Annotated in this window: 90 protein-coding genes, 2 tRNA genes and 2 pseudogenes; 51 read left to right on the plus strand and 43 right to left on the minus strand. The window is 67.1% G+C overall.

The features are described from left to right. Window positions 1-984 (plus strand): annotated as a pseudogene (locus EJK91_RS22915) (hypothetical protein); the annotation flags it as partial. Between the two features lie 36 nt (window positions 985-1020). Here the strand turns inward: EJK91_RS22915 and EJK91_RS05665 are convergent. Next, window positions 1021-2166 carry a zinc-binding dehydrogenase gene (locus tag EJK91_RS05665; protein WP_125078458.1) on the minus strand — a complete coding sequence of 382 codons (1146 nt, stop codon included), beginning with the start codon at window positions 2164-2166 and terminating at the stop codon, window positions 1021-1023. Window positions 2167-2271: 105 nt separating this feature from the next. Here EJK91_RS05665 and EJK91_RS05670 point away from each other — a divergent pair, with 105 nt between their 5' ends. Then, the gene (locus EJK91_RS05670) at window positions 2272-2868 is read left to right on the plus strand and encodes a TetR/AcrR family transcriptional regulator (protein WP_024440184.1); all 597 of its coding nucleotides are present in this window, start codon (window positions 2272-2274) and stop codon (window positions 2866-2868) included. Window positions 2869-2899: 31 nt separating this feature from the next. On the opposite strand, the gene EJK91_RS05675 is transcribed toward EJK91_RS05670, so the two are convergent. Further along, window positions 2900-3565: an amino acid-binding protein gene (locus EJK91_RS05675; protein ID WP_036456886.1), complete on the minus strand. Its 666-nt coding sequence runs from the start codon at window positions 3563-3565 to the stop codon at window positions 2900-2902. Window positions 3566-3734: 169 nt separating this feature from the next. On the opposite strand from EJK91_RS05675, the gene gatC reads away from it, so the two are divergent. Together gatC and gatA are read left to right on the plus strand one after the other, a co-directional pair. Beyond that, on the plus strand, window positions 3735-4034 hold the full coding sequence (gene gatC / locus EJK91_RS05680) for an Asp-tRNA(Asn)/Glu-tRNA(Gln) amidotransferase subunit GatC (protein ID WP_024440182.1): 300 nt from the start codon (window positions 3735-3737) through the stop codon (window positions 4032-4034). Further along, window positions 4031-5512, plus strand: a complete 1482-nt coding sequence (gene gatA, locus EJK91_RS05685) for an Asp-tRNA(Asn)/Glu-tRNA(Gln) amidotransferase subunit GatA (protein WP_125078459.1) — start codon at window positions 4031-4033, stop codon at window positions 5510-5512. Before gatC ends, gatA begins: the two co-directional genes overlap by 4 nt. Before the next feature lie 14 nt (window positions 5513-5526). Here gatA and EJK91_RS21685 read toward each other — a convergent pair whose 3' ends face one another. Next, window positions 5527-5691: a hypothetical protein gene (locus tag EJK91_RS21685; protein ID WP_164517891.1), complete on the minus strand. Its 165-nt coding sequence runs from the start codon at window positions 5689-5691 to the stop codon at window positions 5527-5529. A gap of 59 nt (window positions 5692-5750) precedes the next feature. Here EJK91_RS21685 and EJK91_RS05690 point away from each other — a divergent pair, with 59 nt between their 5' ends. Both EJK91_RS05690 and EJK91_RS05695 read left to right on the plus strand, forming a co-directional pair. Beyond that, entirely contained in the window at window positions 5751-6782 is a 1032-nt protein-coding gene (locus EJK91_RS05690) for an ATP-dependent 6-phosphofructokinase (protein WP_024440179.1), read from the plus strand. A 91-nt stretch (window positions 6783-6873) separates the two neighbouring features. Continuing rightward, a complete protein-coding gene (locus EJK91_RS05695; protein ID WP_024440178.1) occupies window positions 6874-7221 on the plus strand; it encodes a hypothetical protein in 348 nt (115 codons plus the stop codon). Between the two features lie 30 nt (window positions 7222-7251). Here the strand turns inward: EJK91_RS05695 and EJK91_RS05700 are convergent, their stop codons facing one another. Further along, complete coding sequence (locus EJK91_RS05700; RefSeq protein ID WP_024440177.1) at window positions 7252-7638, minus strand: DUF2237 family protein; 387 nt, start codon at window positions 7636-7638, stop codon at window positions 7252-7254. Between the two features lie 37 nt (window positions 7639-7675). On the opposite strand from EJK91_RS05700, the gene tenA reads away from it, so the two are divergent. Both tenA and gatB read left to right on the plus strand, forming a co-directional pair. After that, window positions 7676-8344: a thiaminase II gene (gene tenA / locus EJK91_RS05705; protein WP_024440176.1), complete on the plus strand. Its 669-nt coding sequence runs from the start codon at window positions 7676-7678 to the stop codon at window positions 8342-8344. A 38-nt stretch (window positions 8345-8382) separates the two neighbouring features. Next, on the plus strand, window positions 8383-9888 hold the full coding sequence (gene gatB / locus EJK91_RS05710; protein ID WP_125078460.1) for an Asp-tRNA(Asn)/Glu-tRNA(Gln) amidotransferase subunit GatB: 1506 nt from the start codon (window positions 8383-8385) through the stop codon (window positions 9886-9888). 363 nt (window positions 9889-10251) lie between these two features. Here gatB and EJK91_RS05715 read toward each other — a convergent pair whose 3' ends face one another. Continuing rightward, window positions 10252-10899, minus strand: a complete 648-nt coding sequence (locus EJK91_RS05715; RefSeq protein WP_125078461.1) for a hypothetical protein — start codon at window positions 10897-10899, stop codon at window positions 10252-10254. 166 nt (window positions 10900-11065) lie between these two features. Here EJK91_RS05715 and EJK91_RS05720 point away from each other — a divergent pair, with 166 nt between their 5' ends. Beyond that, on the plus strand, window positions 11066-12724 hold the full coding sequence (locus EJK91_RS05720; RefSeq protein WP_444850799.1) for a TIGR03767 family metallophosphoesterase: 1659 nt from the start codon (window positions 11066-11068) through the stop codon (window positions 12722-12724). Between the two features lie 61 nt (window positions 12725-12785). Here the strand turns inward: EJK91_RS05720 and gjpA are convergent, their stop codons facing one another. Further along, a complete protein-coding gene (gene gjpA, locus EJK91_RS05725) occupies window positions 12786-13820 on the minus strand; it encodes an outer membrane porin GjpA (protein ID WP_125078462.1) in 1035 nt (344 codons plus the stop codon). Between the two features lie 367 nt (window positions 13821-14187). Then, complete coding sequence (locus EJK91_RS05730; protein WP_125078463.1) at window positions 14188-15309, minus strand: PQQ-dependent sugar dehydrogenase; 1122 nt, start codon at window positions 15307-15309, stop codon at window positions 14188-14190. A 133-nt stretch (window positions 15310-15442) separates the two neighbouring features. Between EJK91_RS05730 and EJK91_RS05735 the strand changes: the two genes are divergently transcribed. Then, the gene (locus EJK91_RS05735; RefSeq protein WP_125078464.1) at window positions 15443-16258 is read left to right on the plus strand and encodes a DoxX family membrane protein; all 816 of its coding nucleotides are present in this window, start codon (window positions 15443-15445) and stop codon (window positions 16256-16258) included. Window positions 16259-16294: 36 nt separating this feature from the next. Here EJK91_RS05735 and EJK91_RS05740 read toward each other — a convergent pair whose 3' ends face one another. Next, a complete protein-coding gene (locus EJK91_RS05740; protein ID WP_125078490.1) occupies window positions 16295-16633 on the minus strand; it encodes a PH domain-containing protein in 339 nt (112 codons plus the stop codon). 23 nt (window positions 16634-16656) lie between these two features. Between EJK91_RS05740 and EJK91_RS05745 the strand changes: the two genes are divergently transcribed. The 5 genes and pseudogenes from EJK91_RS05745 (at window position 16657) to ilvC (ending at window position 21918) form a co-directional block, all read left to right on the plus strand. Continuing rightward, complete coding sequence (locus EJK91_RS05745) at window positions 16657-17439, plus strand: TetR/AcrR family transcriptional regulator (protein WP_241178632.1); 783 nt, start codon at window positions 16657-16659, stop codon at window positions 17437-17439. Beyond that, window positions 17436-18289: pseudogene (locus EJK91_RS05750) on the plus strand (metal-dependent hydrolase). Before EJK91_RS05745 ends, EJK91_RS05750 begins: the two are co-directional and overlap by 4 nt. Window positions 18290-18490: 201 nt before the next feature. After that, complete coding sequence (locus tag EJK91_RS05755) at window positions 18491-20359, plus strand: acetolactate synthase large subunit (protein WP_024443378.1); 1869 nt, start codon at window positions 18491-18493, stop codon at window positions 20357-20359. Further along, on the plus strand, window positions 20359-20871 hold the full coding sequence (gene ilvN, locus EJK91_RS05760) for an acetolactate synthase small subunit (RefSeq protein WP_024443377.1): 513 nt from the start codon (window positions 20359-20361) through the stop codon (window positions 20869-20871). Before EJK91_RS05755 ends, ilvN begins: the two co-directional genes overlap by 1 nt. Before the next feature lie 45 nt (window positions 20872-20916). Then, on the plus strand, window positions 20917-21918 hold the full coding sequence (gene ilvC / locus EJK91_RS05765; RefSeq protein ID WP_192830591.1) for a ketol-acid reductoisomerase: 1002 nt from the start codon (window positions 20917-20919) through the stop codon (window positions 21916-21918). 114 nt (window positions 21919-22032) lie between these two features. On the opposite strand, the gene EJK91_RS05770 is transcribed toward ilvC, so the two are convergent. The 3 genes from EJK91_RS05770 to EJK91_RS22135 all read right to left on the minus strand — a co-directional run bounded on the left by EJK91_RS05770 (window position 22033) and on the right by EJK91_RS22135 (window position 24634). Beyond that, on the minus strand, window positions 22033-22677 hold the full coding sequence (locus EJK91_RS05770) for a hypothetical protein (protein WP_125078465.1): 645 nt from the start codon (window positions 22675-22677) through the stop codon (window positions 22033-22035). Between the two features lie 185 nt (window positions 22678-22862). Continuing rightward, window positions 22863-24296, minus strand: coding sequence for a phytoene desaturase family protein (locus tag EJK91_RS05775; protein ID WP_125078466.1), 1434 nt, complete (start codon window positions 24294-24296; stop codon window positions 22863-22865). Between the two features lie 26 nt (window positions 24297-24322). Continuing rightward, window positions 24323-24634 carry a hypothetical protein gene (locus tag EJK91_RS22135; protein WP_206430387.1) on the minus strand — a complete coding sequence of 104 codons (312 nt, stop codon included), beginning with the start codon at window positions 24632-24634 and terminating at the stop codon, window positions 24323-24325. A gap of 12 nt (window positions 24635-24646) precedes the next feature. On the opposite strand from EJK91_RS22135, the gene serA reads away from it, so the two are divergent. Both serA and EJK91_RS05790 read left to right on the plus strand, forming a co-directional pair. After that, window positions 24647-26233, plus strand: coding sequence for a phosphoglycerate dehydrogenase (serA, locus tag EJK91_RS05785; RefSeq protein ID WP_125078467.1), 1587 nt, complete (start codon window positions 24647-24649; stop codon window positions 26231-26233). Then, complete coding sequence (locus tag EJK91_RS05790; RefSeq protein ID WP_046301829.1) at window positions 26230-27246, plus strand: 3-isopropylmalate dehydrogenase; 1017 nt, start codon at window positions 26230-26232, stop codon at window positions 27244-27246. Before serA ends, EJK91_RS05790 begins: the two co-directional genes overlap by 4 nt. Window positions 27247-27390: 144 nt before the next feature. On the opposite strand, the gene pcaDC is transcribed toward EJK91_RS05790, so the two are convergent. Genes pcaDC through EJK91_RS05835 form a run of 9 tightly spaced genes read right to left on the minus strand, consistent with a single transcriptional unit; the run spans window position 27391 to window position 34869 of the window. Next, window positions 27391-28548 (minus strand): bifunctional 3-oxoadipate enol-lactonase/4-carboxymuconolactone decarboxylase PcaDC, encoded by a 1158-nt coding sequence (gene pcaDC, locus EJK91_RS05795; protein WP_024443308.1) that lies wholly within the window; start codon window positions 28546-28548, stop codon window positions 27391-27393. Then, the gene (pcaB, locus tag EJK91_RS05800) at window positions 28545-29744 is read right to left on the minus strand and encodes a 3-carboxy-cis,cis-muconate cycloisomerase (protein ID WP_125078468.1); all 1200 of its coding nucleotides are present in this window, start codon (window positions 29742-29744) and stop codon (window positions 28545-28547) included. The genes pcaDC and pcaB overlap by 4 nt, the downstream gene beginning before the upstream one ends. Next, entirely contained in the window at window positions 29741-30289 is a 549-nt protein-coding gene (pcaG, locus tag EJK91_RS05805) for a protocatechuate 3,4-dioxygenase subunit alpha (RefSeq protein ID WP_024443306.1), read from the minus strand. Before pcaG ends, pcaB begins: the two co-directional genes overlap by 4 nt. After that, window positions 30282-31031, minus strand: coding sequence for a protocatechuate 3,4-dioxygenase subunit beta (pcaH, locus tag EJK91_RS05810; protein ID WP_024443305.1), 750 nt, complete (start codon window positions 31029-31031; stop codon window positions 30282-30284). The genes pcaG and pcaH overlap by 8 nt, the downstream gene beginning before the upstream one ends. Beyond that, a complete protein-coding gene (locus tag EJK91_RS05815; protein WP_024443304.1) occupies window positions 31028-31756 on the minus strand; it encodes a class II aldolase/adducin family protein in 729 nt (242 codons plus the stop codon). The genes pcaH and EJK91_RS05815 overlap by 4 nt, the downstream gene beginning before the upstream one ends. Next, complete coding sequence (hcaB, locus tag EJK91_RS05820; RefSeq protein WP_024443303.1) at window positions 31753-32553, minus strand: 3-(cis-5,6-dihydroxycyclohexa-1,3-dien-1-yl)propanoate dehydrogenase; 801 nt, start codon at window positions 32551-32553, stop codon at window positions 31753-31755. Before hcaB ends, EJK91_RS05815 begins: the two co-directional genes overlap by 4 nt. Further along, a complete protein-coding gene (locus tag EJK91_RS05825; protein ID WP_125078491.1) occupies window positions 32550-32789 on the minus strand; it encodes a dihydrodiol dehydrogenase in 240 nt (79 codons plus the stop codon). The genes hcaB and EJK91_RS05825 overlap by 4 nt, the downstream gene beginning before the upstream one ends. A gap of 17 nt (window positions 32790-32806) precedes the next feature. Beyond that, window positions 32807-33433, minus strand: coding sequence for a 3-phenylpropionate/cinnamic acid dioxygenase subunit beta (locus EJK91_RS05830; protein WP_024443301.1), 627 nt, complete (start codon window positions 33431-33433; stop codon window positions 32807-32809). Next, window positions 33430-34869, minus strand: coding sequence for an aromatic ring-hydroxylating dioxygenase subunit alpha (locus EJK91_RS05835; protein ID WP_024443300.1), 1440 nt, complete (start codon window positions 34867-34869; stop codon window positions 33430-33432). Before EJK91_RS05835 ends, EJK91_RS05830 begins: the two co-directional genes overlap by 4 nt. A gap of 122 nt (window positions 34870-34991) precedes the next feature. Here EJK91_RS05835 and EJK91_RS05840 point away from each other — a divergent pair, with 122 nt between their 5' ends. Beyond that, the gene (locus EJK91_RS05840) at window positions 34992-35798 is read left to right on the plus strand and encodes an IclR family transcriptional regulator (RefSeq protein ID WP_125078469.1); all 807 of its coding nucleotides are present in this window, start codon (window positions 34992-34994) and stop codon (window positions 35796-35798) included. Between the two features lie 3 nt (window positions 35799-35801). Here EJK91_RS05840 and EJK91_RS05845 read toward each other — a convergent pair whose 3' ends face one another. The 3 genes from EJK91_RS05845 to EJK91_RS05855 are packed head-to-tail and all read right to left on the minus strand — an operon-like array spanning window position 35802 to window position 37977. Continuing rightward, window positions 35802-36494 carry a GntR family transcriptional regulator gene (locus EJK91_RS05845; protein WP_024443298.1) on the minus strand — a complete coding sequence of 231 codons (693 nt, stop codon included), beginning with the start codon at window positions 36492-36494 and terminating at the stop codon, window positions 35802-35804. After that, window positions 36491-37213: a maleate cis-trans isomerase family protein gene (locus tag EJK91_RS05850; RefSeq protein WP_046301644.1), complete on the minus strand. Its 723-nt coding sequence runs from the start codon at window positions 37211-37213 to the stop codon at window positions 36491-36493. The genes EJK91_RS05845 and EJK91_RS05850 overlap by 4 nt, the downstream gene beginning before the upstream one ends. Further along, window positions 37210-37977 (minus strand): maleate cis-trans isomerase family protein, encoded by a 768-nt coding sequence (locus EJK91_RS05855; protein WP_125078470.1) that lies wholly within the window; start codon window positions 37975-37977, stop codon window positions 37210-37212. Before EJK91_RS05855 ends, EJK91_RS05850 begins: the two co-directional genes overlap by 4 nt. 81 nt (window positions 37978-38058) lie before the next feature. On the opposite strand from EJK91_RS05855, the gene EJK91_RS05860 reads away from it, so the two are divergent. Beyond that, window positions 38059-39027 carry a D-2-hydroxyacid dehydrogenase gene (locus tag EJK91_RS05860; protein WP_046301645.1) on the plus strand — a complete coding sequence of 323 codons (969 nt, stop codon included), beginning with the start codon at window positions 38059-38061 and terminating at the stop codon, window positions 39025-39027. A gap of 10 nt (window positions 39028-39037) precedes the next feature. Then, complete coding sequence (locus EJK91_RS05865) at window positions 39038-40450, plus strand: amidase (RefSeq protein ID WP_125078471.1); 1413 nt, start codon at window positions 39038-39040, stop codon at window positions 40448-40450. On the opposite strand, the gene EJK91_RS05870 is transcribed toward EJK91_RS05865, so the two are convergent. The 6 genes from EJK91_RS05870 to EJK91_RS05895 all read right to left on the minus strand — a co-directional run bounded on the left by EJK91_RS05870 (window position 40440) and on the right by EJK91_RS05895 (window position 45577). Beyond that, window positions 40440-40931: a DUF3830 family protein gene (locus EJK91_RS05870; protein ID WP_024443293.1), complete on the minus strand. Its 492-nt coding sequence runs from the start codon at window positions 40929-40931 to the stop codon at window positions 40440-40442. The two genes, EJK91_RS05865 and EJK91_RS05870, sit on opposite strands and share 11 nt — an antisense overlap. 27 nt (window positions 40932-40958) lie before the next feature. Next, window positions 40959-41849, minus strand: a complete 891-nt coding sequence (thpD, locus tag EJK91_RS05875; protein ID WP_046301647.1) for an ectoine hydroxylase — start codon at window positions 41847-41849, stop codon at window positions 40959-40961. An 8-nt stretch (window positions 41850-41857) separates the two neighbouring features. After that, complete coding sequence (locus EJK91_RS05880) at window positions 41858-42265, minus strand: ectoine synthase (protein WP_024443291.1); 408 nt, start codon at window positions 42263-42265, stop codon at window positions 41858-41860. Continuing rightward, entirely contained in the window at window positions 42262-43539 is a 1278-nt protein-coding gene (gene ectB / locus EJK91_RS05885; RefSeq protein ID WP_046301648.1) for a diaminobutyrate--2-oxoglutarate transaminase, read from the minus strand. The genes EJK91_RS05880 and ectB overlap by 4 nt, the downstream gene beginning before the upstream one ends. 188 nt (window positions 43540-43727) lie before the next feature. Further along, window positions 43728-44294, minus strand: a complete 567-nt coding sequence (gene ectA, locus EJK91_RS05890; RefSeq protein WP_125078472.1) for a diaminobutyrate acetyltransferase — start codon at window positions 44292-44294, stop codon at window positions 43728-43730. A 26-nt stretch (window positions 44295-44320) separates the two neighbouring features. Further along, window positions 44321-45577: an MFS transporter gene (locus EJK91_RS05895; protein WP_024443288.1), complete on the minus strand. Its 1257-nt coding sequence runs from the start codon at window positions 45575-45577 to the stop codon at window positions 44321-44323. Window positions 45578-45759: 182 nt separating this feature from the next. Here EJK91_RS05895 and EJK91_RS05900 point away from each other — a divergent pair, with 182 nt between their 5' ends. The 4 genes from EJK91_RS05900 to EJK91_RS05915 all read left to right on the plus strand — a co-directional run bounded on the left by EJK91_RS05900 (window position 45760) and on the right by EJK91_RS05915 (window position 48334). Further along, window positions 45760-46548, plus strand: coding sequence for a fumarylacetoacetate hydrolase family protein (locus tag EJK91_RS05900; protein ID WP_024443287.1), 789 nt, complete (start codon window positions 45760-45762; stop codon window positions 46546-46548). Next, the gene (gene gltX / locus EJK91_RS05905; protein ID WP_125078473.1) at window positions 46545-48017 is read left to right on the plus strand and encodes a glutamate--tRNA ligase; all 1473 of its coding nucleotides are present in this window, start codon (window positions 46545-46547) and stop codon (window positions 48015-48017) included. Before EJK91_RS05900 ends, gltX begins: the two co-directional genes overlap by 4 nt. Before the next feature lie 99 nt (window positions 48018-48116). Then, window positions 48117-48188 (plus strand) — tRNA-Gln (locus EJK91_RS05910). Between the two features lie 73 nt (window positions 48189-48261). Then, window positions 48262-48334: transfer RNA gene (locus EJK91_RS05915), tRNA-Glu, on the plus strand. A gap of 63 nt (window positions 48335-48397) precedes the next feature. Here EJK91_RS05915 and EJK91_RS05920 read toward each other — a convergent pair. Together EJK91_RS05920 and EJK91_RS05925 are read right to left on the minus strand one after the other, a co-directional pair. Further along, complete coding sequence (locus EJK91_RS05920) at window positions 48398-48898, minus strand: pyridoxamine 5'-phosphate oxidase family protein (protein WP_125078474.1); 501 nt, start codon at window positions 48896-48898, stop codon at window positions 48398-48400. A gap of 95 nt (window positions 48899-48993) precedes the next feature. Further along, complete coding sequence (locus EJK91_RS05925) at window positions 48994-49695, minus strand: IclR family transcriptional regulator (protein WP_024443284.1); 702 nt, start codon at window positions 49693-49695, stop codon at window positions 48994-48996. Between the two features lie 55 nt (window positions 49696-49750). On the opposite strand from EJK91_RS05925, the gene leuC reads away from it, so the two are divergent. The 3 genes from leuC (at window position 49751) to EJK91_RS05940 (ending at window position 52696) form a co-directional block, all read left to right on the plus strand. Next, the gene (leuC, locus tag EJK91_RS05930) at window positions 49751-51169 is read left to right on the plus strand and encodes a 3-isopropylmalate dehydratase large subunit (protein WP_444850800.1); all 1419 of its coding nucleotides are present in this window, start codon (window positions 49751-49753) and stop codon (window positions 51167-51169) included. Window positions 51170-51197: 28 nt separating this feature from the next. Further along, on the plus strand, window positions 51198-51794 hold the full coding sequence (gene leuD, locus EJK91_RS05935) for a 3-isopropylmalate dehydratase small subunit (protein WP_125078475.1): 597 nt from the start codon (window positions 51198-51200) through the stop codon (window positions 51792-51794). A gap of 188 nt (window positions 51795-51982) precedes the next feature. Further along, window positions 51983-52696: an HU family DNA-binding protein gene (locus EJK91_RS05940; RefSeq protein ID WP_125078476.1), complete on the plus strand. Its 714-nt coding sequence runs from the start codon at window positions 51983-51985 to the stop codon at window positions 52694-52696. Between the two features lie 48 nt (window positions 52697-52744). Here EJK91_RS05940 and EJK91_RS05945 read toward each other — a convergent pair whose 3' ends face one another. The 3 genes from EJK91_RS05945 to cofC are packed head-to-tail and all read right to left on the minus strand — an operon-like array spanning window position 52745 to window position 56604. Further along, on the minus strand, window positions 52745-53677 hold the full coding sequence (locus tag EJK91_RS05945) for an NUDIX hydrolase (RefSeq protein ID WP_125078477.1): 933 nt from the start codon (window positions 53675-53677) through the stop codon (window positions 52745-52747). A gap of 49 nt (window positions 53678-53726) precedes the next feature. Further along, window positions 53727-55934, minus strand: coding sequence for an RNA degradosome polyphosphate kinase (locus tag EJK91_RS05950; protein WP_125078478.1), 2208 nt, complete (start codon window positions 55932-55934; stop codon window positions 53727-53729). After that, a complete protein-coding gene (gene cofC, locus EJK91_RS05955) occupies window positions 55924-56604 on the minus strand; it encodes a 2-phospho-L-lactate guanylyltransferase (protein ID WP_024443278.1) in 681 nt (226 codons plus the stop codon). Before cofC ends, EJK91_RS05950 begins: the two co-directional genes overlap by 11 nt. A gap of 184 nt (window positions 56605-56788) precedes the next feature. On the opposite strand from cofC, the gene EJK91_RS05965 reads away from it, so the two are divergent. Both EJK91_RS05965 and EJK91_RS05970 read left to right on the plus strand, forming a co-directional pair. Beyond that, window positions 56789-57817 carry an NAD(P)H-dependent glycerol-3-phosphate dehydrogenase gene (locus EJK91_RS05965; RefSeq protein WP_024443277.1) on the plus strand — a complete coding sequence of 343 codons (1029 nt, stop codon included), beginning with the start codon at window positions 56789-56791 and terminating at the stop codon, window positions 57815-57817. 247 nt (window positions 57818-58064) lie between these two features. After that, window positions 58065-59177 (plus strand): D-alanine--D-alanine ligase family protein, encoded by a 1113-nt coding sequence (locus EJK91_RS05970; protein WP_125078479.1) that lies wholly within the window; start codon window positions 58065-58067, stop codon window positions 59175-59177. Between the two features lie 13 nt (window positions 59178-59190). Here the strand turns inward: EJK91_RS05970 and EJK91_RS05975 are convergent, their stop codons facing one another. Then, window positions 59191-59733, minus strand: a complete 543-nt coding sequence (locus EJK91_RS05975) for a DUF3515 domain-containing protein (protein WP_046301088.1) — start codon at window positions 59731-59733, stop codon at window positions 59191-59193. Window positions 59734-59772: 39 nt separating this feature from the next. Between EJK91_RS05975 and EJK91_RS05980 the strand changes: the two genes are divergently transcribed. Both EJK91_RS05980 and EJK91_RS05985 read left to right on the plus strand, forming a co-directional pair. Then, the gene (locus EJK91_RS05980) at window positions 59773-60750 is read left to right on the plus strand and encodes a thiamine-phosphate kinase (protein ID WP_024443274.1); all 978 of its coding nucleotides are present in this window, start codon (window positions 59773-59775) and stop codon (window positions 60748-60750) included. Window positions 60751-60756: 6 nt separating this feature from the next. Further along, window positions 60757-61437: a uracil-DNA glycosylase gene (locus EJK91_RS05985; protein ID WP_125078480.1), complete on the plus strand. Its 681-nt coding sequence runs from the start codon at window positions 60757-60759 to the stop codon at window positions 61435-61437. Between the two features lie 68 nt (window positions 61438-61505). On the opposite strand, the gene rpmB is transcribed toward EJK91_RS05985, so the two are convergent. Next, on the minus strand, window positions 61506-61697 hold the full coding sequence (rpmB, locus tag EJK91_RS05990) for a 50S ribosomal protein L28 (protein WP_024443272.1): 192 nt from the start codon (window positions 61695-61697) through the stop codon (window positions 61506-61508). Between the two features lie 193 nt (window positions 61698-61890). Between rpmB and EJK91_RS05995 the strand changes: the two genes are divergently transcribed. Genes EJK91_RS05995 through EJK91_RS06005 form a run of 3 tightly spaced genes read left to right on the plus strand, consistent with a single transcriptional unit; the run spans window position 61891 to window position 66481 of the window. Then, window positions 61891-63540 (plus strand): DAK2 domain-containing protein, encoded by a 1650-nt coding sequence (locus EJK91_RS05995; RefSeq protein ID WP_125078481.1) that lies wholly within the window; start codon window positions 61891-61893, stop codon window positions 63538-63540. 2 nt (window positions 63541-63542) lie between these two features. Next, window positions 63543-65771: an ATP-dependent DNA helicase RecG gene (gene recG, locus EJK91_RS06000; RefSeq protein ID WP_125078482.1), complete on the plus strand. Its 2229-nt coding sequence runs from the start codon at window positions 63543-63545 to the stop codon at window positions 65769-65771. Beyond that, window positions 65768-66481 (plus strand): HNH endonuclease family protein, encoded by a 714-nt coding sequence (locus EJK91_RS06005; RefSeq protein ID WP_024443269.1) that lies wholly within the window; start codon window positions 65768-65770, stop codon window positions 66479-66481. Before recG ends, EJK91_RS06005 begins: the two co-directional genes overlap by 4 nt. 86 nt (window positions 66482-66567) lie before the next feature. Here the strand turns inward: EJK91_RS06005 and EJK91_RS06010 are convergent, their stop codons facing one another. Both EJK91_RS06010 and EJK91_RS06015 read right to left on the minus strand, forming a co-directional pair. Beyond that, on the minus strand, window positions 66568-67407 hold the full coding sequence (locus EJK91_RS06010; protein WP_046301092.1) for an aldo/keto reductase: 840 nt from the start codon (window positions 67405-67407) through the stop codon (window positions 66568-66570). A 1-nt stretch (window position 67408) separates the two neighbouring features. Then, window positions 67409-68254: an aldo/keto reductase gene (locus EJK91_RS06015; RefSeq protein ID WP_164517892.1), complete on the minus strand. Its 846-nt coding sequence runs from the start codon at window positions 68252-68254 to the stop codon at window positions 67409-67411. On the opposite strand from EJK91_RS06015, the gene EJK91_RS06020 reads away from it, so the two are divergent. The 6 genes from EJK91_RS06020 to coaD all read left to right on the plus strand — a co-directional run bounded on the left by EJK91_RS06020 (window position 68253) and on the right by coaD (window position 75270). Then, complete coding sequence (locus EJK91_RS06020; RefSeq protein WP_046301093.1) at window positions 68253-69356, plus strand: alpha/beta hydrolase; 1104 nt, start codon at window positions 68253-68255, stop codon at window positions 69354-69356. The genes EJK91_RS06015 and EJK91_RS06020 overlap by 2 nt on opposite strands. Window positions 69357-69421: 65 nt before the next feature. Next, a complete protein-coding gene (locus EJK91_RS06025; RefSeq protein WP_046301094.1) occupies window positions 69422-70177 on the plus strand; it encodes a DsbA family protein in 756 nt (251 codons plus the stop codon). After that, window positions 70174-70785 (plus strand): vitamin K epoxide reductase family protein, encoded by a 612-nt coding sequence (locus EJK91_RS06030; RefSeq protein ID WP_046301095.1) that lies wholly within the window; start codon window positions 70174-70176, stop codon window positions 70783-70785. Before EJK91_RS06025 ends, EJK91_RS06030 begins: the two co-directional genes overlap by 4 nt. Window positions 70786-70793: 8 nt before the next feature. Then, window positions 70794-74177: a pyruvate carboxylase gene (locus tag EJK91_RS06035; protein ID WP_125078483.1), complete on the plus strand. Its 3384-nt coding sequence runs from the start codon at window positions 70794-70796 to the stop codon at window positions 74175-74177. After that, on the plus strand, window positions 74174-74728 hold the full coding sequence (gene rsmD / locus EJK91_RS06040; protein ID WP_046301096.1) for a 16S rRNA (guanine(966)-N(2))-methyltransferase RsmD: 555 nt from the start codon (window positions 74174-74176) through the stop codon (window positions 74726-74728). The genes EJK91_RS06035 and rsmD overlap by 4 nt, the downstream gene beginning before the upstream one ends. 62 nt (window positions 74729-74790) lie before the next feature. Continuing rightward, on the plus strand, window positions 74791-75270 hold the full coding sequence (gene coaD / locus EJK91_RS06045) for a pantetheine-phosphate adenylyltransferase (protein WP_024443261.1): 480 nt from the start codon (window positions 74791-74793) through the stop codon (window positions 75268-75270). 12 nt (window positions 75271-75282) lie between these two features. Here coaD and EJK91_RS06050 read toward each other — a convergent pair whose 3' ends face one another. Then, window positions 75283-75909 (minus strand): TetR/AcrR family transcriptional regulator, encoded by a 627-nt coding sequence (locus EJK91_RS06050; protein ID WP_275451596.1) that lies wholly within the window; start codon window positions 75907-75909, stop codon window positions 75283-75285. 112 nt (window positions 75910-76021) lie between these two features. On the opposite strand from EJK91_RS06050, the gene EJK91_RS06055 reads away from it, so the two are divergent. The 3 genes from EJK91_RS06055 to EJK91_RS06065 are packed head-to-tail and all read left to right on the plus strand — an operon-like array spanning window position 76022 to window position 79376. Further along, the gene (locus tag EJK91_RS06055) at window positions 76022-76780 is read left to right on the plus strand and encodes a DUF1989 domain-containing protein (protein ID WP_024443259.1); all 759 of its coding nucleotides are present in this window, start codon (window positions 76022-76024) and stop codon (window positions 76778-76780) included. Continuing rightward, window positions 76777-77394: an urea amidolyase associated protein UAAP2 gene (locus tag EJK91_RS06060; protein WP_024443258.1), complete on the plus strand. Its 618-nt coding sequence runs from the start codon at window positions 76777-76779 to the stop codon at window positions 77392-77394. Before EJK91_RS06055 ends, EJK91_RS06060 begins: the two co-directional genes overlap by 4 nt. Further along, complete coding sequence (locus EJK91_RS06065) at window positions 77391-79376, plus strand: 5-oxoprolinase/urea amidolyase family protein (RefSeq protein ID WP_125078494.1); 1986 nt, start codon at window positions 77391-77393, stop codon at window positions 79374-79376. The genes EJK91_RS06060 and EJK91_RS06065 overlap by 4 nt, the downstream gene beginning before the upstream one ends. Here EJK91_RS06065 and EJK91_RS06070 read toward each other — a convergent pair. Further along, entirely contained in the window at window positions 79373-79927 is a 555-nt protein-coding gene (locus tag EJK91_RS06070) for a DUF4334 domain-containing protein (RefSeq protein ID WP_024443256.1), read from the minus strand. The two genes, EJK91_RS06065 and EJK91_RS06070, sit on opposite strands and share 4 nt — an antisense overlap. Window positions 79928-79965: 38 nt before the next feature. Beyond that, the gene (gene purU / locus EJK91_RS06075) at window positions 79966-80907 is read right to left on the minus strand and encodes a formyltetrahydrofolate deformylase (protein ID WP_024443255.1); all 942 of its coding nucleotides are present in this window, start codon (window positions 80905-80907) and stop codon (window positions 79966-79968) included. 143 nt (window positions 80908-81050) lie between these two features. On the opposite strand from purU, the gene sepIVA reads away from it, so the two are divergent. Genes sepIVA through mutM form a run of 4 tightly spaced genes read left to right on the plus strand, consistent with a single transcriptional unit; the run spans window position 81051 to window position 83994 of the window. Next, window positions 81051-81788, plus strand: coding sequence for a cell division protein SepIVA (gene sepIVA, locus EJK91_RS06080; RefSeq protein ID WP_024443254.1), 738 nt, complete (start codon window positions 81051-81053; stop codon window positions 81786-81788). Window positions 81789-81827: 39 nt separating this feature from the next. Beyond that, on the plus strand, window positions 81828-82436 hold the full coding sequence (locus tag EJK91_RS06085; protein ID WP_024443253.1) for a YceD family protein: 609 nt from the start codon (window positions 81828-81830) through the stop codon (window positions 82434-82436). Next, window positions 82433-83146, plus strand: a complete 714-nt coding sequence (rnc, locus tag EJK91_RS06090) for a ribonuclease III (RefSeq protein ID WP_024443252.1) — start codon at window positions 82433-82435, stop codon at window positions 83144-83146. The genes EJK91_RS06085 and rnc overlap by 4 nt, the downstream gene beginning before the upstream one ends. Window positions 83147-83148: 2 nt before the next feature. Next, on the plus strand, window positions 83149-83994 hold the full coding sequence (mutM, locus tag EJK91_RS06095; protein WP_125078484.1) for a DNA-formamidopyrimidine glycosylase: 846 nt from the start codon (window positions 83149-83151) through the stop codon (window positions 83992-83994). Window positions 83995-84013: 19 nt separating this feature from the next. Here mutM and EJK91_RS06100 read toward each other — a convergent pair whose 3' ends face one another. Beyond that, window positions 84014-84787, minus strand: a complete 774-nt coding sequence (locus tag EJK91_RS06100) for a PIG-L deacetylase family protein (protein WP_125078485.1) — start codon at window positions 84785-84787, stop codon at window positions 84014-84016. Between the two features lie 33 nt (window positions 84788-84820). Next, window positions 84821-85450 carry a DJ-1/PfpI family protein gene (locus tag EJK91_RS06105; RefSeq protein ID WP_024443249.1) on the minus strand — a complete coding sequence of 210 codons (630 nt, stop codon included), beginning with the start codon at window positions 85448-85450 and terminating at the stop codon, window positions 84821-84823. Window positions 85451-85638: 188 nt separating this feature from the next. Between EJK91_RS06105 and EJK91_RS06110 the strand changes: the two genes are divergently transcribed. The 4 genes from EJK91_RS06110 to ftsY all read left to right on the plus strand — a co-directional run. Beyond that, window positions 85639-86055: an OsmC family protein gene (locus tag EJK91_RS06110; protein WP_125078486.1), complete on the plus strand. Its 417-nt coding sequence runs from the start codon at window positions 85639-85641 to the stop codon at window positions 86053-86055. Further along, a complete protein-coding gene (locus EJK91_RS06115) occupies window positions 86042-86323 on the plus strand; it encodes an acylphosphatase (RefSeq protein ID WP_125078487.1) in 282 nt (93 codons plus the stop codon). The genes EJK91_RS06110 and EJK91_RS06115 overlap by 14 nt, the downstream gene beginning before the upstream one ends. Before the next feature lie 19 nt (window positions 86324-86342). Further along, complete coding sequence (gene smc / locus EJK91_RS06120) at window positions 86343-89933, plus strand: chromosome segregation protein SMC (protein WP_125078488.1); 3591 nt, start codon at window positions 86343-86345, stop codon at window positions 89931-89933. A 42-nt stretch (window positions 89934-89975) separates the two neighbouring features. Next, window positions 89976-91181 (plus strand): signal recognition particle-docking protein FtsY (ftsY, locus tag EJK91_RS06125; RefSeq protein WP_125078489.1); only part of this gene is annotated, 1206 nt, incomplete at its 3' end.

A 91181-nucleotide genomic window follows, 5' to 3' on the forward strand; every position in this document is an offset into this window, starting at 1 on the left:
GGTGGCTGGCTGTTCGGCATCGGTGGTGCCGGCGGTTCCGGTGGTGATGGAGGTGACGGGGGACGCGGTGGCGACGGGGGTAATGCCGTCGGCCTGTTCGGCAGTGGCGGTGACGGGGGCGATGCCGGTAATAGTGGCGTGGGCGGGACGGCCACTCGGTTGCCCGCTCTGGGCGGCACCGGCGGCAACGGCAGCCCTCTGCTGCTCGGGGCCCACGGCGACGTCGGTCGATTCGGCACCGGTGTGCCGCTGAGCGGCGGTGGCAGCGGTGGGTTCTCGACAGCGGGATCCTGGTTGATCGACAGTGACGGACGCGTCGTGATCCTGCACGGCTTCGACCACGTGAACAAGGTTGCGCCATACGAGTTGTCGGCCAACGGATTCGGCGACGACGACGCGGCCTTCCTAGCTGCTAACGGATTCAACAACGTTCAGCTGGGCTTGATCTGGGCCGCGGTCGAGCCCGAGCCCGGGGTCTTCGACTACGGTGGGTTCGGCGCCAGCAACGTCCTCGCGGCGCACACCGCGGTACTGGATGCCGCCGAGCGACATCAATACGGCTGGGCCACCTGGGTCTACACCGGCCAGAACGACATCACCACCACCGCCACATCACGCGAGGCCGAGTCGATCGTGTATGACACCAGCCTGCCGCCGACCGGCGACAACATCGACGCCGCGAAGCTGGCGGTGTTGGCCGAGCCCTACCCGCAGGCGGTGGCTGGAATCCCGACTGCCTGGACGTTCGACAACGGCACGTTCCAGCTGAGTTACTCGACCGACATGGCCGGCGGGGGCGTCTTCGCTGCCGGTGCGCAGTCCAACATCTCCGTGCCGGAAGTCATCTACCCCGACGGCTACGACGTCAGCGTCACCGGCGGCCATGTCGTGTCGGCGCCCAACGCGCCGGTGCTCGTCATCGCCTCCGATGCCGGAGCCACCAACATCAGCGTGACCGTGACCCCGGCTGCCGCGGCGGGTTGATCACCGTCGGTGACCGCAGGTCTGTGAAGCCACGACTCACGAAGTCGGGTCGATGAGGATCTTCGCGTGGTCATCGGGGGAGGCCAGTGCCTCGAACGCCGCATCCACCTCGGCCAGCGATACCGTCGCGGTGATCAGCGGCGTGGGGTCCACCTTCTTCTTGGCGAGCATTCTCACGGTCTGGCGGAATTCCACCGGGGTGTATCCCACGACGAAACGGATGTCGAGTTCCTTGTTGATCGCCATCGCGGGCCGCAGCCGGTCCTCGCCCATGCAGACCCCGGCCGCGATGATGCGCGACATGATCGGCGCGGAGGTGATCACCGAATTCAGCATCCCGGGGACCCCAACACATTCGAAGATCACCGGAGCTTTGGGGCCGACACCCATGGTCTCGAGCGCCCGCCAGGTCTGCCACAGCGGAACCGGCAGGGTGTTCGCCGCTTGGGTAGCGCGGAGCAGCAGGCGCATCGCGGCCGCGGAACTGGTGAAGTAGCCGGGCCGTTGCCGGACGTGGTCGATGGGCGATTCGGTGGCCGGATCGACGACGATGTCGGCCCCGCATCTTCTGGCCAACTCGCGTCGTGCCGCGCTGTAGTCGCTGGCGATCACCGTGCGAACACCCTTGGCCTTGAGCATGAGCACGACCGCCAGCCGGATGGGACCCGCGCCGACGACGACGGCGATCTGGCCGCGCCGGATCTTGGACCGTCGCACCGCGTGCAGTCCCACCGCCATCGGTTCGGTCAGCGCGGCGACGTCGGTGCTGAGCTCATCGGGGACGCGCACCATCAGCGACTCTTCGATGAGCAGTTCTTCGGCGTAGCCGCCCGGCGCCGACGCCGAGAGTCCGATCGGGTGTATGCCCTCACCCGCGCGCCGCAACGGAAACGCGACGACGCGGCTGCCGATCGGAGCGCGCTTCTTGCACCGCGGACCGTATTCGAGGATCTCCCCGCAGAATTCGTGTCCGAACACGGTGCGCTCGTGCGAGCGCATCGCCTCCAGGTACCCCATCTCGGCGGCGACGTCGGCGAGATCGTCGCTGTGGTGCCGTGCGTGCAGGTCAGACCCGCAGATGCCGCAGCGCAGCACCCTAAGCCGGACCTGGCCGCGACCTGGACGTGGCGTCGGAAGGTCGGAAACCGACAAGGTGCCGTTCTGGCACACAACTGCTTTCACGCTGTATCTGGCCTATCTGCCCGGCGCCCAACCCGCAAGAAAAAATGCAACAATATGTTGCATTTTGGTGCTGGCAATGTGGCACGCGTCGATTAGGCTGTCAACATGGCGCGTGGGGGTTCGTTGGTCGATACGGCCCGCCTGCGATCGGACGTAGTCGAGAATCGGTTGCGGATTCTCGAGGCGGCTACCCAAGTGCTCGCGGGAGATCCGAACGCGTCCATGCAGGAGATCGCCGACGCCGCCGAACTCAACCGCGGAACCCTCTACCGGCATTTCCCGAGCCGTGAGCGACTCGTTGTCGCCATTCACCAAGTCGCCGTCACGAAAATGCGCGAGCTCTATGACTCGTTGCCAAAGTCTGCCCCGGTGTTGCCGAGCCTCATTGAGTTGGTCGGGCCGACGATCGAAGTCGCCAGTCGTTACCGGGTTTTGATTCTTGCCCCGATCGCCGATCCCAGCCGGTTGGTGGCCGAGGCGCAGTCGGTGGAGGTACTCGCTGGCGCCGTGCACCGGGCCCAGTTGGCCGGCGAAGTCGACCAGCGGATTTCGCCCATCGTCGCGGCCACCAACTTCGGCGTCCAGATTCTGGGCGCTGCAACGTTGATCGCCCGCGGTGGCGTCGCGCCTGACGACGCGATCGCACAGACCCGACTGTTGCTGCATAAGGCGTTGCGGGCCCCGACGCAAGACACCGAGTGAACCGGGCCGCGGGTGACAGCGCGCCGACTGCTCAGCGCAGCAGGGTGGCCACGATCCCGGCGAGATAGCCCAGACGGACCACTTCGGCGGGCAGGAAGTCCGGTCCGCCGGTGCGTCCGAGCACAATCGCGGTGCGCGGGTTGCCCAGCGGTGCGGCGGCCAATGCGACGTCCATGTCCCGCCACATCGCGGGCACCCACGTGGCGGTGTTGTCCAGGGCGGTGGCACGTTCGAGCGGCAACCACGGCACCGTCTCAACCTGGGTCTCCGGAGTCCCCGGGCTGCCGGCGAGCCGGCGGAACCCACCGTCGGCGCCCTCGGCGCGCAGCACCGCACACCAGCTGACCCGCAGCACACGGGGCGTTTCGTTGGCCAGCTTCGCCAGTTTGGCGCTGCGGTCACCGGCGGCCGCGACATGGTCGATCAGCTCGAGCTCACGGTGCGCATCCAGCAGTCCGGTGTGCGGACGAATGCTGTGCACCCGAACCCCGGGCAACCGCTCGGCGGCGGTGATCAGCACATCGGGCATCGATCCCTGTGGCAGTTCGACCACCAGGTCGTCGATGGCCGAACCGCTGCCGCGTTCCACAACGTCCAGCGACAAGATGTCGGCGCCCACCGAGCCCAGACCCACGGCAAGCGACCCCAGGCTGCCGGGGCGGTCGTCGAGTTCGACGCGCAGCAGATAGGAAGGCATGGGCAAACCTTCCCACAGCGTCCCGTGGCCCGCGGACAGTGAGTCTGACTTCACGTTCGCCACCGCACGCTGGCGTTACGGTCGACGTGCATGGCCGACAGGTCCCGTTGGCGCCGGCCCGCTGCGCCCGGCTTCGCCGCGCTTGCGACCGACGCTAGGCTTTTCACCCGTGTCCCAGATCTCCCGTGACGATGTAGCTCACCTGGCCCGATTGGCCCGGCTGGCGCTGACCGACGCCGAGTTGGACGGATTTGCCGGCCAGCTTGATGCGATCCTGACCCATGTCAGCACGATTCAGGCCGTCGACGTCACCGGCGTCGAGGCGACCGACAACCCGCTTAAGGCCGTCAACGTCACCCGGCCCGACGAGATCGCCGACGGGCTGACCCAGGACCAAGCGCTGGCCGCCGCACCGCGCGCCGAAGACGGCCGCTTTGCGGTGCCGCAGATCCTGGGGGAGAGCCAGTGAGTGAGCTGATCCGGTCCGACGCGGCCACCCTGGCGGCCAAGATCGCCGCCCGCGAGGTGTCCTCGGTCGAGGTCACCCGCGCCCACCTCGACCAGATCGCGGCCACCGACGATCGGTACGGAGCCTTCCTGCACGTCGGCGCCGAGGAGGCCCTGGCCGCAGCGGAGGCCGCCGACAAGGCGATCGCCGCCGGCGAGGCGCCGTCGGCGCTGGCCGGAGTCCCGTTGGCACTCAAAGACGTGTTCACCACCGTCGACGCGCCCACCACCTGCGGATCGAAGATCCTGGAAGGCTGGCGGGCCCCCTACGACGCGACCGTCACCGCGCGACTGCGCGCAGCGGGAATCCCGATCCTGGGCAAGACCAACATGGACGAGTTCGCGATGGGCTCGTCGACGGAGAACTCCGCCTACGGTCCGACCCGCAACCCGTGGGACGTCGAGCGGGTGCCGGGCGGCTCCGGCGGCGGCAGTGCCGCGGCACTGGCCGCATTCCAGGCGCCATTGGCCATCGGCACCGACACCGGCGGCTCGATCCGCCAGCCGGCCGCGCTGACCGCGACGGTCGGCGTCAAACCCACTTACGGCACCGTGAGTCGCTACGGGTTGGTGGCGTGCGCGTCCTCGCTGGACCAGGGTGGACCGTGTGCACGCACCGTGGCCGACACCGCGCTGCTGCACTCGGTGATCGCCGGGTATGACCGGCGCGACTCCACCTCCCTGGATGTAGCGGTGCCCGACGTCGTGGGTGCCGCCCGCGCCGGGGCCACCGGTGATCTGGCGGGCGTGCGGATCGGGGTGGTGCGTCAGCTGCACAGCGGCGAGGGCTACCAGCCGGGCGTGCTGGCCTCGTTCAATGCCGCCGTCGAACAGTTGAAAGCGCTGGGCGCGCAGATCTCCGAGGTGGACTGCCCCCACTTCGACTACTCGCTGAGCGCCTACTACCTGATCCTGCCCTCGGAGGTGTCATCCAACCTGGCCCGCTTCGATGCGATGCGGTTCGGGTTGCGAGTCGGCGACGACGGCACGCACAGCGCCGAGGAGGTGATGGCGCTGACCCGGGCGGCCGGCTTCGGCCCGGAGGTCAAGCGCCGCATCATGCTCGGCACCTATGCGCTGTCGGCGGGCTACTACGACGCCTACTACAACCAGGCACAGAAGGTGCGCACGCTGATCGCCCGCGATCTCGACGAGGCGTACAAGAGCGTGGACGTACTGGTCTCGCCGACAACGCCCACCACGGCGTTCCGGCTTGGGGAGAAGGTCGACGACCCGTTGGCGATGTACCTCTTCGACTTGTGCACGCTGCCGCTGAACCTGGCCGGACACTGCGGGATGTCGGTGCCGTCCGGGCTTTCCGGCGACGACGGGCTGCCGGTGGGCCTGCAGATCATGGCGCCGGCGCTGGCCGATGACCGGCTGTACCGGGTGGGCGCGGCCTACGAGGCCGCCCGCGGGGTGCTTGCCAGCGCGATCTAGGCGGCCGGGGCTGGTCAGAACTGACTGGCCAGATCCGCGAGTTGGTTACCGAGGTCGTCCCAGCCGATCGAGTTGAACGGTGAGCCTTCCTGGCTGAGCAGCCGGCCAAGGTCGAGCTGGTAGCCGCCGGTGGCGGCGCCGACGGGACCCCAACATGCCCCCTGGCGCGGGCCGTGCACGTTCTGTCCGATTCGGCGTCCGCTCCCCGGCGGCACGTGGCACCCGGCAAGATGGGGACATGCGGATCGGAGTACTCACCGGCGGCGGTGACTGTCCCGGGTTGAACGCGGTGATCAGGGCGGTGGTGCGCACCTGCGACTCCCGCTACGGCTCCACGGTGGTCGGGTTCCAAGACGGCTGGCGCGGCCTGTTGGAGAACCGGCGCGTCCAGTTGGCCAACGACGACCGCAACGACCGCCTGTTGGCCAAAGGCGGCACCATGCTCGGGACCGCCCGGGTAAACCCGGACAAGTTGCGCGCCGGCCTGGCTCAGGTGAAGCAGACCCTGGATGACAACGGCATCGATGTCCTTATCCCTATTGGCGGTGAGGGCACCTTGACTGCGGCGCACTGGCTGTCGCAGGAGAACGTCCCGGTGGTCGGGGTGCCTAAGACCATCGACAACGACATCGACTGCACCGACGTCACTTTCGGCCACGACACCGCTCTGCAGGTCGCCTCCGATGCAATCGACCGGCTGCACTCCACCGCCGAATCTCACCAGCGGGTCATGCTGGTCGAGGTGATGGGCCGTCACGCCGGCTGGATCGCGCTCAACGCCGGCCTGGCCACCGGCGCGCACATGACATTGATTCCCGAACAGCCCTTCGATGTCGAAGAGGTCTGTCGGCTGGTCAAGCAGCGCTTCCAGCACGGGTCGTCGCACTTCATCTGTGTTGTCGCCGAAGGGGCCAAACCGGCTGCCGGTTCGATGGAGCTGCGGGCCGGCGGCGTCGACGAGTTCGGCCACGAGAGGTTCACCGGTGTCGCCGCCCAGCTGGCTGTCGAAATCGAGAAGCGGGTCAAGAAGGAAGTCCGCACTACGGTGCTGGGCCATGTGCAGCGTGGCGGCACCCCGACCGCTTACGACCGCGTGCTGGCAACGCGCTTCGGCGTCAACGCCGCTGACGCCGCCCACGCCGGCGAATACGGAATGATGGTGTCGCTGCGTGGTCAGGAGATCGGCAGGGTGGCGTTGGCCGACGCGGTCCGACAGCTCAAAGTGGTGCCGCAGAGCCGCTACGACGATGCGGCCGCGTTCTTCGGCTGACTCGCGCGTGGCGTGACAACGTCGCGAAAGGGCTTCACAATGGTGAGGTTGTGCTTCGTGTTGCCTGATGGATCAAGGCTGGGGGTGGGATATGAGAACGATGGTGTTGTCTGCCGCGGTGTTGTGCGGTCTGCCGATGGGGCTTGTGCCGTCGATACCGGCCCACGCCAGCGGTGACCTGATCGGCGATTACATCACCGATCACGGTGGCGATGTGTGCGCCTTCATCAACGACCAGCCGAATCTGGCGGGCGTCAAGCACGCGGTCAGCCACATTCTGGCGACCAGTGGCATGCCCGCAGACCAGACGGGGCGACTGCTGGCCGGGTCAGTCATAGCCGACTGCCCGGAGGATGGCCCGCTGGTCGACGAATTCGTCTGGTACGAAAGACATCGCGAACAGAGCAACTCCGGCGTCGGCGTAACACTGGGACCCTGATCGCCGGCTCGGTCAAGTGGCCGGTAGCGGTCACAGGTCGCTGGGGTCATCGGGCACGTCGACGGCGTAGTCCGCCAGTACCTCGAGGCTGACCACGTCCAGCGTGCGTTCGTGGGTCGCGGCCAGCACCACCGGTGCGGCGCAGCCGTCGCGGTGGGCTCGCAGCCAGTTCAACGCGGTGACGCACCAGCGATCTCCGGGCGTCAGCCCCGGGAATCGGTAGGCCGGCATCGGTGTGGACAGGTCGTTGCCGATAGCGCGCTGGTGTTCCAGGAACTCGCCGGTGACGACGGCGCAAATCGTATGCAGGCCAATGTCCTCGGGACCTGACGAGCAGCAGCCGTCGCGGTAGAAGCCGGTGATCGGGTCGCTGCCGCACGGCTCCAGCGGGCCGCCCAGTACGTTGCGGTCGGGCATGTGGCTCAGTCTAGGGCGGTGTCACCTACCGTGAGGTATGACCGAGCGGAACCGTGAGCGGCTGTGGGCGCACATCGACGGCATCTACCGGCAGATCTGCGAGCACCCGTTCGTCACCGGGCTGACCAAGGGGACCCTGGGGCGCAACCAGTTTCGCTACTACCTCGTGCAGGACGGGCACTACCTGCGCGGGTACGCCCAGGCGTTGGCGAGGTGTGCGGCCAAGGCGCCGATCGCATCGGAGCTGACCATGTTCGCCGAGCACGCCGGCGCGGCGATCACCGCCGAAGCGGAACTGCATGCCGGGCTGCTGGCCGATCTGGGCCTCGACGTTGATGCTGCCGCGGCACTGCCGATCGCCCCGACGACCCAGGCCTACACCAGCTACCTGCTGGCGATCACCGCATCAGGCTCCTACGCCGAGGCCGTCGCCGCCGTGCTGCCCTGCTATTGGATCTATGCCCGGGTGGGGGAGCACCTGCAGCGCCACGGTTCGCCGGAGCCACTGTTCCAGCGCTGGATCGACAGCTACGCGGGCCAGGAGTACCAGGCGGTGGTCGAGGCCGTACTGGCCGTTACCGATCGGATCGGCGCACATGTGCCGGCTGCGGAGTGGGAGCTGATGCGCCGGCATCTCCACACCGCCGCGCGCTACGAATGGATGTTCTTCGACGCCGCCTACCGGATGGAGGACTGGCCGGTGTGATCAAGGACCGGCTGACGGGGTCACCTAGACTTTGCGCCATGACCGCTGCTGTCGCTGAACTGCTCGATTACGACGACGTCGTCGCCCGCTACGACCCGGTCCTGGGCCTGGAAGTGCACGTCGAGCTGTCCACGGCCACCAAGATGTTCTGCGGATGCTCGACGGCGTTCGGCGCCGAGCCGAACACCCAAGTGTGTCCGGTGTGTCTGGGCCTGCCCGGCTCGCTGCCGGTGCTCAATGCCACCGCGGTCGAATCGGCGATCCGGATCGGGTTGGCGCTCAACTGCGACATCGCCTCCTGGTGCCGGTTCGCCCGCAAGAACTACTTCTATCCCGACCAGCCGAAGAACTACCAGATCTCTCAGTACGACGAACCGATCGCATTCAACGGTTACTTGGATGTGCCGCTGGAGGACGGGTCGGTGTGGCGGGTGGACATCGAGCGCGCCCACATGGAGGAGGACACCGGCAAGCTCACCCACGTCGGCAGCGATACCGGTCGCATCGAGGGCGCCAGCGAATCTCTGGTCGACTACAACCGGGCCGGCGTGCCGCTGATCGAGATCGTCACCAAACCGATCACCGGTGCCGCGGAACGTGCACCGCAGATCGCTCGGGCTTATGTGACCGCGTTGCGGGATCTGCTGCGGGCCTTAGATGTTTCTGACGTGCGGATGGACCAGGGTTCGATGCGCTGCGACGCCAACGTATCGCTGAAGCCCACCGGCGCAGCTGAATTCGGCACCCGGACCGAGACCAAGAACGTCAACTCCCTCAAGAGTGTCGAGGTGGCGGTGAGCTACGAGATGCGACGCCAGGGCGCGGTGTTGACCGCAGGGGGCACGGTCGTTCAGGAGACCCGGCACTTCCACGAAGCCGGCTACACGAGCCCGGGCCGGGCCAAGGAGACCGCGGAGGATTACCGCTACTTTCCTGAACCCGATCTGGAGCCGGTGGCGCCATCGGTGGAGCTGGTCGCCGAACTACGGGAGACCATCCCGGAACTGCCGTGGCTGGCCCGCAAGAAGATCCAGGAGCAGTGGGGCGTCTCCGACGAGGTGATGCGCGACCTGGTCAACGCGGGGGCGGTTGAGTTGGTGGCCGCCACCGTGTCGGCCGGAGCATCCAGCGAGGCGGCCCGGGCCTGGTGGGGAAACTTCCTGGTGCAGAAGGCCAACGAGGCCGGTGTCGAACTCGACGCGCTGGCTATCACGCCCATGCAGGTGGCTGCCGTGGTGGCGCTGGTGGAATCCGGCGAGCTGTCCAACAAGTTGGCCCGGCAGGTGGTCGAAGGGGTGCTCGCCGGCGAGGGGGAGCCCGCCCAGGTGATGGCCGACCGAGGCCTGGTCGTGGTGCGTGACGACTCGGTGATCCAGGCGGCGATCGACGAAGCCCTGGCTGCCAATCCTGATGTCGCCGAGAAGATTCGGGGTGGCAAGGTGCAGGCTGCCGGCGCCATCGTCGGTGCGGTCATGAAGGCCACCAAGGGTCAGGCCGATGCCGCCCGGGTGCGAGAACTGGTGTTGGCCGCCTGCGGCGGATAGTTCCCGGCTGTCTCAGCCGGCGATGGCGCCGCGAGTCTGCGGCAGGTGCCGGGAACCTTGGTGGGCGCGGTGGTCGAAAATGAACTGCAGCCACCGAAAGTCGATCAACATTGCGTGTTCATCCTTTCGCTCGTCGGGTGAGTATTCGGCGGCGGTGACGTGCTGTGTGAGTCACTGCTTTCGACCCGTTGAAACCCAAGGTAAGGCCGATATTTAAGGCGTCCGGGCGGAGTCAGTAATACTTCTGTGAGAACCGATTGGTATTGGCTGGCGCTGACCCGGCGGCGCTGACCGCAGCGGCTGGCGAAAAGAAAACCGCACCGTGCGGCCCCGGCGGAGCCACACGGTGCGGTTGAGCGAATGTCAGAGAAGCCCGTTCAGGATGTCGCTGGCGCCGTCCCAGCCGAGGGCCATCGCGATGGACTGGGAGAACGCCACCATGGAGGCGATCGGCCCGACCGCGATTCCCGGCAGGTCGAAAAGATCCATCGGCTCGCCCAGCGCATCGGTTCCGGTGCCCATGCCGATGGCATCGAAGATCGAGCCACCCGCGCTGAGCAGCCCGCCCACGTTCAGATTCAGCTCGGTGATGTATGTGGGTAGGTCGAGCAGCGGCAGGGTGGTCCCCAGCTGGTCCAGGATCGGCATCAGGTCGACCTCGCCGTAGCCGTTGAGGTAGGCATTGACGAGGTTGGCCGGTATGTCGGCCACATTCTGCAGCGCCGCATCCCAGTCCGGTTCACCACCGGTCAGCGCCGTGGAGATGTCGGCGAGGTCCTCGTGGAACTGCAGCACCGGGCTGAGCATGGTGCCGACCTGACCGATGACGATACCGCTCAGCGGGGAACCAGCGAAGTTCAGCACTGCCGCTAACAGGGGCACCGCACTCTCGTCCAGACCGAGGGATTCGGCGATGCCCGGCAGGATGGTCGGGTCGGTCAGCGTCTGAAACAGGCTGCTGTGATTCATGAAGCCGGCGAGCACGGCCTGCCGGGCCAGTTTGTCCGACATTTCTTGGACGGTCGTTAATCACCAGATTAAAACGGGACGGGGCCGAGCGGGCCTCAAACCTGAGACAAATCCATTACTCCCATGGCTGTTTTCTTGGTGATTTCATAGCGTGTCGCGTCATGCGCTCAATCGTGTCGCGACCGCGGATGAATTCGGTGCCCGTCTAGTGAGTCTGTCCCGCCGTAGTTTTCTTCAGGCCGGACTGGCCGCGACCGCGGTCGCAGGTATGGGTTCTCGCTGGGCGCATGCCGAGCCGGCGGCGCTGCTGGCGTCGAATCCAACCGGCACCACCTTGGACGTGGTCAGCACTCCGGGCATGGCGCAAGCGGGTGGATACCGGCCGCTGGTCGCCGGCAGCGGTTGGCCGTTGTACATCCGCCAGGAGCTGGCCACCGCGGGCCCCGCGCGAGAGATGGCCCGCACCGCGTTGACGTCGTTCGTTCAGGTCACCGATCTGCACCTCACGGACGCGCAGAGTCCAGCCCGGTTCGAGTTCGTCCACCCGTTCATCTCGTCGGCCTACCGGCCGCATGAGACATTGACCACCCAGGGCGCGGTCTCGCTGGTGAAGCAACTTAACGCGCTTCCCGGCGGGCCGTTCACCGGGCGACCATTCGATTGCTTGGTCTGCACAGGCGACAACACCGACAACCGCGAGCTGATCGAACTCGACTGGTTTCTGACCGTGATGTCTGGGGGCTCGATCATCCCCAACACCGGTGCCCTGAATCGCTATGAGGGGGTCCAGGTACACGGCTCGTCGGATTACTGGCTGGCCGAGTCGCCCTACTGGGACAGCTACAAGGGCAAGGGATTTCAGCAGATTCCCGGCTTTCTGTCTGCCGCGATCTCCGCACACGTCAGCCCGGGTCTGCGGATGCCCTGGTACTCGGTGGTCGGTAACCACGACGAGCAGCTGCTCGGCACCGTCCCCAACGGCCTGCTGGATTGGATGTACACCTCGCCGATCAAATTCGACCTGCCACATACCGATCCCTCGGCGATCGCCATCGCCAAGGCGCTGTGCGCCGATCCCTCGCAGCTCGGCCCGATCCTGCTGCAGCTCAAGTCCGGCGGCCCCTTCCTGCCCTCGACAGTGGACCAGCGGCGGTTGCCATTCACGTTGAGCCAGTTTGTTCGTCGGCACTTCGAGCCCGCCGCCACCGGTCCCGGTCCGGTCGGGCATGGTTTCACCGATCCGGACGGGCCCACCTGGTACACCTTCCAGGTCGCGCCCGGTGTGCTCGGTATTGCGATGAACACCACCAACGATTTCGGCTTGGCGACAGGATCGATCAACGAAAGCCAGCTGATGTTCGTTCTCGGCGAGATCGACGCGCATCCGGACCAACTGGTGATTCTGTTCAGCCACCACACCTCGCGGACGATGAACTTCGGCCTGCCGGATCCGAATCATCCCGGGGAGAAGGTGTATACCGGTGCGGCGCTCGTTGCGGCGCTGTTGGAGCGGCCGAATGTGATCGCGTGGGTCAACGGGCACACTCACACCAACGAGATGATTCCCCACAAGGGGGCCACCCCGAAGCAGAGCTTTTGGGAGATCAACACGGCCAGCCATATCGACTACCCGCAGCTGGCCAGGATCATCGAAGTCACCGACAATCGCGACGGCACGCTGAGCCTGTTCACCCCGCTGGTCGAGGCCCAGGCACCGTTCACCGCAGATCCGAGCGACCTCACTCCCACCGGTCTGGCGAGCCTGTATCGCGAGCTGTCCTACAACGATCTGCATCGCAAAGATGCCCGCCTGGGTGCCGTGGCGGATCGCAACTGCGAGTTATTGCTCGCCCATCCACTGCACTGACGCGGAAATGTCGAAGTGGCCCCCTTCGCGGTGAAGGGGGCCACTTCTGCATTGCAGGGTTCTACCCGGACATGGCGAAGATGTCGGTCGCCAGCGAGGCCATCGTGTCGGCGCCGTCGCTCAACGGACTGCCCACGCCGTCCCAACCCAGCGCCATGGCGATGATCTCCTGCAGGCTCTGCCACGCGCCCAGCAGCCCGACACCTTGGCCCTCGACCACCAGCGGGAAACCCATGAGGCCGGTGGTGAGTCCCAGGCCGTTGATGATCGAGCCTCCGATGCCGGGGGAGCTGCCGTCGGAGATCTCCTTGACGAAGCCCTCGACGTCGGTGCCGGTGACGCCGGGCGACAGCAGTCCGCCGAAGGTGTAGCTGAGCGCGGTGACGTCCAGGTCTGCCGGCAGCAGACCGGCCTCGGTCAGGGTCGGCAGCAACGCGTCCAGATTGAGGGTGGCCCCGTTGAGGAGCCCACCGACCATGTTGGCCGGGATGTTGGCCGCTTCCTGCAGTGCCGCGGTCCAGTCCGGGTTGTCGCCGGTCAGCGCGGCGCTGATCTCGCTGATGCTGTTGCCCAGCGCCACCAGCGGGCTGATGGACGGGGCGAGGGCACCGATCAGTACCCCGCTGAGCGGTGAGGCCAGGACGGACAGAATCGGCGTGAGCTCGTCGGTGGTGAGGGGGAAGTCGTCGGGCATGAACTGAGGCATCACCAGCGTGATCAATGCCTGCAGCGCGTCGTTGCTCAGCAGCAGCGGTGACATCGGCAGGTCGGTCGCCATGTTGGGCTGCACGATCGCCTCCAAGACCGCCTGCGGGTCGATCGACGTGCCATTCATGAAGTCGGCGATCAGCTGCTGGGCGGCCACGCCCGGCACCGCGGACATGTGGTCCCATAGCGTGCTGGCGTTGTCCTTGGCGGTGGTGAACACGTCCTGCCACGCGGTGAACGGGTCGACGCCGGCGGTCAGCGCCACAGCGGCAGCGCGCGTGCCGGTCGGCGCGGGCAGCGATACTGCGACCGGGGTGGCGGCGATGGCGCCGGCGCCGATGAGAGCGACGCCTGCTGCGACCCAGGGAGCGGGGGCGAAGTGTTGCATTGGTCTCCTAATTGCGTATGCGTGACGGGTGCCACGGCGTCGCAAAGCTACTTGAAAGTAGGTTAGGTGTAAACAAGAATCTCAGCTAACAAAGTCCAAGCTCAGGCCATATTCTGCTGATATGAGCTGGCATTATGCGGAGGCCTGGCGGCGAATTGGTAGGGAATTCACAGAAACGTAGTTGGCCTGGAGCGGAAGAGTGGCGGGCTGGAGTGAACCAAAGTGACGTCTAGGAGCCGTCGGGCCGCGGGGGCGACCGCGACCGCCTCGAGTGAGGCTGAGGGGCGCACAGTTAATTACAATGTTGAGCCGTCGAAAACACCACGGATGTGCGCCGAAACCGGCGCCCACTCACGCGGGAGGCCGGTCAGTCTTTGTCGTCGTTGGCGCGCGGGAACCCGCCGCCAGACGGGAACAGCGGGAAGACCACGTCATCGAGCTTCTCGGCATCCCCGGCGGTCTTATTCACCGTCGCGCCCCAGACGTTGCCGTCGGGCGACATCTTGACCGCCCAGACGTGGCCGTGGGTGTCCTGGCGCATGACCTCGGGTTCGCTGGTGACCGATCCGGTGCCCGCGGCCAGTCGCACGGCCACCGTCTGCTTGGTGTTGACCAGGTTGACCAGCACGATGCCGTCCATCGCGGCGCAACCGGCGACGCCGGGCTTATCCGGCCACGTCCACACGGTCGACACCCGGGAATCCTTGGTGATGCGTTGCAACCGGTCGCCGCTCGGCGTTCGGTCGGTGACGTAGAGCGAGCCGTCGACGTGGTCGATGCACAACCCGCCGCCGGCGCCCATCCCGCTCAGTGCGGTGGTGGGCGCGGCTTGGCCGATGGTGGTGGGTTGCTCGATGCGCAGCACTTTGCCGGCCGTCGAACCGGGATCGGCGGCCGCGGCGGGATTGCCCGCATCGCCGGTCAGCACCACCAGGGTGGTCGGGCTGGTGAAGATCAGCGCGCCGGTGTTGCCGCTCGCGCCCTTAGGGATGCCGGTAAGGATGTCCTTGGGGACGTCACCGTCGGCGATCCGGATCACCCGGTTGTCGGAGGGTGTGCTGATGTAGGCGTACATCAACCGGTCCTGCGTATAGGTGGGTGACAGCACGATGTCCATCAGGCCGCCGTCCCCGGACGGGTCGACGCCGATGAGGGTCTTCACCTTGGGTTCGGCGGACAGTGAAACTTCCTTGACCGCACCGGTCGTCCGTTCGGCGACCAAAGCCGATTTGCTGTCGCCGTGCATGATCAGGCCGCTGGTGCTCTCGAGGCAGCCCTGCATCACCCCGGGTGCCGGGCACTGTTTCGGGAACGGGTTGGCGGGCAGCGGTGGCGGCGGTGGCGGAGTCGTGGGCGGCGCCATTCCGCGCCGCGGCACGGTGGTGAATGGTTGAGACTGAGCGTCATCGAAGTGTGCGCAGCCCGTCAGAACCAGGAGTGCCGCGCACAGTACGACAGGCACCCGGTGAACCACGCCGCGCATCCGCATGCCCGTCAGGTTACGGACACCGGGTCGGGTTTCGCCACGACGCCCACCGCAGTGCTGCACCGGGCCGGATTCGATTCGCTAACGAAGCCGTTCAAATCCCCAATCCCGCCGGGGTTGCCCTTACTCTGGCAGGGTGACCAGTCATGGTGAGGGCTCACACTGGCGTCGGCCGGGTGAGACTGCCGACGCAGGAAAAGGACGTCCCAAGTCGGCACGTCTGGTAGATCCGGAGGACGACATGCCGTCACCGACTTATACCGGCGATTTCGAGACCGCGGCCATTCCGGCTTACGACCCCACCGGTGTTCGGCCGGTAGGCACCGGCTACCACCCGCTGCCCTACGCCGAGCCGCAGCCCGGCCCCGGTCGCGTCGGAGTTGCCATCGGCGGCGACGCCGACGCTGACGAGCCGTTCCGGGCGCTGGACCGGCGCGGCACCCAAGATCTCGGCCTGCTGGTTCTGCGGCTGGGACTCGGTGTGCTGTTGGTGGCCCACGGGCTGCGTCAACTGTTCGGGTGGTGGGGTGGTCAGGGGCTGACCGACTTCAAGGGTTCCATCGCCGCGGCCGGCTACCAACACGCCGACATCCTGACCTACGCAGCGGGCGGCGGGCAGATCGCCGCCGGCCTGCTGCTGGTGCTCGGACTGTTCACCCCGCTGGCCGCGGCCGGCGCGCTGGCGTACTTCATCAACGGCGTACTCGCCGGTGTCGCATCGCACAGCCAGGGCCGATTCGACCTGTTCCTGCCCGACGGGCACGAATACGACGTCATTCTGATCGTGGTGGCGGTGGCGATCGTGCTGGTCGGACCCGGGCGGTACGGCCTCGACGGCGACCGCGGCTGGGCTCGGCGGCCTTTTATCGGATCCATCGCGGCGCTGGTGCTCGGAATCGCCGGCGGCATCGCGATGTGGGTGTTCCTCAACGGGGCCAACCCGCTGGGTTAGCCCGGAGGCGCGTCGCCGTCGCCGTTTACAACCGATTCAGCGATACGGGTTGGGCACGCGCCCACCGCTGGCCTCGGTCAGTAGCGGCAGGGTGGCAAAACTCACCGCGGGCAGCCGCACCACCTCACCGTCGCGCAGGTGGGCCCGTGCCCATGATCCGCGGGTGAATCCCAGACCGTCGATGTCGTCCCAACCCATCGAACGGCTGCCGACCAGGGTTCGCACGGTGATCTGCTGAGCGTCGGCCACAGTTCGCCATCGAGCGATCAGTACCGAGAGCAGGATCGGCAGCGCCAGCAGGGGCGCGGTGAATGCCCACGTCGACACGGGAATCAGCAGGCCGAGAGCCAGGAAGCCGACCGCGAAGTGGGCCATCGGCGAGATGCGGATCACCAGAGGTGCGGGATCGGGGGAGGGAGATGCCACCCCCGCATGATGTCACCGCCGGCGTCGGCGGACCGGTCGGTGGTACGCAGCGCCCGGTAAAAATAAATATTGACTACTTATTTTATGTATTGCATGATTGTCGCGTGTCGCCGACAAAGCCCCGCCGGACCCAGGCGGAGCGCACTGCCGAAACCCGGCATGCGCTGCTCAACGCGACGCTCGACGCGCTGGTGGAAGTCGGTTTCAAGGGAACCACCACCACCGAGGTCGCCCGCCGCGCCGGCGTCTCGGTCGGGGCGCTGCAGGGACATTTCCCGACGAAGGTCGGGCTGCTGACCGCCGCCATCGAGTTCTCCCTGAATCGCCGCATCGAAGAGTTCGAGGTGTTGATGGCCGGGCTTGATCCGTCCGCCGACAAGCTCGATGAGGCTTTCGACCTGCTGTGGTCGATGTATTCCGGTCCGACCTTCACCGCAACGCACGAACTGTGGGTGGCGGCGCGCACCGACCGGGAGCTGGCGCCGGCGGTCATCGAAACCGATCGGCAGTTCGCGGAAGCCTGCGAGCGGGTTTACGACCAACTGCTCGGCCCGGCCGACCCGGCCGCTGTCGCCGCTCCACGGTCGCGCATCGGCCTGCAAATGGCTTTCGTGCTGATGAACGGCCTGGCGATGTCGCGGTCGATAGACGGTCACGAACCGGTGGCCACCAACGACATTCTCGACACTTTCAAAATGCTGGTTCGGCCGCTGGCGACCGGCATTGCAGACCCACAACCCGAGAGAGAGTCATGACCGCCAACGAGAACCGCCAACCGGCGGTACAGCCGCGTCGCATCCGGTTCAACTACCCGGTGGCGGCCCTGGACCGCCACTTCGTTCAGGGCGACCTGGTGATGAGCCACTTGATCGCGCACCTGTCGGCGGTGTTCCCGGAGGGCGAGGACTTCTTCATCCGTTCGGTGCGTCGCTACGCCGACCAGATCACCGACCCCGAACTCAAAGACCAGGTCAAGGGATTCATTGGCCAGGAGGTCACCCACGGGCGTGAGCACCGTGCGCTCAATGAGCGCCTGCACGAGATGGGTTACCCGACCCGCAGGATCGACCGGCTGGTGAACCGCCGCCAGAAGGCCATCGAAGCACGGTTCTCCCCGCTGACCTGCCTGGCGATCACCGCCGCGCTCGAGCATTTCACCGCTGTCTTCGCTGAGACCCTGCTCTCGGACGAGCGGGCCCAGGCCCTGCTCGGCACGACCGAAGTACGGTCCATGCTGTTGTGGCATGCCATCGAGGAATCCGAGCACCGCTCGGTGGCGTTCGATGTCTATCGGTCGGTCGGAGGCGATGAGGCCCGCCGGATCAAGGTGATGAAGGTGATCCGGTTCACCTTTCCCTTGCCGTCGTGGCGAACACCATCATCTCGCTCTTCGCAGACCGGGCTGCCTACAACCCGGTGCGAACCGTCCGCAGCTTTGCGGCCCTGCGGCGATCGCCGTTTTTGACCCGCGCCGTCTTCAGCCGGCTGGCCGAGTACATGCGCCCGGGATTCCATCCCGACGACCAAGACAACACAGCGCTGCTGCAGCACTGGGAGGCCGAGCTGTTCGGCGAGCAGGGTTCCCTGGTCGACCACCTGAACTGAGCGCTCGCTCATTTGACGCACGCTCGGTCCAGCGGCTACCGTCGTCTGCTATGGACAACGGCATGCTCGTAGTAGCCCACTGCGCGTTGGTTGTTGCCTGAACTTCCAACACCGACGCGCAACCCTCGTGCAGCAGCTGAGCTGGCGGGGGTTTTTTGTTGCCACCAGTTCTATAGCACCAGAGGAATTGAAGAGGAAACCGTGAGCGCACCCACCACGCGACCGCCGGAGCGGTCGGCACCGTCTCAAGCCGCCAACGGGGCTTCGGCCTCGGACGCAGCTTCAGACAAGGCCAAACCACCCGCCAAGCGGGTCCCGCCGGAGCAGATGACCGGTGCCCAATCGGTGATCCGGTCACTGGAAGAACTCGACGTTGACGTGATCTTCGGCATCCCCGGCGGCGCGGTTCTGCCGGTCTACGACCCGCTGTTCGACTCGAAGAAGCTGCGCCACGTGCTGGTCCGCCACGAGCAGGGCGCCGGGCACGCGGCCAGCGGCTACGCGCACGCCACCGGACGGGTCGGGGTCTGCATGGCCACCTCCGGTCCCGGCGCCACCAACCTGGTGACTCCGCTGGCCGACGCGCAGATGGACTCCATCCCGGTGGTCGCGATCACCGGCCAGGTCGGCCGCCAACTGATCGGCACCGACGCCTTCCAGGAGGCCGATATCTCCGGCATCACCATGCCGATCACCAAGCACAACTTCCTGGTGCGCAACGGTGACGACATCCCGCGCGCGTTGGCCGAGGCCTTCCACATCGCGGCAAGCGGACGACCTGGCGCAGTTCTCGTTGATATCCCCAAGGACGTGCTGCAGGGCCAGTGCACCTTCGCCTGGCCGCCTCGGTTGGACCTGCCCGGCTACAAGCCCACCACCAAGCCGCACAACCGGCAGGTCCGCGAAGCCGCCAAACTGATCGCGGCCGCCAGCCGGCCGGTGCTCTATGTCGGTGGCGGCGTGATCCGTGGGGAGGCCTGCGGGGAACTGGCCGAGCTGGCCGAGCTCACCGGCATCCCGGTGGTCACCACCTTGATGGCCCGCGGTGCGTTCCCGGACAGTCACCGTCAGCACCTGGGCATGCCCGGCATGCACGGCACGGTGGCGGCGGTGGCCGGGCTGCAGCGCTCGGATCTGCTGATCACCCTGGGTGCCCGATTCGACGACCGGGTCACCGGCCAACTGGACTCGTTCGCCCCGGACGCCAAGGTGATTCACGCCGACATCGATCCCGCCGAGATCGGCAAGAACCGGCACGTCGACGTCCCGATCGTCGGTGACGTCAAGGCCGTCATCACCGAGCTGCTCGAGGCGCTTCGACACGAGAAGCTGTCGTTGGATCTGACCGACTGGTGGACCTACCTCGACGGGGTGCGTTCCACCTACCCGCTGAGCTATGGGCCGCAAAGCGACGGCAGCCTGTCGCCGGAGCTGGTGATCGAGACGCTGGGCCGCATCGCCGGGCCCGACGCGCTCTACGTTGCCGGCGTCGGCCAGCACCAGATGTGGGCCGCGCAGTTCGTGAAGTACGAGAAGCCGCGCACCTGGCTGAACTCCGGGGGATTGGGCACCATGGGCTTTGCGATCCCGGCGGCCATGGGCGCCAAGATGGGCCGCCCGGACGCCGAGGTGTGGGCGATCGACGGCGACGGCTGCTTCCAGATGACCAACCAGGAGTTGGCCACCTGCGCGATCGAGGGCATCCCGATCAAAGTGGCGTTGATCAACAACGGCAACTTGGGCATGGTGCGGCAATGGCAGACGCTGTTCTACGGAGAGCGCTACAGCCAGACCGACCTGGCCACCCACTCGCGCCGCATCCCCGACTTCGTGATGCTGGCCGAGGCCCTGGGCTGTGTCGGATTACGTTGCGAGCGTGAAGAAGACGTCGAAGAGGTGATCAACGCGGCCCGGGCGGTCACCGACCGGCCGGTGGTGATCGACTTCATCGTCGGCGCAGACGCGCAGGTGTGGCCGATGGTGGCCGCCGGCACCAGCAACGACGAGATCCAGGCGGCACGTGGCATCCGGCCGCTGTTCGACGACGAGAACAACGAGGGGCACGCGTGATGGCGACAGGTTGGAAGACCCACACGCTCTCGGTGCTGGTCGAAGACAAGCCCGGTGTGCTGGCGCGCGTGGCGGCGCTGTTCTCCCGGCGCGGCTTCAACATCGAGTCACTGGCCGTCGGCGCCACCGAGACCAAGAACATGTCGCGCATGACGATCGTGGTTTCGGTGGAGGACACCCCGCTGGAGCAGATCACCAAGCAGCTCAACAAGCTGATCAACGTCATCAAGATCGTCGAGCAGGAGGAGGACAACTCCGTCTCCCGCGAGATCGCACTGATCAAAGTCCGTGCTGACGCCGGCACGCGTGGACAGATCGTGGAGGCGGTGAACCTGTTCCGCGCCCGGGTGATCGACGTTTCTCCGGAGTCGCTGATCATCGAGGCCACCGGAACCCCGGCCAAGTTCGATGCGCTACTGCGGGTGCTGGAGCCCTATGGCATCCGCGAAATCGTGCAATCGGGTCTCGTATCGTTGTCTCGCGGTCCGCGCGGCATCGGCACGACCAAATAGTCCCCTAGAAGAGATAGAAAGAAGTGACACAAAGTGGCAGTTGAGATGTTCTACGACGACGACGCTGACCTGTCGATCATCCAGGGCCGCAAGGTCGGCGTGATCGGTTACGGCAGCCAGGGGCACGCGCATTCGCTGAGCCTGCGCGACTCTGGAGTGCAGGTAAAGGTGGGCCTCAAGGAAGGGTCGAAGTCACGGGCCAAGGTCGCCGAGCAGGGCCTCGAGGTCGACACCCCCGCCGAGGTCGCCAAGTGGGCCGACGTGATCATGGTGCTGGCGCCCGACACCGCCCAGGCCGAGATCTTCACGAACGACATCGAGCCGAACCTTGTGGCAGGTAACGCGCTGTTCTTCGGTCACGGCCTCAACATCCACTTCGGCCTGATCAAGCCGGCCGCCGACATCACCGTCGGGATGGTCGCGCCCAAGGGCCCGGGTCACCTGGTGCGCCGGCAGTTCGTCGATGGCAAGGGCGTGCCCTCGCTGATCGCCATCGCGCAGGACCCCAATGGCGAGGGTGAGGCGCTGGCCTTGTCGTATGCCAAGGGCATCGGCGGCACCCGGGCCGGCGTCATCAAGACCACCTTCAAAGAGGAGACTGAGACCGACCTGTTCGGTGAGCAGGCCGTGTTGTGCGGTGGCACCGAAGAACTGGTCAAGGCCGGCTTCGAGGTGATGGTCGAGGCGGGTTACGCCCCGGAGATGGCGTACTTCGAGGTGCTGCACGAGCTCAAGTTGATCGTCGACCTGATGTATGAGGGCGGCATCGCCCGGATGAACTACTCGGTGAGCGACACCGCGGAGTTCGGCGGCTACCTGTCCGGTCCGCGGGTGATCGACGCCGACACCAAGCAGCGGATGCGTGACATCCTCTCCGACATCCAGGACGGCACCTTCGTGAAGCGCCTGGTGGCCAACGTCGAAGGCGGCAACAAGGAACTTGAGGGTCTGCGCAAGGAGAACGCCGAGCATCCCATCGAGGTCACCGGCAAGAAGCTGCGCGACCTGATGAGCTGGGTGGACCGGCCCATCACCGAGACCGCCTGAGCCGTCGCCGCTGATTTCGGCGCGGTAGCCGTTGGCCGCAACGGTTATCGCGAAGAAGACCTACCACGACGAGTGGCCCCTTCCCTGGAAGGGGCCACTCGCCGTTTGCGGTAGTTACAGACTGCCGAGCAAGCCGTCGAGCCAGCCGGACAGGTCCAAGCCGTCGAAGATGGCCGACAGGTCGAAGCTGTCGAACAGCGCCGACAGGTCGAAACTGTCGAACAGGTTCGACAGGTCGAAGTTGGTCAGCAGGTCGGTTAGGTCGCTGAAGATCCCCGACAGGTCGAAGTTGGTCAGCAGGTCGGTCAGGCCGCTGAAGATCCCCGAGAGGTCGAAGTTGGCGAAGATGTCGCCGAGGCCGCCGAAGATGGCTGACAAGTCGAAGTTGTCAAAGAAACTGCTGAGGGTGCCGGAGAGGTCGAAGTTAGCCAGGAAGTCGGTGAGTCCGCTGAAGATCCCCGACAGGTCGATATTGGCGAACAGATCGTTGAAGATGCCGGACAGGTCGAGGTTGGCGAACAGGTCGCTGAAGATCGCGGAAAAGTCGATGCTGTTCAGCCAGTCGCCGAGTCCGGCAAAGATGCCGGCGAAGTCGATGCTGCCGAGACCATCGCCGAACACACCGCTGCCATCAGCGGTGAGTTCGATGGCTGGCATGTGCACGTCCGTCGGGGCGACGATGACGGGAGTGGCGGCGATGGCGCTGGCGCCGATGAGCGCGGCGCCCGCCATGGCTAACGGACGAAGGATGGTGGGCACGGTTTCTCCTTAAACTAGATTGTGGCCTGTGTCACGATTAGGGGTTTGTGTAACGCCCAACACACGTTAGCTGAGGCTACACCAAAGCTGGCAATGTGTCTCTAGTTAACTGGGAAATTTATGTGCGGAATATAGGTTCCCGCAAAGCTGACGCCTTCGCTGGCGCCGAATGTGGACGAGGTCCGTCAGGGCGCCAGGCTCGGCAGCCGGCCAATTCCGAATTCACGTCGCAGCACGGTGCGCGCGGCGTAATAGCCGGCCATGCCGTGCACACCGGCTCCTGGGGGTGTGGCTGCAGAGCACAGATACACCCCGGGAATCGCTGTGGCCCAAGGATTTATCCGTGGCGTTGGCCCCGACAGAGCCCGCCACGCACTGTTGCCTCCGGCGGAGATGTCGCCTCCGACGTAGTTGGCGTTGTGGTTAGCCAGCTGGGCCGCGGGCACGGATCGCACCGCCACCACGATGTCGCGGAAGCCGGGGGCGAATCGCTCGATGCCGGCGGTGACGGTCTCGGCTTGGTCGACGGTCGATCCGGCCGGAACGTGGGCATAAGTCCACATCGGGCGGCGTCCAGCAGCGTCGATGCGAGAGGGATCTACCAGATGAGGTAGCGCCGCCAGGATCATCGGCTGCTGCGCGTGCCGGCCGGCGGCGACCTCCGCCTCGGCGCGGGCCATCTGTTTGCGGTCACCCCCGAGATGCAGCGTGGGCGCCTGCGCCAGGCGCGAGTCGCTCCACGGCACCTCATCGGAGAGCACGAAATCGACCTTGGCGGCCGCAGAGCCGAAACGGTAACGGCGCAGCGCCTTGGCGTAGCGGGCGGGCAGGGCGTCGCCGTAGACCTTCAGCAGTTCGGTCGGCGCGGTGTCGAACAGCACGGCGCCGCCCGGCGGCTTTCTCACCGGCTGATCGGTGGACAGCCGGCCGCCGTGGGCGGTCAGGTCGGCGATCAGCGCGTCGGTGATGGCCTGGCTGCCGCCGACCGGGATGGGCCAGCCGACCGTGTGACCAAGCGTTGCCAGCATCATGCCCGCGCCGGCCGAGGTCACCGACGGCAGTCGCGAGATCGTGTGCGCGGCCACCCCGGTGTAGAGGGCGCGGGCGTCCTCGCCGGGCAGCGTCGCGTTCCAGGCCGGGCTGGCCTGCGCGGCCATCCTCAACCCCAGTCGGGCGACCGTCGCGATCCCGGACGGCACCGACCGCTTGTCGCCCAGCAGAAATTCCACGACCGACCGGCTGTCGGCGACCAGCGGACCCAGCAGCCGGCGCCAGGACGCGCCGTGCTCGAGCTCCGCGCAGGTCCGCTCAAGGTCGCGGTAGGCGATCGCCGCGGGCCGGCCATCCAGCGGATTGCCGTAGGAGATCTCGGGAGAGGTCAGCTGTACGCCGCGGGCCGCGAGGTCGAACTCGGTGAAGAACGGCGACGCCAGGCCGAGCGGGTGAACCGCTGAGCAGATGTCATGGGCGACGTCACTGAATTCTGGATCGGCGGCCGTGCGAGCACCGCCGCCGAAGGTGGGTTGGGCTTCCAGAACCTGAACCGACAGGCCCGCGCGGGCACAGATGACGGCGGCGGCCAGGCCGTTGGGTCCACTACCGACGACGGTGACATCCATCCGTCGATAGTAGGGAGCGACCCGCGCTATGCGGCCAAATCGGGGTGCACCCCCAGCACCGGCTGCCGGACACCGCCGTTGTCGAATTCGGGGCACCACGGCCGATGGCCACGCTCATCTGGCCACACCAGCTGCAATGCCCGCACACTGCCGGGCTTGCGACCGGCGCGGTGCTGATGGTGGCCGGCCCGCTGCGCCCGGCTCCGCCGGGCTTGCGACCGGCGCGGTGCTGATGGTGGCCGGCCCGCTGCGCCCGGCTCCGCCGGGCTTGCGACCGGCGCGGTGCTGATGGTGGCCGGCCCGCTGCGCCCGGCTCCGCCGGGCTTGCGACCGGCCACTAGGCTGTCCGGGTGACTCTGCCCGTGGTATTGATCGCTGACAAACTCGCCCAATCCACCGTCGCCGCCCTCGGCGACCAGGTCGAGGTTCGCTGGGTGGACGGCCCGGACCGGGAAAAGCTGCTGGCCGCGGTCCCGGAGGCGGATGCGCTGCTGGTGCGCTCGGCCACCACCGTCGACGCCGAGGTCCTCGCGGCCGGCACCAAACTCAAGATCGTGGCGCGCGCCGGGGTCGGCCTGGACAACGTCGACGTCGAGGCTGCCACCGCCCGAGGCGTGCTGGTGGTCAACGCCCCGACCTCGAACATCCACAGCGCCGCCGAGCATGCGATCGCGCTGATGCTCGCCGCCGCCCGCGAGATCCCGGCCGCCGACGCCTCGCTGCACGCCAAGCAGTGGAAGCGGTCGTCGTTCTCTGGCACCGAGATCTATGACCACACCGTCGGCGTGGTCGGCCTGGGGCGCATCGGACAGCTGGTAGCCCAGCGGCTGGCCGCGTTCGGCGCCCGCATCGTCGCCTACGACCCGTACGTGTCGGCGGCCCGCGCCGCCCAGCTCGGCATCGAGCTGCTGCCCCTCGACGAACTGCTGGGCCGCGCCGACTTCATCTCCGTGCACCTGCCGAAGACGCCCGAGACCGCGGGTCTGATCGGCAAGGAAAACCTGGCCAAGACCAAGCCGGGGGTGATCATCGTCAACGCGGCCCGCGGCGGGCTGATCGATGAGGCGGCACTGGCCGAGGCGATCACCAGCGGACATGTCCGGGCCGCCGGGTTGGACGTCTTCGCCACCGAACCGTGCACCGACTCGCCGCTGTTCGACCTGCCGCAGGTGGTGGTGACCCCGCACCTGGGCGCCTCGACCGCCGAGGCCCAGGACCGGGCAGGCACCGACGTCGCCAAGAGCGTGAAGCTGGCGCTGGCCGGTGAATTCGTTCCCGACGCGGTCAACGTCGGTGGTGGCGCGGTCAGCGAGGAAGTCGCGCTCTGGCTGGACCTGGTGCGCAAGCTCGGCCTGCTGGCGGGGGCGCTCTCCGACGGGCTGCCGGTGTCGCTGTCGGTGCAGGTGCGCGGTGAGCTGGCCTCCGAAGACGTAGGGGTGCTGCGCTTGTCGGCGTTGCGGGGTCTGTTCTCGGCGGTGATCGAAGACCCGGTGACCTTCGTCAATGCGCCGGCACTGGCCGCCGAACGCGGTGTCGACGCCGAGATCGGCACCGCCACCGAAAGCCCCAACCACCGAAGCGTCGTCGAGCTCAAGGCGGTCACCGCCGAGGGTGGGTCCGTCACCGTTGCCGGCACGCTGTCCGGCACCCAGCAGGTGGAGAAGATCGTCGAGATCAACGGCCGGCACTTCGACCTGCGGGCCCAGGGCGTCAATCTGATCATCAACTACTCCGACCAGCCTGGCGCGCTCGGCAAGATCGGCACTCTGCTGGGCTCGGCGGGCATCAACATCCACGCCGCGCAACTGTCCGAGGACGCCGAAGGTCCGGCGGCGACGGTCCTGCTGCGGGTCGACCGCCAGGTGCCCGCCGACGTGCAATCGGCGATCACTGCTGCGGTCGGCGCTAACAAGATTGAAGAGGTAGACCTGTCATGAGCCTCAAGCTCGCTGTCATTCCCGGCGACGGGATCGGCCCGGAGGTCATCGCCGAGGCTGTCAAGGTGCTCGACGCGGTGCTCCCGGGCACCGAGAAGACCGAATACGACCTGGGGGCCAAGCGCTATCACGCCACCGGCGAGGTCCTGCCGGACTCGGTGCTGGAGGAGATCCGCGGCCACGACGTGATCCTGCTCGGCGCGATCGGTGACCCCTCAGTGCCGTCGGGTGTGCTGGAGCGCGGTCTGCTGCTGCACGCCCGTTTCGCCCTGGACCACCACGTCAACCTGCGTCCCAGCCGGCTGTACCCGGGAGTGTCCAGCCCGCTGGCCGATCCGCCGGAGATCGACTTCCTGGTGGTGCGCGAAGGCACCGAGGGTCCCTACACCGGCAACGGCGGGGCGCTGCGGGTCGGCACCCCCCACGAGGTCGCCACCGAAGTCAGCGTCAACACCGCGTTCGGGGTGGCCCGGGTGGTCCGATTCGCCTTCGAGAAGGCTCGCGCCCGGCGTAAGCACTTGACCCTGGTGCATAAGAACAACGTGCTGGCCTACGCCGGATCGTTGTGGACCCGGACGGTGGCCGAGATCGCCAAGGACTACCCCGACGTCGAGACCGCCTACACCCACGTCGACGCCGCCACGATCTACATGGTCACTGACCCCGGCCGGTTCGACGTGATCGTCAGCGACAACCTGTTCGGCGACATCATCACTGACCTCGCGGGTGCCGTCTGCGGGGGAATCGGGTTGGCGGCCAGCGGCAACATCGATGCCACCGGTGCCAACCCGTCGATGTTCGAGCCGGTGCACGGCAGCGCACCCGACATCGCCGGCCAGGGCATCGCGGACCCGACCGCGGCGGTGACGTCGGTGGCCATGCTGCTCAACCACATCGGTGAGCATGAGGCGGCGGCCCGGGTCGATGCTGCCGTCGAGCAGCACCTTGCTACCCGCGGTGGGGAGAAGCTGTCCACCGTCGCCACCGGCGACCGGATCCTGAGCCTGCTCTGACGCTTCTCTGGCGGTGCGGTCCAATTGGCTTGGGCCGCAGTAGCGCCGATAGCGCGCTGGCCTAGCCCAAACTGACCGGCAACCTCGCCACGAGGTCAGCAGCGGTGGTGCCGAAGACAGCAGTGTCGCAGACTATGGTGCGACTCACTCGGTGTCCGCGGCGTTGCCGTAGTCGGCAAGCACCTGTGCGGCGATGCGGAACGCCGTATTGGCTTCGGGTACACCGCAATAGATGGCGGTCTGCAACAGCACCTCTTTGATCTCGTCGTTGCTCAGGCCGTTGCGGCGCGCCGCGCGCAGATGCATGGCCAGCTCTTCATGATGGCCCCGAGAGACCAGGGCGGTCAGGGTGACGATCGAACGGCTGCGCCGGTCGAGGCCTTCGCGGGTCCAGATGTTGCCCCACGCATAGCGAGTGATCAGGTCCTGAAAGTCGGCGGTGAACTCGGTAGTGCCTGCGATCGCGCGGTCGACGTGTTCGTCGCCCAGGACCTGTCGGCGCACCGCCATACCTGCGGTGTAGACCGGATCCCGCACCATCAGATGGGCGAGAATGAGGTTGACCGTCGCCTCGGGCGCCTCGACGGGTGCCAGGTGGCCGACATCGTCGAGCACCACCAGGCGTCCGTGTTGGACACCGGAAGCGATGCGCCCCAGCGACTCCGGGGGAGTAGCGCCGTCATGGGAGCCGGCGATGGCCAGCACCGGTGCAGCGATCTGACCGAGTCGTCCGGTGACATCGAAGTCGGCCAGTGCCTCGCATGCTTGGGCATAGGATTCGTCGTCGGTGCCGCGCAGTGCATCCGCCAGTGCCGCGACCAGCCCGGGCGCTCGATCGATGAAACCGGGTGCGAACCAGCGCTGCAGGGAAGCCTCGACGACCGCGCCGGTGCCCGAGGTGCGCACGGTGGCGGCACGGGTCGCCCACTCCGCTGCCCGACCGATGGCGGCGCCGGTGCATTGCAGCGTGGCGCTCGACAGCCGCTCGGGGGCATCGAGCAGCAGCTGCAGACCGACCGCACCGCCGATCGAATTGCCGGCGTAATGGAACGCCGCGCGCGGCGAGATCTCGTCCACCAAGGCCAGTACACCTGCCGCCAGGTCTGGCATCCGGAAGGCAGCTGCCGGGCTGCGTCCGTGGCCGGGAAGGTCCCACGCGATGACGCGCAGCCGCTGGGCGAGCTGTTCAGCGGCTAAGCCCCACAGGGCGGTTGCCGATGTCCCGAGCGATGGCCCGAGCAGAATCAGGTCTGCGTTCGGCGGTCCGCCGAAATCAGTACCGACCAGCCGTGGCACGCTCATGGTGTCTCCATCCAGGGGTGTGCGCGCTGCAGCACAGCATCGATGAGATGGCTTGCGGCCCCGGTGTAGTCGCCCCGGGTGGTCTTCCCGATCAGTTCGTTCATCGCCCGCTGCTCGCCGAGCAGGTCGCCGGCAGCAGCAAGGTTGGCCGCGGCGCGATCGGTGTCGATGACCAGCCCCGCCAGCAGATCTGTTGTCTGCGCGGCAGCTACGACGGCATAGCGGGACAAGGTCCGCAGGGCCGCCCATTCGGCGTGCCAGCCACCGTCGGAACGCTCATCGATGCTGCCTGCCGAAGCGGCGTGCAGGCTGGCGGCCAGCGGCGGTGCCGCCAAGCCGGCGCGGCGGATCAGCACGGACAACACCGGATTGTTCTTGTGCGGCATCGTCGACGAACCGCCGCCGCGGCCCTCGGACAATTCACCGATCTCGGGCCTGCTGCCCATCGCAACATCATTGGCGATGTGGGCCCACGCGTCGCAACATGTCGCCAACGCGTCGCCCGCGCGGGTGATGACGGAGCGAGTCGTGTGCCACGGCGGGCTGTCAGCAAGGCCGAGGGCCGCGGCCAGCCGTCTGGACAGGCGCATCGCATCGGTGGGTGAACCCGCTAACTCGGCGGCAGCGGCCATGGTGCCCGCGGCGCCGCCTGCCTGTACCGGCAGCTGCGGCAGTGCGGCGACACAGTCGGCGCCATCCAAAAGTCCGCTCAGCCAGTGGGCGAACTTCATGCCGACGGTGGTCGGCAATGCGGGCTGCGTCAAGGTGCGGGCAAGCATGGGACTGTCGCGGTAGGTCGCCGACAGTGCGGCCACGGTGCGTACTTGCTGCCCGAGCTCGTTGTGAACCCGATCCAATGCGTCGCGCAGGCAGAGCATCAATGCGGTGTCGATGACGTCCTGACTGGTCAGGCCGCGGTGCAGCCAGCGTGCAGGTTCGCCATCGGTGCGTTCGCGAAGCAGATCGAGCAGACCGGGAACCGGGTTGCCGGTCGCCTCGGCGGCCACGGCGATCGCGTCCGCGTCCGCTGCCGAGATCGCCGCAGTCAGGTCGGCCCGCGCCGCCTCAGGCGCGATACCAGCATCGACAAGCGCAGCGAGCCAGGCGTTTTCGACCCGCAGCATCGCAGCCAGGTATGCCGCGTCGCTGAAGATCGGCCCGGCCCGGTGATCGCCGGGCCACAACACGTCGGTCATGGTTGCCCCCGATAGCGCAGGAATACCGTCTCGTCGGCGCCCTGCAACCTGATATCGAACCGTAAGCCCTGCTCGTCGGGCACCGCGATGAGCGTATGTCGACGATCAGCCGCCACGGAATTCAGCAAGCGATCTGCGTGGAGATGGTCGCCGGGCAGATAGGCACGGGTGAACAATCGGTTCAGCAGGCCCCGCGCAAACACGGCGACGGCAATGAACGGTGACGACGGGGGGAGCGCCCCAGGTCGCACCGTCGTGAAGCTGAAGTGGCCGCTGGTATCTGTCGAGGTTCGTCCCCATCCGCCGAAGTGGTGGCCGTCGCGGCGAAGCGAACTGGCCCGCGCCACGGCGCCGCCCGCATCGGCCTGCCAGATCTCCACCAGTGCATCGGGAACGGGCGCCCCGGCGCCGTCGGTGACAGTGCCGTGCAGTTCGATGGCACCGGCCGAGCCGGGAGGCACGAGTTCGTTGCCGCGTTCGAACGGCAACGCATAGCCGAAGAACGGGCCGATGGTCTGTCCGGGCGTGGCCATCAGCTCAGTCATTGTGACCCTCGAACGGCGTTGCGGCTGTGCCGGTGAGCACGATGTCCCACCGGTAGCCGGTGGCCCATTCGTGGCTGGTGATGTCGTGGTCGTAGACGGCGACCAGTCGATCACGGGCCTTGGGGTCGGTGATCGACTGATAGATCGGGTCCAGCGGGCACAGCGGGTCGCCCGGAAAGTACATCTGCGTGATCATCCGCTGCGTGAAATCGGTTCCGAACAAGGAGAAATGGATATGCGCGGGACGCCAGGCGTTGTGGTGGTTGCGCCAGGGGTACGGGCCGGGCTTGATCGTGGTGAACCGGTAGAACCCGTCGTCATCGGTCAGACAACGCCCCGTTCCGGTGAAATTGGGGTCCAACGGTGCGGGATGTTGATCACCCTGATGGATGTAGCGGCCGCTGGCGTTGGCCTGCCAGATCTCGACGAGTTGGCGGCGTACCGGCCTGCCGTCGCCGTCGACGATCCGCCCGGTCACCACGGTGCGTTCACCGATCGGTGTGCCGGCGTGTTGGATCGTCAGATCGGCGTCGAGCAGGGCGACGTCGTCTCGGCCGAAACAGGGCCCCACCAGCTCCACGGCCTCTGGATCGACCAGGTGTAGGGCCCGTTTGGGATGGCGAAGAACGCTGCTGCGGTAGGGCGGGTAGTCCAGCCTCGGCTGGCTCTCCTCAACGCCGCCGCGCGAGTACGTGGCCTGGATTGTCGCGATCTCCGCGCTGATCTGCTCCTGGCCTGTCACGGGCGCTCCAACCGGGCCAGTTCATGGCGCCAGGCGGCATCTGCGGTGAACGCGGGGCCGAGGTCGGGCAGGTCTGCCCAATCTGCCTCGTCGATCGGCCTTGGCGTGCCGCCCGCGCAGCGGATCCGCAGTGACATCGAAGCCAGCTGGTCCACGCTGATCGCCTGCAGGACAGCCTGGCGAACCGTGGCAGCGGCGCTGGTGATTCCATGGCCGCGACAGATCACCACCGGCTTGCCGGCCATGGCTGCGACCATCTCCCTACCGAGTTCTGCGGTGCGGATCAACACGGCCCGCGGGTACACCGGGACGCCGCGGCGCGCGAGCCACGCGCCAGGGATGTCGAAGGCCCCGTAGATGGGTTCGATCGTGATGCCCGCCAGGTCGGCGGCCACGACGGCCGGTGGGTGCAGGTGGGCCACTGCCCGGTGTTCGGGATGGGCCAGCAGGGTCTCGACGTGGATCGGCAGCTCGTTGGGCACCCGGTATCCGTCCAGTTCGCCTGGCATGCCCGGTGTTCCGTCAAAGCGGATGAGCCGAATGTCGCCGGGACGGGTGAATGCCACGCCGTCGTCGGAGTCGCTGCGGCACCGCACGAGTAGGTGTTGTTCGTCGACCCTGGCACTGATGTGTCCGAGAATGCCGTCCACCAGACCTCGGGCGGCAGCGACTCGGCAGGCCTGCGCCACCTCCAGCCTCAGTGGCGCCAGATCGTCGGCGGTCACGCGGTACCTCCGGTGGTCATACCGAATCCACCGTCGGGATGTGTGGTTCCGGCCGTGATACCGCGGGACCGGTCTGATGCCAAGAAGACATAGCTCCAGGCGTGGTCCTGCGGAGTGAGTGCGACGTTGAGCGGGGTGCGGGCCGCGAGATCGCGTGCCCGGTCGGGGGTGTCGTCCAGGCGGATATGGTCGAGCGAGAGGTTCTGCAAACCGCGTAAGTCGGTGTTCAACGTTCCGCCCGGCGCAACGCCGTTGACCCGGATGTGCGGGGCGAGCTCGTAGGCGAGCGTGCTGACCAGGCCGCGCACGGCGAACTTCGACGCGACGTAAAGTACGCCGCCGCGACCGGGATAGAACGATGACGCGGACTCGGTGAGAACGATCGATGACCGCTCTTGGGCCTGAAGTGCTGGGAGAGCGGCTTTCACCGACTGCAGCTGACTCAGGACGTTGGTCTTGAACATCTCGTCGAACGCCGGCTCCAGCTCGTCGGTCGAGATATCGGTGATTCCCTTGTAGAAGTCGAAGATCCCCACGCAGTTGACCAGCGTGTCGAGGCCGCCGAACGCCGCAACGGCGGTAGTGACAGCACGCTCGTTGGCCTCGGCAGTCGTGGCATCTCCCTGTGTCACCGGGACTCTCGGCAACTGACTTGCCAAGGCAGCGCACTTCGACTGATCGCGTTCCAACACCGCGACCTGGGCTCCCTCGTCGAGATAGGCGTCGACGACTGCTCGACCGATTCCTGAGCCGGCGCCGACGACGAGGGCCCGCTTACCGTCCAGCCATCGCGTCACGGCAGGTCACTGTCGCCGGAGAGGAGCGGTTGGTGCATGTTGCCCACCATCGCCGCCAGAGTGTAGGCGTTCTGCCAGGTCAATGCCTCCAATTCCAGCGCGTCGAGACTGATCCATTGCCCCGACTTCGGCGATGTGATCAACAGCCGCGACCCGTTGCGGGTATCGACCCGGTGCAGCGTCACTTCGGTGAACTCGTTGGCGATGGTTATGGCGTCACCGACCGTATTGGCCATGAGGTCATCGAGTGCGCTCACAGGAAGACCGCCAGATTCTGCATACGCAGCACCGACTCATCGACATAGATGGTGCGCCGCGCCAACTTCCACTGGTCATCTGTGCGCCGCAGCAGGTCTTCCCGGCCGCAGGAGACGAACGCCGCCTCGTTCACATCGCCGCGGCTGCGGAACAGCAGCTCGGCTGACTCGACGATCAGGTGCTGGTCGTCCTCGCAGGCGAAGGTGCGAACGTTGGTGATGTGATGGCGCAGCCGTGACGGCGGATCTTCGGTCCAGGCGTGCTCGGTCGCAAAGCGCGCGACGCGCCGGTTCAACGAGTATTTGTTCTCATCGAAATGAGCCATGCCCGGCGAAGTGTCGAATCCAGCTCCCGAGGCGGTCGTCACCCGGACGGGCATGAAGTAATGGATGTCCTCGGTGAGGGTGTCAAGCCATTCGGTGTACTGCTGTGCGTCGAGTAGATAGGCCTCGTCGACCAAGAACTGGTGCGCCTGCAGGTGTCGGGTGTCGTTGAACGGCAAGGGCTTACCGGTACGGAGCTGCTTGGGTGCATGCTCACCAAGAACTGCAAGCTCCCACGGGCCGCGGGCATCTTTTGGCCGGGCGAACCCGGGCCGCTGGCTTTTCTCGGCGGACGTCATACCCGGGCCTCCTCGCAGCCGGCATCGCACGCCGACGTGCCGTTGGTCTGCACGAGGGGGGTGATTCCTTCGCGCTGTGTGCCCATCGCTGCGGTGTCGGTCGCCACCGGGCTCATTTGGAGGTGATCGGCCCACATCCGAAGGATCTCGCGCTGGTTGTTCTCGTTGTAGCCGACTTGAGCGGTGCCTGGGCCATGGAACAGCTCAGGTGGCAAGGCGTTGACCACGGGGGTGTCGTCGGCGAGCAGGCCCATCCGGCCGTTGAGCAACAGTTGACGGGCCATGGAACCGGCAGCGGTGTTGGTCAGCGACACCCAGTTCTCCACGTCATCCTGTTCGAACATGCCCGTGGAGCCAAAGCACATCAGGTAGGCCTTGTAGGAGTCTTTCTTGAACTGCTCGGGGGCGGCCGCATCGACCGCAAACCACGAGTACACCTCGGTTTCGTTCTCACTGATCGGCTGCCAGGTGCGGATCGAGATGAACGGCAACACATCTTCGCTGTCCTGGATCTTCGGCCAGTTGTGAACCAGGCTCATGTTAGGAAAACAGGATGCCGCCGAGATCATGAAGCCGTCGTCGGCGACCATGCGCTGGTGGTCGGCCGACCACACGTCCTTGATGCGCCCCACCATTTCGTCGGGATAGCCGACGTAGCGCATCCGTTCCTCGAAGTCGCCGGGCGGCAGCTTGTAGGTGGTACCTCCGCCGCAGGTCGCCCAGTACGTCGCGCCGTCTTTGCGCTTCTGCGCCTTCGGTTCCCGAAATAGCCCGATATCGACGACAGAGGCGTGGGTGTGCGGGGTGTGATACATGTCGCCGGCGAAATTCTCGACGCCGATCTTCCAGTTCGCCTTGATGCGCCACCGTTGCGGGCCGCGCACCTCGAGGCCGCTGCGGCTCTGCCTGGTGTAGAAGTCGAGATAGAACTTGAAGTCGCCGAGAAAGTCCTCGAGCGGGGGAGCCTGCGGGTCAAGGCTGATGAAGATCAGACCGTTGTAACTGGCGAGACTCGGTGCGGGCAACAGAGTCTGGCCGCGCTTGGAAAAGCCGGCTTCGCCGCCATAGGCCTCTTGGTGGAAGGGCAAGCCGGTGATGCGCCCGTCGTTGCGATACGACCAGCCGTGGTAGGGACATCGGAAATTGGAGGCATTGCCCATCTCGGCGCGGCAGATCTGCATCCCGCGATGCAGGCACATGTTGAACATGGCCCGCACGTCGCCCTTGGAGTCGCGCGCAATGATGAAGGAGTCGTTGAGCAGGCGTCGCACGACGTAGTCGCCGTCTTGGGGGATCTCCGACTCATGCGCGACGAACATCCAGGCGCGACGGAAGAGCCGCTCCTTCTCGAGTTCGAAGATCTCAGCGTCGTTGTAGATGTGCGCCGGGATCATGCCCCGCCTGACCTCATCGAGGACATGCCGGTGATCACTCATCGATGCGTCTCCAGTCTTGAGAACCCAAGATATCTGTTATGCAGAGAAAGTCCCGGGGCTGTGGCGAAAACTCTGCCAGGATTCCCGCTTAAAGGTCAACAACGCTGGGTAGTGTCTCTGCTATGCAGAAAGACGAGCCTGGTTGGTCGCCGGGCGACGCGGCCCCGGACGGGGGTGTGCCGCAGTACCCGATCGGAGCGGTGGACCGGGCGCTGAAGCTGCTGCTGCTGCTGGGGGAGCAGCCGCAGATCCGCTTGACCGACGCGGCGAACCACTTGGGCGTCGCATCCTCCACTGCCCACCGGCTGTTGGCGATGCTGCAGTACCGGGGCTTTGTGCGCCAGGATCCGGCGTCCAAGGCGTATCACCCCGGGCCCGCGCTGATGAGCGTGGCGTTCTCGGTGTTCAACCGCATCGACATCGAGGGTGCGGCAAAGCCGGTACTACTGCGCCTCAGTGAATGTCTCAACGAGTCGGTGCACCTTGGCGTGCTTGAGGGCTCCAACGTCCGCTTCATCGCGGCTGCCGAGGGGCAGGCTGCGGTGCGGGTTGCCTCACGGCTGGGACGCACCATGCCGGCGCATTGCACCTCGACCGGCAAGGCGCTACTGGCGCGCCTGTCTGACGCCGACATCGCCCGGCTGTATCCCACCGAAGAGCTGCAGCGTGTGACGACACATTCGGTAGGCACCAGGACGGAGCTGCACCGCGAGCTCGGTCGGATACGACAACAGGGCTACGCGGTGAACCGGGAGGGCAGTGAGGACGGCGTCGCCTCGGTTGCGGTGCCGATTCCCGCGCGTGCGCCGGGTGTGCTGCTGGCGCTCAATGCCGCAGCGCCCGTTCACCGTCTGAGTATTTCGCAGTACCAAGGGGTGGCCGCTGTGCTGGTCGAGGCGGCCAAAGAGATAGGCGCACAGATCGGCTAGGTGCTACGGCGAGGCCAAGAGCAGCTGCGCCCGCCGCGCCAACAGCCGACGTACCGCATCGTCCATGTGCTCATCGATCAGTCGGATTGCCAGATCTTCGTCTCCGGCACCGATCGCCTTGCGCAGCACGACATGTTCGGTCACCTGTTCGCGTAGGTCGGGGTAGGCCTCTTCGAGTTCTCCGAGCAGGATTCGAGTTTCCGACAGCAGGGTCCGCATCGCGCGGTGCAGGCGAGGGCTGCCGGCACACTCGACCAGCACCTCATGGAACGCCTGGTCGGCGTCGGCCGCAGCGGTGCCGTCGCCGTGGGCGGCGGCCACCCGCAGGGCCTCCACCGGACCACGCAACCGCGCCGCCGCTCCGCGGGGGTCACCGTGGAGCACTTCGATCACTGCGGCGCGTTCGATGGCCTTGCGGGCCTGATACACGTCGCGGACGTCGTCGTCGGTGAGTTCGACGACGAAGATGCCTCGGTTGCGTTCGCTGCGCAGCAACCCTTCGGCCACCAGCCGCTGCATCGCCTCCCGTACCGGTCCACGCGACACCGCAAACTGCGCGGCCAGACTCGCTTCACCGAGCTGCTGACCCGGCAACAGCCGGCCGCGGGTGATCGCCTCCCGCAGTCGTTCGGCGATCAACTCTGCCGTCGAAGCTCGGCTCAGTGGCTCGAACGCGGCATCGTGTGAGATTGTCATCGCCCATCCTCGAACAATGCGCCCAGCCCGGCGGTCCGCCGGGTTATCCCGGCGATGCGCAAACCTTCCCACACCGTCACCGCGTTAGCGGTCAGTACCGGCTTGCCCAGCAGTTGCTCGATTTCGTCGACCTGGTCGACGGTGTGCATGGCGGTGTCGGGAATCAACAGTGCGTCCGCCCGGGGACAATCATTGCGCAGCGCCAAGTCCCGGACCTGATTCGGCGTCAGCCGGCCCACCTCTGCGGCGGTGGGGATGCCGGCGTCGCCCATGGCTTCGACGGTGACGCCATGGGCGGCAACAAAGTTCACGAACAACTCGGCGATGTCGCGCGGATAGCTGGCCGCCACCGCGACGTGACGGCAACCGAGCGCGGCCAACGCGTGCACGAACGCGAACGAGGTGCTCGAGGCGGGCACGCCCGCTTCCGCCGCCAGCTGCTCGACCTGCTCGGCCGCGCCCGTGGGGCCGAACACGAAGCTGCCCGATGTACACGCCCAGACCACCGCGGCGGGCCGCTGCGGCGCCAGCAATGCCGCCCCGCGGGCGAGTTTGTCAGGGCTGCCGAGATCCATCAGCTCTGGCACGGCGTGCAGGTCGGTGCCGTAGATGTGCGCCACGGGCAGGTGCATGTCCAGCAACCGAGCTGCGCGCGGGTAGTCGGACTCGGCGGCGTGGTCGGGATAGATGAACCCGACGGTGGGTGGTGCGGCGGTCACTGCGGGGCTCCGGTGAAGACGTCGCGGAGCCACTGGCCGGGGCCCATCATCGGCAGGTCCATCCGGCCCAAGCACGCCCACATCGTGAGTTGATTGGCGGTGAGGATCGGCTTGCCCAGCATCTGCTCCAGCGGCGCGACGATGTCGTAGGTCCGCAGGTTGGTGCAGCTGACGAAGATGGCCTGCGAGTCCGGGCGATCGGCGGCCAGGATCCGTTCGGCCACGGTGCGGTAGTTGACTTTCCAGATCCCCCCGCCCAGCCCCAGATGATCCGAGTGCAGCACGGACACCCCGAGCTGATTCAAGAACACCCGCAACAAGTCGGTCAGCTCTTCGTCGTAGGGGGTCAGCACGCTGATCCGCGAGATGTCCAGTGCGATAATGGCTTCGGCCAGTGCTCCCGATGTGGTGACCGCCGCCTTGGCGCCGGCCGCCTCGATCGCAGAGACCAGCGTCTTCTCATACTCGACGCCGTGGATGAAGCTGCCTGACGAGCACAGATAGGCAACCACCTCTGGTTCGACGTGCAGCACGTCTCGGGTCGCCGCCTGTAGGTGGTTGGTGTCAGACACCAGCTCGGCCATGGCCCGGCTGACCGGGACCGGTTCGTAGTGAGTACGGGCCAGGTGCAGCGTCACCTCGGCGGGGATCCAGCGCCACAGTTCGCGTTCGATGGCCAGGTCGAACGGCGCGATGATGCCGACACCGCGCTGATCAACCGGCCCGTCGAACTCCGGCAATTCCGGAAACTGGGACAGATCCATGGGTTTCCCCATACCGACGTTCCACCCCCAGGCCAGCCCTGGATTGTTGACAATCATACGATCTGTTTCTACGGTGTCAATGTGGACGCGCGGCCGGTGGTGACCGTCCAGCACGGTGAGTCGGTTCCCGCCCAACTCGATTCGATCAGCGCAGACGCGGAGTTGCGCATGGTTCCGTCATCGCGGCTGGCCGACGGAATTGTCGGCGCCGACGTGCTCTTCTTGTATGACTTCTCCTCTCCCGCACTGGAATCGGTGTGGTCTTCCGCCGAGGCGCTGCGCTGGGTCCAGGTCGCCGCGATCGGCGTGGACGCCGTGCTCTTCGAAGAGCTGGTCGACAGCGATGTCGTGGTCACCAATTCGCGCGGCATATTCGAGGAACCCATTGCCGAGTACGTGCTGGGCCAGATCCTGGCCTTCGCCAAGGACTTCCGGCGCTCCGGGGAGGCTCAGCGTGTCCACCGGTGGGAGCACTTCGACAGCGAGCCGATCGCCGGCGCATCTGTGACCATCATCGGGCCGGGCCCGGTAGGGCGGGCCGTCGCCCGGTTGCTGCGAGCCGTTGGCATGTCGGTGCGCGGCGTGGGCCGCAGCGCCCGCGAGGATCCCGACTTCGGCTCGATCACCACCGATGTGCTCGCCGCAGTCGCCGACGCCGACTATGTGGTGCTCGCCGCCCCATTGACGGCGCAGACCCGGGGCATGGTCGAGGCCGGGGTGCTTGACGCGATGCGGCCGACGGCGCGCCTGATCAACGTGGGGCGCGGCGAGCTGGTGGACACCGGCGCGCTGGTGGCGGCGCTGCAGAACGGCGTCATTGCCGGGGCGGCCCTCGATGTCGTCGAACCGGAGCCGCTTCCTGCCGATCATCCGCTGTGGAGTGCGCCCAACGTCAGCCTGACGCCACACAACAGCGGTGACATCCGGGGTTGGCGGAGTCTCTTGCAGCAGCAGTTCATCGCCAACTTCAAGCGATATCTCGCTGGGCAGCCACTGCACAACGTCGTCGACAAGCAGATGACCCGGTACGCATCCAGCGGAACCGGGTGAGGGGGCGGACATGACCGAGCCGACTGAACTGACCGCTCTGCAACTGGTCGCCGCCTACACCTCCGGTGAGCTGTCGCCGGTGGAAGCCACCGCCGCCGCTCTCGCGGCGATCAGCGAACGTGACGGCGAAGTCAACGCCTTCTGTCTGGTCGATGAAGAGGCTGCGCTGTCGGAGGCCCGTAAATCCGAGGTCCGCTGGGGCGGCAACTACACCAAGGGCCTGCTCGATGGGGTGCCGATCGCGATCAAGGACGTCTTTCACACCGCCGGTTGGCCGACTTTGCGGGGATCGCTGCTCGCCGATGCGGCGGGGCCATGGCCCGATGACAGTCCGGCGGTGGACAAGATCCGCAACGACGGCATGGTGCTGCTGGGCAAGACGACCACCCCGGAACTGGCGTGGAAGGGCGTCACCGACAGCCCACGGACCGGCGTCACCCGCAATCCCGCCGACACCACCCGTACCGCCGGTGGCTCCTCGGGTGGCAGCGCCGCCGCCGTCGCGGCCGGAATGGCGCCCTTGGCTATCGGCACAGACGGCGGCGGAAGCATCCGGATCCCCGCGAGTTTCTGCGGGGTGGTCGGTTTCAAACCCACTCACGGCCGGGTGCCGATGTATCCGATCAGTCCGTTCGGGCCACTGGCGCACGCCGGCCCGATCACCCGGACCGTCGAAGACGCCGCCGTGCTGATGGACATCATCGCGTTGCCGGACTTCCGCGACCCCACATCGTTGCCGGCGACTCTGACGACCTACCGCGGTGAAGTCCGGCGCGACCTGGTCGGTCTCGACGTCGCGTACTCGCCGACTCTGGGATATGCCGACGTCGACCCGCAAGTCGAATCCGCGGTGGCCGAGGCGGTTCAGGCACTGGCCGACGCGGGATTGAACGTTGTGATAGCCGATCCCGGCTTCGCCGACCCCATCGACGCGTTCGAGGTGCTGTGGGCGACCGGGGCAGCGGGCAGTCTGCGTGGCCGAGAGAGCGACCGCGGGCTCGTCGACCCGGGCCTGGCCGACATGTGGGCCCGGGGCACGGCGGTGTCGGGCGTGGACTATCTGGCCGCACGCCAGGTCAGTGTGGATCTGGGGTTGACCATGGGCCGCTTCCACGAACGGCACAACCTCTTGATCACGCCGACCACGCCCATTGCGGCCTTCACCGCCGGCCACGACGTGCCGACCGAATCCGATATGCGGTGGTGGGCGCAGTGGACGCCGTTCACCTACCCGTTCAACATGACTCAACAGCCGGCGCTGAGCATTCCGATCGGCGCCACATCGGAGGGGCTGCCGATCGGCATGCAGATCATCGGACCCCGGCACAGCGACGATCTGGTGTTGGCGGCCGGTCTGTTCGCCGAGCGAGTGCTTGGCCTGACCGGTAGATCGCGCCCTTGCCGGCCCCTCGCTAGGCCCTAGTGAAGGCCAACTGTTCGCCGACCGCACCGGCCATCCACAAGTCGTTGCATGCGGCGGCCATCTCGCTCAGGCCGTCCTCGATTGTGGCGAAGACGTTGCCGGGCACCCACCCGACATCGCCATTGACCAGCAGGTTGTTGCGGCCGTAGAATATCGCAAGGTCCGTGGCGCCCAGCGGTGAACTCGCTTGCCCGTCCGCGTCGTATCCGTAGGCGGGGTTGCCGATGTCACCGGCGTCGAAGTCGAAGAAGCAGACGTCGCCGGGGATTGGCGTGACCGTGGTGTTCTCCCGGCCCGGGCTACCCAACGGCGGCAACAGCGTGTAGACCTCGTTGCGGGCGTACTTGCCGTGAAAGGCCTGGCCGGCGACGGGCAACGCTTCCCAGACCACGGCGCAGGTCAGGGGCGCCTGCTCGTCGAGCAGGCGCGCGCGGCACGACACCCCCCGCCCGGTCAGCGTGATGGACAGGAAACGTGCCACAGCAGTCCCTTTCCTCTCCGTCCGGGTCTAGACCGGGTCGAAGACGCGGCTGGCGATGAATGTCGGTCGCGGAACGGCAGCGCCGAACGGCTCCACCAGGGTGTTGTCCACGCTGTTGTAGACGATGAAGACGTTCGAGCGCGCATACGGCGTGATGTTGCTGCTCGAGCCGTGCATGCAGTTGCTGTCGAAGAACACCGCGGACCCGGCCGGGCCGGTGATCTGGCGAATCCCGTGCTGATCGGCCAGCCAGGTCAGGCTCGCATCGTCGGGTGTGCCGATCTCCTGCTGTTTGAGCGACGAGCGGTAGTGATCCGGCGGGGTCTGACCCGGGCACGACACGAACCAACGGTGCGAACCGGGCATGATCATCAGGGATCCGTTGCTGTCCAGGTTCTCGGTGAGGGCTACCGAGACGCTGACCGCCCGAGGGCTGGGCATGCCGTCTTCAGCGTGCCAGGTCTCAAAATCGGAGTGCCAGTAGAACTCCCGGCCATTGAACCCCGGCTTGAAGTTGACCCGGCTCTGGTGCACATAGACATCGGAGCCGAGCAGTTGACGGGCCGGTCCCACCAGGCGCGGATCGGCGACCAGCGCGGCGAACGCCGGGCTGATCCGGTGCACCTCGAAGATCGACCGGATCTGGCCGCTGTCGCGCTCGCAGATCGAACGGTCGTCGGCGGCCAGCGCGGCGTCGGCCCGCAGGCGGTCGAGCTCGTTGCGCAGGTCTGCGACCACATCGGCGTCCACCAGGGTGTCGACGGCCAGAAATCCGTCGGCGTCGAACTGCGCGACACTGTCCGGGCTCCACGGCCCGCCGTTGGCTGCTGCGGTCCAGACCACCGGGTCGTGCCGGGGTTCGATACCGATCGTGACGTTATTGCGCGTGGGGTAGCGGTCGGTGAGGGTTTGGGCCATAGGAGGGGTCACGATGCCGTCTCCTGCGGATGTTCAGTGAGCAGGGGGTACGCGCCGGTGTCGTCGTGCACCTCCTGCCCGGTGACCGGCGGGTCGAATACGCACACCATGCGCAGATCGGTGTGGGCAATGACCCGGTGGTGCTCGTGACCGTCGAGCAGGTACAGGGTGCCGTCATGCAGCGGGTGCACCTCGCCGGTCTCGTCGTTGATCAGCTCACCTTCGCCGCCGACGCAGTACACCGCTTCAACGTGATTGGCGTACCACATCGAGGTCTCAGTGCCGGCGTACAGGCACGTCTCGTGCATCGAGAACCGCTGTCCGTCGCGGGCCAGCAACAGCCGCTGGCTGTTCCACGTCTTGGACTGCACGTCGCGGTCGGTGCCCTTGATCTCGGCGAGGGTACGGACAATCATCGGCTGACTCCTGAGGTGGTTGCGGTGAGTTCGCGGGCGGCGACGGCTTCGATCGACTGGGCGGCGATCATCAGACCTTCGGCTAGGTCGTCATCGTCAATGACCAACGGCGGCATCATTTTTACGACTTCGCCTTCCGGTCCAGAGGTCTCCAGCAGCAGTCCGCGCTCGAAGGCCTCGCGGCATACCGCCGCTGCCAGCTCGGGGCGTTCGAAGGCCACGCCGCGGATCAGCCCACGGCCGCGGGTGGTGACGCCGGGGATCGGGTCCACGACTTCGGTCAGCGCCTGTTCGATCAGTTCGCCCTTACGCAGTACGGACTTCTCCAAGCGGTTGTCGGTCCAGAAGTTCAGTGCGGCAGCGGCGGTCACGAAGGACGGGTTCTGGCCGCGGAATGTGCCGTTGTGCTCGCCCGGCTCCCACACGTCAAGTTCGGGCTTGAACAGCGTTAACGCCATCGGCAGCCCGTACCCGCTGATCGACTTGGACAGGCAGACGATGTCGGGAACTATTCCGGCCGCCTCAAAGCTGAAGAACGGTCCGGTGCGCCCGCAGCCCATCTGGACGTCGTCGACGATCAGCAGCAGGTTGTGGCGCTGGCACAGCTCAGACAGGCCGCGCAACCATTCCAGGCGGGCCACGTTGATTCCGCCTTCACCCTGAACGGTCTCGACGATCACCCCCGCCGGCTCATTCAGGCCGCTGCCGCTGTCATCGAGCAGACGCTCGAACCAGATGAAGTCGGGCACCACGCCATCGAGGTAGTTGTCATAGGGCATCGGCGTGGCATGCACCAGCGGGATACCGGCGCCGCCGCGCTTCATCGAGTTGCCGGTGACACTCAGCGAACCCAGTGTCATGCCGTGAAAAGCGTTGGTAAAGCTGATGATGCTCTCGCGACCGGTGACCTTGCGCACCAGTTTCAGCGCCGATTCCACCGCGTTGGTCCCGGTGGGCCCGGGAAACTGCACCTTGTAGTCGAGCTCGCGAGGCTTGAGGATCACATCGTTGAAGCGCTCCAGGAACTCGGCCTTCGCGACGGTGTTCATGTCGAGGGAGTGCACCACTCGATCCGAGCTCAGGTACTCCACTAGCGGCGCCCGCAGATCAGGGTGGTTGTGGCCGTAGTTGAGCGCTCCGGCGCCGGCAAAAAAGTCCAGATATTCCTTGCCGTTGACATCCCACATCCGGGAGCCACTGGCCCGGTCGAACGTCACCGGCCAGGACCGGCAGTAACTTCGTACCTCGGATTCCAGGGTTTCAAAAATCGTCATAGTTCCTCCGTCCGTCGGTCACATACAACGGAACGGAACGACAGGTCGACGTCAAACTCGTGCCGCGGGTGATCTCGGCTCGACCTACCACCCCGCTCGTATGCCCCCGGCCTAGGTCTGTCGGGGCTCACGTTTGCGCGTTCGTGACCTTACCGAGACCATTTTGTGATCTCAACCTTGCCACGCCCTCACTGGCGACGTGGGGGTACCCGAAGCGGCCCGATGCGAAACAGTTCTTCTGCCAGATGAGATTCGGCGAACAAATCCGCTCCGAACAGCACGGAACACTCCAGTGGTGCATCCCATCGCCGAGCGAAGGCGCCGAACAGTCGGCGGCTGGCCTCGTTGTCCGGTGTGATCGAGGTCTCAAGATGAGTAACGCCTCGAGTGACCTGCGTGCTCGCCAGGTGATCGAGCATCCTGCCGGCCAGGCCGGCTCCCCGGTGCGCGGCGTTGACAGCCACCTGCCAGACCATCAGGGTCTGCGGATCCTCGGGACGCCGATAGCCGGTGACAAAGCCGCCGAGTTTGTGCGGCGGTCCCAGTTTCGGCTCTCCTGCGTCGAGCCTCGCTGAACCGCCGGCCTCGCCCTCTACCTCGGCGACTACCGAGGTAGAAGCGAAATCGCGGCACCACAGCAGGTAGGCGTACGGCGAGTTGACGTCGAGAGCGGCGCTGTCGACCGCCATCTGCCATAGGGCCTGGCCGTCCGCCACAGTTGGTGTCCGAAGCCGGACATGATCCGTATCCGTCATCGTTTCGACGGTACTTGCCGGCAGGTTCAGGGCTGCGCTGGCGTGTCCGGCGGCGGCCCGGGCGGCACTCCTAGGGTCCGCAGTGCTTCGAGCGCCGAGCGGCCATCGGGCTCGGCGCTCACCGGTACCAGACGCAGGGCGGCCAGGGGGAACAGTCCGCACAGCGCGAAGGCCACGGGGTAGCCGGCGGCGCCGATCAGCGCACCGAAGAGCGGGGGAGCGATGCCCGCGGTCAGCCGTTGGGTGGTGTTCTGGATGCCCAGCGCGCGACCACTCCAGTACGGACCGGCGATCTCGGCGACAGCTGTCGAGGCCAATCCGTTGTCCAGCACGGTGATAACCGCCGCGATAACCATCGTCGCCTCGGCGAGACGCGAGTGCAGGTGATCGGCGGTCCCCAGCGCCAGCATCGCCAGCGCGCCGGCGACGGCGAGGCTGCGAATCGGCCGCAGCCGCGAGCGCACGCGATCGGACCACCGGCCGGCCGCCACCCGCCCGGCGGCGCCGAGCAACTGCGACACCGTCACCAGACCGCCCGCGGCGGCGATCGACCAGTCGGTGTCCACGATCAGCCACACCAGCATGAATGTGGCGAGAACACACTGCGGAACCATTAACAGAGCCGAAGACAAGTGGATGCGCCACAGCACCTTTGACCCGTTGTAGGGGCTGGCCAGTTCGGTGCCGGAGGCCGCCGACCGTGGCCGGCGCGGTGGATCGATGACACCGATCGCACACGCCACCGCCGCAACGGCACACAGTGTTGCCGGAAACATCAGCGCCCGCGGCAGCCCGTGCTCGGCCAGCTCGGGAATCACCTCGGCTCCCAACGCGATGCCCAACGGTTGCGCGGTCTGGCGGATACCCATCACCAGTCCGCGCTGGTGAGGCGGAAACCAGCCCGTCACCAACCGTCCGCTGGCAGTGTTGGCACTGGCGGCGGCCATACCTCCGAGAAAGAGGAAAGCCCCGACGCCGACCAGCGACTGCATCGATGCCGCCGCGAACGTGGCCAGCGCGGTCAACGCGGAACCAACACTCAACACGATCCGCTCGCCGATGCGGTCCAGCAGCGCTCCCCAGGCGAACAGGGTTAGCACCATGCCGAAGCTGGGCATCGAGGCCAGCAGGCCAGCCATTGCCAGGTTGGTTTCCCTTTTGGTCTCCAGCATCGGGATGACAAAGGCGATGCCGTTGATGAAGACGAAGGAACACAGCGTGGCCATCAGAGCGACGACCACGACCGACCAGCGAGCGGCTTTCCCGATCGGCTCGGCGGACATCCGACCATGCTTCCACAGGCCCACCACCAGGGACGCGAGCTGAGCCAATTGATGACGGATGCGTCTGGTCGCGTGACCCACCGCGCCCGGCTCCGCCGCGCTGGTGATCGGCTTGTGCTGGTTGATGGCGACCCACTGCGCCCGGCTCCGCCGCGCTTGTGATCGCCATTAGGCTTGTGCGAATGCGACTAGGCCGAATTGCCAGCCCGGACGGTGTCGCCTTCGTCAGTATTGAAGGGGACTCGGACCGGCCACACGAGATGACCGCCCGCGAGATCGCCGAGCACCCGTTCGGCACACCGGAGTTCACGGGCCGGTCCTGGCCGCTGGCTGACGTGCGCCTGCTGGCACCGATCCTGGCGAGCAAGGTGGTCTGCATCGGGAAGAACTACGCGGCCCATATCGCCGAGATGGGCGGCGCCGCACCGGCCAACCCGACGATGTTCCTCAAGCCGAACACCGCCATCATCGGGCCCAATGTGCCGATTCAGCTGCCCGCCAATGCGTCCCCCGTGCACTTCGAAGGCGAGCTGGCCGTGGTTATCTCGCGTCCGTGCAAGGACGTTCCGGCAGCGCGGGCCAAGGACAACATCTTGGGTTACACCATCGGCAACGACGTGTCGGCCCGTGACCAGCAGCAGTCCGACGGGCAGTGGACCCGGGCTAAAGGCCATGACACCTTCTGTCCGATCGGACCCTGGATAGTCACCGACGTTGACCCAGCTGACCTGGCGATTCGCACCGAGGTCAATGGGGTGGTGAAGCAGGACAGCAGGACTTCGCTGATGATGCACGACATCGGCGCCATCGTGGAGTGGATCTCTGCGGTGATGACGCTGCTGCCCGGCGACATCCTTCTGACCGGCACCCCTGACGGTGTCGGCCCCATCGAGCACGGTGACACCGTGTCTGTCTCCATCGAAGGCATTGGCGCCCTGTCCAATCCGGTTATCCGCAAAGGAAACTCGTGACCACATCTGGTGTTCGTGTTCGGTTCTGTCCGTCACCGACCGGCACGCCGCACGTCGGGTTGATCCGCACCGCCCTGTTCAACTGGGCTTACGCCCGCCACACAGGCGGAACCATGGTCTTCCGGGTGGAGGACACCGACGCCGAACGCGACAGTGAGGAAAGCTACTTGGCGCTGCTGGACGCGCTGCGCTGGCTGCATCTGGACTGGGATGAGGGACCCGAGGTAGGCGGCCCCTACGGTCCGTACCGGCAGTCGCAGCGCGCCGACATCCACCGTGATGTGGTGGTGCAGTTGCTCGCGGCCGGCGAGGCTTACGAAGCGTTCTCGACCCCCGAGGAGGTCGAGGCTCGTCACCTTGCCGCTGGCCGGAACCCCAAACTGGGCTACGACAACTTCGACCGGGAGCTGACCGCGGAGCAGCGGGCCGCTTTCCTGGCCGAGGGCCGCAAGCCGGTAGTTCGGCTGCGGATGCCCGATACCGAGCTCAGCTGGGCGGACCTGGTGCGCGGGCAGACATCCTTCCCGGCGGGCACCGTTCCCGATTTCGCGCTGACGCGCGCCAACGGGGATCCGTTGTACACGTTGGTCAACCCGGTTGACGACGCGATGATGAAGATCACCCACGTGCTGCGCGGCGAGGACCTGTTGCCGTCCACGCCACGCCAGATCGCGCTGTATCAGGCGCTGATTCGCATCGGCGTGGCTGATCGCATCCCAGAGTTCGGCCACCTGCCAACCGTTTTGGGTGAGGGCACCAAGAAGCTGTCCAAGCGTGACCCGCAGTCGAACCTTTTCGCGCACCGCGACCGCGGTTTCATCCCCGAGGGGCTGCTGAACTATCTGGCACTGCTGGGCTGGTCTATCGCCGACGACCGCGACGTATTCAGTCTCGACGAGATGGTCGCGGCGTTCGATGTGGTCAACGTCAACTCCAACCCGGCCCGGTTCGACCAGAAAAAGGCTGACGCACTCAACGCCGAGCACATCCGGCTGCTCGACGCCGAAGACTTCACCGCACGGTTGCGCAGTTTCCTCGACTCCCACGGACATGACACCGGCCTGGACGACGCCGGCTTCGCGCTGGCCGCGGCGCTGGTGCAGACCCGCATCGTGGTGCTCGGCGACGCCTGGCCGCTGCTGAAGTTCTTCAACGACTCCCACTACGAGCTGGACCCGCGGGCCGCCGCCAAGGAGCTGGGCCCGGACGCGGCGCCGGTGTTGGATGCGGCTATCGCCGCGCTGGAGGGCGTGGGCGAGTGGAGCACCGCCAACATCGAGGCCGCGCTGAAGGCCGCGCTGCTGGACGATCTGGGACTCAAACCCCGCAAGGCGTTCGGCCCGATCCGGGTCGGAGTCTCCGGCGGATTGGTCAGCCCACCACTGTTCGAGTCGCTGGAACTGTTGGGCTCTAACCGCAGCTTGGACCGGCTGCGGAGCGCCCGGGACGGCGTTGGGGAAGCGCGATGACAACTTCGCGCTAGAAGTTTGGTAGTCTGCTCGTCGGCCCAAGAACGGCTGGCCAGTAGTGCCCCACCGGCACTCTGACCAGCGGTAATGGCCGGCCAATGGGGTATGGTGTAATTGGCAACACAGCTGATTCTGGTTCAGCCATTCTAGGTTCGAGTCCTGGTACCCCAGCAAAAGCGGTCCGCTGCAAGCGATTAGGCGGGCCGCAGGGGTTGAGCTATGCTGGCAACCCGGAAATGTTCTAGCCCCCGTCGTCTAGCGGCCTAGGACGCCGCCCTCTCACGGCGGTAGCGTGGGTTCGAATCCCATCGGGGGTACATCGCAAAAGGCCCGCACCATAAGGTGCGGGCCTTTTGCGTTCGACCGACGGCTGCGTGGGCTCAGTCACCCTTCGGAGCGGTGGAACCGGCCAGCGGCATGGCCGGCAAGCCGAGCTTGCGGTGGTCCCAGGAGCGGGTGCGCCGTGTGACGATGCGCACAGCCACCCGGTTGTTCATCATCGCGTCGACGCCGGGCTTCATCTCGTCGGTGTAGGGGCCGGTGTAGCGCTCCCAGACGCTGACGCCCACCCGGAAGATGGTGTCTGGGTCGTCGACGATCTCCGCGACGCCCTCGAAAGCCGCCCCGCGCAGCGTGTCGTACGTCTGGCCGGCTTCCAGAAGGAAGGTGACCCGCGGATCGCGGCGCAGGTTGACCGCCTTCTGGGACTTGGCCTTGGTCTCGAGCCAGATCTCGCCGTCGAGCACCGCGTACCACATCGCGGTCAGGTGCGGCTGGCCGTCGGGCCCGATGGTGGCCAAAGTTCCGGTGCGGTGGGTGTCGACGAAGTCGGCGACCTCGGCCTCGGTCATGACGATCTGTGCGCGCTGTTTGGTTCCCATCTCTGCAGTCTGTCAGGCGGGCCAGATCACCCGGCGAGCAGACGCAAAGTCCCCATTGTCGTCCACGAAATGGGGGCTTTTGTGTCTGCTCGCGGTCACAGTCGGGCCGTCAGGTCGCTGGCCGCCGCGAGCAGGTCGGCGGCCCAGCGCGCCCCCGGGCGTCGACCCATCCGGTCAATCGGGCCCGACACCGAGATCGCTGCTACCACGGTGCCGCGGCGATCGCGCACCGGCGCTGACACGCTGGCTACGCCGGGTTCGCGCTCGGCGACGCTTTGCGCCCAGCCCCGGCGGCGCATCTCTGTAAGGGTGCGGCTGGTGAATTTGGCCTCCGGCAGCACTTCCTGTTGCACGGCTGCGTCGGCGTAGGCCAGCAAGACTTTGGCGCCCGAGCCGGCGGTCATCGGCAGCCGGGCGCCGACCGGGACGGTGTCTCGCAGCCCCGCAGTCGGTTCCAGCGCCGCAACGCAGACCCGTTCGGAGCCTTCACGGCGATACAGCTGCACGCTCTCCCCGGTGATCTCTCGCAGCCGCGGCAGCACGGTCGCGCCGGCCACCCGAAGCGGATCGTCGGCGCCGACCGCCAGTTCGCTGACCGCCGGCCCGATCTGCCAGCGGCCCTCATCGTCACGCCCGAGCAGCCGGTGGGTCTCCAAACCGGCGGCCAGCCGGTGCGCGGTGGCGCGGGGCAGGCCGGTGCGGTCGCACAGTTCAGCTAGCCCGCAGGGCGATTCGGCGATTGAGTGGAGCACCGCCACTGCTTTGTCCAGAACGCCGATACCGCTATGCTGTCCCATATACAGATACTAGCGTCTCAAAATATGGGACGGCATAGCTTGAGGGATGGCAGTGATGTTCAAGACCGAGCAGCCTCGCACCCTGGCCGAGAAGGTCTGGGCAGACCACGTCGTGGTTTCCGGCGGGGGGACCGAACCCGATCTCATCTACATCGACCTGCACTTGGTACATGAGGTCACCAGCCCGCAGGCTTTTGAGGGGCTGCGGCTGGCCGGTCGTCCGGTACGGCGCCCGGATCTGACCATCGCCACCGAGGACCACAACGTGCCGACGGTCGACATCGACAAGCCGATCGCCGACCCCGTGTCGCGTACGCAGGTCGAGACACTGCGGCACAACTGCGCCGAGTTCGGTATCCGGTTGCACCCGATGGGCGATATCGATCAGGGGATCGTGCACATCATCGGGCCACAGCTGGGGCTCACCCAGCCCGGCACGACGGTGGTCTGCGGCGACAGCCACACCTCCACCCACGGCGCGTTCGGTGCGCTGGCGATGGGTATCGGCACCTCCGAGGTCGAGCACGTGCTGGCCACCCAGACGTTGCCGCTGAAGCCGTTCAAGACAATGGCGGTCAATGTCGACGGGAAGCTCGCCGACGGCGTTACGGCCAAGGACGTCATCTTGGCGGTGATCGCCCAGATCGGCACCGGTGGCGGCCAGGGCTACGTCATCGAATACCGGGGCAGTGCCATTGAGGCGCTGTCCATGGAGGCGCGGATGACGATCTGCAACATGAGCATTGAGGCTGGCGCCCGGGCCGGCATGGTTGCCCCTGATGAGACCACGTACGAGTACCTCCGCGGACGGCCGCACGCGCCGACCGGTGCGGACTGGGACGCCGCCGTGGCGTATTGGAGCAGCCTGCGCACCGACCCGGGTGCAACGTTCGACACCGAGGTCCACCTGGACGCGGATGCGCTGACGCCGTTCGTGACCTGGGGCACCAATCCCGGCCAAGGCGTCCCGCTGGGCGCCGACGTGCCCGACCCCGAGGCCATCCCCGACGAGGCCGAGCGGCGAGCCGCAGAGAAGGCGTTGGCGTACATGGACCTTCAACCCGGCACCCCGATGCGCGATATCTCGGTCGACACGGTGTTCGTCGGGTCGTGCACCAACGGTCGTATCGAGGACCTGCGGGCGGTGGCGGATGTTCTGCGCGGACGTCAGGTCGCCGACGGCGTACGGATGCTCGTGGTGCCGGGTTCGATGCGCGTGCGCAAACAAGCCGAAGCCGAAGGCCTCTCGGAGATTTTCACCGCCGCCGGAGCCGAATGGCGCCAGCCCGGCTGCTCAATGTGCCTGGGGATGAATCCCGATCAGCTGGAGCCGGGGCAGCGATCCGCGTCGACGTCCAACCGCAACTTCGAGGGCCGGCAGGGCAAGGGCGGACGCACCCATCTGGTGTCCCCGGTCGTGGCCGCCGCCACCGCCGTCCGTGGGACGTTGTCGGCCCCCCAGGACTTGAACTGACCGCCACGGTACTCAAAGGAGCCTAGTCATGGACGCTTTCCACACCCACACCGGAATCGGAGTCCCGCTGCGGCGGTCCAATGTCGACACCGACCAGATCATTCCCGCGGTCTATCTGAAGCGCATCACCCGGACGGGATTTGAGGACGGCCTGTTCGCCACATGGCGGACCGATCCGTCCTTCGTGCTGAATCTCAGCCCATTCGACCAAGGTTCGGTGCTGGTGGCCGGACCGGACTTCGGCACCGGATCGTCGCGGGAGCACGCGGTGTGGGCGCTACTCGACTACGGTTTCCGGGTGGTGATCTCTTCCCGATTTGCCGACATCTTCCGCGGCAATGCGGGCAAGGCCGGTCTGCTGGCGGCCCAGGTGGCCCAAGATGATGTGGAACTGCTGTGGAAAGTGATCGAGCAGAGCCCGGGGCTGGAAATCACTGTCAATCTTCAAGATCGGAATATCACCGCCGGAACGGTGGTGGTGGCGTTCACGATTGACGACTACACCGCCTGGCGGTTATCCGAAGGGCTCGACGATATAGGCCTTACGCTGCGGAAACTCGAAGAGATCGACTCATTCGAGGCAGCCCGTCCGAGCTGGAAACCGCGCACCCTGTCGGCTTCTTGAGGGCCCGCGCCGGAGCTGAATTCCGGTGGTTTCGACGTTCACGTAAGCATCCGAGGTAGCTAACCGGATTGCCGAATTCGCCCATAATCTCGTCTGAAATTGCGCGTGGCTCTTGGATATCAGTGGTATCAGGGTTTACCGTGTGCTCTAGTCGGCTCAAGTAGGGCCACTGGTTTCGGAGGGATTGGATGAACAAAGCAGAGCTCATCGAGGTGCTCACAAAGGAATTGGACACCGACCGCCGGTCGGCGACCGAAGCCGTCGAGCATTTCGTCAATGCCATTGTGCGCGCTGTCCACAAGGGTGAGAGCGTCACCATCACCGGGTTCGGCGTTTTTGAGCGTCGTCGTCGCGCCGCGCGCGTGGCCCGCAATCCCCGCACCGGTGAAACGGTCAAGGTGAAGCCCACGTCCGTCCCCGCCTTCCGCCCAGGTGCGCAGTTCAAGGCGATTGTTTCTGGCGCGCAGCGTGTCCCGTCTGAGGGTCTGGCCGTCAAGCGTGGTGCTGGTGCCAGCGCCGCGCCTGCCAAGAAGGCTCCGGCCAAGAAGGCCGCCAAGGCCGCTGCCAAGAAGACTGCCGCCAAGGCTCCGGCCAAGAAGGCTGTCGCGAAGAAGGCTGCGACCAAGGCCGCGCCTGCCAAGAAGGCTCCGGCCAAGAAGGCCGCGACCAAGGCAGCCGCCAAGGCTCCGGCCAAGAAGGTTGTCGCGAAGAAGGCAGCGACCAAGGCTCCGGCCAAGAAGGCCGTGACCAAGGCTCCGGCCAAGAAGGTTGTCGCCAAGAAGGCAGCGACCAAGGCTCCGGCCAAGAAGGTTGTCGCCAAGAAGGCAGCCACCAAGGCCGTGGCGAAGAAGGCTCCGGCCAAGAAAGCCACCAAGGCTCCGGCCCGTAAGGGTCGCAAGTAGCAACGAATAGCCGAGCGCCGCGGGGTTATCCCCGCGGCGCTCGGTCGTTTATACCAGCGCTTGAGTAGCCAGCGGGCTACCGATGTGGTCGGCGGCGATCAGCCGGCCACCCGACAGTGACAGCACCCAGGTGCTGCCCTTGCGATTGCGGGATTTGTCCGGGCTGACCCCATCGCGGTCGCACCACCAGGCGATCAGGTCTGGAATTACCTTGCCTTGGGTACAGATAACGGGTGTCCCGCCCAATTTCGCGATCTCCACCACCCGGCGGCGGGCCTGCTTCGGGTGCTCAGCGTAGGACTCTTCAGTCAGCGTCGGCTCGTTGTGCACGGGCACCCCGAGTTCGGCGGCCAGTGGCTCCACCGTCTGCTCGCAGCGCACCCGGTCGGCCGCATACACCGCGCTCGCGCCGAAGGCGAGCAGCTGAGCGGTGAGCGCCTCGGCCTGTGCGCGGCCCTTCTTGTCCAGCGGCCGCTGGCGGTCATCGCCGGAGAACCGGGACCGACGCCCAGCGGTAGCGTGCCGCACGATCAATACCGTTTGGGTGTCCGCGGGTTGCTTGGCGAACCGCCGCAGTATCTTCCGGTCATAGGCATACTGCAGTTCCTTCATCGCGGCATCGACCGGTAGCCAGACCAGATCGTCGACCTCGTGGTTGGGGACGAAGTCTCCGCCCACCGCCTGTGCAGCCCAGTACCGGACCTTCTTGACGCCTTGGCTGACCGGATAGCGGACCGCTCCCAGTCGGCGGCCTAGCTGTGCGTGCTGGCCGGTCTCTTCCAGGATCTCGCGCACAGCTGTCACCGGCTCGGTCTCGCCGGGATCGACCTTGCCCTTGGGCAGTGACCAGTCGTCGTAGCGCGGGCGGTGGATGAGGGCCACCTCAACGGCATTGCGTCGCGTCCGCCACAGCACCGCGCCGGCGGCGTGGATGACCTTGTCTACGGTCCCGGAGCCATTCGGCACTGTCGTTTCGAGCACCTTGCACTCCTGCAGGTCAATTCGGGCTTTGCGGGCAGTGGGCCGGGGGTCAGGGATTGCGGTGTCGTTCCATCAGCGACGCCTGGTGGTCGCACACGGTGGCGCCGGCTTGCGGTTCCGCCGTCCACTGGCCGTCGGGTCCGAGCTCCCAGCAGCGGGTAGCCGGATCCATTGCGGAGTCGAACACGTCGCCCAATTGTGTGGTCAGCCGCGGGTTCTTCACCTGCACCATCACTTCGACCCGGCGATCGAGATTGCGGTGCATCATGTCGGCGCTGCCGATCCAGAATTCGTCGATGGCGCGGAAGTGGATGATGCGCGAGTGCTCCAGGAAACGACCGAGAATCGATCGAACGAGGATGTTTTCGGAGAAGCCCTCGACCCCGGGCCGCAGTGCGCAGATACCGCGAACGAACAATTCAACTTGCACACCCGCGCGAGAGGCGCTGTAGAGCGCGTCGATCACCTGCTCGTCGACCAGTGAGTTGAGCTTGAGCCGGATCCGTCCGTTGCCGGAGTGGCGGTGCGCCGCGACCTCACGTTCGATGCGTTCGATGATCCCGGTCCGGACACCGTGTGGTGCCACCAACAGGTTGCGATAGGCGACTTTCCGCGAATAGCCAGTCAACGAGTTGAACAGGTCGGTCAGGTCGGCACCGATGTCCGGGTCGGCGGTGAGCAGCCCCACATCTTCATAGAGGCGAGCGGTCTTGGAGTTGTAGTTGCCGGTTCCGATATGGCAGTAACGCCGGATCGTGGAGCCTTCGCGACGCACGACGAGGCAGACCTTGCAGTGGGTTTTCAGTCCGATCAGTCCGTACACCACGTGCACGCCGGCCTGCTCCAGCTTGCGGGCCCACTTGATGTTGGCCTGCTCGTCGAAGCGGGCCTTGATCTCGACGAGTGCCACCACCTGCTTGCCGGCCTCTGCCGCGTCGATCAGCGCGGTGACGATCGGTGAATCACCGGAGGTGCGGTAGAGCGTCTGCTTGATCGCCAGCACGCCCGGGTCGGCCGCAGCCTGTTCGATGAACCGCTGCACGCTGGTGGCGAACGAGTCGTAGGGGTGATGTACCAACACATCGCCCTCCCGCAGGGTGGCGAAAATGCTTTTGGGGGTTTCCCGTTCGGCGAACGCCGGGTGGGTGGCCGGGACGAAGGTGCGGTCCTTGAGATCGGGCCGGTCCTGGCCGTAGACCTGCCACAGCGATGACAGGTCCAGGAGGCCGGGCACCTCGATGACGTCACCGGGGTCCACGTCGAGCTCCCGCAACAGCAACTCCAGCATGTGCTCGGTCATGTCGTCGGCGACCTCGAGGCGAACCGGCGACCCGAACCGGCGCCGCGCCAGCTCGCGTTCCAAGGCCTGCAACAGGTCTTCATCGCGGTCCTCTTCGACCTCGAAATCGGCGTTGCGGGTGATGCGGAACGCGTGATGCTCGACGATCTCCATGCCGGGGAACAACACCGGCAGGAACGCCGCGATCAGCTCCTCCATCGGCAAGAACCGGACCTCGTCACGGCCGTCGCCGCCGTTGGCGCGGGCGTCAAGTTCGACGAAACGGTCGACGTTGTCGGGGACCTTGACCCGCGCGAAGTGACTGCCACCGTCCTCGGGGCGCTTTACCGTCACCGCCAGGTTCAAGCTGAGCCCACTGACGAACGGGAACGGGTGGGCCGGGTCGACCGCCAGCGGTGTCAGCACCGGGAACACCTGCTCGTGGAAGTACACCGACAGCTGGTCGCGCTCGGCCGGTAGGAGATCGGCCCACGTGACCACGTGGATGCCTTCGGCGGCAAGCGCAGGGCGGACGGAGTCGAGGAACACCCCCGCATGGCGGGTGGCGATCTGCTGGGTCCGTTCCCCGATGCGGCGCAATTGCTCACGGGGGGTCAGGCCGTCGGCCGAGCGCACCGACAGACCCATCTCATCGCGGCGTTTGAGGCCGGCGACTCGGACCATGTAGAACTCGTCGAGATTGGAGGCGAAGATCGCCAGGAACTTGGCCCGCTCCAGCAGCGGCAAGGAGGTGTCGGCGGCCAGCGCCAGCACTCGCGCGTTGAAGTCCAGCCAGCTCAGTTCCCGGTTGAGATAGCGGTCCGCGGGCAATTCGTCGGTATAGCCGGCCGGAAGAGTCTCGGTGGCAGCGGGAGGGGCGGTCGGAGCGGCGTCGCGCGTATGCCGGTCAGTCGTGTCGCTACGCGTCGCAGTGAGTTCGCTGCCCTCGATTTCGTCCACTCCGAAATCATTGCTCATACCGCGTGCCGCTGCCACCGGACTTGGCAAGTGCAAGCGCACGGGCCGTTGCCGTGCCCACGCCGAGTCGTCGTGCCACCGCCAGATCTTCCGGTGTGTCGATGTCACAGCGCAGGCCGGGCCAGGCACCGGTCAATTCCAGCGCTCCCGATTGGCGGTGACGGTTCGAGGAATCCCGGCCGAAGCGGGGGTCCAGGGCGGTGCCGAAAGCGAAGAGCGCGGCGGTACCCATTCCATGCCGGTCAGCGACGAAGCTGCGCTGGTGGGTTCGTGCCGAGGCGATCGCCTCATCGAGTTCGTAGGATTGCAAAGCTGGCAAATCGCCTTGCAACACAACGATGTTCGGTACGGACTCGGTCACCGCGGCTTCGGCCGCAGCGAGCGCGTTGTTCAGCGGGTCGTCGTGACCGTCTGGCGTCGGGTCCTCCAACACCTCGGCTCCCAGTTCGGCGGCGGCCGCAGCGGCCGCCTCGTCGGGGGTGACCACCGTGATGTGCTCCAGTCCGCGGGCGGCCGAAGCCGCACTGATGGTGTCCACCAGCATGGCCAGCACCACGGCTTCGCGCAGCGGTGCGGGAAACGCCGGCGCCAGCCGGGTCTTGGCCACACTGAGCCGCTTGACGGCAATGACCAGGCCGATGCCGGATACCTCAGCCGGTGCGGAGTTCACACATCACATCCTGCCAGCGTCGGGCTAGGAGTTCCGCGCGCTGGGTCGTTGGCGGTGACCCGCTTCGCCCGGCTCCGCCGCGCTTGCGATCACCGCTGGGTCGTTGGCGGTGACCCGCTTCGCCCGGCTCCGCCGCGCTTGCGATCACCGCTAAGGTGATGCGCCTATAGGGAGGTGGTGTGCGATGGGCGGCTCCGAGGGCACGGTCGCAGTGATGGGCGCGGGCGCGTGGGGGACGGCTCTGGCCAAGGTGCTCGCCGACGCCGGCAGCGACGTCAGACTCTGGGCACGCCGGCCCGACATCGCCGCGCAGATCAACGAGACCCGGCGCAACCCCGACTATCTGCCGGGTTTTGAGGTTCCCGAGGCGGTGCGTGCCACCAGTGACCCGGCCGAGGCGCTGGACGGCTTGACCACCGTGGTGCTGGCCGTGCCGGCGCAGACGATGCGGGCCAATCTCCAAGCATGGACGCCGCACCTGACCGACAGCGCCACGCTGGTCAGCGTCGCCAAGGGCATTGAGCTGGGCACGCTGATGCGGATGAGCCAGGTGATCACGGCGGTGACGGGATTCGATCCCGGTCAGGTCGCGGTGGTGTCCGGTCCCAACCTGGCGGCGGAGATCGCCGCCGGACAGCCCGCTGCGACCGTGGTGGCCTGCACGGACTCCGGTCGTGCGGTGGCACTTCAGCGGATGCTCAACACGGGATACTTCCGGCCCTACACCAACTCCGACATCGTCGGCACCGAGATCGGCGGGGCCTGTAAGAACGTCATCGCCTTGGCCTGCGGGATGGCGGCCGGAGTGGGGCTGGGTGAGAACACGGCGGCCGCCATCATCACCCGGGGCCTGGCGGAGATCATTCGTCTGGGAGTCGCGCTGGGGGCTAAGGGCTCCACCCTGGCCGGCTTGGCGGGAGTGGGCGATTTGGTGGCCACCTGCACATCCCCGCACTCACGCAACCGCTCGTTCGGCGAACGGCTGGGCCGCGGCGAGGAGATGCCACCGGTGCCCGGGTCGGCCGGATTGCAGAGCACCTCCGACGGCCATGTCGTCGAAGGCGTGACATCGTGCCAGTCGGTGCTGGCCCTGGCGATGAGCTACGACGTGGAGATGCCGCTGACCGATGCCGTGCACCGGGTTTGCCACAAAGGGTCGTCAGTCAACGAGGCGGTGGCGCTGCTGCTGGGACGTCGCACCAAACCGGAGTAACCGGCCTCCGGTTTATGGGGCGGTCCAGCTTCGCCTCTCCTCCGTCGAGGCTCGCTAACCGCTGGACTTGATGGGGCGGTCCAGCTTCGCCTCTCCTCCGTCGAGGCTCGCTAACCGCTGGACTTGATGGGGCGGTCCAGCTTCGCCTCTCCTCCGTCGAGGCTCGCTAACCGCTGGACTTGATGGGGCGGTCCAGCTTCGCCTCTCCTCCGTCGAGGCTCGCTAACCGCCCGGTAGCCTCTGGCGTGTGAATTCCCACGAACGCACCCGCGTGGCCGTCGTCTTCGGCGGCCGCAGCAGCGAGCACGCCATCTCCTGCGTCTCGGCGGGCAGCATCCTGCGCAACCTGGATCCGCAACGCTTCGAGGTCGTCGCAGTAGGTATCACCCCGGAAGGGGCGTGGGTGCTCACCGACGGCAACCCCGAGACGCTGACCATCACCGACCGCAAGCTGCCCGCGGTCAGCACGGACTCCGGCGCCGAACTGGCGCTGGCGGCCGACCCGCAGCGCGCCGGTCAGCTTGTCGCGTTCTCCGCCGCCGGGCCGGCGGAGGTGCTGGAGTCGGTTGACGTGGTGTTTCCGGTGTTGCACGGCCCGTACGGCGAAGACGGCACCGTGCAGGGACTGCTGGAGTTGGCCGGCGTGCCCTACGTCGGCGCCGGGGTGCTGGCCAGCGCGGCGGGCATGGACAAGGAGTTCACCAAGAAGCTGCTGGCTGCCGATGGCTTGCCGATCGGTCCGTACGCGGTGCTGCGGCCCGCCCAGGAGACACTGTCGATCGACGATCAGGAACGTCTCGGGCTGCCGCTGTTCGTCAAACCGGCGCGCGGCGGGTCCTCGATCGGGGTCAGCCGGGTCACGTCGTACGACGAACTGCCCGCGGCGATCGCCGAGGCGCGCCGGCACGACCCGAAGGTCATTGTCGAGGCCGCGATCGTCGGCCGTGAAATCGAATGCGGGGTACTCGAATTCCCCGACGGCTCCCTGGGAGCCAGCACGGTGGGGGAGATCCGGGTAGCCGGCGTGGCCGACGGTGACGACTCGTTCTACGACTTCGCCACCAAGTACCTCGACGACGCGGCCGAACTCGATGTGCCCGCCAAGATCGACGACGATATCGCCGAAGCCGTGCAGCAGTTGGCGATTCGGGCGTTCGCCGCCCTGGACTGCCAGGGGCTGGCCCGGGTGGACTTCTTCTTGACCGACAGCGGCCCGGTGATCAACGAGATCAACACCATGCCCGGGTTCACCACGATCTCGATGTACCCGCGGATGTGGTCGGCCAGCGGCGTGGACTACCCGACGCTGCTGGCGACGATGGTCGACACCGCCCTGGCTCGCGGTGTGGGCTTGCGCTGACGCCAGCGTGCTCCTAGCGCGGCGGACCCGGGCGGATCGGGACCGCGGCGACGGTGTCGGCGATCAGATCCGACACCTCCTGAATCGGCGTGGGACCGGAACCCGGCGGCAATGTCAGCGCCAGATAGACCTTCCGGTCCACCACATACCAGGTGGCGCGGTCGCCTTCGCGGACTTCGAACCACTGCACGTGATCGACCACCTGGATGGGGGAGCCCACCACGAAGTCGGCCGGCCGGTCCAGCCCACAGCGCAACACCACGGCTTCGCCGTCGTCGGCGGTCCAGGCGGCCGCTCCCTGCGGTGCGGGTGCGGCGAGTTCGGCGCGCTGATAGTCGCCCAGCTGAGCCGGTAACGCCTCGAGGAGGGCGCGGCAGTCTTCGCTGTCGGCCTGCGGAGCAGGCACGGTCGCGACCGGGACCGGTCCAGCCGGCCGCTTGCCCGGGTGGTGTAGCGCAGCCACCGTCAGTGCCGCCCCTACCGCGGCGACGGCGACCACCAGCGCGATGAGCAGCGCCAGTCGCGGTGGTCCGTCCGCGTCGTTGTCCGTGGTCAAGCCCCGCCTACCGTTCTGATCACACCTACACTCCAGGCTGTGCGCGGTAACGAGCCCACGCTGGGTCAGCTTGGAGAGTTTCCCATGATCGACCGGCTGGTGGCCGGGCGACATCAGCCCGACACCACTCAGTTGGGTCCCGGAGACGATGCGGCGGTGGTGCGCTGTGCCGACGGCCGAGCTGCGGTGTCCACCGACATGCTGGTAGAAGGCCGCCATTTCCGGCTGGATTGGTCAACCCCGCAACAGGTCGGGCGCAAGGCGATCGCGCAGAACGCCGCCGACATCGAGGCGATGGGTGCCCAGCCCACCGCGTTCGTCGTCGGCTTCGCAGCCCCGGCGCACACTTCTGCCGCCGATGCCATCGCCCTGGCCGACGGGATGTGGGCCGAGGCGGAGCGCCTCGGCGCTGGCGTGGTCGGAGGTGATCTGGTCCAGGCCGACTGCTGGGTGGTGTCGGTGACGGTGCTGGGCGATCTGGCCGGCAGAGCCGCGGTGCTGCGGTCGGGGGCGCGGCCCGGCGCGACCCTGGCGGTGGCCGGGGAGCTGGGACGCTCGGCAGCCGGGCTGAGGCTGTGGGATGACGGCGTGGACTCAGCAGAATTCACGGAGTTCCGGCGTCGCCACCTGGTCCCGGAGCCGCCGTACGGGCAGGGCGCGGCGGCCGCCGAGGCGGGGGCGCAGGCCATGACCGATGTCTCCGACGGCCTGATCGCCGATCTGGGGCACCTGGCCGCCGCGTCGCAGGTGACGCTGGATGTGTCCACAGTGGCGCTGGCGGCCGATTATCGAGCCTTGGCGCCCGCGGCCGCTGCGGTCGGTGCGGACGCGTGGGCATGGGTTCTGGGCGGGGGAGAGGACCACGCCCTGGTCGCCGCGTTTCCCGGACAGGTGCCGCCCGGTTGGCGGGCCATCGGCCAGGTGCTACCCGGACCGGCGCGTGTGCTGGTCGACGGAGCGGTGTGGGACGGAGAGGCGGGCTGGCAATCGTTTGATTCCAGCGCCCCATTACGTTGAGACACCATGACTGCTCGTCCACTTCCTGAACTTGTCGAAAGCGGTTGGGCCACCGCACTGGCGCCGGTGACCGATCACGTCGCCGCACTGGGGCAGTTTCTGCGCGAGGAGACGACGTCCGGACACGGCTATCTGCCCGACGGGCAGAACATCTTGCGTGCCTTCACGTTTCCGTTCGACAACGTCAGGGTGTTGATCGTCGGGCAGGACCCGTATCCGACACCCGGCCACGCGGTAGGTCTGAGCTTCTCGGTCGCACCGGACGTTCGGCCCCTGCCACGCAGCCTGGAGAACATCTTCACCGAGTACACCGCGGATCTGGGCTATCCCAAGCCGTCCAACGGCGATCTGTCCGCGTGGGCGCAGCGGGGTGTGTTGCTGCTCAACAGGGTGCTCACCGTGCGACCGGGCACTCCGGCGTCACATCGCGGCAAGGGCTGGGAAGCCGTCACCGAATGTGCGATCCGCGCGTTGGTGGCCCGCAATCAGCCGATGGTGGCGATCCTGTGGGGACGCGACGCGGGGACGCTCAAGCCGATGTTGTCCGACCGCTGCGTCGCGATCGAATCACCGCATCCGTCGCCCCTGTCGGCGTCGCGCGGGTTCTTCGGATCGCGTCCGTTCAGCCGCGCCAATGACCTGCTGGCGCAGATGGGGGCCGAGCCGATCGACTGGCGACTGGAGTAGCGCGGCTCGAGTGGTCGCGCATGCCGAAGAGGGACCGGTGTCCCCGCGCTCGACAAAAAAGAGCGAACTTAGCCGCGGACGACCTTGCCGGCCTTGATGCACGAGGTGCAGGCGTTCAGGCGCTGCTTGTTACCGCCGGGACGCGCGGCGTGCACGACCTGAATGTTCGGGTCCCACCGACGGCTGGTCCGACGGTGCGAGTGGGATACCGACTTACCGAAGCCGGGGCCCTTTCCGCAGATATCGCACACGGCAGCCATATGTGACACTCCTCAAAACGTCTGCTTGAGGGCCAACAACCTCAGCGGGTGGCCCGACAACCTGATCAGGATACCCGCCCGGCGGGGCAACCACCAAAACGCCCCATCCCCGCCGGACGGACGTGACCTGTGCTGTCGTCCGGAGTGATTAGGCTTGCGGCCACCGGAGGTGGTGGCAGGAAGGTGGGCGCAGGTGGGCAACCCCGATCGTCGGCTGGATGCGGCGACCTTGCGGGACTGGGCACACACCGCCGTCGGTGACCTGATCACCCACACCGACGAGATCAATCAGCTCAATGTCTTCCCGGTCGCCGATTCCGACACCGGAACAAACATGCTGTTCACCATGCGTTCGGCCTTGGCCGAGGCCAACACCGAGGCCGCCTCCGGCGAGGTGGGACGGGTCGCGGCTGCCCTGTCATCGGGGGCGCTGCACGGGGCGCGCGGCAACTCCGGGGTGATTTTGTCGCAGATCCTGCGCGGCCTGGCCGATGTGACCGCAGCCGACACCGGCGTCAGCGTCATCGACTCCGCCCTGCTCGGCGCCGGTCTGCGACACGGGGTCGAGCTGGTGGTGAGCTCGATGGGCGGACGCGAAGTCCCAGGCACCATCGTGTCGGTGTTGCAGGCTGCCGCGGGCGCCGTCGAACGGTGTGCGGCCAGCGGAGCCGAGTTGGGTCCGGCACTGGTGGCCGGCTCCGACGCGGCTGCTCAGGCGCTGGAGGCGACCACCGCGCAGCTCGACGTGCTTGCCGAGGCCGGGGTGGTCGACGCGGGCGGCCGCGGCCTGCTGGTGCTGCTCGACGCGCTGCGATCGACGATCACCGGGCAGGCTCCCGTGCGGTCGGCATACCAGCCTGCGCCGTCCCCGCGGCCTCCGGAGGCCGGGACCGAGGCCCCCGCGCCGCATTTCGAGGTCATGTACCTGCTGGGCGAGTGCAGCCCCGAAGACACCGAAGCCCTGCGGGAGCGGCTGAACCAGCTCGGAGAATCGGTGGCCATCGCCACCGCGGGGGTGGTCGGCGGATATTCGGTGCACGTGCACACCGATGACGCCGGTGCCGCCGTCGAGGCGGGCCTGGCCTTCGGACGGCCGCGGCGTATTCAGATCTCGGCCCTGGCCGGGGCGGCCGGGCCCTCCCCGGGCAGCTGGGCCCGGGAGCGTGCGGTGCTGGCTGTGGTCGATGGCGACGGCGCCGAGGCACTGTTCGACTCCGAAGGCGCCTGCGTGCTGCGGCCCGACCCGCACAGGGCCGAACCGGTGATGATGGTCACCGCCCAGCAGCTGTTGCGGGCGGTGGTGGACACCGGTGCAGCGCAGGTGATGCTGCTGCCCAACGGCTTCGTCGCCGCCGAGGAGCTGGTGGCGGGCTGTACCGCTGCCATCGGCTGGGGTGTCGACGTGGTGCCGGTGCCGACCGGCTCGATGGTGCAGGGGTTGTCAGCGTTGGCGGTCCACGATCCTGGCCGGCCGGTCGTCGATGACGGCTACACCATGGCCCGGGCTGCCGGCAGCACCCGGCTGGGATCGGTGCGGATCGCGACCGAACAAGCGCTGACCTGGGCCGGTTCCTGCCGCCCCGGCGACGGCCTGGGCATCGCCGGCGACGAGGTGCTGATCGTGGCGCGCAATGTCGGGGCCGCCGCGATCGGCCTGATCGACCTGCTGCTGGCGGCCGGCGGTGAGCTGGTGACGGTGCTGCTCGGGGCGGGCATCGAAGGGTTGGAAGAAGATGTCATGGACGTCTTGGCCCGGCACGTGCATGACCAGCACCCGGGAACCGAACTGGCGACCTACTTCACCGGGCATCGGGGGGACGCGTTGCTGATCGGGGTCGAGTAGCGATGGCGATCTTGGCCGACCGGCTGGATTTCATCGTCGGCTCTGGCGCTGCCGGCAAACTCGACGAAAGCTTCGGCATCCGCACTGTCGGGGACCTGCTGCGGCACTATCCGCGCAGCTACGTCGAAGGCTCCGGGGTGCGCAGCGCTGCCGATAGCCGCCCCGCCGAAGGCGACCACATCACCATCGTCGACACCATCAGTTCGGCGTCGCTCAAAGACATGCAGCGGCGCAACGGAAAGTATCTCGCCGTCACCGTCGGTAGCGGTCGCAACAAGGTCAGTGCGACGTTCTTCAACCCCAAGGGCCTGCGTTGGCGGTTGACCCCCGGCACCCGGGTGATGCTGTCCGGTGAGGTCAAGCTGTTTCGGGGTGCGATCCAACTGACCCATCCGGACTTCCTGGTACTCAAGGAAGCCGACGGTGCGGCCAACGAGCGCAACTTCGGCAGCAGTTCGCTGCGCAACATCGCCGACGCATCGCAGAAGGTCAGCGGGCAGGTCAACCAGGCGGACTTCGAGCGCAGCTGCTACCCGATCTACCCGGCGACCGCGAAACTGCAGAGCTGGGACATCTTCAACTGTGTGCGGCAGGTGCTCGACGTCCTCGATCCGGTTCCGGACCCGCTGCCGGCCGCGGTGCGCACCGAACGGGGTCTGCTCGGCGAAGACGAAGCGCTGCGCGCGATTCACCTGTCGGAGAATGCCGCCGAGCGGGACCGCGCCCGTGCCCGGCTGGCCGTCGATGAGGCGTTCGGCTTGCAGTGGGCGTTGGCGATGCGTCGGAACGGTGAATTGTCCGAATCCGGTTTACCGGCACCGCGCCGTGATAACGGGATGATCGCAGAACTGTTGCGGCGGTTGCCGTTCGAGCTGACCACCGGACAACGCGAGGTGCTCGGCGTGCTCGAAGGCGAACTGGCCACCAGCCGTCCGATGAATCGGCTGCTACAGGGCGAGGTCGGCTCGGGCAAGACGATCGTCGCCCTGCTGGCGATGCTGCAGCTCGTTGATGCCGGCTATCAGTGCGCCCTGTTGGCGCCCACCGAAGTCCTTGCCGCCCAACACGCCCGATCGATACGGGACATGCTGGGGCCGCTGGCACTCGGCGGTCAGCTGGGCGGGGCCGACAATGCCACCGCGGTGGCGCTGCTCACCGGCTCGATGTCCGCGGCCGCCAAGAAGCAGGCGCGCGCCGAGATCTCCAGTGGCCGGGCCGGCATCGTTGTGGGCACTCACGCCCTGCTGGTCGACGCGGTCGAATTCGACAACCTGGGCATGGTGGTCGTCGACGAACAACATCGATTCGGCGTCGAGCAGCGAGATCGGTTGCGCGCCAAAGCTCCCGACGGCATCACGCCGCACCTGCTGGTGATGACCGCCACTCCGATTCCGCGCACAGTGGCGCTCACCGTATACGGCGATCTGGAGACCTCCACGTTGCGCGAGCTGCCCCGTGGTCGCCAGCCGATCACGAGTTCGGTGATCTTCGTCAAGGAGAAGCCGACCTGGCTGGATCGGGCCTGGGAGCGGATCCGCGAGGAGGTGGCGGCCGGACGACAGGCCTACGTGGTGGCACCCCGCATCGACGAGACCGACGAGCCAAGCAAGACCGGCTCGGACGATGCGGGCGGCAGAACCTCGGCCACCGCGGTCGGGCTGTTCGATCAGTTGCGAGCCGGGCCGCTATCGGGGTTGCGACTGGGCTTGATGCACGGGCGGCTGACCGGGGACGAGAAGGACGCGGTGATGACGGCGTTCCGCACCGGCGGCGTCGATGTGCTGGTCTGCACCACGGTCATCGAGGTCGGTGTCGACGTACCCAATGCCACCGTCATGCTGATCGCCGACGCGGACTGGTTCGGCATCAGCCAATTGCACCAGCTTCGCGGCCGGATCGGCCGCGGCGAGCATGCCAGCCTCTGCCTGCTGGTGACCTCCAGCGGTCCTGGATCCAAGGCGGGACAGCGCCTGAAAGCCGTCGCAGGCACCTTGGACGGATTCGTCTTGGCCGATCTGGATCTGGCCGAACGTGGTGAGGGAGATGTATTGGGCCGCAACCAGTCCGGCTGGCGAGGTGGCCTCAAGCTGCTGTCGCTGGCCGACCACGGCGAAGTGATCGAGGCGGCCCGCACGTACTGCCTGCAGGCCTGGGAAGACAACCCGAATGATCCCGGGTTGGCCACCCTCGCCGCGCCTTTCACCGACATCGCCTACCTGGACAAATCATGACCAGTCGAAAAACCCTGCTGTGGCTGGCCGTGGCGGCCGCGCTGGCCGTGCTGGTGGCCTACCAGACGGTGTCGGCCGTGGGCCATCGCAGTCGTGCACTGGCGGCGCAGGCCGGTATGCCCACGGTGGCGGCCGGCACCGATGTCCTGGCCGGCATCACGGTCGTTCCGGCCCGCACCCACCGCTACGACTACCGCCGTCCGCTGTTCGGCGACGCCTGGGATGACGACAACGACGCGCCGGGCGGTCACAACGGCTGCGACACCCGCAACGACATCCTCAACCGGGACCTGGTGGACATCACGCACGTGTCGACCAAGCGTTGCGCCAACGCGGTGGCCACTGGAACCCTGCACGACCCCTACACCAACGCCGTCGTGGCCTTCACCCGCGGCGCGAAGACCGGCGAATCGGTGCAGGTCGACCACATTGTGCCGCTGGCCTACGCCTGGGACATGGGAGCGTCGGCCTGGCCGTACCGGCAGCGGTTGCGCTTCGCCAACGACCCGGCCAACCTTCTTGCGGTCGCCGGGCAGGGCAACCAGGACAAAGGCGATGCGGGTCCCGGGCAGTGGATGCCGCCGAACACGGCGTTCGCGTGCCAGTACGCCATCGCCTACATCGCGGTCCTGCGGGGCTATGCGCTGCGCCTCGACCAGCCGTCAGCCGACGTGCTGCGTGAGTCAGCGGCCACCTGCCCGACCGGGTAGGCGAAGGTTCTGTCGGCGCCGACTGCGCATCTCAGGACGCGGCGACACGCCGCGGCGTCGTCGTGGGAGTCACACTCGGCTGGGGATCAGAGACCGGTATAGGTGAGCGGGTCTTCCCGCACCCGGGTGCCGTCGTTGAGACCGCCCAGGCTCGCCATGTGCTCGTCGGCGAGCTCAAAGCCGAACACGTCCAGGTTGGCCGCGATGCGCTCGGGCTGAGCCGACCGGGGGATCACCACATTGCCCAGTTGCAGGCTCCACCGGATCAGCACCTGTGCCGGGGTCTTGCCGTACTCGCCGGCGATGGCCGTCACGGTCGGGTGCTCGAGCAACCGGCCCACCGCCAGCGGGCTGTAGGCCTGCGTGATGATGCCGCGCTCGGCGTTGGCGGCACGCAGCTCAGCCTGGTTGAGCAGCGGGTGCAGCTCGATCTGATTGACCGACGGCGTCTCGAACGCCAGGTCGATCACGTCGTCGAGGTGATTCGCGGTGAAGTTGCACACCCCGATGGACCGGGTCAGTCCCAGCTCCCGGGTTTGGATGAGTCCACCGAAGCTGTCGACGTACATGCCCAGCGACGGCGCCGGCCAGTGGACCAGGTACAGGTCCACGTAGTCCATTCCGAGCCGTTCCAGGCTGGCCTTGCAGGCTTCGATGGCGGCGGTCAGTCCCTGGTCGGCGTTGGCCAGCTTGGTGGTGACGAACACCTCCTCGCGCGGGATTCCCGACGCGGCGATAGCCCGGCCCACCGCGGCCTCGTTGCCGTACACCTTGGCGGTGTCGATCAACCGACAGCCCAGCTCGAGCGCCGTCGAGACCGCGCGCTCGGTTTCGGCTTCGGACAACTCAGCCACTCCGATGCCCAGAGTCGGCATCGTGCGGTCGTCGTTGAGGGTGACCGAGGGGATCGCAGTGCCCGACGTCATTTCACCTACCTGTGTAATCGAATGTTCGCGGATCGGGTCCCAAGCGGGCGCCGTCGTCGAGCGAGGATATCTCGGCCATCTCCGCCGTGCCGAGTCCGAAGTCGAAGACGTCGAAGTTGCCGACGATGCGCTCTGGGTGCACCGATTTCGGAATCACAATATTACCCAGTTGGATATGCCAGCGGATCAGCACCTGCGCCGGTGTCTTTCCGCAACGCCGCGCCACCTCGGTCACCACCGGATGAGCCAGCAGGGAACCCCGCCCCAGGGGTGCCCAGGCTTCGGTGGCGATCCCGAGGCGGGCATGCGTCGCCCGCAGTTCGGGCTGGCTGAAGCGCGGATGCAGCTCGACCTGGTTGACGACGGGCACGATCCCGGTTCCGTCGATGAGCATCTTGAGGTGCTCGGGCGCGAAGTTGCTCACCCCGATCGAGCGGATCCGGCCCTGGTCGCGCAGGTGGGCCAGCGCCCGGAAGGTCTCGACGAATTTGCCGGCGGACGGCAGCGGCCAGTGGATCAGGTACAGGTCCAGAAAATCCAGGCCGAGGCGCTCCATGCTCGTGTCGAATGCCGCCAGCGTGGAGTCATAGCCCTGGTCGGAGTTCCAGACCTTGGTCACCACAAACACCTCGTCGCGCGGGAGGCCGGATGCCGCGACGGCGCGGCCGACCTCCCGCTCGTTGCCGTACAGGGCTGCGGTGTCGATATGGCGGTATCCGGCTGCAAGTGCGGTGCGTACCGCCTGCTCGGTTTCGGCGGGCGAAATCTTGTAAACCCCGAAACCGACGCTGGGGATGGAGTTACCGTCGTTGAGCGTGACTGAACGCAAGTTATCTTCAGCAGCCATGACACGAAGTCTGCCAGGCGACTCCGGTTCCAGCCGCGGCGTGCGATGGACCGATCAGCTGCAGAGCACGCTGATGACGGCCGGCATGAAGCTGATGCCGATGTTGCCGATCGGCCTCCAGCGGATCATGACCGGCGGGCGCGCGGTCACCATCGACGGTAAGACCTTGGACCCCACCCTGCGGCTGACCCTGGCCGCACAGCGCGCGATGGGCATCAACGGGTTAGTCGTCGGCGACGACGCGGTCGCCTCCCGCGCCCAGCTGCGCGAAACGGCCACCGGACTGGGCGGCGGTGATATCCACGTCGACGTTCGCGACATCGTGCTGCCCGGCCCGGCCGGCGACATCGCCGCTCGGCACTACCGCCCCGTCGGTGGGGGCGACAAGCCGCTGCTGGTCTTCTACCACGGCGGCGGATTCGTGATCGGCGACCTGGACAGCCACGACGCGATCTGCCGCCTGACCTGCCGAGACGGTGACATCGCGGTGCTGTCGGTCGACTACCGGCTGGCGCCTGAGCACCCCGCACCGGCCGCACTCGACGATGCCCTCGCGGCGTTCCGCTGGGCTCATGACCACGCCGCGGAGCTGGGTGGGATCGCCGGGCGGGTCGCAGTCGGTGGTGACAGCGCCGGTGGCAACCTGGCCGCCGCGGTCGCGCTGCGGGCACGCGATGAAGGGGGACCGGCACCCGTTCTGCAGTGGCTGATCTATCCGGTCACCGACTGCACCGCCCAGACCCGTTCGCGCACCCTCTACGGCGACGGCTTTCTGCTGACCAAACACGACATCGACTGGTTCACCGACCAATACGTGGGCCGCTCACAGCTGGCTCCGACCGACCCGCTGGTATCGCCGCTGCTGGCCGGCGACCTGTCCGGATTACCTCCGGCGCTGGTGGCCGTCGCCGGATTCGACCCGCTGCACGACGAAGGCGAAGCCTTCGCGGCGGCACTGCGCGAGGCCGGCGTTGTGGTGGACCTGCGGCAGATGCCGTCGTTGACGCATGCCTTCATCAACCTGTTTCCGCTGGGGGGCGGCAGCGCCACCGCGACCAGTGAGTTGATCTCGGCGCTGCGCGCGCACCTCAGCCGCGGCTGAGGTCCGGGGCTCACGCCGGTACGCTGAACCGCAAACCGACCACCGAACACGAGGACCGACCGACTGTGGCCAGCAAACCCAAACGCCCCGCCGCCTCCGGCTTGAGGGCCGGCGACCAGAAGCGCAACCTCGCAATGCAGATCGGGCTCGTCGCCATCGTGGTGGTCTTCGCGGTGGGACTGATCGGCTACATCGTGATGTCCAACGGGCACAAAAAGGGCGCCGGCGCCGGTGAGGCGATCCGGGTCACCTCGAGCAAGCTGATCACCAAGGACGGGACCGACGAGCCCAAGGCTGTGCTGACGTTCTACGAGGACTTCCTCTGCCCGGCCTGCGGCAACCTCGAGCGAGCCTTCGGCCCGACGGTGTCCCGGCTGATCGACAGCGGGGCGATCGCCGCCGACTACCACATGGTCGCGATCCTGGATCGGCCGCAGAACGACAACTACTCCTCGCGCGCCGGAGCCGCCGCCTACTGCGTCGCTGACGAGAACAACGATGCCTTCCGCCGATTCCACACCGCGCTCTACACCGAGCAGCTGCAGCCGTCGGAGATCGGCACGGAGTTCCCCGACGACAAGCGCCTGATCGAGCTGGCCCGCCAAGCCGGCGCTGCCGGCAGTGTTCCGGCGTGCATCAACAGCGGCAAGTACCTCAAGATGGTCGGCGGTATGGCCGCCGCTGGGGGCATTCACGCCACTCCCACGTTGCGCATCAACGGCGAGGACTACCGCCCCTCCACTCCGGAAGCCCTGGTCTCCAAGATCCGCGAGATCGTCGGTGACGTGCCCGGTATGGCCGTACCGGCTCAGGAGTCGTGACCATCACGGCTCCGGCGGTCGAATCGCCCGCCCAGGCGGTGCCCGTCGCGGCATCCCGGGCCTGGGCGGTGCTGATCGGCGGGGTCATCGGACTGCTCGCCTCGGTCACCCTGACCGTCGAGAAGATCAAGCTGCTCACGGACTCCGGCTACGTGCCGTCGTGCAACCTCAACCCGGTGCTGTCCTGCGGATCGGTGATGGTCACCCCGCAGGCGTCGGTGCTGGGGTTCCCCAACCCCCTGATGGGGATCGTCGCCTTCACCGTGGTGATTGTCACCGGCGTCCTGGCTGTCGCGAAAGTGCCATTGCCGCAGTGGTATTGGACCGGGTTGACGCTCGGGACGCTGGCCGGCGCCGGCTTCGTGCACTGGCTGATCTTCCAGAGCCTGTACCGGATCGGGGCGCTGTGCCCGTATTGCATGGTGGTGTGGGCGGTCACGCTGTGCCTGCTGGTGATATTCGCAGCCCTAGCATCTGAGCAGGGCGGTATACGCAAAACTTTGCAGCATTTGCACCGATGGCGTTGGACCATCGCTGCGTTATGGTTTATCGCGTTATTTCTGCTGATATTTATTCGGTTTCAGGATTACTGGATAACGCTGCTGTAGGGGTGGATGTGATCTCCAAAGTGCTGGTGGCCAACCGCGGGGAGATCGCTGTCCGCGCGTTCCGGGCCGCTGTGGAACTCGGGGTCGGCACAGTGGCGGTCTACCCGTACGAGGATCGCAACTCGCTGCACCGGCTCAAGGCGGACGAGTCCTACCAGATCGGCGAAGAGGGCCATCCGGTACGCGCGTACCTGTCAGTCGACGAGATCGTCGGCACCGCAGTGCGATGCGGAGCCGACGCCGTTTACCCCGGCTACGGTTTTCTTTCGGAGAATCCTCAACTGGCGCAGGCCTGTGCGGCTGCGGGCATCACCTTCGTCGGTCCCAGCGCGGCGGTGCTGGCCCTGGCCGGCAACAAGTCTCGCGCGGTGGCGGCCGCGCGGGAGGCGGGCCTGCCTGTGCTGGCGTCATCGGCCCCGTCGTCCTCGGTCGAGGAACTGCTCGCCGCAGCCCAGGACATGACGTTCCCGCTGTTCGTCAAGGCGGTCGCCGGTGGCGGTGGGCGCGGGATGCGCCGGGTCGCCGACATCGACGGGCTGGCCGACGCGGTGGAAGCGGCCAGCCGGGAAGCGGATTCGGCGTTCGGCGATCCACACGTCTACCTCGAGCAGGCGGTACTCAACCCGCGCCACATCGAGGTGCAGATCCTGGCCGATAACCACGGCAACGTGATCCACCTCTACGAGCGTGACTGCAGTGTGCAGCGCCGGCATCAGAAAGTCGTCGAGTTGGCGCCGGCACCGAATCTCGATCCGGCTCTGCGCGAGAGGATCTGTGCGGACGCCGTGGCATTCGCGAGCCATATCGGCTACACCTGCGCGGGCACCGTGGAGTTTCTGGTCGACGAGCGCGGCCACCACGTGTTCATCGAGATGAATCCGCGCATCCAGGTGGAGCACACCGTCACCGAGGAGATCACCGACGTCGACCTGGTGTCGTCGCAGCTGCGGATCGCCGCCGGTGAGTCGCTGGCGGACCTGGGCCTCTCGCAGGATTCGATCACGCTGCGCGGCGCTGCGCTGCAATGCCGGATCACCACCGAGGACCCGGCCAACGGATTCCGGCCCGACACCGGACGGATCAGCGCTTACCGCAGCCCGGGCGGGGCGGGGATCCGGCTGGATGGCGGCACGAACCTGGGCGCGGAGATCAGCGCCCACTTCGACTCGATGCTGGTCAAGCTGACCTGTCGCGGCAAGGATTTCCCCACCGCGGTGAAGCGGGCGCGCCGGGCGATCGCGGAATTCCGGATCCGTGGGGTCGCCACCAACATCCCGTTCCTGCAGGCCGTGCTCGATGACCCGGACTTCTCCGCCGGGCGCATCACGACCTCGTTCATCGACGAGCGCCCGCAGCTGCTGACCGCGCGTTCGTCGGCCGACCGCGGCACCAAGATCTTGAACTACCTGGCGGATGTCACCGTCAACAGTCCGCACGGCACCCGGCGGTCGGCGGTGTACCCGCGAGACAAGCTGCCCGAGCTGGACCTGTCGGCGCCGCCGCCGGCGGGTTCCAAGCAACGGCTGGTCGAGCTGGGTCCAGAAGGGTTTGCCCGCTGGCTGCGGGACTCGCGCGCTGTGGGGGTCACCGACACCACCTTCCGGGACGCCCACCAGTCGCTGTTGGCCACCCGGGTGCGCACCAGCGGGTTGGTCAGGGTGGCCCCGTACGTGGCCCACACCATGTCGCAACTGCTGTCGGTCGAATGCTGGGGCGGCGCGACTTACGATGTAGCGCTGCGGTTTCTGAAGGAAGACCCCTGGGAACGACTGGCCGCGCTGCGCGAGACGCTGCCCAATATCTGCTTGCAGATGCTGCTGCGCGGGCGCAACACAGTCGGGTATACCCCCTATCCGGAGCTGGTGACTTCGGCGTTCGTCCAGGAGGCCACCGAGACCGGTATTGACATTTTTCGGATCTTCGATGCGCTCAACAACGTGGACTCGATGCTTCCGGCCATTGATGCGGTGCGCGAAACCGGCAGTGCGGTAGCCGAAGTCGCCATGTGCTACACCGGCGATCTGAGCAGTCCGAGCGAAACGCTCTACACGCTGGATTACTACCTGCGGCTCGCCGAGCAGGTCGTGAACGCCGGTGCCCATGTGCTGGCGATCAAGGACATGGCGGGGCTGCTGCGCCCTGCCGCGGCAACGACGTTGGTGAGCGCACTGCGCAGTCGCTTCGACCTGCCCATCCATGTCCACACGCACGACACCGCGGGTGGTCAGCTGGCCAGCTATGTCGCTGCCTGGCAGGCCGGGGCGGACGCCGTCGACGGCGCGGCAGCGCCCCTGGCGGGCACCACCAGTCAACCGGCGCTCAGCTCGATCATCGCCGCGGCGGCCCAGACCGACTACGACACCGGGATCTCGCTGGACGCGGTGGGCGACCTGGAGCCGTACTGGGAGGCACTGCGAAAGGTGTACGCGCCGTTCGAATCCGGGCTGGCAGCGCCGACAGGGCGGGTATACCGCCACGAGATTCCCGGTGGCCAGCTGTCCAACCTGCACCAGCAGGCCAAGGCGCTGGGGTTGGCGGACCGGTTCGAGGACGTGGAGAACAACTATGCCGCCGCCGATGCCGTACTCGGTCGGCTGATCAAGGTGACTCCGAGCTCGAAGGTGGTCGGCGATCTCGCGCTGGCCCTGGTCGGTGCCGGCGTGAGCGCCGACGAGTTCGCCGCCGACCCGTCCCGAGTCGACATACCGGACTCGGTGATCGGCTTCCTGCGCGGTGAGCTGGGCGACCCGGCGGGTGGCTGGCCGGAGCCGTTGCGGACCAAGGCGCTGGAGGGTCGCGGCCCGGCACGGGAGATGCAGCAGCTCTCGGCCGATGACGAGGCGGTGTTGGCAAAATCTGGACCGCAACGCCAGGCTCGCCTTAACCACCTGCTGTTCCCTGGCCCCACAAAGGAATTCGAGTCGCATCGGGAACTCTATGGCGACATCTCGCGGTTGTCGGCCAACCAGTTCTTCTACGGGCTGCGTCAGGGCGAGGAGCATCGGGTCAAGCTGGAGCGCGGGGTGGAGCTGCTGATCGGGCTCGAGGCCATCTCCGAGCCGGACGAACGCGGCATGCGGACCGTGATGTGCATCATCAACGGTCAGCTGCGGCCGGTCGAAGTGCGTGACCGCAGCATCGCCAGCGAAGTACCGGTCGCCGAAAAGGCCGACAGAACCAAACCGGGCCATGTCGCGGCACCGTTTGCCGGTGTGGTCACCATCGGAGTCGCCGAGGGAGAGCAGGTCACCGCCGGACAGACCCTGGCCACCATCGAGGCGATGAAGATGGAGGCGGCCATCACCGCGCCGGCCGACGGCACCGTCGCGCGGGTGGCTGTTGCCGAGACCGCACAGGTCGAAGGCGGAGACCTGCTGGTGGTGCTGAGCTGACTCGCATCGTCGGGGGCGCAGCCGGGGGGCGACGCCTCGCCGTGCCGCCGCGCGGCACCCGGCCAACCACAGATCGGGTGCGCGAGGCGCTGTTCAATGTGCTCGATTCCCGAATGGACCTGACCGGAATGTCGGTGTTGGACCTGTATGCGGGGTCGGGGGCGCTCGGCTTGGAAGCGTTGTCTCGCGGCGCCGCGTCGGCACTGTTCGTCGAATCGGACCGTCGCGCCGCAGAGGTGCTGGCCGCCAATATCGCCGCGTTGGGGCTGGCCGGTGCCGTATTGCGCCGCGGCACGGTGGCCGCAGTGCTGGCCGGGGGAACCGAAACTCCAGTGGATCTGGTGCTGGCCGATCCACCCTACGAGGTCGATGCCGCCGCGATCGACGCGCTGCCGGGATTGTTGACCGCCGGGGGTTGGGCGGGCCCGGGCACCGTCGTGGTGATCGAACGGGCCACCTCCAGTCCGGCGGTGGGGTGGCCGCAGGGCTGGGAAGCCTGGCCCTCGCGCCGGTACGGCGACACCCGCCTGGAGCTGGCCGAGCTCGAGTAGCGGCGAGGCCGCGCGCAGTGGGTCACCGCTATCAGTTCAGCCTGCTGCTAGCGTCGAGCACTATGAGTGGTGCGGTATGCCCCGGTTCCTTCGACCCGGTGACGCTGGGACATGTCGACATCCTGGAGCGCGCGGCCGCTCAGTTCGATGAGGTGGTGGCCGCCGTACTGGTCAACCCGTCTAAAAAGGGCATGTTCACTCTCGACGAGCGCCTTGAGATGATCGCCGAAGCCACCGCGCATCTGCCCAACGTGCGCGCGGAGTCGGGCCAGGGCTTGGTGGTCGACTTCGTCCGGGAGCGGGGGCTCACCGCGATCATCAAGGGCCTGCGCACCGGCACCGACTTCGAGTACGAGCTGCAGATGGCTCAGATGAACAAGCACATCGCCGGTGTCGACACGTTTTTCGTGGCGACCACACCGCGGTATTCGTTCGTATCGTCTTCGTTGGCAAAGGAAGTTGCGGCGATGGGCGGCGATGTCTCCGACCTGTTGCCCGAGCCGGTGAACCGCAGGCTGGCTGCCAAGCTGGCCGGTCGCTGAGCAGGCTGCGGTCTACCGCGGCTGCCAACCCAAGCGCTGATCGGTCGTCTTGCGCATCCGGGCGAAGCCACTCCCGCAGCCCAATACCCGTAGCGCCGCTTCGGCTATGGTCCACGGATAATCCGGCGGGCAGGAGCCGTCGTCGGAGCGCCGGTTGATCACCGTCTCCACTAACCGGAACGGCACATCGTCGGCGCTCGCGGGACCATCATGGTCGGCGATCACCGCGCGCGACAGCTCTCGATAGTGGCTGCGTAACTCGCCACGGCGCCGGCGGAAGCGGGCGAAGCGCTCGAGACGAAGTTCTGGAAGCAGATACAGCGTGCCCAGATTCCAGGTACCGCCGCACAATTGCGCGGTATCGGCGACGACGAGCGCGTGCAGCCGGGGAGCGCTCGGTCCTGCCTCAGCCAGCAGCTCGGCGGCCAGCTGTACGGAGGTTTCGACGGTGTCGGCCAGTAGGGCGTCGAGGATGTCGTCCTTGGCGGCGAAGTGGTGATACAGCGAGGCCTGCCGAATGCCGACGTTCTCGGCGATGCGCCGGGTCGAGGTGGCGGCGTAGCCGACGGTGGTGAACAGCTCCGCCGCGGCGTCGAGGATCTCATCGCGCGCGCTGCTGCCCGGCCTGCTGGACGCCACCAGCCGGGGACGTCCTCGTCGATCGCTCTGCACGCCTTACTGCCTATCACGCGCCGCGGCCTGGGCTCGCTAAAAACTATCAAATGATAGGAAATGTGTTAGCTTCCTGGTCATGGACAACCCGCGCACCGATTCCACCGACGGCGCACGCCGGCATGCGCGCGCTCAGGCGCAGCACGCGTCGATGCACATCCCGGCGGCCCCGGAAGGCGTCGACGCGGCGTCGATGATCTGGGCCGAGTCCATCCCGGCCAACGGCTACGCCACCAAGGTGCTGGCTCGCGGCACCCGGGTTCGGATGACCGACGTCGAGGGTGGCGCCTGCGCGAATCTGCTGCTGTACCGCGCTGAGGCACCCTGGGAACGGCTCAATGTCGCCGACACCATGAAGGTGCCGTGGCAGGCCTACCTCGGAGTCGGTCATCCGCTGTTGTCCGATCAGGGGCGCGTGCTGGCCACCGTCGTCGCCGACTCCTCGGGGCACCACGACCTGCTCTGCGGTCCGGACGCCACCGGGCGGCAACTGCTGCTGCTGGGCGCGATCAAGCACGGCCTGGGCAGTCGCGACGTGGCACCGTCGGTGTCGCTGTTCCGCGGAGTCCGTGTCGACCCCGTCAGCGGGGCACTGGAATTCACCGGATCCGCGGGACCCGGCGCGGCGGTCGACCTGCTGATCCACCTTCCGGTGGTGCTGGTGGTCGCCAATGCCGCGCACCCGCTGGACCCCGACCCGCCTGCAACGGCATTGGACGTCCTTGGCTGGCGGGCCGGCGAACAGCTGGCCGAACTGACCAATCGGGATCCGGAATACCTTCGCGCGGTGCAGAACACGGAGGCGGCCTGGGTCGCCGCATCGGGGGAGTGCTCATGACGAATCCATCGCACGTCATCTCCGACGCGGTGGTGGCGGCACGGTCGCCTTGGTCGGCGGTGGTGCGTGCCGGCGATCTGCTGCAGATCATCGATCTGCACGGCAACCAGGCGGTGGACTGCCTGCTCTACGACGCCGCCGATCACGCTCGCCGATACAGCGCCCAGGCCACGGTGCTCGCCCAGCGCAACATCTTCTTGAGCACCGGCTCGGTGCTGCGCAGCGCCGATGGCGCCGCCCTGATGACCGTCATCGCCGACGACGTCGGCAACCACGACACCATTGCCGGGGCCTGCTCGCAGGAATCCAACACGCTGCGCTACGGGCACCACACGGCCCACCAGCACGCCTGCGTGGAGAACTTCCTCGCCGAGGGGGCCCGGTGGGGTCTGGACAAACGCGACATCGTCTCCAACATCAACTGGTTCATGAACGTGCCCGTGGAAGCCGACGGCACGCTGGGTATCGTCGACGGCCTCTCGGCCCCGGGCAAGAGTCTGACTCTGCGCGCGGAGACCGACACTCTGGTCCTGGTGTCGAACTGCCCGCAGATCAACAACCCGTGCAACGGCTTCGACCCAACGCCGGTGCGGATGGTGATCAGCCGACCATGATCGGCATCGAGGTGATCTCCCCGGGCATGTTCACCACGGTGCAGGACTGGCCCGGTCGCGTCGGCTACTGGCATGTCGGGGTGCCGCCGTCCGGTCCGATGGACGACCTGTCGTTTCGGATCGGCAACCAGGTTTTGGGCAACCCCGAAGGTGCGCCCGGTTTGGAATGCACCAAAGCCGGCCCTGCGCTGCGTTTTTCGAACCCGGCCTGGGTGTGCGTCACCGGTGCCGCGGTGCCGGTCAGGCTGGACGGTGTCCTGGTTCCGCCTTGGCAGTCACTTCGGATACCCGCTGGTGGCCTGCTTGAGATCGGGGTTATTCCCGGGCCTGGGATGCGCTGCTACGTCTTGGTCGAGGGCGGCATCACCGCGCCGGAATTCCTCGGCAGCGCAGCGACCTTCACCCAAGGTGTGTTCGGCGGCCACCACGGCCGGGCGCTGCGTGAATCGGATCGCCTCAGCGCCGTCGGCCGAGGCGGTGCCCCACCGAAACTCACCCGTGCGCCCAGTCAGATGCAGCCCAGCATCGGGCGGCACTGGCAACTCGCGGTGACCGAAGGACCGCACGCCGCGCCGGAGTTCATGACCCGCGCCGACATGGCCACTCTGACCACCACCGACTACACCGTGCACTTCAACTCCGACCGCACCGGCGTGCGGCTTGTCGGGCCGAAGCCACGGTGGGCCCGTACCGACGGCGGGGACGCCGGACTGCACCCGTCCAACATTCATGACACCGCCTACAGCATCGGGGCATTGGACTTCACCGGTGACACCCCGATCCTGCTCGGCCCCGACGGGCCCAGCCTGGGCGGGTTCGTCTGTCCGGTGACGGTGGTAGGCGGCGACCGATGGAAACTCGGCCAGCTCTCGCCCGGCGATACCGTGCGACTGGTGCCGATCCGTGCCGACCATGCCCCACCGACTGCAGCGCTGGGTGTGCAGCGGCGTGCGGCACTGCCGGTCGTGGTCTCCCGCTCCGGCGACGGCGACGACGGAGTGCTGCAGCGCTACACCGGGCGCGACGGCACGGCGGTTACGTTACGCCGCGCCGGCGACAGTGGAGTTCTGCTGGAATACGGGCCGATGACCCTGGATTTGGCGTTGCGGGCGCGGGTACAGGTGCTCTACGAGCAGCTCCGCCAACGGGGGCTGCCAGGGCTGGCCGAACTGACGCCCGGGGTGCGATCACTGCAGATCCAATTCGACCTAGAGCGGTTCTCGTGCGCCGAGGTGATCGACGAGGTCGCCGCCATCGACGATGCGCTGCCGCCCTGCGAGGAACTGGTGGTGCCGAGCCGCTCGGTGCGACTGCCGCTCAGTTGGGACGACCCCGCGACCCACGAGGCCATTCGCCGCTACATGTACGGCGTTCGGCCCGACGCGCCGTGGCGCCCGTCCAACATCGAGTTCATCCGGCGTATCAACGGTCTCGATGACCTCGCGCAGGTGCACGACATCGTGTTCGACGCGCAGTATCTGGTGCTGGGTCTGGGCGACATCTACCTCGGAGCGCCGGTGGCTACCCCGCTGGATCCCAGACACCGGCTGGTGACCACCAAGTACAACCCCGCCCGCACCTGGACCCCGGAGAACGCCGTCGGGATCGGCGGCGCCTACCTGTGTATCTACGGTATCGAGGGGCCCGGCGGTTACCAGTTCGTCGGACGCACCACCCAGGTGTGGAACCACCGGCACGCCACGGCAGGGCTGTTCGATCCCGAAACCCCTTGGCTGCTGCGCTACTTCGACCGCATCAGCTTCTACCCGGTGCGGGCCGAGGAGCTGCTGGAGTTGCGCGCCGACATGGCGGCCGGGCGTGGCCGGGTAGAGATCGCCGACGGTGAGTTCGCACTGGCGGACTACCGCCGATTTCTGGCCGACAACACCGAGAGCATCGCCGGATTCCGCGACCAACAGGTCGCCGCGTTCAACGCGGAGCGCAATGCGTGGCACGACGCCGGCGAAATCGCCCGTGCTTAGACCAATTTGAGCGAGTCGTCGCGGCGCAACACGAAGAAGTAGGGCCGCGGCGAGCCCCGCAGGTCCATCGCGCCGATCACCGCGTCATCAGAGAGCCGGCGGAATACATCGTTGACCGGTGCTTGGTCGTAGAGCATCGTGGCGCTGTCGACTCCGCGGAACCGGGTGGTGCGGAGCCGAGCCCGGGGCGAACGGGTCCGCAGCAGCGGCTGCAACGCGTTGATCTGACCGAGGAATGAGCGGTTCTTCAGGGCCGGCAGCTTCGTGGCGAGTCCCAGAACGCTGAACGCCAGCACCGGGTTGAACGCCCACAGTGCGGCCCCGTCGCGGGTGGGGAACAACAGCGGATGGACCGTCTCGGCATCGATGAACTGCTTGCCCCACCAACCGGTGGCCGCCAGCAGCCCATCCAGCGGGTGGCCGGTCGTCAGCTCGGACCCATGCCAGGTGCCGACCATGAAATCGGGGTCGACGGCCTCGGCGGCGTCGAAGATCTCGCAGGCCTCGGCAGTGGACGTCGGTACGTGCGAAAACAAGTCCTGGACAGCCATGCCCAACACCGTACTTGACAGATGTCAACTGCGAAATCTCAGAGCACCACCGTCTCGTTGCCCACCCGGATCACCCGGTCCTGGCAGTGCCATTGCACCGCACGCGACAACACCGCCCGCTCCACGTCGGCACCCAACCGCACCAGATCGGTGACGCTGTGGGTGTGGTCCACCCGCACGACGTCCTGTTCGATGATCGGACCCTCGTCGAGCACCTCGGTGACGTAGTGCGCGGTGGCGCCGATCAGTTTCACGCCGCGCTCCCGAGCTCGCTGATAGGGCGCAGCGCCGATGAACGCCGGCAGGAACGAATGGTGGATGTTGATCAGCGGACAGCCCACCGCCTCAATGAAGTCGCCGGTGATGATCTGCATGTAGCGGGCCAGCACCACCAGGTCCACGTTGCCGCAGAGCAACTGCAGCTGACGCTGTTCGGCCTCGGCACGGATGTCGCGGGTCGCGGGGACATGGAAGAACGGCACCCCGAACGGGCGTACCTGCTCTGCGAGCTCCGGGTGGTTGGAGATCACCATCGCCACGTTCATCTCCAGCTCGCCGCGGCGGTTGCGCCACAACAGATCCAGCAGGCAATGGTCGGTTTTGGATGCCATGATCGCCACCCGCTTGGGCTTGGCGGCCTCGGTGAACCGGTAGTCCATCGAGAACCGTTGGGCCACCGTGGCGCCGAACCGCTCCTGGAGCCCGTCCAGGGCCGCCGGCAGGCCGGGCAGGTGAAAGATCGCCCGCTGCACAAAGGTCCCGTCTTCGGGAGCGGTCGAGTGCTGATCGAGCGAGATGATGTTCGCGCCGGCGTCGGCCAGGAAGGCGCTGACCGCGGCGATGATCCCGTGGCTGTCTCGGCAGTTCAGCAGCAGTCGGCCGATATCGGTGGTCGCCTGGGCGCCGGACTGTTGCGGATAGCGCTGCTGAGCCTGCCCTGGCGTCGCGGTGCCCCCGTGGCCCCCAGAACCGTTCGTCATGGCCGCCCTTCGTCGATCTCCGACTTCAACGGGTCAGGCTACCGGGGGAGTGGACGAGAATCCGACACACCGGGCGACTAACACAGTCACACGCGTAACACAGGGCACACTAGTAACAACAACTATGCCTGGAGGGTGCTGCCGTGTACCGAGTGTTCGAAGCCCTTGATGAACTGGGCTCCATCGTCGAAGAGGCCCGTGGCGTGCCGATGACGGCAGGCTGCGTGGTACCCCGCGGTGACGTCCTGGAACTGATCGACGACATCCGCGACGCCATCCCCGGAGAACTGGACGACGCTCAAGACGTCCTTGACGCCCGCGACTCGGTCCTCAACGAGGCCAAGGAGCACGCGGAATCGATGGTCAGCTCGGCTACGGCCGAAGCCGACTCGCTGGTCAGCCATGCGCGCGCGGAAGCCGACCGGTTGCTGGCCGACGCCAAGGGGCAGGCTGACCGGATGGTGGCCGAGGCCCGCGGACACAGCGAGCGGATGCTCGGCGAAGCCCGCGAGGAAGCGGCCCGGCTCAGCGCAACCGCCAAGCGCGAGTTCGAGACCGCCACCAGCCGCGCCCAGGCGGAATGCGATCGGCTGGTCGAGAACGGCAACGCCGCCTACGAGAAGGCCGTGCAGGAAGGCATCAAGGAACAGCAGCGGCTGGTTTCGCAGAACGAGGTGGTGACCTCGGCCCGTGCCGAATCCACCCGGCTGATCGATTCGGCGCACGCCGAGGCCGACCGGATGCGCGGCGAATGCGACATCTACGTCGACGCCAAGCTGGCCGAATTCGAGGACTTCCTCAACGGCACGCTGCGTTCGATCAACCGTGGTCGTCACCAACTGCGTACCGCCGCGGGCACTCACGACTACGCGACTCGCTGACCCGAGAACGCCAAGTAACGCGCTGCGTAGAATCGCGGCATGGCGAGGCACCCTGGCGCAGGTATGAAGGCAGCACGGCGGCAGCTGCCTGCGCCGTTCGTGGTCGATGTCTCCCGGTTGGGACGGCGCCCCGGTGCATTGATGCCGCTGCAGGAGCAGCGGATCAGCCCCACCCGCATCGGGCTGGATCTGGTGGCGATTCCTGCGGATGGCGCAGTCGATCTGGATCTGCGGGTGGAGTCGGTCTCGGAGGGGGTTCTGGTCAGTGGCGTGGTCTCAGCGCGCACCACGGGCGAGTGCGCGCGGTGCCTGCAGCCGCTGACCGGCGATGTCGAGGTCGAGTTGACTGAGTTGTACGCCTACCCCGACAGCACCACCGACGCCACCACCGACGACGACGAAATGGGCCGGGTCGTCGATGACGCGGTGGACCTCGAACAGGCCATCGTCGACGCGGTCGGCCTGGCTCTGCCGCTGTCCCCGCTCTGCGTCCCGGACTGTCCGGGACTGTGCCCCGACTGCGGGGTGGTGCTGTCCAGCGCCGAGCCCGGCCATCACCACGACAAGATCGATCCGCGCTGGGCGAAACTGGCCGGAATGCTGGAACCGCAGGACGGCGGCGGGCCGAGCGATGACGGTGAGCGGTGAGCCGTCCCCGGCAAGCGGTGCTGGATGCACTCGGCGTCGACCTCGCCGACGACCTGCTCACGCTGGCCGTCACGCACCGCAGTTACGCCTACGAGCACGGTGGCCTGCCCACCAATGAGCGCTTGGAGTTCCTGGGCGATGCGGTGCTCGGACTGATCATCACCGACGAGCTGTTCCACCGCCATCCCGACCGGCCCGAAGGAGATCTGGCCAAGCTGCGCTCCAGCGTGGTCAACACCTCTGCTCTGGCCGATGTGGCGCGCCGCCTGACCGAGGACGGGCTAGGGGCTCATCTGCTGCTCGGCCGGGGCGAGGAGAACACAGGCGGCGCCGACAAATCCAGCATCCTGGCCGACGGCATGGAGTCTTTGCTGGGGGCGGTGTACCTCCAGCACGGAATCGACACCGCCCGCGAGGTGATCCTGCGCCTGTTCGGTCCGCTGCTCGATACCGCGGCCACCCTGGGTGCCGGTCTGGATTGGAAGACCAGCCTGCAGGAACTGACCGCCGCGCGCGGCCTGGGCGTACCGTCCTATCAGGTCACCTCCACCGGACCCGATCACGACCGCGAGTTCACCGCGGCCGCTGTCATATCGGACACCGCGTACGGCACCGGCGTCGGGCGCACCAAGAAGGAAGCCGAGCAGAAGGCCGCGGCCGCGGCCTGGCAGGCCTTGGATGGTGCGGTCAACGACCCACAGCAGGCCTGAGAATGCCCGAACTTCCCGAGGTCGAGGTGGTTCGGCGTGGCCTGAACGCGCACCTGGTCGGGCGCACGATCACCGGGGTGCGGGTGCACCATCCACGGGCGGTGCGCCGCCACGAGGCCGGTCCCGCCGATCTGACCGGCCGGCTGCTGGGCGCCCGGATCACCGGCACCGACCGGCGGGGCAAATACCTGTGGCTGCTGCTGAGCGGTGCGGTGGCCGACGAGGCCCTGGTGGTGCACCTGGGTATGAGCGGTCAGATGCTGCTGGGGGAGCTGCCCGACACCAGGCACCTGCGGATCGCCGCCGTGCTCGACGACGGGACGAAAGTCAGCTTCGTCGACCAGCGCACCTTCGGCGGGTGGCAGCTCACCGATCTGGTCGCGGTGGACGGCAGTGTGTTGCCGGTACCGGTCGCCCACCTCGCCCGCGACCCGCTGGACCCGCGCTTTGATGCCGAATCGGTGGTTGAAGTGCTGCGGCGCAAGCACTCCGAGATCAAACGCCAACTTCTCGACCAGACCGTGGTGTCGGGAATCGGCAACATCTACGCCGACGAAGCACTGTGGCGAGCTGGGATTCGCGGCACCCGAACGGCCGACCGACTGTCCCGGCCGCGGCTGCGGGCACTGCTGGCTGCCGCGGCAGAGGTGATGAACGACGCGCTCGCCGCCGGCGGCACCTCGTTCGACTCGCTGTACGTCAACGTCAACGGTGAATCCGGCTACTTCAGCCGGTCACTGGACGCCTACGGCCGTGAAGACGAGCCGTGCCGGCGTTGCGGGACTCCGATTCGCCGGGCGAAGTTCATGAATCGATCGTCGTACTTCTGCCCGAACTGCCAACGCTGACACGGGAAGTCGATCGGGGTCACTCGAAGATGTCACGATAGACCCGGCCCGGAGGCAGATTCGGATCGACGAACCACTCGCGACCGAATGCGACGCCGGCCACTTGCGGGGGAAGGCGCATCAGCACCGCGAACAGACGTGCCGCGGCCGCGCTCGCGCCGATCTGAGAGCGATGCGCGGCGAAGGCATCCCGCTTCTGCCGGGCGAACCGAAACACATTGATGCGGTGCGTGATGCTGGATGCCGGTGCGTAGGCGGTGCGTACCACCTCACGTCCGTAAGGCGCCGGCAGATGCAGTAGGCGAGCGCCATGCTCGACCCGGGTCAGCATCTCGCGGGGCATCGTCGCCTCGAGCACACGCGGCGTCGCGGCGATCTGCGCAGCCCGCTTACCGACATGATGGACGCGCACGTGATCACGGTGGCCGTAGCCGCCATTGGACTGATAGCTCAGGAGCAGATCAGCGTCTTCGTCACGCAGGATGGCCGCCAGTCGCTGCGCCGCCTCCTCGATGTCGGCGCGGGCGAACCTGACTCGCCCCGGCGGATCGGGATAGAACTCCGCGCCGAACCCACTGTCGGCGTAGCCCAGACATTCGACTCGGTGTGCGCCGAGGGTCGTTGCGCTCGCGTGCAATTCGGCCAGCCGATCGTCGTCGCCGTTATTGACGCGGCCATCGGTCGCCACCACCACCACGACGCGATGCCCCCCGGCCGCCGCCCGCGCCAGAGTTCCCCCGGTCAGAATCGCCTCGTCGTCGGGATGGGCGTGGAATGCGACCACTGTCGCCATAAATATCGAGTATGCCCGCGGTGGCCCGCTGGGTCAGCGCCGCAGCTGCGCGACGCGCCGTCGAACGTCCTCGCCGGCCTTGATCAGTGAACCGCAGTCGAACGGCGGTTGGGGGTCGTACTCGATCAGGAGCTGAATGGCGCAGGCCGTTTCGGCGTCGGCCAGCAACTCGGCCAGCCGCAGCGCCATGTCGATGCCGCTGGAGACCCCTGCCGAAGTGACCAGCCGCTGCGGCAGATGCTCGACCACCCGTTGCTCCACGTAGCGGGCGCCCAGGTGTTCCAGCAGTTCGACGGCGCTCCAATGGGTGGTCGCGGTCAGCCCGTCCAACAGCCCGGCGGCGGCCAGCAGCAGGGAGCCGGTGCACACCGAGGCGGTGAACCTGGTGTGGGTGTGCGTCGTGCGCACCCAGTAGAGCAACTCCGTGTCGTCGAGCAAGACCCGCGTCCCGACACCGCCGGGGACGACCACGACCTCCGGTGCGGTCAGCTCGTCGAATCGGGCATCGCAGACGATTCCGAGCATCCCGTTATCGCTGCGGACCTCGCCGCGGCGGTGCCCGACGAAAATCACCTCGACGTCCGGGAGCCGTTGCAGCACCTCGTATGGCCCGATGGCGTCCAGAGCGGTGAATCGCGGGAAGAGCGGGATCGCTACCTGCACGGATGTCCCCTCGGCTGTTCGGCGAATGGTGTTGCGGGGAAAGCCCGACAATAACGTGAAGCGGCGCAAAAGAATTCGTTTCGACGGGATACGCAGCGCTTCTTGCAGATGCGGAATGAGAAACTTAGCGGGTCACCGCCGTCGGCCTAGCGCAGGTTCGGCGCCGTCACGGCTGCAAAGATGTCCCCATGACGGATTTATGGGTGGAGCGCACCGGGACCCGCCGCTATATCGGACGCAGTTCGCGGGGCGCGCAGGTGCTGATCGGCAGTGAGGACGTCGCCGGCGTCTTCACCCCCGGGGAGTTGCTCAAGATCGCGTTGGCGGCATGCAGCGGAATGTCCAGTGACGCCCCGCTGGCCCGCCGGCTCGGCGACGACTACCAGGCCACCATCGAAGTCTCCGGCCCCGCCGATCGGGAGCAGGAGCGCTATCCGCTGCTGGAAGAAGTCCTGAAGCTGGACCTCTCGGGTCTGGACGATGCGGAGCGGGATCGGCTGCTGACCGTCGTGTACCGGGCGATCGATCAGGTCTGCACGGTGGGCCGCACACTGAGATCCGGTACTGAGGTGCGCCTTGCGATCGACTCCGGTGACCGGTCCTGACGTCCGCCTGTCCGCCTGGGTGCACGGCCACGTCCAGGGCGTCGGCTTTCGGTGGTGGACGCGTTCGCGGGCACTGGAGCTGGGCCTGACGGGCTACGCCGCCAACCGGCCCGGCGGCCGCGTACACGTCGTCGCTCAGGGCCCCCGCGCGGACTGCCAGCGCCTGCTGGAGCTGCTGCAGGGTGGCGCCACGCCGGGCCGGGTGGACACGGTCGTCGTCGACTGGACGGACGTCGGGGACCCGATCGACGGATTCGCCGAACGCTAGACCGGTAGTCTCACACCCCGTGCACCTCAAGAGTCTGACGCTGAAGGGCTTCAAGTCCTTCGCCGCGCCGACGACTCTGCGCTTCGAACCGGGCATCACCGCGGTGGTCGGACCCAACGGTTCGGGCAAGTCCAACGTGGTCGACGCGCTGGCCTGGGTGATGGGGGAACACAGCGCCAAGACCCTGCGCGGCGGCAAGATGGAAGACGTCATCTTCGCCGGTACCTCCTCGCGCGCCCCGCTCGGTCGCGCCGAGGTCACCGTCACCATCGACAACTCCGACAACGCGCTACCGATCGAGTACGCCGAGGTCTCGATCACCCGGCGGATGTTCCGCGACGGCGCCAGCGAGTACGAGATCAACGGTGCCAGCTGCCGGCTGATGGACGTCCAGGAACTGCTCAGCGACTCCGGCATCGGCCGTGAGATGCACGTCATCGTGGGTCAGGGCCGGCTGGCGCAGATCCTGGAGTCTCGCCCCGAGGACCGCCGGGCCTTCATCGAAGAGGCCGCCGGGGTGCTCAAGCACCGCAAGCGCAAAGAAAAGGCGGTCCGCAAACTGGACGCGATGGCGGCCAACCTCGCCCGCCTGACCGACCTGACCACCGAGTTGCGCCGCCAGCTCAAACCACTGGGCCGCCAAGCCGAGGTCGCCCGGCGTGCGGCCACCATCCAAGCCGACCTGCGCGACGCCAAGCTGCGGCTGACCGCAGACGACCTGGTGTCGCGGCAGGCCGAGTTCGCCGGAACTACCGACGCCGAGGCCACGCTGCGCCGCGAGCACGACCAGATCACCGAGCGTCTGGCGGTGGCTGCCGACGAACTGACCGCCCACGAGTCCGCGGTCGCCAGCTTGACCCAGCGCGCCGAGGGTGCCCAGCAGACCTGGTTCTCGCTGTCCGCGCTGGCCGAGCGGGTCAGCGCCACCGTGCGTATCGCCACCGAACGCGCACACCATCTCGACGACGAGCCGATCACCACCGCCGGCGTCGACCCCGACGCGCTGGAGGCCGAGGCCGAGCAGGTGGCCGCGGCCGAGCAGCAGCTGCTGGCCGAACTGGCCGAGGCCGGCATCCGGCTGGAGGCGGCCCGCGCCGAGTTGGCCGAACGGGAGCGCCGCAGCACCGAGGCGGAGAAGGCGCATCTGGCTGCCGTTCGTGCCGAAGCCGACCGGCGTGAGGGCCTGGCCCGGTTGACCGGTCAGGTGGAGACGATTCGGGCTCGCGTCGAGTCGATCGACACTCACGTCGGGCAACTGTCGACGCGTATCGAGGAGGCCGCCGGGCGGGCTCAGGCCGCCCAGGCGGAGTTCGAGACGGTTCAGGGCCGGGTCTCCGAGCTCGATCAGGGCGAAGTCGGTTTGGACGAGCACCACGAGCGGACCGTGGCCACCTTGCAGCTGGCAGATGAGCGCGTCGCCGAACTGCAGGCCGCCGAACGCGCCGCCGAGCGCCAGGTCGCTTCGCTGCACGCTCGTATCGAGGCGTTGTCGATGGGGCTGGAACGCCGGGACGGCGCCGCCTGGCTCACGGCGAACCACACTGGCCCCGGGCTGTTCGGGTCGATCGCGAAGCTGGTCAAGGTCCGCGCCGGGTACGAGGCGGCACTGGCTGCGGTGCTCGGATCTGCCGCCGATGCGCTGGCCGCGGAGGACGCCGGCGCGGCCCGCTCGGCGCTGCACGCGCTCAAGACCGCTGACGGCGGGCGGGCGGCGATCGTGCTGGGGGACTGGCCACTGCCGGCCACCGGACAGCGCGCAGAACTGCCGGACGGAGCGCTGTGGGCAGTGGAGCTGATCGAGGCCCCCGAGAAGTTGCGCGGTGCGCTGACGGCCATGCTGTCGGCGGTGGTGGTGGTCGACGACCTGCCCAAGGCGCTGGAGCTGGTGGCCGCACGCCCCAGGGTGCGCGCGGTGACGCTAGACGGTGATCTGGTCGGTGCGGGCTGGGTCAGCGGTGGATCGGATCGCAAGCCGTCCACCCTGGAGATCAACAGCGAGATCGACAAGGCCCGCGCTGAACTGGCCGCCGCCGAGACACAGGTTGGCGAACTCGGCGCGGCTCTCGCCGGAGCGCTGGCCGAGCAGTCCGCGCGCCGGGACGCCGCCGAGCAGGCACTGGCCGCCCTCAACGAGTCCGACGCCGCTATCGCTGCCACCCACGAGCAGCTGGGCCGGCTGGGGCAAGAGGCGCGCGCCGCCGAGACCGAGTGGCGCCGGCGGCTGCGTGAGCGTGACGAGCTCGAGGCCGGCCGGGCGCAGACCGTCACCGAGCTGAGCGAGCTGGAAACCCGGCTGCGTAACGCCGAAGAAGATCAGCCGACGGCCGCCGTCGAGCCGGTGGATCGCCAGCAGATCGCGGCCGCAGCGGAGGCGGCGCGCAGCGTCGAGGTGGAGGCCAGGCTGGCGGTGCGTACCGCCGAGGAACGCGCCAATGCGGTACGCGGCAAGGCGGATTCGCTGCGTCGGGCGGCTGCGGCTGAACGCGAGGCGCGGGTCCGCGCCGAGCAGGCCCGCGCCGCGCGCGCACGCGCGGCGACGACGGCCGCAGCGGTGGCCGATGCCGGCAGTGCGCTGGCCCAGCGCCTGCAGCATGTGGTGATCGCGGCAGCGCGGATCCGTGACGGGCTGGCCAGTGAACGTCAGCAGCGGGCCGCCGCGATGGTCGCCGTCCGTGACGAGGTGAACTCCCTGAGCACCCGGCTGACCGCACTCACCGAGGCACTGCACCGCGACGAAGTCGCCAAGGCGCAGGCCGCGTTGCGCATCGAACAACTCGAGCAGACCGTGCTCGAGCAGTTCGGCATGAGTTCGGCAGATCTGATCGCCGAGTATGGACCGGATGTCGCGCTGCCACCGACCGAACTGGAGATGGCCGAGTACGAGCAGGCCCGGGACCGCGGCGAACTGGTGATGGCTCCCGCCCCGATGCCCTTCGACCGCGCCACCCAGGAGCGCCGGGCCAAACGCGCCGAACGCGAACTGGCCGAACTGGGCCGGGTCAACCCCCTGGCGCTTGAGGAGTTCGCGGCGCTCGAGGAGCGCTACAACTTCTTGTCCACCCAGCTCGAGGACGTCAAGGCGGCCCGCAAGGACCTCCTCGATGTGGTCTCCGACGTTGACGCGCGCATCCTGCAGGTCTTCACCGACGCCTACGCCGACGTGGAGCGCGAGTTCACCGAGGTGTTCGCGGCGCTGTTCCCCGGAGGCGAAGGCCGCCTGCTGCTGACCGACCCCAGCGACATGCTGACCACCGGGGTTGACGTCGAGGCCCGTCCGCCCGGCAAGAAGGTCAAGCGACTGTCGCTGCTGTCCGGCGGGGAGAAGTCCCTGACGGCCATCGCCATGCTGGTGGCGATCTTCCGGGCCCGCCCGTCGCCGTTCTACATCATGGACGAGGTCGAGGCCGCGCTCGACGACACCAACCTGCGCCGGCTGCTGGCGCTGTTCGAGATGCTGCGGGCCCGCTCCCAGCTCATCGTGATCACCCACCAGAAGCCGACGATGGAAGTCGCCGACGCGCTGTACGGGGTGACCATGCAAGGTGACGGGATCACCGCGGTGATCTCCCAACGCATCCGGGGCGAAGAGCTCGTTTCCAGCCCGGGCTAGCCTGTCCGCCTCGGCCCGCCAAGACCCTGAAACAATGGCGCGGTGTCTGAAGGTCTCTGGATCGCCCTAGCGGTCGCTGCCGCGCTCGTCGTCATCGCCGCACTGGTCTTCGGCTTGGTGCGCCACCGCCGGCGGCGTATCAGCCTGTCCGCGCCGCAACGCGAGAGTCTGGACCGTTCCGGCGGCTACACCGCCTCCTCGGGTATCACCTTCAGTCGCACGGACACAGCGGAGCCGCCAGCCCCCATCATCGGCGACGATGCGACTGTTCCTCGTGATGCGCCCCGGCGCACCATCACCGACATAGAACTGCCCGAAGCGCCGCCCGAAGTCCCTTCCGCCGAGCCCCAGGCACCGCCGGCGCCAGCGGCCGTCGAGCCGGACATCGAGCCGGTTGAAGGCCGGATGGAGCGGCTGCGCGGGCGGTTGGCCAAGTCGCAGAACGCATTGGGCCGCGGCATGCTCGGGCTGCTGGGCGGCGGAGACCTCGACGATGACTCCTGGCAGGACGTCGAGGACACCCTGCTGGTGGCCGACCTGGGCCCGGTGGTCACCGAATCGGTGGTGAATCAATTGCGCGGACGCCTGGCCGGCGGCCAGGTGCGCACCGAGGCCGAGGCGCGCGCGGTGCTGCGCGACGTGCTCATAAGCGAGCTGCAGCCCGGTCTGCAGCGTTCCATTCGGGCCCTGCCGCACGACGATCACCCGTCGGTGTTGTTGGTGGTCGGGGTTAACGGCACCGGCAAGACGACCACCGTCGGCAAACTGGCCCGCGTACTGGTGGCCGATGGCCGCCGAGTGGTGCTGGGGGCGGCCGACACGTTCCGGGCCGCCGCCGCCGACCAGCTGCAGACCTGGGCGGCGCGGGTGGGCGCTGAGGTGGTGCGCGGCGCCGAAGGCGCGGACCCGGCCTCGGTGGCGTTCGACGCTGTCGACAAGGGCATCGCCGACGGCGTCGATGTGGTGGTGATCGACACCGCGGGACGGCTGCACACCAAGACCGGTCTGATGGATGAGCTCGGCAAGGTCAAGCGGGTGGTGGAGCGCCGCGCCGCCGTCGACGAGGTGCTGCTGGTCCTGGACGCCACCATCGGGCAGAACGGCCTGGCCCAGGCCCGGGTGTTCGCCGACGTCGTCGATATCACCGGGGTGGTGCTGACCAAGCTGGATGGAACCGCCAAAGGGGGGATCGTGTTCCGGGTGCAGCAGGAGCTGGGGGTACCGGTCAAGCTGGTGGGGCTGGGGGAG

Source organism: Mycobacterium sp. P7213, assembly GCF_900604305.1.
Lineage (GTDB): Bacteria > Actinomycetota > Actinomycetes > Mycobacteriales > Mycobacteriaceae > Mycobacterium.

Excerpts from the sequence above, each read along its gene's own strand:
- gatB (WP_125078460.1), top strand. The coding sequence starts at position 8,383 with ATGACCGCTGCTGTCGCTGAACTGCTCGATTACGACGACGTCGTCGCC.
- EJK91_RS05670 (WP_024440184.1), top strand. The coding sequence starts at position 2,272 with ATGGCGCGTGGGGGTTCGTTGGTCGATACGGCCCGCCTGCGATCGGAC.
- EJK91_RS05865 (WP_125078471.1), top strand. The coding sequence starts at position 39,038 with ATGACCGAGCCGACTGAACTGACCGCTCTGCAACTGGTCGCCGCCTAC.
- tenA (WP_024440176.1), top strand. The coding sequence starts at position 7,676 with ATGACCGAGCGGAACCGTGAGCGGCTGTGGGCGCACATCGACGGCATC.
- EJK91_RS05950 (WP_125078478.1), bottom strand. The coding sequence starts at position 55,934 with ATGAGCAATGATTTCGGAGTGGACGAAATCGAGGGCAGCGAACTCACT.
- pcaB (WP_125078468.1), bottom strand. The coding sequence starts at position 29,744 with ATGACCGACGTGTTGTGGCCCGGCGATCACCGGGCCGGGCCGATCTTC.
- EJK91_RS05740 (WP_125078490.1), bottom strand. The coding sequence starts at position 16,633 with ATGGCCCACTTCGCGGTCGGCTTCCTGGCTCTCGGCCTGCTGATTCCC.
- mutM (WP_125078484.1), top strand. The coding sequence starts at position 83,149 with ATGCCCGAACTTCCCGAGGTCGAGGTGGTTCGGCGTGGCCTGAACGCG.
- leuD (WP_125078475.1), top strand. The coding sequence starts at position 51,198 with ATGGACGCTTTCCACACCCACACCGGAATCGGAGTCCCGCTGCGGCGG.
- coaD (WP_024443261.1), top strand. The coding sequence starts at position 74,791 with ATGAGTGGTGCGGTATGCCCCGGTTCCTTCGACCCGGTGACGCTGGGA.
- EJK91_RS06070 (WP_024443256.1), bottom strand. The coding sequence starts at position 79,927 with ATGGCTGTCCAGGACTTGTTTTCGCACGTACCGACGTCCACTGCCGAG.
- EJK91_RS05940 (WP_125078476.1), top strand. The coding sequence starts at position 51,983 with ATGAACAAAGCAGAGCTCATCGAGGTGCTCACAAAGGAATTGGACACC.
- EJK91_RS05895 (WP_024443288.1), bottom strand. The coding sequence starts at position 45,577 with ATGTCCGCCGAGCCGATCGGGAAAGCCGCTCGCTGGTCGGTCGTGGTC.
- EJK91_RS05695 (WP_024440178.1), top strand. The coding sequence starts at position 6,874 with ATGAGAACGATGGTGTTGTCTGCCGCGGTGTTGTGCGGTCTGCCGATG.
- EJK91_RS06055 (WP_024443259.1), top strand. The coding sequence starts at position 76,022 with ATGGACAACCCGCGCACCGATTCCACCGACGGCGCACGCCGGCATGCG.
- EJK91_RS06110 (WP_125078486.1), top strand. The coding sequence starts at position 85,639 with ATGACGGATTTATGGGTGGAGCGCACCGGGACCCGCCGCTATATCGGA.
- EJK91_RS06005 (WP_024443269.1), top strand. The coding sequence starts at position 65,768 with ATGACCAGTCGAAAAACCCTGCTGTGGCTGGCCGTGGCGGCCGCGCTG.
- EJK91_RS05690 (WP_024440179.1), top strand. The coding sequence starts at position 5,751 with ATGCGGATCGGAGTACTCACCGGCGGCGGTGACTGTCCCGGGTTGAAC.
- EJK91_RS05965 (WP_024443277.1), top strand. The coding sequence starts at position 56,789 with ATGGGCGGCTCCGAGGGCACGGTCGCAGTGATGGGCGCGGGCGCGTGG.
- EJK91_RS06085 (WP_024443253.1), top strand. The coding sequence starts at position 81,828 with ATGGCGAGGCACCCTGGCGCAGGTATGAAGGCAGCACGGCGGCAGCTG.
- EJK91_RS05840 (WP_125078469.1), top strand. The coding sequence starts at position 34,992 with ATGCAGAAAGACGAGCCTGGTTGGTCGCCGGGCGACGCGGCCCCGGAC.
- thpD (WP_046301647.1), bottom strand. The coding sequence starts at position 41,849 with ATGGCCCAAACCCTCACCGACCGCTACCCCACGCGCAATAACGTCACG.
- EJK91_RS05775 (WP_125078466.1), bottom strand. The coding sequence starts at position 24,296 with ATGGATGTCACCGTCGTCGGTAGTGGACCCAACGGCCTGGCCGCCGCC.
- EJK91_RS06020 (WP_046301093.1), top strand. The coding sequence starts at position 68,253 with ATGACACGAAGTCTGCCAGGCGACTCCGGTTCCAGCCGCGGCGTGCGA.
- EJK91_RS05835 (WP_024443300.1), bottom strand. The coding sequence starts at position 34,869 with ATGAGTGATCACCGGCATGTCCTCGATGAGGTCAGGCGGGGCATGATC.
- EJK91_RS06060 (WP_024443258.1), top strand. The coding sequence starts at position 76,777 with ATGACGAATCCATCGCACGTCATCTCCGACGCGGTGGTGGCGGCACGG.
- ectA (WP_125078472.1), bottom strand. The coding sequence starts at position 44,294 with ATGACGGATACGGATCATGTCCGGCTTCGGACACCAACTGTGGCGGAC.
- pcaG (WP_024443306.1), bottom strand. The coding sequence starts at position 30,289 with ATGACTGAGCTGATGGCCACGCCCGGACAGACCATCGGCCCGTTCTTC.
- EJK91_RS05825 (WP_125078491.1), bottom strand. The coding sequence starts at position 32,789 with ATGGCCAATACGGTCGGTGACGCCATAACCATCGCCAACGAGTTCACC.
- recG (WP_125078482.1), top strand. The coding sequence starts at position 63,543 with ATGGCGATCTTGGCCGACCGGCTGGATTTCATCGTCGGCTCTGGCGCT.
- ectB (WP_046301648.1), bottom strand. The coding sequence starts at position 43,539 with ATGACGATTTTTGAAACCCTGGAATCCGAGGTACGAAGTTACTGCCGG.
- gjpA (WP_125078462.1), bottom strand. The coding sequence starts at position 13,820 with ATGCAACACTTCGCCCCCGCTCCCTGGGTCGCAGCAGGCGTCGCTCTC.
- EJK91_RS05855 (WP_125078470.1), bottom strand. The coding sequence starts at position 37,977 with ATGGATCTGTCCCAGTTTCCGGAATTGCCGGAGTTCGACGGGCCGGTT.
- purU (WP_024443255.1), bottom strand. The coding sequence starts at position 80,907 with ATGACGAACGGTTCTGGGGGCCACGGGGGCACCGCGACGCCAGGGCAG.
- EJK91_RS05790 (WP_046301829.1), top strand. The coding sequence starts at position 26,230 with ATGAGCCTCAAGCTCGCTGTCATTCCCGGCGACGGGATCGGCCCGGAG.
- EJK91_RS05700 (WP_024440177.1), bottom strand. The coding sequence starts at position 7,638 with ATGCCCGACCGCAACGTACTGGGCGGCCCGCTGGAGCCGTGCGGCAGC.
- ilvN (WP_024443377.1), top strand. The coding sequence starts at position 20,359 with ATGGCGACAGGTTGGAAGACCCACACGCTCTCGGTGCTGGTCGAAGAC.
- EJK91_RS05985 (WP_125078480.1), top strand. The coding sequence starts at position 60,757 with ATGACTGCTCGTCCACTTCCTGAACTTGTCGAAAGCGGTTGGGCCACC.
- rpmB (WP_024443272.1), bottom strand. The coding sequence starts at position 61,697 with ATGGCTGCCGTGTGCGATATCTGCGGAAAGGGCCCCGGCTTCGGTAAG.
- EJK91_RS05845 (WP_024443298.1), bottom strand. The coding sequence starts at position 36,494 with ATGACAATCTCACACGATGCCGCGTTCGAGCCACTGAGCCGAGCTTCG.
- pcaDC (WP_024443308.1), bottom strand. The coding sequence starts at position 28,548 with ATGAGCGTGCCACGGCTGGTCGGTACTGATTTCGGCGGACCGCCGAAC.
- EJK91_RS05920 (WP_125078474.1), bottom strand. The coding sequence starts at position 48,898 with ATGGGAACCAAACAGCGCGCACAGATCGTCATGACCGAGGCCGAGGTC.
- EJK91_RS05830 (WP_024443301.1), bottom strand. The coding sequence starts at position 33,433 with ATGACGTCCGCCGAGAAAAGCCAGCGGCCCGGGTTCGCCCGGCCAAAA.
- EJK91_RS05715 (WP_125078461.1), bottom strand. The coding sequence starts at position 10,899 with ATGTCGGACAAACTGGCCCGGCAGGCCGTGCTCGCCGGCTTCATGAAT.
- EJK91_RS06010 (WP_046301092.1), bottom strand. The coding sequence starts at position 67,407 with ATGACGTCGGGCACTGCGATCCCCTCGGTCACCCTCAACGACGACCGC.
- EJK91_RS06100 (WP_125078485.1), bottom strand. The coding sequence starts at position 84,787 with ATGGCGACAGTGGTCGCATTCCACGCCCATCCCGACGACGAGGCGATT.
- ilvC (WP_192830591.1), top strand. The coding sequence starts at position 20,917 with ATGTTCTACGACGACGACGCTGACCTGTCGATCATCCAGGGCCGCAAG.
- EJK91_RS05880 (WP_024443291.1), bottom strand. The coding sequence starts at position 42,265 with ATGATTGTCCGTACCCTCGCCGAGATCAAGGGCACCGACCGCGACGTG.
- EJK91_RS06015 (WP_164517892.1), bottom strand. The coding sequence starts at position 68,254 with ATGGCTGCTGAAGATAACTTGCGTTCAGTCACGCTCAACGACGGTAAC.
- EJK91_RS05675 (WP_036456886.1), bottom strand. The coding sequence starts at position 3,565 with ATGCCTTCCTATCTGCTGCGCGTCGAACTCGACGACCGCCCCGGCAGC.
- leuC (WP_444850800.1), top strand. The coding sequence starts at position 49,751 with ATGTTCAAGACCGAGCAGCCTCGCACCCTGGCCGAGAAGGTCTGGGCA.
- EJK91_RS05900 (WP_024443287.1), top strand. The coding sequence starts at position 45,760 with ATGCGACTAGGCCGAATTGCCAGCCCGGACGGTGTCGCCTTCGTCAGT.
- EJK91_RS05925 (WP_024443284.1), bottom strand. The coding sequence starts at position 49,695 with ATGGGACAGCATAGCGGTATCGGCGTTCTGGACAAAGCAGTGGCGGTG.
- EJK91_RS05730 (WP_125078463.1), bottom strand. The coding sequence starts at position 15,309 with ATGCGGATGCGCGGCGTGGTTCACCGGGTGCCTGTCGTACTGTGCGCG.
- EJK91_RS06065 (WP_125078494.1), top strand. The coding sequence starts at position 77,391 with ATGATCGGCATCGAGGTGATCTCCCCGGGCATGTTCACCACGGTGCAG.